At 72.3% G+C, this 115343-nt stretch carries 95 protein-coding genes, 1 pseudogene and 1 riboswitch (1 of these 97 running past the window's edge); of the genes and pseudogenes, 60 read left to right on the top strand and 36 right to left on the bottom strand.

Features of this window, described 5'->3' with window-relative positions; translation table 11 throughout:
- The first annotated feature begins 47 nt into the window (after positions 1-47).
- Genes Ade02nite_RS04755 through Ade02nite_RS04765 form a run of 3 tightly spaced genes read left to right on the top strand, consistent with a single transcriptional unit; the run spans position 48 to position 2087 of the window.
- A complete protein-coding gene (locus Ade02nite_RS04755) occupies positions 48-362 on the top strand; it encodes a type VII secretion target (RefSeq protein ID WP_203760267.1) in 315 nt (104 codons plus the stop codon).
- Positions 359-1654 carry a WXG100 family type VII secretion target gene (locus tag Ade02nite_RS04760; protein ID WP_203760268.1) on the top strand — a complete coding sequence of 432 codons (1296 nt, stop codon included), beginning with the start codon at positions 359-361 and terminating at the stop codon, positions 1652-1654. The genes Ade02nite_RS04755 and Ade02nite_RS04760 overlap by 4 nt, the downstream gene beginning before the upstream one ends.
- 25 nt (positions 1655-1679) lie before the next feature.
- Complete coding sequence (locus Ade02nite_RS04765) at positions 1680-2087, top strand: hypothetical protein (protein WP_203760269.1); 408 nt, start codon at positions 1680-1682, stop codon at positions 2085-2087.
- 58 nt (positions 2088-2145) lie between these two features.
- Here Ade02nite_RS04765 and Ade02nite_RS04770 read toward each other — a convergent pair whose 3' ends face one another.
- Together Ade02nite_RS04770 and Ade02nite_RS04775 are read right to left on the bottom strand one after the other, a co-directional pair.
- On the bottom strand, positions 2146-3999 hold the full coding sequence (locus Ade02nite_RS04770; protein WP_203760270.1) for an alpha-galactosidase D: 1854 nt from the start codon (positions 3997-3999) through the stop codon (positions 2146-2148).
- Between the two features lie 35 nt (positions 4000-4034).
- Positions 4035-5189: an ROK family transcriptional regulator gene (locus Ade02nite_RS04775; RefSeq protein WP_203760271.1), complete on the bottom strand. Its 1155-nt coding sequence runs from the start codon at positions 5187-5189 to the stop codon at positions 4035-4037.
- A gap of 146 nt (positions 5190-5335) precedes the next feature.
- Here Ade02nite_RS04775 and Ade02nite_RS04780 point away from each other — a divergent pair, with 146 nt between their 5' ends.
- From Ade02nite_RS04780 to Ade02nite_RS04795, 4 genes are read left to right on the top strand one after another with little or no spacing between them, the layout of a single operon-like run.
- Positions 5336-7402, top strand: a complete 2067-nt coding sequence (locus Ade02nite_RS04780; protein WP_203760272.1) for an alpha-galactosidase — start codon at positions 5336-5338, stop codon at positions 7400-7402.
- A 23-nt stretch (positions 7403-7425) separates the two neighbouring features.
- Positions 7426-8697 (top strand): ABC transporter substrate-binding protein, encoded by a 1272-nt coding sequence (locus Ade02nite_RS04785; protein WP_203760273.1) that lies wholly within the window; start codon positions 7426-7428, stop codon positions 8695-8697.
- Between the two features lie 4 nt (positions 8698-8701).
- The gene (locus Ade02nite_RS04790; protein WP_203760274.1) at positions 8702-9658 is read left to right on the top strand and encodes a carbohydrate ABC transporter permease; all 957 of its coding nucleotides are present in this window, start codon (positions 8702-8704) and stop codon (positions 9656-9658) included.
- On the top strand, positions 9658-10509 hold the full coding sequence (locus tag Ade02nite_RS04795; RefSeq protein WP_203760275.1) for a carbohydrate ABC transporter permease: 852 nt from the start codon (positions 9658-9660) through the stop codon (positions 10507-10509). Before Ade02nite_RS04790 ends, Ade02nite_RS04795 begins: the two co-directional genes overlap by 1 nt.
- Before the next feature lie 7 nt (positions 10510-10516).
- Here Ade02nite_RS04795 and Ade02nite_RS04800 read toward each other — a convergent pair whose 3' ends face one another.
- A complete protein-coding gene (locus Ade02nite_RS04800; RefSeq protein WP_203760276.1) occupies positions 10517-11176 on the bottom strand; it encodes a hypothetical protein in 660 nt (219 codons plus the stop codon).
- A 32-nt stretch (positions 11177-11208) separates the two neighbouring features.
- Here Ade02nite_RS04800 and Ade02nite_RS04805 point away from each other — a divergent pair, with 32 nt between their 5' ends.
- The 7 genes from Ade02nite_RS04805 (at position 11209) to Ade02nite_RS04835 (ending at position 19014) form a co-directional block, all read left to right on the top strand.
- Positions 11209-12159: an RNA polymerase sigma-70 factor gene (locus Ade02nite_RS04805; protein WP_203760277.1), complete on the top strand. Its 951-nt coding sequence runs from the start codon at positions 11209-11211 to the stop codon at positions 12157-12159.
- Positions 12160-12323: 164 nt separating this feature from the next.
- On the top strand, positions 12324-13517 hold the full coding sequence (locus Ade02nite_RS04810; protein ID WP_203760278.1) for an NAD(P)/FAD-dependent oxidoreductase: 1194 nt from the start codon (positions 12324-12326) through the stop codon (positions 13515-13517).
- Positions 13518-13703: 186 nt separating this feature from the next.
- Positions 13704-14438, top strand: coding sequence for an NUDIX hydrolase (locus tag Ade02nite_RS04815; RefSeq protein WP_203760279.1), 735 nt, complete (start codon positions 13704-13706; stop codon positions 14436-14438).
- Positions 14435-15532: a 5'-methylthioadenosine/S-adenosylhomocysteine nucleosidase family protein gene (locus Ade02nite_RS04820; RefSeq protein WP_379035500.1), complete on the top strand. Its 1098-nt coding sequence runs from the start codon at positions 14435-14437 to the stop codon at positions 15530-15532. The genes Ade02nite_RS04815 and Ade02nite_RS04820 overlap by 4 nt, the downstream gene beginning before the upstream one ends.
- Positions 15529-17514 (top strand): hypothetical protein, encoded by a 1986-nt coding sequence (locus Ade02nite_RS04825; RefSeq protein ID WP_203760280.1) that lies wholly within the window; start codon positions 15529-15531, stop codon positions 17512-17514. The genes Ade02nite_RS04820 and Ade02nite_RS04825 overlap by 4 nt, the downstream gene beginning before the upstream one ends.
- A 121-nt stretch (positions 17515-17635) precedes the next feature.
- Entirely contained in the window at positions 17636-18139 is a 504-nt protein-coding gene (locus Ade02nite_RS04830) for a hypothetical protein (RefSeq protein WP_203760281.1), read from the top strand.
- 92 nt (positions 18140-18231) lie between these two features.
- Positions 18232-19014: a polysaccharide lyase family 7 protein gene (locus tag Ade02nite_RS04835; protein ID WP_203760282.1), complete on the top strand. Its 783-nt coding sequence runs from the start codon at positions 18232-18234 to the stop codon at positions 19012-19014.
- A 42-nt stretch (positions 19015-19056) separates the two neighbouring features.
- Here the strand turns inward: Ade02nite_RS04835 and Ade02nite_RS04840 are convergent, their stop codons facing one another.
- The 5 genes from Ade02nite_RS04840 to Ade02nite_RS04860 all read right to left on the bottom strand — a co-directional run bounded on the left by Ade02nite_RS04840 (position 19057) and on the right by Ade02nite_RS04860 (position 22963).
- A complete protein-coding gene (locus tag Ade02nite_RS04840) occupies positions 19057-19299 on the bottom strand; it encodes a hypothetical protein (protein WP_203760283.1) in 243 nt (80 codons plus the stop codon).
- 109 nt (positions 19300-19408) lie between these two features.
- Entirely contained in the window at positions 19409-20143 is a 735-nt protein-coding gene (locus Ade02nite_RS04845) for an STAS domain-containing protein (protein ID WP_203760284.1), read from the bottom strand.
- Positions 20144-20153: 10 nt separating this feature from the next.
- Positions 20154-20789, bottom strand: a complete 636-nt coding sequence (locus Ade02nite_RS04850) for an STAS domain-containing protein (protein ID WP_203760285.1) — start codon at positions 20787-20789, stop codon at positions 20154-20156.
- 233 nt (positions 20790-21022) lie between these two features.
- On the bottom strand, positions 21023-21478 hold the full coding sequence (locus tag Ade02nite_RS04855) for a hypothetical protein (RefSeq protein WP_203760286.1): 456 nt from the start codon (positions 21476-21478) through the stop codon (positions 21023-21025).
- 33 nt (positions 21479-21511) lie between these two features.
- Positions 21512-22963 (bottom strand): amino acid permease, encoded by a 1452-nt coding sequence (locus Ade02nite_RS04860; protein WP_203760287.1) that lies wholly within the window; start codon positions 22961-22963, stop codon positions 21512-21514.
- A gap of 65 nt (positions 22964-23028) precedes the next feature.
- On the opposite strand from Ade02nite_RS04860, the gene Ade02nite_RS04865 reads away from it, so the two are divergent.
- Both Ade02nite_RS04865 and Ade02nite_RS04870 read left to right on the top strand, forming a co-directional pair.
- Complete coding sequence (locus Ade02nite_RS04865) at positions 23029-23631, top strand: SGNH/GDSL hydrolase family protein (RefSeq protein ID WP_203760288.1); 603 nt, start codon at positions 23029-23031, stop codon at positions 23629-23631.
- 10 nt (positions 23632-23641) lie between these two features.
- Positions 23642-24532 carry a DUF6910 family protein gene (locus tag Ade02nite_RS04870; RefSeq protein ID WP_203760289.1) on the top strand — a complete coding sequence of 297 codons (891 nt, stop codon included), beginning with the start codon at positions 23642-23644 and terminating at the stop codon, positions 24530-24532.
- Positions 24533-24536: 4 nt separating this feature from the next.
- Here the strand turns inward: Ade02nite_RS04870 and Ade02nite_RS04875 are convergent, their stop codons facing one another.
- A complete protein-coding gene (locus tag Ade02nite_RS04875; protein ID WP_203760290.1) occupies positions 24537-24971 on the bottom strand; it encodes a VOC family protein in 435 nt (144 codons plus the stop codon).
- A gap of 125 nt (positions 24972-25096) precedes the next feature.
- Here Ade02nite_RS04875 and Ade02nite_RS04880 point away from each other — a divergent pair, with 125 nt between their 5' ends.
- From Ade02nite_RS04880 to Ade02nite_RS04890, 3 genes are all read left to right on the top strand, one after another.
- A complete protein-coding gene (locus Ade02nite_RS04880) occupies positions 25097-26920 on the top strand; it encodes a glycoside hydrolase family 15 protein (RefSeq protein WP_203760291.1) in 1824 nt (607 codons plus the stop codon).
- 115 nt (positions 26921-27035) lie between these two features.
- Positions 27036-27956 (top strand): alpha/beta fold hydrolase, encoded by a 921-nt coding sequence (locus tag Ade02nite_RS04885; RefSeq protein ID WP_203760292.1) that lies wholly within the window; start codon positions 27036-27038, stop codon positions 27954-27956.
- A 234-nt stretch (positions 27957-28190) separates the two neighbouring features.
- The gene (locus Ade02nite_RS04890; protein WP_203760293.1) at positions 28191-28619 is read left to right on the top strand and encodes a hypothetical protein; all 429 of its coding nucleotides are present in this window, start codon (positions 28191-28193) and stop codon (positions 28617-28619) included.
- A 112-nt stretch (positions 28620-28731) separates the two neighbouring features.
- Here Ade02nite_RS04890 and Ade02nite_RS04895 read toward each other — a convergent pair whose 3' ends face one another.
- The gene (locus Ade02nite_RS04895; protein WP_203760294.1) at positions 28732-29082 is read right to left on the bottom strand and encodes a hypothetical protein; all 351 of its coding nucleotides are present in this window, start codon (positions 29080-29082) and stop codon (positions 28732-28734) included.
- Positions 29083-29275: 193 nt separating this feature from the next.
- Between Ade02nite_RS04895 and Ade02nite_RS04900 the strand changes: the two genes are divergently transcribed.
- Both Ade02nite_RS04900 and Ade02nite_RS04905 read left to right on the top strand, forming a co-directional pair.
- Complete coding sequence (locus tag Ade02nite_RS04900) at positions 29276-29461, top strand: hypothetical protein (RefSeq protein WP_203760295.1); 186 nt, start codon at positions 29276-29278, stop codon at positions 29459-29461.
- A 215-nt stretch (positions 29462-29676) separates the two neighbouring features.
- Positions 29677-30150, top strand: a complete 474-nt coding sequence (locus tag Ade02nite_RS04905) for a GNAT family N-acetyltransferase (protein WP_203760296.1) — start codon at positions 29677-29679, stop codon at positions 30148-30150.
- Here Ade02nite_RS04905 and Ade02nite_RS04910 read toward each other — a convergent pair.
- On the bottom strand, positions 30144-31181 hold the full coding sequence (locus Ade02nite_RS04910) for a LacI family DNA-binding transcriptional regulator (RefSeq protein ID WP_203760297.1): 1038 nt from the start codon (positions 31179-31181) through the stop codon (positions 30144-30146). The two genes, Ade02nite_RS04905 and Ade02nite_RS04910, sit on opposite strands and share 7 nt — an antisense overlap.
- 99 nt (positions 31182-31280) lie before the next feature.
- On the opposite strand from Ade02nite_RS04910, the gene Ade02nite_RS04915 reads away from it, so the two are divergent.
- From Ade02nite_RS04915 to Ade02nite_RS04945, 7 genes are read left to right on the top strand one after another with little or no spacing between them, the layout of a single operon-like run.
- Positions 31281-32504 (top strand): amino acid ABC transporter substrate-binding protein, encoded by a 1224-nt coding sequence (locus Ade02nite_RS04915; protein WP_239168525.1) that lies wholly within the window; start codon positions 31281-31283, stop codon positions 32502-32504.
- A 4-nt stretch (positions 32505-32508) separates the two neighbouring features.
- Positions 32509-33384, top strand: a complete 876-nt coding sequence (locus Ade02nite_RS04920) for a branched-chain amino acid ABC transporter permease (protein WP_203760298.1) — start codon at positions 32509-32511, stop codon at positions 33382-33384.
- A complete protein-coding gene (locus Ade02nite_RS04925) occupies positions 33368-34393 on the top strand; it encodes a branched-chain amino acid ABC transporter permease (protein ID WP_203760299.1) in 1026 nt (341 codons plus the stop codon). Before Ade02nite_RS04920 ends, Ade02nite_RS04925 begins: the two co-directional genes overlap by 17 nt.
- The gene (locus Ade02nite_RS04930; protein ID WP_203760300.1) at positions 34390-35106 is read left to right on the top strand and encodes an ABC transporter ATP-binding protein; all 717 of its coding nucleotides are present in this window, start codon (positions 34390-34392) and stop codon (positions 35104-35106) included. Before Ade02nite_RS04925 ends, Ade02nite_RS04930 begins: the two co-directional genes overlap by 4 nt.
- On the top strand, positions 35096-35845 hold the full coding sequence (locus Ade02nite_RS04935) for an ABC transporter ATP-binding protein (RefSeq protein WP_203760301.1): 750 nt from the start codon (positions 35096-35098) through the stop codon (positions 35843-35845). The genes Ade02nite_RS04930 and Ade02nite_RS04935 overlap by 11 nt, the downstream gene beginning before the upstream one ends.
- A 12-nt stretch (positions 35846-35857) precedes the next feature.
- Positions 35858-36799 (top strand): LamG-like jellyroll fold domain-containing protein, encoded by a 942-nt coding sequence (locus Ade02nite_RS04940; protein ID WP_203760302.1) that lies wholly within the window; start codon positions 35858-35860, stop codon positions 36797-36799.
- A gap of 16 nt (positions 36800-36815) precedes the next feature.
- On the top strand, positions 36816-38891 hold the full coding sequence (locus Ade02nite_RS04945) for a PQQ-dependent sugar dehydrogenase (RefSeq protein WP_203760303.1): 2076 nt from the start codon (positions 36816-36818) through the stop codon (positions 38889-38891).
- Positions 38892-38916: 25 nt separating this feature from the next.
- Here Ade02nite_RS04945 and Ade02nite_RS04950 read toward each other — a convergent pair whose 3' ends face one another.
- Positions 38917-39630, bottom strand: a complete 714-nt coding sequence (locus tag Ade02nite_RS04950) for a hypothetical protein (RefSeq protein ID WP_203760304.1) — start codon at positions 39628-39630, stop codon at positions 38917-38919.
- Between the two features lie 106 nt (positions 39631-39736).
- Here Ade02nite_RS04950 and Ade02nite_RS04955 point away from each other — a divergent pair, with 106 nt between their 5' ends.
- Positions 39737-40348, top strand: coding sequence for a DUF1345 domain-containing protein (locus tag Ade02nite_RS04955; RefSeq protein ID WP_203760305.1), 612 nt, complete (start codon positions 39737-39739; stop codon positions 40346-40348).
- Between the two features lie 530 nt (positions 40349-40878).
- Here Ade02nite_RS04955 and Ade02nite_RS04960 read toward each other — a convergent pair.
- Positions 40879-42423, bottom strand: a complete 1545-nt coding sequence (locus tag Ade02nite_RS04960; protein ID WP_203760306.1) for a PepSY-associated TM helix domain-containing protein — start codon at positions 42421-42423, stop codon at positions 40879-40881.
- An 80-nt stretch (positions 42424-42503) separates the two neighbouring features.
- On the opposite strand from Ade02nite_RS04960, the gene Ade02nite_RS04965 reads away from it, so the two are divergent.
- Complete coding sequence (locus Ade02nite_RS04965) at positions 42504-42866, top strand: hypothetical protein (protein ID WP_203760307.1); 363 nt, start codon at positions 42504-42506, stop codon at positions 42864-42866.
- Here the strand turns inward: Ade02nite_RS04965 and Ade02nite_RS04970 are convergent.
- Positions 42835-43380 (bottom strand): hypothetical protein, encoded by a 546-nt coding sequence (locus Ade02nite_RS04970; protein ID WP_203760308.1) that lies wholly within the window; start codon positions 43378-43380, stop codon positions 42835-42837. The genes Ade02nite_RS04965 and Ade02nite_RS04970 overlap by 32 nt on opposite strands.
- A gap of 186 nt (positions 43381-43566) precedes the next feature.
- Between Ade02nite_RS04970 and Ade02nite_RS04975 the strand changes: the two genes are divergently transcribed.
- Genes Ade02nite_RS04975 through Ade02nite_RS04990 form a run of 4 tightly spaced genes read left to right on the top strand, consistent with a single transcriptional unit; the run spans position 43567 to position 47670 of the window.
- Positions 43567-45504: a bifunctional copper resistance protein CopD/cytochrome c oxidase assembly protein gene (locus tag Ade02nite_RS04975; RefSeq protein ID WP_239168526.1), complete on the top strand. Its 1938-nt coding sequence runs from the start codon at positions 43567-43569 to the stop codon at positions 45502-45504.
- On the top strand, positions 45501-46013 hold the full coding sequence (locus tag Ade02nite_RS04980) for a copper chaperone PCu(A)C (protein WP_203760310.1): 513 nt from the start codon (positions 45501-45503) through the stop codon (positions 46011-46013). The genes Ade02nite_RS04975 and Ade02nite_RS04980 overlap by 4 nt, the downstream gene beginning before the upstream one ends.
- Positions 46014-46015: 2 nt before the next feature.
- Positions 46016-47164, top strand: coding sequence for a Dyp-type peroxidase (locus Ade02nite_RS04985; protein ID WP_203760372.1), 1149 nt, complete (start codon positions 46016-46018; stop codon positions 47162-47164).
- Positions 47161-47670: a copper resistance CopC family protein gene (locus Ade02nite_RS04990; protein ID WP_239168527.1), complete on the top strand. Its 510-nt coding sequence runs from the start codon at positions 47161-47163 to the stop codon at positions 47668-47670. Before Ade02nite_RS04985 ends, Ade02nite_RS04990 begins: the two co-directional genes overlap by 4 nt.
- Here the strand turns inward: Ade02nite_RS04990 and Ade02nite_RS04995 are convergent.
- A complete protein-coding gene (locus tag Ade02nite_RS04995) occupies positions 47654-50419 on the bottom strand; it encodes a helix-turn-helix transcriptional regulator (RefSeq protein ID WP_203760312.1) in 2766 nt (921 codons plus the stop codon). The genes Ade02nite_RS04990 and Ade02nite_RS04995 overlap by 17 nt on opposite strands.
- 354 nt (positions 50420-50773) lie before the next feature.
- On the opposite strand from Ade02nite_RS04995, the gene Ade02nite_RS05000 reads away from it, so the two are divergent.
- Complete coding sequence (locus Ade02nite_RS05000; RefSeq protein ID WP_203760313.1) at positions 50774-51016, top strand: hypothetical protein; 243 nt, start codon at positions 50774-50776, stop codon at positions 51014-51016.
- Positions 51017-51153: 137 nt separating this feature from the next.
- Complete coding sequence (locus Ade02nite_RS05005; RefSeq protein ID WP_203760314.1) at positions 51154-51507, top strand: hypothetical protein; 354 nt, start codon at positions 51154-51156, stop codon at positions 51505-51507.
- Positions 51508-51966: 459 nt separating this feature from the next.
- On the opposite strand, the gene Ade02nite_RS05010 is transcribed toward Ade02nite_RS05005, so the two are convergent.
- The 4 genes from Ade02nite_RS05010 to Ade02nite_RS05025 all read right to left on the bottom strand — a co-directional run bounded on the left by Ade02nite_RS05010 (position 51967) and on the right by Ade02nite_RS05025 (position 57265).
- Entirely contained in the window at positions 51967-52962 is a 996-nt protein-coding gene (locus Ade02nite_RS05010; protein ID WP_203760315.1) for a ribonucleotide-diphosphate reductase subunit beta, read from the bottom strand.
- A complete protein-coding gene (locus Ade02nite_RS05015) occupies positions 52962-55271 on the bottom strand; it encodes a ribonucleoside-diphosphate reductase subunit alpha (RefSeq protein WP_239168528.1) in 2310 nt (769 codons plus the stop codon). The genes Ade02nite_RS05010 and Ade02nite_RS05015 overlap by 1 nt, the downstream gene beginning before the upstream one ends.
- Positions 55272-55373: 102 nt before the next feature.
- A riboswitch (cobalamin riboswitch) is annotated at positions 55374-55584 on the bottom strand.
- Positions 55585-55896: 312 nt separating this feature from the next.
- Entirely contained in the window at positions 55897-56262 is a 366-nt protein-coding gene (locus tag Ade02nite_RS05020; RefSeq protein ID WP_203760316.1) for a VOC family protein, read from the bottom strand.
- A 61-nt stretch (positions 56263-56323) separates the two neighbouring features.
- The gene (locus tag Ade02nite_RS05025) at positions 56324-57265 is read right to left on the bottom strand and encodes a sigma-70 family RNA polymerase sigma factor (RefSeq protein ID WP_203760317.1); all 942 of its coding nucleotides are present in this window, start codon (positions 57263-57265) and stop codon (positions 56324-56326) included.
- Positions 57266-57396: 131 nt separating this feature from the next.
- On the opposite strand from Ade02nite_RS05025, the gene Ade02nite_RS05030 reads away from it, so the two are divergent.
- The 5 genes from Ade02nite_RS05030 to Ade02nite_RS05050 are packed head-to-tail and all read left to right on the top strand — an operon-like array spanning position 57397 to position 61858.
- Positions 57397-58452: a FecCD family ABC transporter permease gene (locus Ade02nite_RS05030; protein WP_239168529.1), complete on the top strand. Its 1056-nt coding sequence runs from the start codon at positions 57397-57399 to the stop codon at positions 58450-58452.
- 1 nt (position 58453) lies between these two features.
- On the top strand, positions 58454-59413 hold the full coding sequence (locus Ade02nite_RS05035) for an ABC transporter substrate-binding protein (protein WP_203760319.1): 960 nt from the start codon (positions 58454-58456) through the stop codon (positions 59411-59413).
- Entirely contained in the window at positions 59410-60174 is a 765-nt protein-coding gene (locus tag Ade02nite_RS05040; protein WP_203760320.1) for an ABC transporter ATP-binding protein, read from the top strand. Before Ade02nite_RS05035 ends, Ade02nite_RS05040 begins: the two co-directional genes overlap by 4 nt.
- Before the next feature lie 29 nt (positions 60175-60203).
- Positions 60204-60962: a (2Fe-2S)-binding protein gene (locus tag Ade02nite_RS05045; RefSeq protein ID WP_239168530.1), complete on the top strand. Its 759-nt coding sequence runs from the start codon at positions 60204-60206 to the stop codon at positions 60960-60962.
- Positions 60962-61858 (top strand): helix-turn-helix transcriptional regulator, encoded by an 897-nt coding sequence (locus Ade02nite_RS05050; RefSeq protein ID WP_203760321.1) that lies wholly within the window; start codon positions 60962-60964, stop codon positions 61856-61858. Before Ade02nite_RS05045 ends, Ade02nite_RS05050 begins: the two co-directional genes overlap by 1 nt.
- Here the strand turns inward: Ade02nite_RS05050 and Ade02nite_RS05055 are convergent.
- Positions 61855-62565, bottom strand: a complete 711-nt coding sequence (locus Ade02nite_RS05055; RefSeq protein WP_203760322.1) for a hypothetical protein — start codon at positions 62563-62565, stop codon at positions 61855-61857. The two genes, Ade02nite_RS05050 and Ade02nite_RS05055, sit on opposite strands and share 4 nt — an antisense overlap.
- Before the next feature lie 132 nt (positions 62566-62697).
- Here Ade02nite_RS05055 and Ade02nite_RS05060 point away from each other — a divergent pair, with 132 nt between their 5' ends.
- Genes Ade02nite_RS05060 through Ade02nite_RS05075 form a run of 4 tightly spaced genes read left to right on the top strand, consistent with a single transcriptional unit; the run spans position 62698 to position 81272 of the window.
- Positions 62698-63132, top strand: a complete 435-nt coding sequence (locus Ade02nite_RS05060; protein WP_203760323.1) for a WXG100 family type VII secretion target — start codon at positions 62698-62700, stop codon at positions 63130-63132.
- Positions 63132-63584 carry a hypothetical protein gene (locus Ade02nite_RS05065; RefSeq protein WP_203760324.1) on the top strand — a complete coding sequence of 151 codons (453 nt, stop codon included), beginning with the start codon at positions 63132-63134 and terminating at the stop codon, positions 63582-63584. The genes Ade02nite_RS05060 and Ade02nite_RS05065 overlap by 1 nt, the downstream gene beginning before the upstream one ends.
- 2 nt (positions 63585-63586) lie before the next feature.
- Positions 63587-67492, top strand: coding sequence for a type VII secretion protein EccCa (gene eccCa, locus Ade02nite_RS05070; RefSeq protein WP_203760325.1), 3906 nt, complete (start codon positions 63587-63589; stop codon positions 67490-67492).
- Position 67493: 1 nt separating this feature from the next.
- Positions 67494-81272, top strand: a complete 13779-nt coding sequence (locus Ade02nite_RS05075; protein ID WP_203760326.1) for a toxin glutamine deamidase domain-containing protein — start codon at positions 67494-67496, stop codon at positions 81270-81272.
- Positions 81273-81320: 48 nt separating this feature from the next.
- Here the strand turns inward: Ade02nite_RS05075 and Ade02nite_RS05080 are convergent, their stop codons facing one another.
- The 4 genes from Ade02nite_RS05080 to Ade02nite_RS05095 all read right to left on the bottom strand — a co-directional run bounded on the left by Ade02nite_RS05080 (position 81321) and on the right by Ade02nite_RS05095 (position 84053).
- Positions 81321-82679: an EsaB/YukD family protein gene (locus Ade02nite_RS05080; RefSeq protein ID WP_203760327.1), complete on the bottom strand. Its 1359-nt coding sequence runs from the start codon at positions 82677-82679 to the stop codon at positions 81321-81323.
- Entirely contained in the window at positions 82657-82965 is a 309-nt protein-coding gene (locus Ade02nite_RS05085; RefSeq protein WP_203760328.1) for a WXG100 family type VII secretion target, read from the bottom strand. The genes Ade02nite_RS05080 and Ade02nite_RS05085 overlap by 23 nt, the downstream gene beginning before the upstream one ends.
- Before the next feature lie 13 nt (positions 82966-82978).
- Positions 82979-83332: a WXG100 family type VII secretion target gene (locus Ade02nite_RS05090; RefSeq protein WP_203760329.1), complete on the bottom strand. Its 354-nt coding sequence runs from the start codon at positions 83330-83332 to the stop codon at positions 82979-82981.
- An 82-nt stretch (positions 83333-83414) separates the two neighbouring features.
- On the bottom strand, positions 83415-84053 hold the full coding sequence (locus tag Ade02nite_RS05095) for a response regulator transcription factor (protein WP_203760330.1): 639 nt from the start codon (positions 84051-84053) through the stop codon (positions 83415-83417).
- 89 nt (positions 84054-84142) lie between these two features.
- Here Ade02nite_RS05095 and Ade02nite_RS05100 point away from each other — a divergent pair, with 89 nt between their 5' ends.
- Positions 84143-84466, top strand: a complete 324-nt coding sequence (locus Ade02nite_RS05100) for a YbaB/EbfC family nucleoid-associated protein (RefSeq protein ID WP_203760331.1) — start codon at positions 84143-84145, stop codon at positions 84464-84466.
- Position 84467: 1 nt separating this feature from the next.
- On the opposite strand, the gene Ade02nite_RS05105 is transcribed toward Ade02nite_RS05100, so the two are convergent.
- Positions 84468-85511: a hypothetical protein gene (locus tag Ade02nite_RS05105; protein WP_203760332.1), complete on the bottom strand. Its 1044-nt coding sequence runs from the start codon at positions 85509-85511 to the stop codon at positions 84468-84470.
- 99 nt (positions 85512-85610) lie between these two features.
- Here Ade02nite_RS05105 and Ade02nite_RS05110 point away from each other — a divergent pair, with 99 nt between their 5' ends.
- From Ade02nite_RS05110 to Ade02nite_RS05125, 4 genes are all read left to right on the top strand, one after another.
- Positions 85611-85913, top strand: coding sequence for a GNAT family N-acetyltransferase (locus tag Ade02nite_RS05110; protein ID WP_203760333.1), 303 nt, complete (start codon positions 85611-85613; stop codon positions 85911-85913).
- 65 nt (positions 85914-85978) lie between these two features.
- Positions 85979-86941, top strand: a complete 963-nt coding sequence (locus Ade02nite_RS05115; RefSeq protein ID WP_203760334.1) for a S1 family peptidase — start codon at positions 85979-85981, stop codon at positions 86939-86941.
- Between the two features lie 23 nt (positions 86942-86964).
- Positions 86965-87756, top strand: coding sequence for an SAM-dependent methyltransferase (locus Ade02nite_RS05120; protein WP_203760335.1), 792 nt, complete (start codon positions 86965-86967; stop codon positions 87754-87756).
- Between the two features lie 2 nt (positions 87757-87758).
- Positions 87759-91766: a CHAT domain-containing protein gene (locus Ade02nite_RS05125; RefSeq protein ID WP_203760336.1), complete on the top strand. Its 4008-nt coding sequence runs from the start codon at positions 87759-87761 to the stop codon at positions 91764-91766.
- Positions 91767-91775: 9 nt separating this feature from the next.
- Here Ade02nite_RS05125 and tcuA read toward each other — a convergent pair whose 3' ends face one another.
- Positions 91776-93209, bottom strand: coding sequence for an FAD-dependent tricarballylate dehydrogenase TcuA (tcuA, locus tag Ade02nite_RS05130; RefSeq protein WP_203760337.1), 1434 nt, complete (start codon positions 93207-93209; stop codon positions 91776-91778).
- A 65-nt stretch (positions 93210-93274) separates the two neighbouring features.
- Between tcuA and Ade02nite_RS05135 the strand changes: the two genes are divergently transcribed.
- From Ade02nite_RS05135 to Ade02nite_RS05155, 5 genes are all read left to right on the top strand, one after another.
- Positions 93275-94249: a Bug family tripartite tricarboxylate transporter substrate binding protein gene (locus Ade02nite_RS05135; RefSeq protein WP_203760338.1), complete on the top strand. Its 975-nt coding sequence runs from the start codon at positions 93275-93277 to the stop codon at positions 94247-94249.
- The gene (locus Ade02nite_RS05140; RefSeq protein WP_203760339.1) at positions 94246-94713 is read left to right on the top strand and encodes a tripartite tricarboxylate transporter TctB family protein; all 468 of its coding nucleotides are present in this window, start codon (positions 94246-94248) and stop codon (positions 94711-94713) included. The genes Ade02nite_RS05135 and Ade02nite_RS05140 overlap by 4 nt, the downstream gene beginning before the upstream one ends.
- Position 94714: 1 nt before the next feature.
- The gene (locus Ade02nite_RS05145) at positions 94715-96238 is read left to right on the top strand and encodes a tripartite tricarboxylate transporter permease (protein WP_203760340.1); all 1524 of its coding nucleotides are present in this window, start codon (positions 94715-94717) and stop codon (positions 96236-96238) included.
- Between the two features lie 3 nt (positions 96239-96241).
- Positions 96242-97063 (top strand): alpha/beta fold hydrolase, encoded by an 822-nt coding sequence (locus tag Ade02nite_RS05150; RefSeq protein WP_203760341.1) that lies wholly within the window; start codon positions 96242-96244, stop codon positions 97061-97063.
- A gap of 152 nt (positions 97064-97215) precedes the next feature.
- Positions 97216-98619, top strand: a complete 1404-nt coding sequence (locus Ade02nite_RS05155; RefSeq protein WP_203760342.1) for a M20/M25/M40 family metallo-hydrolase — start codon at positions 97216-97218, stop codon at positions 98617-98619.
- Here Ade02nite_RS05155 and Ade02nite_RS05160 read toward each other — a convergent pair.
- From Ade02nite_RS05160 to Ade02nite_RS05185, 6 genes are all read right to left on the bottom strand, one after another.
- The gene (locus tag Ade02nite_RS05160) at positions 98571-100943 is read right to left on the bottom strand and encodes a YehQ family protein (protein ID WP_203760343.1); all 2373 of its coding nucleotides are present in this window, start codon (positions 100941-100943) and stop codon (positions 98571-98573) included. The two genes, Ade02nite_RS05155 and Ade02nite_RS05160, sit on opposite strands and share 49 nt — an antisense overlap.
- Positions 100940-102049 carry a VWA domain-containing protein gene (locus tag Ade02nite_RS05165; protein WP_203760344.1) on the bottom strand — a complete coding sequence of 370 codons (1110 nt, stop codon included), beginning with the start codon at positions 102047-102049 and terminating at the stop codon, positions 100940-100942. The genes Ade02nite_RS05160 and Ade02nite_RS05165 overlap by 4 nt, the downstream gene beginning before the upstream one ends.
- Complete coding sequence (locus tag Ade02nite_RS05170; RefSeq protein ID WP_239168531.1) at positions 102046-104454, bottom strand: DUF5682 family protein; 2409 nt, start codon at positions 104452-104454, stop codon at positions 102046-102048. The genes Ade02nite_RS05165 and Ade02nite_RS05170 overlap by 4 nt, the downstream gene beginning before the upstream one ends.
- Before the next feature lie 3 nt (positions 104455-104457).
- Positions 104458-105573: an ATP-binding protein gene (locus Ade02nite_RS05175; RefSeq protein WP_239168532.1), complete on the bottom strand. Its 1116-nt coding sequence runs from the start codon at positions 105571-105573 to the stop codon at positions 104458-104460.
- Entirely contained in the window at positions 105570-108869 is a 3300-nt protein-coding gene (locus tag Ade02nite_RS05180) for a DUF4132 domain-containing protein (RefSeq protein ID WP_203760345.1), read from the bottom strand. Before Ade02nite_RS05180 ends, Ade02nite_RS05175 begins: the two co-directional genes overlap by 4 nt.
- Before the next feature lie 72 nt (positions 108870-108941).
- Positions 108942-109355: an SHOCT domain-containing protein gene (locus Ade02nite_RS05185; protein ID WP_203760346.1), complete on the bottom strand. Its 414-nt coding sequence runs from the start codon at positions 109353-109355 to the stop codon at positions 108942-108944.
- Positions 109356-109532: 177 nt separating this feature from the next.
- Here Ade02nite_RS05185 and Ade02nite_RS05190 point away from each other — a divergent pair, with 177 nt between their 5' ends.
- From Ade02nite_RS05190 to Ade02nite_RS05200, 3 genes are all read left to right on the top strand, one after another.
- A complete protein-coding gene (locus tag Ade02nite_RS05190; protein ID WP_203760347.1) occupies positions 109533-109880 on the top strand; it encodes a hypothetical protein in 348 nt (115 codons plus the stop codon).
- A gap of 101 nt (positions 109881-109981) precedes the next feature.
- Entirely contained in the window at positions 109982-110917 is a 936-nt protein-coding gene (locus Ade02nite_RS05195; protein ID WP_203760348.1) for a glycosyltransferase family 2 protein, read from the top strand.
- Positions 110918-110970: 53 nt separating this feature from the next.
- Positions 110971-112167 (top strand): esterase-like activity of phytase family protein, encoded by a 1197-nt coding sequence (locus Ade02nite_RS05200; RefSeq protein ID WP_203760349.1) that lies wholly within the window; start codon positions 110971-110973, stop codon positions 112165-112167.
- 29 nt (positions 112168-112196) lie between these two features.
- Here the strand turns inward: Ade02nite_RS05200 and Ade02nite_RS05205 are convergent, their stop codons facing one another.
- The 4 genes and pseudogenes from Ade02nite_RS05205 to Ade02nite_RS05220 all read right to left on the bottom strand — a co-directional run.
- Complete coding sequence (locus Ade02nite_RS05205) at positions 112197-112613, bottom strand: VOC family protein (protein WP_203760350.1); 417 nt, start codon at positions 112611-112613, stop codon at positions 112197-112199.
- A 5-nt stretch (positions 112614-112618) separates the two neighbouring features.
- Entirely contained in the window at positions 112619-113062 is a 444-nt protein-coding gene (locus Ade02nite_RS05210; RefSeq protein ID WP_203760351.1) for a helix-turn-helix transcriptional regulator, read from the bottom strand.
- A gap of 44 nt (positions 113063-113106) precedes the next feature.
- Complete coding sequence (locus tag Ade02nite_RS05215; RefSeq protein WP_203760352.1) at positions 113107-113424, bottom strand: helix-turn-helix domain-containing protein; 318 nt, start codon at positions 113422-113424, stop codon at positions 113107-113109.
- Positions 113421-113665: pseudogene (locus tag Ade02nite_RS05220) on the bottom strand (type II toxin-antitoxin system RelE/ParE family toxin); the annotation flags it as partial. The gene Ade02nite_RS05215 and the pseudogene Ade02nite_RS05220, both read right to left, overlap by 4 nt.
- 72 nt (positions 113666-113737) lie before the next feature.
- Here Ade02nite_RS05220 and Ade02nite_RS05225 point away from each other — a divergent pair.
- Together Ade02nite_RS05225 and Ade02nite_RS05230 are read left to right on the top strand one after the other, a co-directional pair.
- A complete protein-coding gene (locus Ade02nite_RS05225; RefSeq protein ID WP_203760381.1) occupies positions 113738-114283 on the top strand; it encodes a hypothetical protein in 546 nt (181 codons plus the stop codon).
- Positions 114280-115343 carry the 5' portion of an acyl-CoA synthetase gene (locus tag Ade02nite_RS05230; protein WP_203760353.1) on the top strand. Its footprint extends 289 nt past the window's final position, so 1064 of the gene's 1353 nt are visible here — the first part of the coding sequence; it begins with the start codon at positions 114280-114282; the stop codon falls past the right edge of the window. The genes Ade02nite_RS05225 and Ade02nite_RS05230 overlap by 4 nt, the downstream gene beginning before the upstream one ends.

Here is a 115343-nt window from a genome sequence, read left to right on the forward strand (position 1 = left end):
CACGACGGTGGGCGCGATGCCGGCCACGACGACGGGCGCCGGCACCGGTGAGCGGCGAATTCTCCGTCCGCCCGGCCGACCTGGTCGCGCACGGCGGGCACGTCGAAGGGGTAGCGGCACAGGTCGGCGAGGCCGCCGCGGCGGGCCGGGCGGTGCGGGCGGGAGCGGGTGCCTACGGTCAGCTCTGCGCCATGGTTCCGGCGATGCTCGACGTCCTGCAGGGCGACCTGGTCGACGGGGTGGCCGACAGTGCCGAGGCGCTGCGAGACACCGCGGCCAAGCTGCGCGCCACGGCCGAGCACTACGACGCCACCGACCGGGCCGGCGCCGACGTCATCACGCGCAGCGGACCGGCTCGGTGACGGCGAATCCCCTGGTCGCCGCGCCGTCGGCGGCCGGGCCCGGCGCGTGGGCCGGTGTCGCCATCGCCGAGGACATCGAGCAGATCGTCCTCGGCGTCAGGAGCGGCTCCTGGATCGACGGTGCCCTCGGCGCCGCCAGTGCCGGCCTCGACGCGCTCGCTCTGATCTCCGACCCCGCCGGGGCGCTTCTTCAGTACGGCATCGCGTGGCTGATGGAGCACGTCACGCCGCTCTCCGAGGCGCTCGACTGGCTCGCCGGCGACCCCGCCCAGATCGCCGCGCACGCCCAGACGTGGCGCAACGTCGCCGGCCGTCTCGCCGACGAGGCCGACGAGCTGATCCGGGCAGTGCGCTGGGACGTCAGCGAATGGGCCGGCGCCGCCGCCGACACGTACCGCGCGCACGCGGGCCGGCGCGCGGACACCTTGCGCGCGCTCGGCCACGCCTCCGAGGGCATGGCCCTGATGACCGAGGGCGCCGGCATGCTGATCGGCACCGTGCGCGTCATGGTCCGCGACGGCATCGCGACGCTGGTGTCCCGCCTGGTCGTCTACGCGGCCGAGCTGGTCGCCTCCCTCGGCGTCGCCACGCCGCTGGTGGTCGAGCAGGTGACCACGCTCTGCGCCTCGTGGGCCGCGCGGATCGGCCGCTGGCTCAAGCAGTTGATCTCCAGCCTGCGCCGACTCGGCACGGCCATGGAACAGCTGGGCGCCAAGATCCGCGATCTCCGGGCGACCCGGCGCGGCGAGACCGACATGGGCAAGCGGTCCGACTGGGCGCAGCGGGACCCGGGCGACCACCCGCGTCCCCCGGCCCGGACACCGGACAGCTACCTGCCGTCGGGCGACCCGATCTACCACAAGAGCACCGGCACAGCCATCGGCTACGACAGCCGGACCATGACGAACTTCGACAAGGTCAAGCCCGAGCCGGGATACCACGACGTCGTCGTGCACGGTGAGAAGAACGGACTGGTGCGGCCTGGTGTGATCGGCGAGGACGGAGCCGACCACCCAGGCAACTTCACCCATCCGAATCAGATCGCCGACGCGGTCCGCAGCAATCCGGACTACACCGGCGGACCTGTCCGGCTCGTGGTGTGCCACAGCGGAACCGTCGACCCCGCCACCGGTTCCCTGCCGGTCGGGCAGGAGGTCGCGAACTCCCTGGGCGTGCCGGTCACCGCGCCGACGAACGCGGTCGGCGTGAACCGGTACCGTGCAGAACCACAGGTGCCGTTCATCCGCGACGGTGGCACCTGGGTGACCTTCAACCCGCAGACCACTGACTGAGGTGCCCATGGTGAAGACAGCTGGGATGTTCGTCGAGCTGAGCCAAGGCATGCATCCCGAGTCGGCGCAGAGCATCCGTGACAACATCGCGGCCGAGGAACTGCCCGACGCTCCCCAGGTGGTCGCCTACCTCAACGCCGGACACCCGCTCATCGACATGATGGATATCGAGGACGACCCGCTCGAGCCGGGCCGCCAGGTCCTGAACGGCAGCTCGATCCTCACCGACGGTGAGTGGCTGTGGCGGCTGGATTTCGGCTACTACGTGCGCCGGCACCGTGTCGTCGTGCCTCCGGAGCTGCTGGCTTCCATCCGCGAGCACGATTACGTCGTTCCGGACGCCAGCGTCGAGAGGCTCACCGAACTGGCGGCGACGGCGGAGAAATTCGCCTTCGGGCCCAACGGCGGCGTTCCCTTCCCGAGCCAGGCGTAGGCGGAGCAGACACAGAAAGAGGCCCGCTACGGACGGATGTAGCGGGCCTCAACCTTCCTTAGCGGAGCGGGCTCTTGGCGACCTCGAGCCGGTCGATGTCCGGCGCGTACACCGTGGTGCTGCTGTCCAGCTCGACCGTGTTGGTGCCGGCCTTCAGCTGGAGCGGGAGCGTCGCCGTGGCCGGCAGCCCCCAGCCGCCGCTGGAGGGCGGGGCGATGGTCACCGGGTTGGTGCCGTTCGCCGAGACCGTGATCGAGCGGGGGTCGCCGCTGACGTACCGCACGTTCACCTGGTAGGTGCCCGAGCGCGGCACCACGACCGTGCGGAACTGCACCGCGCCGCCGTTGTAGAGGTTGCCCACCTTCTTGCCGCCGGAGCACGCCTCGCAGTCCGCGATCGACGCGCCGTAGGCCAGTGAAGCGTTCTCCGCCTCGTATCCGACCACACCCGTGCCGGCCGAGCGCGGCGTCACCTTGTAGAGCTTGGTGCCGTGCGACGGGACCGTGGCCGAGATGCCGCCGTCGCGCACGCCCACCGGCTTGCCCGCCCACACGTCGCGGACGTCCGCGCGGCCGGAGAAGCCGAGGCTGGTCCACTGTGCCGAGACCGTCGCGGGGAAGGCGCCCATGTTGAACAGTGCCACCGTGTACGAGCCGTCCTTGTTGCGCACGCCCCACACCTGGGACGTGCCCGCCGGGGTCACCGGGCGGGCCGGGCGGCCCTGCTGGTTGAGGGCGATGACCTCGCGGTTGGTGAGCAGCTTCAGGCCGTACGGGTCGAGCTTGGTCAGGTCGTCGCCCGTGTAGAGCGGCGCCGCCGAGATGGCCCAGAGCGTGTAGTAGGCGCGGCGCTCGTCCTCGGTGAGGCCGTCCAACTCGCCGTTGCCGACGTCGACGGCGTCCAGGTCGTTCCAGCCACCGGGGCCGGCCCAGGGCTGCCAGGCCGGCACGTCGTCCCAGCGGATCTTCACCGAGTTGTTCCAGGTGACCAGGGTGTCGCAGTAGCACTCGACGTCGGTGTCGATGCGCCAGCCGTTCGCGTTCGCCCGCCAGTCGGCCGCGTAGTTGCGGTCGAGCGACCAGGACAGCAGGAAGCGGATCGGCCGGCCGGTCTTGTCGATGGCCGCGCGCCACGCCTGCACGTCGGCGACGTTGTTGTAGTTGTCGCCGCTCTTGAACGAGCCGGGGCCGACGCCGTCGAGCTTGAGGAAGTCGAAGCCCCAGTCGGCGATCAGCTGCGCCTGCGAGTCGATGTACTGCGACGCGCACGGCTTGCTGAAGTCAATCTTGTACGAGCTGTCCCAGCCGTTCGTGGTGCGCAGGTCACCGTAGACGATGTCGCCCGTGGTGCAGCCCGGCGCGTTCCAGATCGGGGTCCTGCCCTCGCCGTACGCCGTCTTGTTGAGCCCGACCGCGAGGTAGATGCCCGCCTTGAGGCCCTTGCCGTGGATGTAGTCGGCGATCCATTTCATGCCGTGCGGGAACCGGTCCGGCGCGGCGATCTCGCGGCCGTACCCGTCGTAGCTGATGGTGTCCCATTCCTGGAGGCCGCGGGACCAGCCGGCGTCGATGTTGACGTACTGGTAGCCGTACGGCTTGAGCTTGGTCGCCAGGGCGTCGATCTGCGGGAGCAGGCGTTCCTCGGTCAGCCAGCTGCCGCCGCCGCTGGGGTTGACGCCGGCCCGGGTGGTGGACTGCAGGCTCCAGCTGGACCAGCCCATGAGCGGCGTGTCGGCGATGCCGGGTGCGGAGACGGCGGCCCGCTGGGCGGGGGAGGCGTCTCGAGTGGCCGAGGCGGTGGCCTTCGGCGCGGGCTTGGGGGAGGGGCCTTGGGCGTACGCCGGTGGGGCCGCGCCGAGGACGAGGACCGCGCCGGCGAACGCGGCCAGGCGGGATCGAACGGTGGATCGCACAGGTGAAACCTTCCTTGAGGACGATCAAGGGGTGTTCATGCGAGAGGGACCAGCCGGGACTGGATGCTGACCGCGGCGGCCCCGCGCGCCCACTCCTCGAAGGGGAGGGGACGGATGGAGAGCGGGCAGTCGACGGCGGCGCCGAACGCCTGCCGTTCGAAGCCCGCGCGGATGTGCGGTTCGAACAGGTCGTACGCGGACAGGCCCTCACCGGAGACGACGATGCGGGCCGGCCCGACCAGGTTGGCCACGGCCGCGATGCCGAGCCCGATCGCCTCACCGGCGCGGGCGAAGACGGCGCCGACCGTGGGGTCGCCGTCGCGGGCCAGGTCGACGGCGGCCTCGATGGTGGGCGTGCCGGCCGCCGCCACGATGTACGACGTTCCGGCGATCGCCTCGACGCAGCCGCGGCTGCCGCAGTGGCACTGCGGGCCGGAGGCGTCGACGCTGAGGTGGCCGATCTCGCCGGCGACGCCGTGTGAGCCGGACACCGGGCGCCCGTTGACCACGAGGCCGCAGCCGATGCCGACGCCGACGGTGACCAGCGCGAACGAGTCCGCCCCGGCGCCTTCGCCGAACCAGTGCTCGGCCGTGGTGAGTGCCTTGACGTCGTTCTCGACGGTCACGGCGAGCCCGGTGGCGGCCGCCGCGAGCTTGCCGAGCCGCACGTTGTGCCAGCGCAGGAACGGTGAGTATCGCACCAGCCCGGACTCGCGGTCGACGTCGCCGGAGACGGCCAGGCCGAGCCGCCGGGTGCGTTCCCGGTAGTTCTGCGGCCCGTCGAGCAGCTCGGCGACCAGCGCCGCGATCTCGGCGAGCACGTCGTCGACCGAGGAGCTCGCCAGCGGGCGGTGCGCGACGGCGTGGACCTGCGCGGTCAGGTCGCAGACCACCCCGATGAGCTCGTCGCCGGTGAGCTTGACGCCGGCGAAGAACTCCCGGTCGGCGCGCACCATGAGCGGGCTCGCCGGGCGGCCGGCGCCGGGGCCGGTGCGCTCGGTCGCGTCGAGCTCGCTGAGGTATCCGGCGTTGATCAGGGGCCGGGCCGCCTTGGTGACGGCCGCGGACGACAGGCCGAGCTTGCGTGCCAAGGTCACCCGGCTCTGCGGACCCGAGGTGACCAGGGCGGTCAGGATCGCGGCCGCCGCGGGGGAGGCGGCGAGCACGGCGTCGTCATCAACCGGAACCATGCCTCGGAAGTCAACCGCAACCATGCCTCGGAAAGCTAGAACCATTAATTAACTTCGTCAAGTATTGATTTCCGGGCTAGATCGAACTTAGGCTCGGCGGCGCCACGTCACCCCAGTGACATCGACGTGTAACCACGAGGACTCACATGCCCATCTCGTACGAAACCGATCGCCGCCTCTGGCTCCTCCAGGGCGACACCACGGCCTACGCCGTCCGGCTCGACGCCGGCGACGTCCCGCGGCACGTGCACTGGGGTCCGAGCATCACCCTGAGCGAGGCGGTGGCCCTCAGCCACGAGCTGCCCGATCCCGCCGCCAGCAGCTTCGAGCAGGGCCCCGGCGCCGCCGAGCTGGCCGTCGAGGGCGGCGACCACTTCGGGCCGGCCTCCCTCCAGGTCCGCTTCGCCGACGGCACCCGCGGCGTCGAGTGGCGCTTCATCGGGCACGAGGCCCGCGGCGACCACCTGCGCGTCGAGCTGGCCGACCGCTACTACCCGCTGCGCGTCACCCTGCACTACCGCCTCCAGGGCGACGTCCTCGAACGCTGGGCCGACGTCGTCAACCACGGCCCCGACCAGCTCGACGTGCTGCGCGCCGACTCCGCCGCCTGGCACGTGCCGGTCCAGGAAAGCTACCGGCTCAGCCACCTCGTCGGCGCCTGGAACAGCGAGTTCCGGCTGCGCCGGGTCGAGCTGCCGGCCGCCGAGACCGTGCTGACCAGCCGCCGCGGCACCACCAGCCACCACGCCAACCCATGGCTCGCGATCGACGACGGCACGGCCGGCGAGGAGCACGGCGAGGTCTGGAGCACGGTCCTCGCCTGGAGCGGCAGCTGGCGCGTCACCGTGCACCGCGACCCCGGCGGCCGCACCGGCTGGACCGGCGGCTTCGGGCACGAGGGGCTGACCTGGACGCTCGAGGCGGGCGAGACGCTCACCACGCCCACCTTCTCCGGGCTCTACAGCGCCGAGGGCTTCGGCGCCGCGAGTCGCGCCTGGCACGCGTACGTCACCCGCCAGGTCCTGCCCCACCCCGGCGAGGACCGTCCGGTGCTCTACAACTCGTGGGAGGCCACCGGGTTCGACGTCGACGAGGCCGGCCAGATGGCGCTGGCGGCCAGGGCCGCGAGCCTGGGCGCCGAGCTCTTCGTGATGGACGACGGCTGGTTCGGCGCTCGGCTCAGCGACCGCGCCGGGCTCGGCGACTGGCAGCCCAACTCGCGCCGCTTCCCGAACGGCCTGCGCCCGCTCGCCGACGAGGTGCGCCGGCTCGGCATGCGGTTCGGCATCTGGGTCGAGCCCGAGATGGTCAACCCGGACAGCGACCTCTACCGCGCCCACCCCGACTGGGTGCTGCACCAGCCCAACCGGCGCCGCACCGAGATGCGCAACCAGCTGGTGCTCAACTTCGCGCGCCCCGACGTCGAGCAGTGGGCCCACGCGTGGCTCGACCGGCTGGTCGGCGACCTCGGCCTCGACTTCCTCAAGTGGGACTTCAACCGGGCCTTCACCGAGGCCGGGCCCGACCGGGTGTTCCTCGAGCACACCCGGGCCGTCTACCGGGTCATGGACCGGCTCCGCGCCGACCACCCCGGCCTGCGCATCGAGGCGTGCGCGGGCGGCGGCGGGCGCGCCGACCTCGGCATCCTGCGCCGCACCGACCAGATCTGGCCGTCCGACAACACCGACCCGGTCGACCGCATCGGCATCCAGCACGGCTTCGGCCAGTACTTCCCGGCCCGGGTGATGAGCTCCTGGGTCACCGACAACCCGAACGTCACCACCGGGCGGACCACCCCGCTGCGCTTCCGCTTCCACGTGGCCATGGCCGGGGTCCTCGGCCTCGGCGGCGACCTGACCACGTGGAGCGCGGACGAGCTCAAGGAGGCCGCCGAGCACGTCGCCGCGTACAAGCGCATCCGGCCCGTCGTCCAGCACGGCACGGCGTACCGGCTGGAAGGCTCCGGAACCCTCACCGGCGTGCAGTACGTGCGCGACGGCGAGCACGTGATCATCGCCTGGTGCCCGACCAGGCCGTACGGCTACACCCCCGGGCCGCTCCCGCTGCCCGCCGTCAGCGCCGGCGCCGACTACCTCGACCTCGACACCGGCATCACCCACACCGGGGCCGTCCTGCTCCATCGGGGACTGCCCCTCGACCTGCCGCCCGGCGACCACGCGAGTGCCATCGTCCGGCTCCGGCGACTGCCATAGACACCATCCACCGTGGAGTAGTCATGAACCAGTCGCGTCGTACCCTCCTGAAGAGCGCCGTCGCCCTCGGGGCGGTGCCCGTCCTCCCCGCCCTCGCCGCGTGCAGCGGCGGCGACCCGGCCGGCGCGCCGGAGAACAGCAAGGCCACCTCGCTCGGCTCCGGCCTGGCCGACGCCGTGCCGAAGTCGGGCATCCAGGCCATGGTCGACGGCTTCCAGCGCAGCAGCGGCGACACCGTGCGGCTCAACGTGATGCCGCGCCAGCAGCTGATCGACAACGTCAGCACCTATCTGCAGTCCAACCCCGAGGACGTCATCACCTGGTTCGCCGGCTACCGCATGCGCTACTACGCGGGCAAGGGGCTGCTGGCGCCGATCGACGACGTGTGGGAGAAGGTCGGCAAGAACTTCGGCACCGGGCTGGCGGACGCTTCCTCGTACGAGGGCAAGAAGTACCTGGTCCCCAACTACAACTACCCGTGGGTCGTCTTCTACCGCAAAAGCGTGTGGCAGCAGCACGGGTACGAGGTGCCGGCCACCTGGGACGCGCTGCTCGCCCTGTGCGCGCGGATGAAGAAGGACGGCCTCACGCCGATCGCCTTCGGTGACAAGGACGGCTGGCCGGCCATGGGCACGTTCGACTACCTGAACATGCGCACCAACGGCTACCAGTTCCACGTCGACCTCTGCGCGCACAAGGAGTCGTGGGACTCGCCCAAGGTGCAGGCCGTCTTCGACAACTGGAAGCAGCTGCTGCCCTATCAGGACACCGGCGCGCTCGGCGCGACCTGGCAGCAGGCGGCCCGCTCGCTGGCGTCGAAGAAGTCCGGCATGTACCTGATCGGCACGTTCCTGCTGCAGGAGCTCACCGACAAGGCGGTCGTCGACGACCTCGACTTCTTCGCGTTCCCGGAGATCGCGGTCGAGGGCACGGACGCCGTCGAGGCGCCCATCGACGGCTTCGTGATGGCCAAGCGGGCCGAGAAGAACCAGGCCGCCAAGGACTTCCTGGCCTACCTCGGCACGGGCAAGGCGCAGGACGCGTACGCCGCGAAGGACCCCTCCAACCTGCAGACCGCCGCCGACGCCGACCGCTCGACGTTCTCGCCGATCCAGAAGAAGGCCGCCGAGCTGATCGCGAACGCCAAGAGCGTCAGCCAGTTCTTCGACCGCGACGCGCTCCCGGCCATGGCGAACAACGTCATGATCCCCGCCCTGCAGAGCTTCCTGAAGGACGGCAAGATCGACATCAAGGGCCTCGAGACCCAGGCCAAGACGCTGTACGCCTCCGCGTGACGCCATGACCCAGACGACCGCTCCCGCGCCGGTCGCCGCCCCGGCTGCCTCGCCCGCCCCGCGCGCGCGATCCGGCCGGGTGCGGCGGCTCACCGGCACCGACCGCCTCGTGCTCGGCGTGATGATCGGCGTACCGACGCTGATCCAGGCCGTGCTCATCTGGATCCCCACGCTGCTCTCCATCGGGCTGTCCTTCACCCGCTGGAACGGCCTCGCGCTCTCCGACATCCACTCGGCCGGGCTCGCCAACTACCGGTTCGCCGTCGACGAGTACCCGCCGTTCTGGCCGGCCGTCTGGCACAACGTCATCTGGCTGGTCTTCCTGGCCGGGATCGCCACCCCGCTCGGCGTCGTGCTCGCGGTGCTGCTCGACCAGAAGATCCGCTTCACCCGCCTCTACCAGAGCATCTTCTTCACCCCGGTGATGCTCTCGCTGGTGCTCGTCGGCATCGTCTGGCAGCTCGTCTACGCCCGCGACGAGGGCCTGCTCAACAACCTTCTGGGTACGGCGGGCACGCCCTCGGCCGTCGACTGGTTCGGCGATCCGCACGTCAACCTCTGGGCCGCGCTGGTCGCCACCGCCTGGCGCCACGCCGGCTACATCATGGTGCTCTACCTGGCCGGGCTCAAGGGCCTCGACCCGAGCCTGCGCGAGGCCGCGGCCATCGACGGCGCCAACGACCGCCAGACCCTGTTCAAGGTGGTCTTCCCGGCGATGCGGCAGATCAACGTGGTGGTCGTGGTGATCACGCTGATCGAGGCGCTGCGGGCGTTCGACATCGCGTACGTCATCAACCGCGGCACGAACGGCCTGGAGCTGCTCTCGATCCTGGTCATCCAGAACCTCGTCGGCGAGGGCCAGGTGATCGGCGTCGGCTCGGCGCTCGCGGTGCTCCTGCTCGTGGTCTCGCTGGTGCCGATCGTCGCCTACCTCATCCGTACGTTCCGGAGGGCCGACTGATGCGCCGCTCGCGCTACGGCACCCACCTGTTCCTCGTCGTCATGTCGGTGATGTGGCTCGCGCCGCTGCTGTGGACGCTCTACACGTCGCTGCGGCCGAAGCAGACCACCGACAAGTACGGCTACTGGAGCCTGCACGGGCCGCTGACGCTGGACAACTTCACCACCGCGTGGAGCCAGGGCCGGCTGCCCACCTACTTCCTCAACTCCATCTACACCACGGTGCCGGCGGTGCTGCTGACCCTGGCGCTCGCCTCGATGATGGCGTTCGCGGTGAGCCGCTACACCTGGAAGTTCAACCTCACCCTGCTGATCCTGTTCACCGCGGGCAACATGCTGCCGCCCCAGGTGCTCGCGGCGCCGCTGTTCCAGATGTTCAAACACGTGCCGCTGCCGTACTCGCTGAGCACCTCCGGCTCGCTGCTGGACACCTACTACGCGGTGATCGCCGTCGAGGTGGCGTTCCAGCTGGGCTTCTGCACCTTCGTGCTCTCCAACTACATGAAGACGCTGCCGGCCGAGCTCACCGAGGCGGCCCTGGTCGACGGCGCCGGCGTGTGGCGCCAGTTCCGCCGCATCATCATGCCGCTCACCCGCCCGGCCCTCGCGGCGCTCGGCACGCTGCAGGTGATCTGGCTCTACAACGACTTCTTCTGGCCGCTGCTGTTCATCCAGAGCGGCGACCGGCTGCCCATCACCACCGGCGTGAACAGCCTCCAGGGCCAGTTCCTCCAGGACTACAACCTGATCGCCGCGGGCGCCACCATCACGGTCATCCCCACCCTGATCGTCTACCTGGCCCTGCAACGCCACTTCGTGGCCGGCCTGACCCTGGGAGCGTCCAAGGGCTGACCTGCCCTCAGCCGCCGTCCGGCACGGTGCCGGCCCGCCGCCGCAGCGAAGCCGCGGTGGCGTGGTCGACGGCGGTGCGCAGGACCGGCGAACCGTCCACGAGCAACGGACGCCGGTCCGGGCGAACCCCGACATAGGCGAGCGGGCGCTCGACCCGGGCCCCGTCCTCCAGCGTCACGGTGCCGGTGCGCAGGGGCTCCAGCGCGTAGACGCCCACGTGCCGCCCCTCGACCGCGTCGAGCACAGCCAGCTGGGCGGGAACGGCCATCGTGACGACGGCCGTCTCCCGATGACCGGGCAGCGGGGCCAGCGTCGAGGGCGTCCGCCCGGCGCGTGTCGTCCCGGCGCACCAGACCGAGCCGAGGTCCTCCAGCACGCAGGCGAGGCTCACCACGGGCAGCGGTGTGCCGTTCGCCAGCACCTTGGCGGGGCAGGCGTTCGCGCCGTAGCTCACCAGCGGCACCCGGCCGGCCAGTGGAGCCGCGCCGTGCCGCGTCAGCCACGCGTCGACGCACTCCGCGCCGTCGACGGCCCAGCCGCTCGGCGTACCGCCGTGGGGCGTCACCGGCCGGCACCACCCCGCCGGATCCACCACCCAGGAGCCGGCCGGGCGCTCGCCCGGATAGGGATCGATGAGATAGTCCGTGGCCCGGCGCACTTCCCGCATACCGCAAGTAGACACCGGGATAGCATCGGGCCATGTCTGTGGCTACCGAGGACGTCGCGCGATTCGAGGCCTCGCGGCCGCGGCTGGAGGCCATCGCCTACCGCCTGCTCGGGTCGGCCGAGGAGGCGCAGGACGCGGTGCAGGAGACGTTCCTGCGCTGGCAGGCCGCGGACCTCGACCGCATCGAGGTGCCCGAGGCGTGGCTGACCAAGGTGCTCACCAACCTGTGCCTCAACCAGCTCACCTCCGCGCGGGCCCGCCGCGAGACCTACGTGGGGCAGTGGCTGCCCGAGCCGCTGCTCGCCGGTGACCCGATGCTCGGGCCGGCCGAGACCGCCGAGCAGCGCGAGTCCGTCTCGTTCGCGGTGCTGGTCCTGCTGGAACGCCTCACCCCGAACGAGCGGGCCGTCTACGTGCTGCGCGAGGCGTTCGGCTGCCCGCACAGCGAGATCGCCGACATCCTCGGCATCAGCGAGGCCGCCAGCCAGCAGATCTTCCACCGCGCCCGCCGGCACGTGGCCGAGGGCCGCGCGCGCACCCAGGTCGACGATGCCGCCGCCAAGCGGATCGTCGAGGAGTTCCTGGCCGCGGCCACCAGCGGCCGCACCGACGCGCTCGTGCGCCTGCTCACCGGCGACGCGACGAGCATCGGCGACGGCGGCGGCAAGGTGCCGGCCCGCACCCGGCCGTTCGTGGGCGCCGTGGCGGTCGCGAAGTTCCTCCGGGGCCTGTTCCGGCCCGGCGGCGAGGCCAAGCGCGCCCTGGCCGGCGGCGCGCCCGAGATCCACGTGGCGATCGCGAACGGCGACCCGGCCGTGGTGGCCGTGGTCGGCGGCCGGGTCATCGGCGTCATGTGCCTGGAGGTCACCCCGGACGGCATCGCCGCGGTCCGCGCCCAGGTCAACCCCGACAAGCTCGAGCGCGCGACCGCGCAGTGGGCGGCCGCCGACCACGGGGCTCCGCTGTTCGTCGCCTTCGAGTGACCCTCTCCCGGCCGGCTTCCGCCGCCGTTGTCGCGGAGTGACCCTCTCCCGGCCGGCTTCCGCCGCCGTTGTCGCGGAGTGACCTGGATCACGTCGACTCCCTGTCAGGAACTCGCGGGCTGCCCGGTTCAAGAGGCGTACCCAGGCAGAACAGGAGCCACGCCATGCAGCACCGCATCATCGTTCTCGGCGCCGGTTACGCGGGCACCATCGCCGCCGGCCGCCTCGCCCGCCGGCTGCGCCGCGAGGACGCCTCTGTCACCCTGGTGAACGCCGAGCCCGACTTCGTCGAGCGCGTCCGCATGCACCAGGTCGCCGCCGGCCAGGACCTGCGCCCGCGCCCGCTCGACAAGATGTACGCCGGCACCGGCGTGACCCTGCGGATCGCGAAGGTCACCGCCGTCGACCCCGACCGCAAGACCGTCTCGCTCACCGACGGCGAGCTCGAGTACGACACCCTCGTCTACGCCCTCGGCAGCGGCTGGAACTCCCACGACGTGCCCGGCGCGGCCGAGCACGCCTACGAGATCGCTAGCCGCCCCGGTGCCCGGAAGCTGCACACCCGCCTCGCCGCCCTCGGCCCCGGCGCCACGGTCCTCGTCGTCGGCGGCGGCCTCACCGGCATCGAGGCGGTCACCGAGATCGCCGAGTCCCGCCCCGACCTGGACGTCGCCCTGGCCACCAGCGGCGAGCTCGGCGACTGGCTCTCCGCGAAGGGCCGCGCCCACCTGCGCAAGGTCGCCGGCCGCCTCGGCATCACCGTGCACGAGAACGCGCCGGTCACCCGCGTCGCCCCGGACCACGCCGAACTGGCCGACGGCCGCACCATCCCCGCCACCGTGACCGTGTGGACGGGCGGTTTCGCCGTCCACCCGATCGCCGCCGCCACCACGCTGACCCTGGCCCCGACCGGCCAGATCATCGTCGACGACACCATGCGCTCGGTCTCCCACCCCGACGTCTACGCCATCGGCGACGCCGCCCAGGCCATGGGCCCCGGCAACAAGCCCCTGCGCATGAGCTGCGCCACCGGCGGCCCCATGGGCTGGCAGGCCGCCGACGCCATCGTCGCCCGCCTGACCGGCGGCAAGCTCCCCCACGTCCCGCTCCGCTACTTCAACCAGTGCATCTCCCTGGGCCGCCGCGAGGGCCTGATCCAGTACGTGACCGCCGACGACCGTGCCGTCTCGGCGGCCCTGACGGGCCGCTTCGCCGCCGTCTACAAGGAACTGATCTGCAAGGGAGCCGCGTGGTTCTCGTCGAATCCCACGTTCGGCCTCCCGTCGAGCCGCCGCAGCATCACGCAGCCCATCACCGAGATGCACACCCCGGCCCAGCAGCCGGCCCGACAGGACTGAGTGGCCCTCTCCCTCAGCATGCCGGTGCGAGATCGCCGGATGGACGTGGTCGATCCCGGCAGAAGCGTGCAGGGCCGGCATCGAGGAGTGGCGCGCCCCATCGAGGGGCGCGCCACTCCTTCATGGTGGCGAGATTGGCACATCGATTGACTTACTGTCAGTCTGACAAGAACGTACGCTCCATGCATGGATGTAGATGAATGGCAACCGCCCGAGGTGCTTCTCGCGGTGGACCTGGTCATCCTCACGCTGCGGTATGACCGACTGCACGTCCTGCTGATCGAACGAGGTATCGCTCCCTACCGCGGCGCGATGGCGTTGCCCGGCGGCTTCCTCAGCCATCTGCAGGAAGACCTGCTCACCGCGGCGCGGCGAGAGCTCTCCGAGGAAGCCGGTCTCGCCGTCGACAGCCTCCATCTGGAGCAATTGGGCGTTTACGGCGCTCCCGGTCGCGATCCCCGGGGCCGAGTCGTGTCGGTTGCCTATCTCGCCGTGCTGCCTCGCCTGCCCGACCCGGTCGCGGGCACGGATGCCGCCGGTGCCTCCTGGCAGGCGACAGACGGGGTGCTGTCCGGCGCTCTGCCGCTGGCCTTCGACCACCGGCAGATGGTCACCGACGGTGTCGAACGCGCCCGCGCCAAGCTGGAGCATTCCAATCTCGGCACGGCCTTCTGCGGGCCCACCTTCACGCTCTCGGAGTTGCAGCAGGTCTACGAGGCTGTGTGGGGCGTCCGGCTCGACCCGCGCAACTTCTACCGCAAGGTACAGAGCGCCGATGGCTTCGTCGTTCCGGCCGGGCCATCTCGCCGGAACGAGACGGGCCGGCCCGCTCGGCTCTTCCGGACCGGTCCGCGAGAGGTGCTCTACCCGCCGATGGTCAGGTCCGCCGAGGCGGCCGTCCGGAAAGGAGCAATCCGTTGATCGTCATCCTCACCGCCCTCGACCTGGAGTACGAGGCCGTGCGTGACAAGCTCCACGGCCTGCGGCCGCACACTCACCAGCACGGCACTCGTTTCGAAGTCGGCGAGCTTCCCGGCGGAGGCCGAGCCGCGCTGGCGCTCGTCGGCAAGGGCAATCATCCGGCCGCCGTCCTCGCCGAACGTGCCATTGCCGAGTTCTCGCCGGCCGCCGTGCTCTTCGCGGGCGTCGCCGGAGCCCTCTACTCGCACCTCGAGTTGGGCGATGTCGTGGTCGCTACCCATGTGTACGCCTACCACGGTGGCACGAGCGATGACGACGGCCAGCACAGCCGTCCTCGTGCCTGGGAGATCTCGCATCATGCCGATCAGGTCGCCCGGCATCTCGCCAGACGCGTGCCGGAGAAGGTCCGTTTCGGTCCTATCGCCGCCGGCGAGGTCGTGCTCGACTCCGTCACTTCCTACCACGCGCGATGGGTGCACGAGCACTACAACGACGCCGTGGCGATCGAAATGGAAGGCGCGGGCGTCGCCCAGGCCGGGCATCTGAACAGCGCTCTGCCGGTGGTCGTGGTGCGAGGCATCAGCGATCGAGCTGACGGGACCAAGACCACCACCGACCGGCAGCGGTGGCAGGAGAAGGCGGTTGCCAACGCCGCGAACTTCGCTGTCGCGCTGGCGGCCGAGCTCAACCGTTCCCTCCCGAAGAATCCGAGGAGCCCCGTCGTGGACCCGACCACCCCTGCTGTCGTCACGAACAATTCCGCTTCCGGCAACGCTTCGGTCGGTATCCAGGCCGGGCAGGTGTACGGCGCAGTCAACAGCTCGCAGTCGCGTCCCGCAGCGGGGATCGCCGAGCAGCTTTCCGGCTTCCGCGAGGAATTGCGACATGCCCGCCGCGCCGGATTGGTGAGCGAGGACGACTATTCGGCAGCCGAGGCTGAGCTCACCGTCGCCGGCAAATCCCTGGCGAAGACCCCGCCGGACCAGCGGAAGCTGTTGACCGCCCTCAAGCGCCTGGTGGGACTGGTCAGCGATGTGGCCGAACTCGCATCCCGCCTGGCAACGATCATCGGCGCGGTCAAGGGCATGCCATGAACGCGCCGAACGTGACGGCTACAAATACGGCAGCGGACTCCGCCAGCGTCGGTTTGCAAGCCGGCATCGCCGTCGTGCACGAGCTCAACCATTATCACCTCGCGGCGGACGCCACGCCCAAGGAGAAGTACGAGGTAGGACTTCTCTATCTCGAGAACCGCATGCCCCAGCGAGCACGCGAACTGATCAACGAAGCAGTCGTCCTCGGCCACGACTCGAGCGAGGTCCGCTTCCATCAGTTGCTGGCCTTGCTGAGCGGTCGCACGCTGCAACAGCTGTCTGCCGAGGACTTCCAGACGCTCGAGGCCGCGAGAGACTGCCTGGCCGGCGCCGACGACGAATGGGCGGACGGCGTCCGGGTGATCGAGAGACTGCTCGGCGACATCGAGAGCCGAACCGTTGATCCCGCCGACCTGGCCAGACTCGGAGAGGAACAGAGCCGGAAGATAGCGAAGCATCTGGAGATGTTCCTTACCGGTCCGCTACAGGATCAGGCTTGGTGGCGTCTGATCCCAGAAGCCTTCGACGGCCGTACGGCGCGTGACCGACTCCGCCGCACGTGGAAGTTCTTCGAGCCCGATCCGGTAAGGCCGCGGCGCACTTTTCCGGAGCCTCCCCGAGTGACCATCGGGCTGCGAATCAGGGCGTATGCCGCCGGCGGCGCCTTCGTCACTGTTGTCGGATACATCGGCGTTCTCGCGGCCAGGAGTGCCCAGACGCCGGTGATCGTTGCCTATCTGCTCGCCGTTCTCGGCGGTTTCCTGTGGGCTGTGAACGGCGCCGAGTGGCGGCACAGGAACGAGCGTCGCAATGCGAAGGAGCGCGAACTCCGTTTTCCCGGGCAACGGCGGCGTCCGCCGGTTGGCGGATTTGCCAGCCAGGTCGACCGGTTGTTCAGCAAGTACTTCGGCAGATACGTGCCGAAGAGTGTCGACCGGGCGGTCTGGCTTGCCGAAACTGCCGGCATACGCCGCAGCATTCGGGACGAAGTGGTCGACGCCTATCGGGACACGAAAGTGGACGCCGACGCCGTCGCATGGCTGATCCGCTACCGGGTCGGCGTCGTCAAACGTCAGTGGCAGCAGAACACGCTGTGGGACCATCGGTGGCGCTTCCGGACGCGCGCGTCGACGAAGGTCGCCGTTGTCGTCGGCGTGACTGTCGTGGTGCTGGCGGGATTGCGAGCGCTGGCGGGTGCGATCCCCGTCAGTCCGCTCTATGCCTCGCTCGCTGTCCCGGTTCTGCTGGCGACCGGAGCCTCCGCGGCTGTCGACTGGCTGACGATCACGACGGAACGCCGCCGGTACGAACATGAGGCCAAAGAGAAGGATCTCTTGTACTTGGACAGTCTCGCGGCGTATCGCCGATGGCAGGAGAGGCTGGCCGATACTCCCTCGGATTCCGAGATGGCCGCGTGGCTGGAATGCGACCGGGTTCTGTTGATGAATGAGGCGATCCAGCACTACAAGCTGTTGCCGAGCAACATGATCACGCACGCCTTCATCGAGGCTCCAGCACCGGGATGTGACCGTGCGCGCGTGGTCAACGGCCCTTGGCGGTACTCCCGCTATCAGATCTTGATCTTCCTCCTCACCTCAGAGGGGGTGCGCCAGATGGCCGTCGAGCTCGACTTCCACAATGCGACATTCCACAACCGGCAGCGCACCAACTACCGATTCGACGCGGTCGCGTCCGTGCACGTGACCGAGGGCGATCAGCGGGAAAGGACGTTCGAACTGGCGCTCGTGAGCGGCGAGCCGCTCGAGATACCGGTCGCCGGAGTCGGCGAGGAGAAGCTCGGGACCGGCGAGACCCCGGGGACGGCCGTCCAGCTCACCGTGGACGCCGCGGGCCTGCAGAACACCTTGCACGTCCTCGAAGGGATCGCCGCGGAGGGCAAGGACTGGATCGTCCACGAGGACGAGCGAAGCGGTGAACGGATCAACCGTTTGAAGCGTGCCGTGCACGGCCTGATGGATTGAGAGCGTCCCGCAAACGCTCGGCAGTGCGTGCGGTTCACGGGATGACGTGCTGGTCACTTTGAGGATCCCTCCGGCGCCGGGCGGGAGAAGTATGGAGCCCAGTCGTGGAAGGGAAGAGACGATGACACCTCTAGGTGCGGTGCTCAGGGGCCTCGTGGCCGGCGCCGTCGGGACGCTTGCCATGGACTCGCTCTGGTATTTGCGGTATCGGCGTGGTGGGGGCAAGGACAGCTTCGCCACCTGGGAGTTCTCGGCGGGTGTCAAGACGTGGGAGGAGGCGCCCGCGCCCGCGCAGGTGGGGCGGCGGCTGGTCGAGGGGGTCTTTCAGCGCAAGCTCGACGACCGCTATGCCGCTGTCGTCAACAACATCACCCATTGGGGGTACGGGATGAGCGCCGGCGCGGTCTACGGCGTGCTGGCCGGCTCGCTGCGTAAGCCCCGGAGCGCGTACGGGCCGCCGTTCGGGGCCGCGGTGTGGGGCACCAGCTATGCCGTGTTGCCGGCCGCGGGGCTCTACAAGCAGATCTGGGAGTACGACCGGAAGACGCTCGCCAAGGATCTGAGCGCTCACCTGGTCTTCGGCGCGACGACGGGTGCCGTGTTCCGGGCTCTTAAGGTTATTTAAGGGTTCGAGCAGCGCGAATGCTTGCGGGGACATAGACGTACGCCTTTATTGTTAACCGTCTTGCCAATCCCCCGTAGGCAGAGGTTCTCGACATGAACAAGCGCACGCTGCTCGCCGGCCTGGTCGCCGCCGCCGTGGCCGGGACGCTGGGCGTCGTCGGCATCACGAACGCGAACGCGGCGACCCTCGACCCGTCGCTGCCGCCCGGTGGCAACTTCGACCTGTCGGTGTGGCAGCTCCAGTTGCCGACCGGGTCGCCGGGCAAGCCGGACACGATCTCGCCGGCGCGGCTCAAGGGTGCGAACGGGTACAGCAACCCGGCGTACTTCTGGACCGACAAGAACGACGGGTCGATGACGTTCTGGGCGCCCGAGAAGGGGGTCACCACGCCCAACTCCAAGTACGCGCGCTCGGAGCTGCGCGAGATGAACGCGAACGGCACGGCCGCGGACTGGCCGCTCGCCGGCAACCACACGCTCAGCGCCCAGCTGCGCGTCCCGCAGGTGACCAAGAACGTGGCGGTCGGCCAGGTGCATCTCGGCTCGGGCGGCACCTCGACCAAGCCGCTGCTGGAGCTCTACTACCGGCCCAACGGCGACATCTACCTCGGTACGGAGAACTCGCCGGCCGGCGGCCAGACGCTGCACAAGGTCGGCAACGTGGCGCTCGGCGTGAAGTGGACGTACGTCATCAACGTCTCCGGCAACAAGATCAACCTGACGGTGAACGGGTCGCGGACCAGCTACCCGATCCCGTCGTCGTTCAACCCGTACAAGCAGTACTTCAAGGCCGGCTCGTACAACCAGTCGTCCTCGGAGAGCACCAGCAACGGTGCGAAGGTCAAGTTCTACAGCCTGGTCGTCACGCACGGCTGACGAGGCCGGTGCTCGCGTCTCGCGGCGCGAGCACCGCGCGCTCTACGCCCCGGAGCGGCGCTTGTCGGCCTCCAGATCGGCTTCGCCGACGGCCTCCCCGTCCGAGTCGCGTGCGGGATCGGCCAGATCGGCGTCCGCACCGGAACGGGCCGCGTCCGCCTCGGCGTCCGACGCGCCGACCAGGGGCCCGGTCGCGTCCGGTCCGGCGGTGCCGGCGTCTTCCCTGGTCTGCTCCGCGGCCACCTCGGCGGCGACGGGAAGCCCGGGAACCTGAGGATTCGTCATGACGGCTCCTTTCGTCCCCACCCGGATACCCCGCAAAGGTCAGACGTGAACGGCTCTCGCCTGATTGCCCCGCTCCCCGAACCCGGGCGGGCGGTGGGGGAGGGCGCGGTCAGGTGGCCGGCGGGCGCAGGGGCAGGGTGGCCCAGACGACCTTGCCGTCGTCGGCGGGCAGCGTGCCCCAGCGCTGGGCCACCGCGTCGACCAGGAGCAGGCCGCGTGGTGCGGCGGGGTCGGGGGAGCTCGTCGGGGGCAGCACGGGTGGCTGGGTGCTGCCGTCGCGGACCGCGACCATCAGGTAGCGGCGGCCCCGGGTCAGCCGCAGGTCGGCCATCGTGTTGGCGTGGGTCGCCGCGTTGGTGACCAGCTCGCCGGCGATGAGGCTCGCCGGGCCGGCCAGGTGCTCGAGACCCCAGCGGTCGCAGGCGTCCCTCGCCAGGGCGCGGGCCCGCCGGGCGGCCCCGGTCAGCGGGAGCAGCACCTCGCTCATCGACGGCATGTGCCGGCGCGGCTCGACCGTCAGCGCCTCGTCGACGGTGGCGATCAGCGCCACCCGGCCGTAGCCGGCCTCCAGCAGCCTGGTGGTCCGCGGGTCGGTGGCGACGATCAGCAGCGGGGTGCCCGGCCAGAGAGAAGCCTGGCGGGAGGCCGCCTGGAACACCGCCACGGCGTGCGGGTCGGCGACGACCGCGCGCTCCAGGTCCACCACGACGGCGTCGGGCCGTTCCATCAGGCATTTGAGCAGCGTGGCCCGCACGCGCGGCGCGGTGGCCAGCGTGAGCTCGCCGTGGACGCGGACCAGCAGTCGCGTCCCGGCCGGCTCGACCTCGCAGTGAACGCCGGGCATATCCCGATTGTTACGCGCCCGGAGCCGGCAGCCCACCCCGCACACGCGACGATTGGGCCCAGCCGGAGGCGGTCAGCCCCGCCGAACCCGCCGCCGAGCCGCCCGTCGACCTCGCGGCCGGCGAACTCGAGGCCGCGCCGTCCGTCGGCCTCGCGGCTGAGCCGTCCGCCGAACTCGCGGCTGAGCCGTCCGTCGGCCTCGCGGCCGAGCCGTCCGCCGAACTCGCGGCCGAGCCGTCCGCCGAACTCGCGGCCGAGCCGCCCGTCAGGCCCGCGGCCGTCAAGCCCGACGCCGGCAGGTGCCGCGCCGTAGCGGCGGAGGGGGAGCGCCGCATCATGAGCGGACCCGACACGCCGGCGGCCATGAGCGCCTCCTCGACCAGGCCGCCCGGGTTGACCACGCCGAACGGCAGGCCGCGGTCCCCGGCGGCCGCGCGCGCCTCCAGCAGGCTGCGGATGCCGGCGGCGGAGAGCAGCGAGACCCGTTCGAGGTCGACGACCAGGCCCGCCACGCCGTTCTGGTCGGCGGCGTTGACCATCATGGTGCTCAGCGCGGGGCTCACGTCGGCGTCGATCTCGCCGGTGAGGACGATCCGCACGAGGCCGTCCCCGTCGTCGTGCTTGCACATGGTGAACAACCCGCTCATGCTGACCTTCCGTCCGGCTCCCCCGCGGCTATCGATTCTGCGGCATCCGGACGGGATCCGCCGGTGATGTTCCCTCTTGGGTGCAGCGATCCACCCGGGGTACGAGTTGTCGTCGGCTGGTCCGCGGTCGTTCAGGGGAGTGGTTCACCCATACACGGCTCCCAGCGACTCAGCGTCACCGTCGGGGGAGACCCGCGCCGCCGGACGAGGCGGGCGTCAGGGGGCAAGGCGCGTCAGGAGCAGTGCCGCGTGACCGGCGACAGCCACTCCTTCAGGGCCGGTCCCAACGTGTTGCTCACGTCCCTGTCCGTGCGGATCCCGGCGAAGAACTTCGCGTCGGCCGCCTTGGCGCGCAGCTGATCGGCCGCCTTCTTGCCGTCCGCCTTCAAGCCCGCGTCCCCGCTCGCGCGGGTGGCCTCGTCGACGGCGGCGGCGAAGGCCTCCAGCGACTCCCGCGCCTGCTTCTGGGTGCCGGCGTCGCGGCGCCCGACCATCGTGGTGAGGGACTGGGCGAAGGGCGCCATCTTCTCGCCGTACACCTTGCCCAGCGCGTCGCAGGTGGCCTTGAGCTCGGCCGGCACGCTCGGCGCCGGCGCCGCGGGAGGTGGAGTGCCCGCCGGAGTCCCGGCCACCGTGCCGCAGCCGGACACGACCGCGACGGCGGCGGCGACGAGCAGAACGCGGCGCATGGCTGACCTCCCGATTGGGAGCGCTCCCACTCCCTAGGAGGGCGACGATACGTCACGAAGCGAAGCCTGTCGATGCCCGTACGCCAGATAGACGACCATCCCGAGCGCCAGCCAGGCGAGGAAGCGCAGCCACGTCTCCACCGACAGGTTGGTCATGAGATAGAGGCAGGCGAGCGCCGACAGCACCGGCACGACCGGCGAGAACGGCACGCGGAACGGGCGGCGCAGCCGGGGCCGGGTGCGGCGCAGCACGGGCACCGCGATCGACACGGTCACGAAGGCGAACAGCGTTCCGATGCTCACCAGGTTCGCCAGCGACGACAGCGGCACGAACCCGGCCAGCAACGCCACACCGGCGGTCACCGCGATCGTGGTGCGGTACGGCGTACCCCATCGGGGGTGGATCCTGCCGACGGACGGCGGGAGCAGGCGGTCGCGCGACATCGCGAAACCGATCCGGCCGATCGCCACGATGTCCACCAGGATCACGCTGGTCAGCCCGGCCACGGCCGCGATCGACACGAGGTGCGACGCCCAGCCCGCGCCGACGCTCTCGAAGGCCGAGGCGATCGGCGCGCCCGGGTCGATCTGCCGGTAGTCGACCATGCCGACCACCACGAACGACACCGCCACATAGAGCACCGCCGACACGCCCAGCGTCCCGAACAGCCCCAGGGGCAGGTCCCGGCTGGGCTTGCGGGTCTCCTCGCCCAGGTTCGCCACGGCCTCGAAGCCGGTGTACGCGAAGAAGACCACCGCGGCCGCCGTGAGCACCCCGGTGATGCCGAACGCGGACGGCTCGATGCCGAACAGCAGCTGCGACAGCGGCTGGGTCAGCCCCGGCTCGCTCGCGTCCGTGGGCTGCGACGGCGGCACGAAGGGCGTCAGGTTGGCGGCGTCGAGGAAGAACAGCCCCGCCACGACGACGAAGACGCAGATGCCGACCTTCACCACGACGAGCACGTTGGTGACCCGCGACGACTGCTGGATGCCCACGGTGGCGACCGCGCCCAGCGCCAGCGTGATCAGGATGGCGCCCACGTTGACCACGCTGTCCTCGCCGAACAGGCTGCTCGGCAGGTCGAACAGCGACGCGAGATAGCCGGACCAGCCCCGGGCCACCACGGCCGCGCCGAGCGCGAACTCGAGCACCAGATCCCACCCGATGATCCAGGCGAAGATCTCGCCCATGGTCGCGTACGCGTACGTGTAGGCGCTGCCCGCCGTCGGCACCGAGGACGCGAGCTCGGCGTAACAGAGCGCCGCCAGCAGGCTCGCCACCCCGGCCAGCAGGAACGACACGGTGACCGCCGGCCCCGCGTGGTCGCGCGCCTCGACGCCGGTCAGCGTGAAGATGCCCGTACCGATCACGATCCCGATGCCGAACCCCATGAGGCTCAGCGGGCCGAGGCGCCGCCGCAACCCGCCGCCGGCCTCGCCGCGCGCGAGCACGTCCTCGACAGATTTCGTCCGCAATATCGACATGATGGCCGCACGTCTACCCAGCGGCCTGCGGATTAATCCGTGCCGCTCCGGGCGTTGGAGCAGGGGTGACTCTCCGCTTCGCGATCCTCGGCGACTCCATCGCGTACGGCCAGGGCGCCTCCGCACCCGCCGACACGGCCGCCGCCCGGCTCTCGGCCGACCTGGCCGCGCACGGCGTGCCGAACGAGCCCCGGATCTTCGCCGTCCCCGGCGCCCAGAGCCGCGACCTGCCCGCCCAGGCGGCCCGGGCCGCCGCCTGGCACCCCGGCCTCGCCCTGATCATCATCGGCGCCAACGACCTCACCCGCTTCGTGCCGCCCCAGCAGGCGGTGCCCCGGCTGACCGCGGCCCTGCGGACGCTGCGCGCGGCCGGCGCCGAGGTGGTCGTCGCCCCCGCGCCCGATCTCAGCGTCGTCCCGTGGGTCCCGGCCGAGATGCGTGCCCTGGTCCGCGCCGGCAGCCGGCTGCTGCACGACGCGCAGACCCAGGCGGCCCTGGCCGAGGGCGCCCACGTGGCGGACATCGGCATGTCGTCGGCCGCCGGGTTCGCCGGCGACCACTCGCTGTTCAGCGCCGACCGCTTCCACCCGTCGAGCGCCGGCTACGCGGTCATCGCCGACGCGCTCGCCCCGGCCGTCCGTAAGGCGGCGAAGGTCCTCGCCGGGTGACAATGCGGGCATGCGCCTGTCCGTCCGCGGCACCTCCTCGCTCGTCTTCGACGACGGGTCGCCGGTGCGCGCCGCCTCCGCGATCGCCCCGTTCGGCGACGGCCATCTGATCGCCCAGGACGACGCCACGCACGCGGCCTGGTGCCGGCCGGGGTCGACCGTCCCGGTCCGCGTGCTCGACCCGGTCGACGGCCTGGAGGTCTTCAGCTCCGTGGCGGGCACCAAGCACCTCAAGCCCGACTTCGAGGCGGCCTGCCCGGTGGGGGAGGGCGTGCTGCTGCTCGGGTCGGGCTCGACCCCGGCGCGGATGCGGGCCTCCCTGGTCACGGCCGAGGGCTTCACGCCGGTGGACCTCACCGTGGTGTATCACCGGGTGGCCGCCGCGCTCGGCGTGCCGGTGGAGTCGCTCAACCTGGAGGGGGCCTGCGCGGTCGGCGACCGGTTGCGCTGGTTCCAGCGCGGCAACGCGGTGGCCGGGGCCCCGACGGCCTGCGTCGACGTGGACTTCGCGGCGCTGCTGGCCGCGGTGGCGGGCGGGCCCGCCGATCAGATCACGATCACGGGGGTACGCCGTTACGACCTCGGCGCCGTTGCCGGTGTCGGCCTCGCGGTCACGGACGCGGTGGCGCTCGGCGGGGGCCGCGTGCTGGTCAGCGCGGCCGCCGAGGACACACCGAACGCGTACGACGACGGTCCGGTGGTGGGCGCGGCGCTGGTGCTGCTCGACGACGACGGGGTGCTCGCGACCGCCGCGCTCCCGGCCCCGGACGGCGCCGTACCCAAGGTCGAGGGTCTTGCCGTCAGCGCGGCGACCGCCGGCGGCCTGAGGCTGCTGGCGGTCGTCGACGCGGACGATCCGGTCATCCCCTCGCGGGAGATCGACCTGGAGTTGAGCTGGTGAGCGCTCAGTCGCGGCCCGGGAAGCGCTGGGTGATCTCCTGGAGCAGCCACTCGTTGCCGTCCGGGTCGGCGAACGAGGCGTAGCTGCCGTACGACTTGCGGTCCGGCTCCAGGCCCGGCACGCGGCCGCTGGTGTCGAGGCCGCGCAGGCCGTGCCAGACCTCGCCGACCTCGGCGCCCAGCGAGATGAGCTCCTTACGGGCGGCCTCGATGTCGTCGACGATCAGCATGTTGTCGCGGGCCGAGCCGGGCTCCTGCGCGGTCAGGCCGACGCCGAACTGGATCGACGCGGGCGAGCCGGGCGGCGTGAACTGCACGACGCGCAGGTGGTCGTTGATCGGGAAGTCGGCGTCCAGGCGCCAGCCGAGGCCCTGGTAGAAGGCCTTCGCCCGGTCGACGTCGCTGACCGGGATCACGGTGACCTCGAAGCGGAAATTCATGGCGGACCTCCATCGGATTGGTGTCACCAGACTCGCCCCGCACGGGCACCGGGCGAGCCAGGGACAGTCCCTGGTCCCCGGGATCCCGTGCCTGGGCGGGACCCTGGCGGGCCAACAATCGAGGCATGAGCAGTGTCCCGATCGCCGCGCACGCCCTCCTCTCCGACTGCCACTCGGCCGCCCTCGTCACCGACGCCGGGTCGGTCGACTGGCTCTGTTTCCCGCGCTTCGACAGCCCCTCGGTCTTCGGCCGCCTCCTCGACGAAACCGCAGGTCACTGGTCGTTGACGCCGACCGGCCCGTACGAGGCGAGCCGGCGTTACCTGGACGGCACGCTGGTGCTGGAGACTCAGTTCCGCACCACGAGCGGTGTGGTCCGGCTCACCGAGGCGCTGGCCATGGGCGAGGGCAACCGGGGCCACGAGCTCGGCCGGGGATCGCCGCACCTGCTGATCCGGTCGGTCACCGGCGTCTCCGGCCAGGTCGCCCTGCGCGTCGAATACCGTCCCCGCCCCGAGTACGGGCTCCTGCACCCCCTGCTCGGGCACGCCGACGGCGGCGTCACGGCCCGCGGCGGCGCGGAATGGCTGGTGCTCAGCACCCCCGTACCCCTGGACCTGCACGAGTCGACGGCGACCGCGACCGTCACGGTGAGCGCGGGGGAGACCCTGGCCTTCGCCCTGCACCGGTCGACGCTGGAGGAGACGCCGGCGCACGTGTGGCCGCAGCGGGCCCTGACCGCGAGGCTCGCCGACACGATCGAGGCGTGGCGGTCGTGGTCGGCCCTCCATCAGGCGTACGACGGCCCGTGGCGCGACCTCGTGCGGCACAGCGGCCGGGTGCTCCAGGCCCTCACGTACCGCCCGAGCGGCGCGATCGTCGCCGCACCGACCACATCGCTGCCCGAGAGCCCCGGCGGCGCCCGCAACTGGGACTACCGCTATTCATGGGTGCGCGACGCGAGCTTCACGATGGAGGCCCTGTGGGTCGCCGCCTGCCCCGACGAGGCCGGCGACTTCTTCGCCTTCATGACCACGGCCGCCGCCGGCGCCCCCACACCGCTCCAGATCATGTTCGGCGTCGGCGGCGAGCACGACCTCACCGAACGCACCCTGCCCCACCTGCGAGGATGGCGCGACAGCAGCCCCGTGCGCGTCGGCAACGAGGCCTGGCGCCAGCAACAGACCGACGTGTACGGAGAGCTGCTCGCCGCCGCACACCGCCTCTCCGCCCAGCTCGACACGGTGGACGACGACGTGCGCGCCTTCCTGATCACCCTCGCCGACACCGCCGCCACCCGCTGGCACGAGCCCGACCAGGGCATCTGGGAGGTACGGGGCGAGCCCCGCCACTTCCTCTACTCGAAGGTGATGTGCTGGGTCGCCCTCGACCGCGCCCTCGCGTTGCTGGCCCCCACCGTGTCCTCCGACCACTCCGGCAAATGGCGAGCTGCTCGCGACGAGATCCGGGCGACCGTGCTGCGTGAGGGGTTCTCCGAGCGGGTGGGCGCGTTCACGCAATCGTTCGGCTCCGTGGATTTGGACGCCTCGGTGCTGATGATGCCGATCGTGGGCTTCCTGCCGGCCACCGATCCGCGCATGCGCGCCACCATCGACGCCGTGGCCAGGGACCTGGTCGACCCGCGCGGGCTGGTCTACCGCTACCGCGGCGCCGACGGGCTCGACGGCGACGAGGGCACGTTCCTGCTCTGCACGTTCTGGCTGGCCCACGCCCTCGCCCTGGCCGGCGAGTGTGAACGGGCACGCGAAGTGTTCGGACGGGCAGCCGGCCACCGCAACGACGTGGACCTGCTGGCCGAGGAGGCCGACCCGGGCACGGGCGAGATGCTGGGCAACTTCCCGCAGGCGTTCAGCCACATCGGCCTGGTCAACGCCGCCTGGGCCATCAGCGAGGCGGAACGCCGGGCCTGGGAGCGCGACCACGCGTGACGCCCCTGGTCAGCGTCCCCAGGGTTCTCCCCCAGGGTTTTGCACGGGTTCGCTGAACACCCGGGTTTTGCCATCGTTAGGGACAACAACGGAACGGCGTCTGGGGGGATCCACCGTGGTTGTCCAACTTCGCGCGGACCGCAGCAGGAACCCGCTGCGGATCGGCACTCATGAAATCGATGTGAACGGCACCGGGCAGCGCTACCACGTGCGGGGCAGCGGCCCGGAGGTGTGCGTGGCGATCCCGGGCGGCCCGGGACTGTCCTGGGAGTACCTGCGGATGCCGGCGGTCGAGCGCCGCGTCCGGGTTGTCTACGTGGAGCCGCTCGGCACCGGCGCGTCCGGCCGCCTGCCGTCCCATCCGGACGGTTACACCAGGCCCGTGTACGCGGAGGCACTCGACCGCGTGCTCGACCACCTCGGCCGTGACCGCGTACACCTGCTCGGTCATTGTCACGGCGGCCTGGTCGCGCAGTACTACGCGCTGCGCCGCCCGGACCGCCTGGCCGGCCTGATCCTGCACATGAGCTCGCCGGTCACCGGCCCCGAGCAGTCCGTCGAGACCAGCCAGCAGCTCGACCGCTTCGTGCGGCGCAACCAGTGGAACCCGGCCCTGCCCGCGGTGCTCGACGCCCTGCACGCCATTCAGGACGCCCACGACGACCGCACCCTGACCGCCGCGACCCGCGACGCGCTGCCCGCCCAGTTCGCCCACTACTGGGCACGCCGCGACGAGCTCGCCGGCCTCCGCTCCAAGATCCGCCGCTCCTACCTCGCCGCCCCGGAGCCCATCGACGACCGCGCCGACCTGCCCGGCCTGCGTGTCCCGACCCTGGTCACCGCGGGCATGTACGACATCATCGGCGGCACCCGCTGGGCGCGCGAACTGCACTCGCTCATCCCGTACGCCCGCTTGCTGCTCCTCGCCCGCAGCGGGCACCTGGGCCACATCGAGGAGCCGGAGCGCTTCGCCGAAGGCGTCCTGGACTTCATCGCCGCGACCCCGGCCCGGCAGAGCGGAAAGCTGGCCGCGTAAACGCCTCGGTATCCTGCACCGATGAACGGTGACCCGGTGCGTGAGTTCGAGGACGGCGTCGCGTACTGGAAGACCCGGAAGCGGTGACCGCAGGACCTGCACAACGCCTTCTACGCGAGCCAGCGGGCGATCACGGACGGGACGTTCGGCCCGGCCTGGTGGACGGCGACGCGGCGGCGGCTGCACGACTGGCGCGCCACGCGCGGCGCCAGTTATGCGGAGCTCGACGAGCGCATGCTGAAGTATCACGGCGAGCTGGTCGACGTCTGGGAAACGGTGGTGCGGCCCCGGCTCGAGGACGACATCACGTCCGTCGAGTGGGAGCAGGTGCGCAGGCTGCCGGACCTGGCCGCGCTGATCAAGCCCACGCGGAGCGAGTCGGGAGTGTTCCCGTCGAAGCTGTCGCACTTCATCGCGCCGCGGTTGTTCCCGGTGCTCGACAAGACCGCGCTGCCGGGTGGGCAGCACGACTATGGGAGTTACTTCGCTCTCGTGCAGGACACGTGGCGTGCCACGGACCCGGGCGTCCAGGAGGCGCTGCGCCAACGCCTGACGGCGATCGTGCGGGAACACAGCGGCGGCTCGATGATCGACGACTATCCGGTCGTCAACAAGATCGTCGAGCTGCGGTTGATCGGGCGCCATCACCCGTCGGCGGGCTGATCGCCGGACGCGTGCGGGCGCCTGCCGTGAGTGCGGCGGCGGGCGCGGTTGGAGAGAACGAACGTTCTGTCTGGGGAACTCGCCTGGTTGAGGCGGCCGCGCGAGCGGCTCGTCAGGACACGTACCAGTCGAAGATCTCCCAGCCGGGCGGCGTGGCCATCACGGCCAGCATGAGGACGCTGGCGGCGGTCGCGGCGGCCAGCAGGCGCCAGGACGGGGTGGCGGTGCGGTAGGCGGGGCGGGTCAGCCGCGGCAGGGCCAGCAGCACGCAGGGGACCGCCACGAGGAAGCCGGCGGCCGTCGCGACCACAGCGGGGAAGGCCCATGCCGGCGGGGACTGCTCGGGAAAGAACGTCGCTTCCGTGGTCACGTAGGCGATGACCCCGTACAGGTAGGCGGTCACCACAATGGCCTGAAGCGAGATCAGGATCCAGGGGCCGCGGCGCCGCGCGTTCTCGTGCATCCCGGCACGATAGCGGAACAAGATCAGGCTCGTCGCGGCGCGCTGAAACTGTTTCGCTTTTCTGATTCGTGCTACGGTCGGGAAAAGCTTCCGATTTTTCCTCACTTTTCGTCCGCCTGTGGCGGCTGACTGGTGCAGCGGTCGCCGCAGGCGGAAACCATCGTGCCCGGACTCATGCGAAATCGAGGAAGAAATGATCGTTCCGAGGCAGGCCGTCGTCGACGAGCTGCGGCGGCGCGGGCAGGACGTGCGGGCGGATTTCGTGGAGCGGCAACTGCCCGAGCAGGTCGACTCCACACGCCACGGTGGGTTGCTGGCCACGTTGCACATCAACTTGGACGAGCTCACCGAGTCACCCGAACGCCGCCCAGAAGATTGATCTTTGAAGGCGGAAATTGCTCAATCGATACGCCGGCGGATTCGATTTCCAGCGCCCGGCCGGGCGTTTTGCGCCACGCCGCCATCAAGACGCGGGTCGCGTGGTCGTTCAGCAAGAGGGAACCCGGGTAACGACGCGCAGGCGGGGCGGTGGCGCGGGGACGGCGGCAGCGGGGCAGCGCCGATACGATAGGCGGCCTGCGGACGGGGGATGCTGTGACCGAGGTGGCGCTGCGCGAGGTCGAGGACGCCGATCTCGACGCGATGTTCGAGATCATGCGGGATCCCGAGTCGGTGTGGATGGCGGCCTTCACGGCGGCGGATCCGGACGACCGGGATGCGTTCGAGCGGCACATGGCCAAGATCAGGGCTTCGGACGACGTGATCTATCGGGTTGTCACTGTGGACGGGCGGCTTGCCGGCAACGCGGGGAGCTTTGTCGTCGAGGGTGATACCGAGGTCACGTACTGGATCGATCGGGCCTTCTGGGGGCAGGGGGTCGCCGGGCGGGCGCTGGCGCTGCTGCTGGAGCTGCAACCGGTGCGGCCGGTGTTCGCGCGGGCCGCCAGTGACAACGTGGGGTCGCTCAAAGTGTTGCGGCGGGCGGGGTTCGAGGTTGTCGGCACCGCCGTGGGATATGCGAACGCGCGCAGGGCCGAGATCGAGGAGACGGTCCTCCAGCTTCAGTGAGGGGTGGGCGCCGGGCCGGTCGAGTCGCGGACGATCAGCTGGTGGCCGGTGCGGCGGCGGCGTGGGCGGGCGGCCCGGGGCTTCAGGGCCAGGTCGAGGGCCATGCGGCCCATCTCGTACATGGGCAGGCGCACCGTCGTGAGGCTGGGGGCCAGGTCGGCCGCCACCGAGACGTCGTCGAAGCCGACCACCGACATGCGGGCCGGGACCGCGATGTCGTGTTCGCGCAGTGAGGACAGGACGCCCATCGCCATCGCGTCGTTGAGGGCGATGATCGCCGTGGTGGACGGGTGGTCGCGGAGGACGGCCTCCGTCGCCACGCGGCCGCCCTCGCGGATGAAGTCGGTGTGCAGCACGGGCATCGCCTCGGGGTCGAGGCCGTGGGCGCGCAGCGCGGCCACCACGCCGGTCATGCGGTCGGTGACCGTCGTCAGCGCCGCCGTGCCCGCGACGACGGCTATGTGGCGGTGGCCCAGGCCGATCAGGTGCTCGCCCAGGGCGCGGCCGCCCGCCTCGTTGTCGGGGAGCACGGCGTCGGCGCTCAGGCTGTGGCGGCCGATCACCGCCAGGCGGCCGCCGTTGCGTTCGTAACCGCTGAGGACCGCTCGCGCCTCCGACTCGACGGCCGGGTCGCTGTAGCCGGAGCCGGCCACGATGATGATGCCGACGCGCTGGGCGATGAGGCTGCGGATCTGGCGCAGCTCCTGCTCGGGGTCGCGGCCGGAGTGGCAGATCTGCACCAGCAGGCTCTGCTCGCCGGCGAGCTGGATGACGCCGCCGGCGATCTCGGAGAAGTACGGGTCGTCGACCTGATGCACGACGAGGCCGACCGTGGAGCTGGCGCCACCGGCGAGGGTGCGGGCGTACGGATTGGCCACATAGCCCATCTCGAGCGACACCTGGCGCACCCGGTTGGCGACCTCCTCGCTGACGCCGTCGCGGCCCGACAGGGCGCGTGAGGCGGTCGCGAGGGAGACGCCGGCCCGTTGGGCGACATCGATGAGGCGCAGCCCAGGGCCCGGTTTCGGCATCGTTAACTCCCAGCTCTTGCCAGTGATCTACTGCACAGCTTAGTCTACGCAAGCGCTTTCGGAAGCGCTTTCGTACTCGGTGCAGAGGAGCGTCCGAGGATGCCGATAAACCATTTCCGCTCAACGGCCGCAGCCCTCGGGTCGGCCACGATTCTGGCGCTGACCGGCTGTTCGGGCGACGGCTCAGGCGGCGGCGAGAACACCAGCGATCCCATCGTCGTCGGCATCTCCCTGCCGCTGACCGGCGACTTCTCCGAGCCGGGCAAGGGCGTCCAGGAGGGCTACGAGGCCTGGGCCAAGGTGGTCAACGACAAGGGTGGCCTGCTCGGCCGCCAGGTCGAGCTCAAGATCCTCGACGACCAGTCCAACGCGGACCGGGTCGTCGCCGACTACGAGCAGCTCATCGGCAAGGACCAGGTCGACCTGGTCGTCGGCCCGTTCTCCACCCGGCTCGTGGTGCCCTCGGCCCGCGTCGCCGAGGAGTACGACATGCTCTTCGTCGAGCCGGCCGGCGCCGCCAAGGAGGTCTTCGAGCAGGGCTTCAAGAACCTGTTCTACGCGGCCCCGGCGGTCGCGAACGACCACTACAACCATCTCGCCGAGCACATTCTCGCGCTGCCGCCCGACCAGCGTCCCAAGACGGCCGCGTACGCCGCGATGGACGACCCCTTCGCGCAGGGCACCGCGTACGGCCTGAAGGAGAAGCTCGAAGCCGGCGGCGTGAAGACCGTGGTGAACGAGGTCTACCCGCCGAACACCACCGACTTCAGCGGCATCGCGGCCAAGGTGGCCGCCGCCAAGGCCGACGTGCTCGTGGGCGGCTCGCAGTACCAGGACGGCGTCAACCTGATCGTCGCGCTCCAGCAGCTCGGCTACCAGCCCAAGCTGGCCGCGTTCTCGACCGCGCCGACGAACCCCGAGTTCGCCAAGGCGATCGGCAACAAGACCGAGGGCATCCTCTCGCCGACCGGCTACAGCCAGGACGCGCCGTACGAGAGCAACAAGGAGTTCGTCGAGAAGTTCAAGGCCCAGTTCGGCAAGGAGCCCGAGGAGGACCAGGCCAACGGCTACACCACCGGCCAGGTCGTCGCCGCCGCCGTGACCGCGGTGGGCTGCGCCGAGCAGGGCGAATGCCAGAAGAAGCTGGTCGACTGGCTGCACTCCAACAAGGTGGACACCGTGGTCGGGCCGCTGAGCTGGGACGCGACCGGCAAGCCGCAGGGCGCCCACATGATCCAGCAGTGGGTCGGCAACGACATCAAGATCGTCCTGCCGTCCGACGTCAAGGAAGCCGAGTTCGTCTACCCGAAGCCGGCCTGGTGACGCGATGCTGGTCCTTCAGAGCATCGTGCTCGGCCTGCTGCTGGGCGGCCTGTACGCCCTGCTCGCCGCCGGGCTGACGCTCTACTTCGGCATCATGCGGGTCGTGATGATCGCCCACTCGGCGTTCCTCATCCTGGCCGCCTACCTGGCCTGGTGGATGCACGACCGGTTCGGGCTCGACCCGCTGCTGTCGATGGTGGTCACGGTTCCGCTCTTCTTCGCCGCCGGGGTCGCGTTGCAGCGCCTGCTGCTCACGCGGCTCCGGCCGGCCACCCTCACCATGATGTCGGTGCTGCTCACCTTCGCGATCGCGCTCGGCGTCGAGGGGCTGCTCGGCTACGCCTTCACCGGCACGCAGCGGCGCATCCAGCTCGGCTACGGCTCGGCGAGCCTCGAGCTGTTCGGGGCGCGGATCGCGGTGGTCAAGCTGATCGCGTTCGTCCTGGCCGCGGTCGCGCTCACCAGCCTGTACGTGTTGATGAAGCGCACCCGGTTCGGGTGGGCGCTGCGGGCGACCATCCAGCACCGGGACGCGGCCCGGCTGCTCGGCATCGACACCGAGCGGGTCGCCGGCTACGGCTTCGGCATCGGCCTGGCCACCGCGGCGATCGGCGGTACGGCGCTGTCGCTCGACACCACCATCTACCCGTCGCTGCACTGGCACTGGATCGGCCCGCTGATGGCGATCATCGTGGTCGGCGGCCTGGGCAGCGTGCCCGGCGCGGCCGCCGCGGCGATGGTCCTCGGGATGGCGCAGAGCCTGCTCCAGATCCCGATGGGCACGACGTGGGCGCAGACCGTCTTCTACGTGGCGCTGTTCGCGACGCTCGCGTTCCGGCCGCAGGGATTCTTCGGAGGCCGCCTTGCCCAACGCTTCTAGAAAGATCGTGGCCGTCGGGGCGATCGTGGTGCTCGCGGCGGGGATCCTCGTCTTCCCGAGCCTGGCGCCCAACCCGTACATCCTCTCCTCCGGTGTGCTCGTGCTGAACTACGCCGTGCTGGCGACGTCGTGGAACTTCGTCGGCGGCTTCACCGGCTACATCTCGCTCGGCCATGGCGCGTTGGCAGGCCTCGGCGGGTACGCGACGGGCCTGCTCGCCACGAAGGCGGGTATGCCGTCGTTCGCGGCCCTGGCGCTGGCCGGGCTGCTCGTGGCGGCGCTCGCCGTACCGCTGGGCATGGCCGCCCTGCGGGTGCGGGGCGCGTCGTTCGTCATCGTGTCGATCGCGCTGGTGCTGATCCTGCTGCTGGTCTTCCAGAGCTGGGCGTCGTTCACCGGCGGCTCGCGCGGGCTGGTGGTGCCGCGCCCGTTCGACCTGACCCGGCCCGAGCACCACCGGGTCTTCTACTTCCTCTTCGCGGGACTGCTCGGCGTGGCGCTGCTGGTCTGGTGGCTGCTCGACCGGTCGCGCTTCGGCCTGGGGCTCAAGTCGATCCGCGAGGACGAGGACAAGGCCGAGGCGCTGGGCACGCCGACCTTCACGTACAAGCTGATCGTCTTTGTGGTCTCGGCGGGCTTCACGGCGCTGGCCGGCGGGCTCTACGCGCTCTGGTTCGGCGACCTCGACCCGGTGTTCCAGTTCTCCATCCTCACCGGGTCGTACGTGGTGCTGATGGCGCTGCTCGGCGGCGTGCGCAACCTGTTCGGCCCGGTGGTCGGCGCGCTCATCGTCGGCTCGGCTCTGGAGTACTTCAAGGTCGAGTACGGCGACACGCCGCTGCACCTGGTCGCGACCGGCCTGCTGCTGGCGCTGGTCGTGATCTTCATGCCGGACGGGATCCTGCCGGCGATCGGCGACCTGTTCCGGCGCTTCGACCGCACCCGGCGCTCGTCGATCCGCGAGGTGACCGCGGCGGAGCTGCGCGACCAGCGGAAGGCGGCGGTATGAGCCTCGAAACGCACGAGCTGCGCAAGGCGTTCGGCGGCGTGACGGCCCTCGACGGCGCGACCGTCTCGTTCCACGAGGGCAAGGTGAACGCCCTGATCGGGCCGAACGGCTCCGGCAAGACGACGTACTTCAACTGCGTCACCGGCATGATCAGGCCGGACTCCGGCCGGGTCACGTACCGGGGGCGCGACCTCACCGGCAAGGCGCCGCACCGCATCGCGCGGGCCGGGCTGGGGCGAACGTTCCAGCTGTGCCGCACGTTCCCGCGGATGACCGCGCTCGAGAACGTGCTCGCCGCCGTACCGCAAGGGGGTCTGCGCTCGGCGAAGGCCAAGGGCGACATCGAACGGGCGATGAGCTGGTTGACGAGGCTCGGCATCGAGCACCTCGCGGAGAGCGAGGCGCGCGACATGTCGTGGGGTCAGCAGAAGCTGCTGGAGCTGGCCGGGGTGCTGATGGCCGAGCCCGAGACGGTGCTGCTCGACGAGCCGGCGGGCGGGGTCAACCCGGCGCTGCTCGACCGCATCGGCGCGCTGATCCGCGAGCTCAACGCCGAGGGGCGCACCTTCGTCATCGTCGAGCACAACATGGACCTGGTCATGAGCATCAGCGACCACATCGTGGTGTTCGACCGGGGACGGCCCATCGCGGAGGGACCGCCGTCGGTCATCCGCTCCGACGAGCGCGTGCTGGGGGCGTACCTTGGCGTCTGAAGTCGAATTCGAGCTGGTCGATGTCGTCGCCGGGTACGGGCGCGCCGCGCCGGTCCTGCGCGGTTTCGGCGTCGCCGTGCCGGCCGGGTCGATCGTCTGCCTGGTCGGGCCGAACGGCGCCGGCAAGTCCACGGTGCTCAAGGTGGCGGGCGGCCTGCTGAAGCCCCGGTCCGGCCGCGTCCTCGTGGCGGGCCGGGAAGTCACCGGCGCGGGACCGCAGCAGATGCTCGCTCACGGGGTGTCGCTCGTGCTCCAGGGGCACAGCGTGTTCCGCGAGATGACCGTCGAGGAGAACGTGTTGCTCGGCGCCTACACCCTGCGTGACTCCCGGCGCATCGCGTCCCGCGTGGCATTCGTCAAAGAGGTCTTCCCGGTGGTGGCCGACCGCTGGGGATCGCTCGCCGGCCTGCTCTCCGGCGGGCAGCAGAAACAGGTGGAGTTCGCCCGGTCGCTGATGGTGGATCCGAAGGTCGTCCTGCTGGACGAGCCCTCGATGGGACTGGACCCCAAGGCGACCAGCACGGTGTTCGAACAGGTCGTGCGGATGCGCGACGCCGGGACGGCTGTGCTGCTCGTGGAGCAGAACGCCCGGCGGGCGCTGGAGACCGCGGACCTCGGGTGCGTGCTCGACCTCGGGCGCGTGCACATCTCCGGGCCGGCCCGGCAGCTCCTGGCCGATCCGCAGCTCGGGGAGCTCTACCTCGGCGGCCGTCCCGCCGAGCCTGTGCCGGATATCTGAAAGGTCGTCCTGGTGAGACGAACTGGAGGAATCGCCGTCGCGCTGGGCCTCGCCCTCGTGGCAGCGGGAACACCTGTCAGCGCGGACGCTCCCGGTCCGCAGAGTGTCCATCCGTCCCTCCGCTCCGACGTGGTCGCGCTCTACGACTTCGACCACCCCGTGCCCGGTGACACGGCCCTCGAGAAGGACCTCGGCCGCTCGGGCACCGAGATCGAACTGATAAACGGCGGCGCCGCCCAGCGGGTGCCCGACGCCGCCTATCCCGGCGCTCGCCGGGCGCTCCAGACGAAGCAGGTCGACCCGGCGGTGACCGGGAACGACGACTGGAAGGCCGGCATCTACGCCCAGCCCGGCGTGCGCACGCTCCGAGCCTTCAACGCGGTCGGCGGCACGACCGTGATGGGCTGGTTCAAGCGCTCCATGGACGGCCCGGCGCTCAACAGCGTCACGGCCGACCCGAACGACTACTTCAACGCGATCGGCCTGGCCGGCGTGCTCACCGGCGACTCCGACGGGCACGGCGTGCGCGCGCTGCTGGAGCTGATCGACGTGAACGGCACGCTCCGGCTGGTCGCGCTCGGGCGGCGCCTCGACGGCGGCAACTCGCAGACCTTCGCCGCCGGCGAGGACTGGAAGACGCTGCTGCCCAAGGACACGTGGGTGCACCTCGCGGCGACGTTCGACTTCAACGCCGGCACGATGGCGCTCTACCGCAACGGCGTACCGGTCGAGGGCTTCTACACCCGTACGGACGACCCGTGGCTGGTCTCCGGCCCGGGCCCGCACGTGACGACCGCCAGCGACCCGCGCGGCATCAAGATCGGCGGCAGCTTCCCGCAGAACACCGTCGAGCGCAACCCCTGCGACTGCCGGATGGACGCGCTCACGTTCCTCGACCGGTCGCTCTCCGCGCGCGAGGTCGCCGCCCAGTACCGCTACTACTTCCGCCACTGAAACGGGGATGATCTCTATGAGACGGTTCCTTCTATCCGCCGCGGTCGTATTGTCCACATTGGTCGCCGCGCCCACCGTGGCGCTCGCGGCCCCCGCCGGCGAGCCGATCGCCGACCCGATCCCGTACGAGCCGGTGACGTCGTCGCTGGGGCTCGAGCTCACCGAGTACGCGTCGTTCCCGCAGTCGTTCACCCAGCCGCCCCTGACCGACCAGCGGCTCAACCGGATCGCCCGGATCAACACGATCCTGGAGCTGCCGGACGGCTCGGGACGCCGTGCGGTGCCGGACCTGAACGGCAACCTGTACCTCGTGAAGGACGGCGTGCCGCACGTCTACCTCGACGTGCGCGCCGAGTTCCAGCCGCAGTTCTTCTCCGGGCGCGGGCTCGGGCAGGGCTTCGGCTACGTGACGTTCCACCCGGACTTCAAGACGAACGGCCTCTTCTACACCATCCACACCGAGCAGGCGTCGCAGACCACGGCGGTGCCCGACTACCAGCAGACGGGCACGCTCTTCCACGGCGTCATCAACGAGTGGAAGGCGGCCGACCCGGCCGCTGACACGTTCGCCGGCACCCGCCGCGAGATCCTGCGCGTCGGCTTCGGCGGCCAGATCCACGGCATCCAGGAGATCAACTTCAACCCCACGGCCCGGCGCGGGTCGGCCGAGTACGGCAAGCTCTACCTCGCGGTCGGTGACGGCGGTCTGGGCGTACGCAACACCGACCCGCAAAACCTCGCCCTGCCGCACGGCAAGCTGCTGCGCATCGACCCGCAGGGCACGAACTCGCCGAACGGCAAGTACGGCATCCCCGCGGACAACCCGTTCGCCGGGCAGACGGGGGCGCTCGGCGAGATCTACGCGCTCGGCTTCCGCGACCCGCACCGGTTCAGCTGGGACAGGGCCACCGGCAAGATGTATCTCGGGCACATCGGCGAGAAGTCGACGGAGGCCATCTACGAGGTGCGCGCCGGCGACAACATGGGCTGGAGCGAGCGCGAGGGCCGGCTGGTCTTCGACCGCGACGCGACGAACGTCTGCGACCGGCTCTACCCGCTGCCGGCGGACGACGCGAAGTACGGCTACACGTACCCCGTGGCGTCGTACGACCACAACCCGGCGCCCGGCTGGAACTGCACGGCCGACGTGGGCGTGGCGGTCGCGGGCGGCTTCGTCTACCGCGGCAACGACATCCCGAAGCTGCGCGGCAAGTACATCTTCGGCGACCTCGTCGCGGGCACGGTCTTCTACACCGAGGCGAGCGAGATGCGGCGCGGCAAGGATCCGGCGACCATCCACCGGCTGCACCTGTTCACCCCGCAGGGCCAGTCCGTACGGATGCAGGAGCTCTCCGGCCCGGGCGCGCCCGGCGATCCGAACCGGGTCGACCTGCGCTTCGGCACCGACGCGCGGGGCGAGCTCTACATCCTCGCCAAGGCCAACGGCAAGATCTGGAAGGTGACGGACGCGAAGTACTTCGCTTCCTCGCCGGTGGGCCACACCCGGGTCGTGAACACCTCGGCCGCGTCGAACTGGGCGCCGGTGACGCCGTCGAAGTGGCGCTTCGAGAACGGCCAGGTCATCCTGGCCTCAGCGGGCGAGGCGCGTCCCGGCCCGCGACGCCCGTTCGAGTACGCGGTGCTGACCAAGGGCCCGGCGTTCTCCAGCGTCGAGATCACGGCCCAGGTACGCCTGGACGAGCCCGTCGAAGTCACCAACCGTGACGTGATCATCGTGTTCGGCTACAAGTCCGACACGGAGTTCTACTACGCGCACCTCTCGACCGACAACACGATCTACCCGCACAACGGCATCTTCAAGGTGAACAACGCCGACCGCGAGCGGATCGACTACCAGTGGAACGGCCGCTCCCGAGGCGCCAACCCGGCCATCGTGGACGCGGAGTGGCACAACGTACGCGTCAAGCACATCCCGGCCACCGGCGAGATCGCCGTCTACGTCGACGGCGACCGCAACCCGCTGATGACCGCCCGCGACACCACCTTCACCTCGGGCCGCGTCGGCTTCGGCTCCTTCGACAACATCGGCCGTACCCGCCACTTCACGGTCGTGGGAACGCCGGCAGCCTGAGCCCCACCGGCTGGACGCCGGCATCTCAGAAGATGCCGGCGTCCACTGTGGATACGTACTTCTCGATCACCTCGTCAGCGGGCGGCGGCTCGACGGTCACCGGCAGGCCGAAGTCCGAGAACTCGATGACGTAGAGGTCGTCGGAGGACTCGCCGAAGCCGCTGCTCACGCGGGTGAGGCGACCCGCCTGGTCGACTTCGGCGGCGAAGTGACCGTCCTTACCCCGCGGTGCGCGGACCGCGACGCCACGGAAGGATCGATCGCCGATTCGGGTGATCTTCGAGCCCTGCTCCACCGTCCCCCGCGGAAGCTGCCACGGGAAACCGGGTTGGAAGGTGTTCGTGGTCTCGATGTTGAAGGCCGTCAGCTTGATCCATTTGTTCAGATCCTGCTCCTGAAGGAGCGTGAGCTCCATCTTGGGCATCCGCGTCGCCTTCATCCATACGTCGTCACCGATGCGCCGGACCGCATAGCTGTCCGCCGTGACGTCGTAGTTTCCCGTGGCGGCATCGACCACCCCGGCAAGCCTCGTGCCAGGCGGACGGCCGCCCGCGATCGTGAACGTGATGCGAGCGGACTGTTCTCCCAGCTTCTCCGCCGCGAAGGCGAGCGCCGCCTTCGGATCGGCCGGCAGTGAGACGCTGACCGCCACCTGGGGCTGCTCCCCGCCGTCCCGAGGATCGGCGCACCCCGCGAGGCCGAGAACCAAAACCAGCAAACCACCCATTGCGCGCCGCATGTCCCCGTACCGTCCCTGCCTTGATCTTGAGCCTGTGAAGTGAACCATGGCCGACGGCATCCGTCGCACTGGTGCATCTATCGGTTTGATTACTTCAAGGGACGTCATGACCGGCAAGGCCACGCTCGTCCTGTCTCGCATCATCGAGGCAGCCCTCATCCTCCTCGGCGTTCTCGTCGTCTCCCTCGATGATCCGTGGGAGTTCGTGTCCCTCGGGTTCTGGGACGTCATCGCGATCGCCTATCTCGCGATCCGCATCAGGCGCCTGCGGCGCAGCCACCGCGACGACAGCACCGAATGGCTCGCCCGCGGCATCGGCGGCCGGTGGGGCCTGACGTTCACCATCTTCACCAGCATGGTCGGCATCGTCGCCGGTCTGGGCATCGTCATCAGCGACGGCGACCAGCAGCTGCTCGCCAAGGTCGCCGGCGTGCCCGCTGTGCTCTTCGCCTGGGGCATCCTGCACTTCGGCTACGCCGAGCGCTACGCGAAGACCTTCTATGCGGCCGACGAGCCGCCGCTCGCCTTCCCCAACACCGACCGGCCGGGCTTCGTCGAGTTCGCCTACTTCTCGTTCACCCTGGGCACCACATTCTCGGTCTCGGACGTCGAGACTCAGACCGCGAAGATCCGCTTGCAGATCCTGTCCCACTCGATCCTGGCGTTCGTCTACAACACCGCCACGATCGGCATCGCCGTCAGCGTCATCACCGGCTGAGATTCCCATCGCCACGGCCACGCCTGCCCCCGCGCGTCCGTGGCGGTGCGGCCGCTTCGCGCGGCGGTGTGGCTGCGGCGGCGTGCACTTCGCGGCGCAGGCGCGGGCGCGGGGCCCGGGTACGGCGTGTGGCTGTGTCGGTGCGGGCGCCTGGCGTGGCGGCGTGACTTTGGTGGCGCGAGTGTCTGGCTTGGTGGCGGCCGGCTGCGATGGCTGAACGCCTGGCGTAGCGGCATGGCCGGACGCCGTCTCGCTGTTTGGCCCGTCGGCACTAGCACGTGAGGACGGGCTCACAGCGCATGGCACTGATCCGGTCGGTCACCTGAAACGATGAGTCTCTACCGTCCGGCCGTCATGTGTATCAAGTCAACATGTGCCGGGCCTGCATCAACATGTACTCGGGTTGAGTCAATATTCGGGCGTGGCGGCGCATGGGGCGGGAGACGCCCCCGGGCCGAATCGCCGGCTCGGAGTTGACCCTTCGGGCCGGCACCGATGGCGTTTCGGTGGCGGCCGCCGCGCATAAGCGCTCAGCTTCCCGCTGGGGCGGGGGAGACCGGCGCCGGTGGCTTCCGGCGGCGGCTTTGGATCGTACCCGTGGCGACGTCGAAGAGCAGGAATGCTGCCAGGGGGATGCCGAAGAGCGGGACCGCCCAGCCGAGAGCGATGACGGCGGGGACGCCGGCGACGATGGCCCACGGCGGGAGTTGCTGCCAGGCGCCGCGGGTGCCCAGGGGAGCGCCGACCGGAGCTCGGCGGTCGGCGCGGGTTGGGCGGCGCTGCCACCACATGCGGTAGCCCCAGACGATGACGCAGAGCAGGCCGATCGCGAGGGCGGCCAGCAGGATCTGGTTGGGGAGGCCGAACAGCAGTCCCATGTGGGCGTTGACGCCCCAGGAGGTGAGCTTGGCGAGCAGCGGCCAGTCGGCGAAGTTCACCCGGTCGGTGACCGTGCCGGCGGTGGCGTCCACGGCGACGCTGTCCTGGCGGACCGGCCACAGGCTGTCGTTCTGGGCGACCTTCCAGGCACTCGTGCCGTCGGCGGGGGCCGTGACTTCGAGGGGGCCGTCGAGGCCGTTGTCGCGGGCCACCTTCAGCACGCCGTCGATGGCCGTGTGATCGGCGGTGCCGGCCACCGCCGCTGTGCCGCCGTGGTGGCCGGTGGGGGTGGCGGCGGCGCCGGTGAGAGAAGTGCTCACCGAGGGGCGGCTGCCGTCCAGGGCGTCGAGGGCTTCGCTGAAGTTGCCGCCGGCGTAGCGGGACCAGGTCAGGCCGGTGACCGACAGGATGAGCAGGCCGGCGGAGAGCCAGACGCCGGTGGCCGCGTGCCAGCCGCGGGTGCGGTGTACGCCTTTCGCGGCGGCCAGGTCGGGAACCAGGAGCCCGCGGACGGTGCGCCCAAATCGGCGGCCGGACGCGGCGGGCCGGTTGCCGGATGCGGCGGGGCGGGTGCTGGGCGGGCGGTTGTCGGACGTGGCGGGCCGGGTGCCGGGCGGGCGGGTGCCGCGCCGTCGGCGCCACCACAGGAGCAGGCCGCCGACGGTGATGACGCCGAGCCAGCTGGCGGCGAACTCGGAGTAGTGCCGGCCGGCGGCGCCGAGGTGCAGGTTGCGGTGCAGGTCGTCGAGCCACGTGCGGACGGGCGTGTAGGAGAACCAGGTTGTCAGGTGGCCGGTGACCTCGCCGCTGTACGGGTTGACGTACACGGTGCGCCGATGGTCCTCGTCGAGCGTGGGCAGCGCGAAATCCACCTGCGTCGTCGCGGAGCCCTCGCCCGGCCGCACCGTGACCAGTGTGCCGCCGGGCGCCGAGGCCCGGGCCGCCGCGATCTGCTCGGCTACGGGCCTCGTGGGGCCGGCGGGATTCGGGACGATGAGCTCGTCGGCGTAGAGAATGCGGTCGATCTGTGGGGAGAAGACGTACGCGAGGCCGGTCAGCGCGGCGACGAGCAGGAACGGGGCCACGAGCACGCCGGCGTAGAAGTGCAGTCGCAGCAGCAGGGGGACGAAGCCGGACGGGGATTGCGCGCGGGAACGGGACGACGGGGGAGCCGAGGGTGGCGCGGCAGTCGACATGCGGGTTGGTCGTTCGCCAATGCGGGGTAGTTCCCGGCGATTCGCGGAACCGATCGCCGGTGTGCGGCGACCATGAGGGCGTGCTTCCTGATCTTTCCGAGTATTGCCTGGACCGTACCGTCGCCGACGCGTCGTTCGAGGGGGTTGCCGTGCCCGGCCTGTCGGCCGAGTTCTATCGGCGCGCCGACGGCGATCGCGTCGCCACGGTCGGGCGTTATTCCTACGCCGGTCGCGAGCTTCTCATGGCTTGGGGGTACGCGGACGAGCAGCACTGCCGGCACTCGGCCGTGCACGACCCCGCGAGCGGCCGCTGGCACCGCGCTACCGACGGCTGCCCCACCGTACGAGTGGAACGATCCGGTGGCGAGGTGATCGGCCTCGCCGTGCGGACACCGGGCGGGGACTGGCTCTCTACCGCAGGCGCAGCGCGACCTGGAACGTAGCGGCGTCCGTCTCGACGTGGAGCGTGGCGCTGCCACCGGCCAGCGGCGCGGTGGCGATGGCCAGCCGGTCGCCCAGCGGCTGCACGGCCACGGGCACGGTGTTGCCGGCGCTGTCGGTGGCGGTGACCGACCACCGGCGTACGGCCTCGGTGCCCTCGTCGACGCAGAGGTGGAGGAGCGTCGTGGCGCCGCTCGGGGTCTCGGGCCGCACCCGTAGCGTCGCGTCGCCGTCGGAGGCGACCAGCGACTTGCGGGCGGGGCAGGGGCTCGCGTCGGCGGCGTGCGGCATCGGCGTGCCCGCGAAGAGCACGACGGCGGCGGCGATCCATGCGATCGCGGCGAGCGCCATGCCGACGATGAGGCCGCGCAGCGAGTGGACCCGCTCGGCGACGCGCCGGCGGGCGCCCACGGTCAGGCCGCCGTCGTGGTGGCGCAGCACGAGCGGCGACCGCGTGCCCGCCCCGCGGCGGAGACACGCGCGGCCGGTGCGAGTCGTCGAACCCTCGTCTGCCATGCCTCACCGCTCTCGTCAGGAACCCGTAACTCTAAAGGGAGTCGTCCAGTGCCCCCGCGAAGTTCCCGGGAACCATCGGGCCCGAACTGACGACCACCTCACGTGCGGTTGGGTGTGCGGGTCGTTCCGGTGGTTGCCGGAGCGGCCGTATTTGTGCTGGTAATGGCCCTGTTGTTCGGTGGGGCGGTGGACGATGCGGTGCTTCCGGGCATTCCCAGCCCGGGCGCGGCGACCGAGTGGGCGCTGCCGCTGGTGACGTTCGCGGCCACCGCGTTCGGCGTCCTGGTGGCGGGAATCACTGTCACGGCGGCCTTTCTGCTGCCCGGCGACGGCCCGAGCGTCTCCGCGTACGGATGGATGCTGTTGCGCCGCACCGCGTGGCCGGCGCTGGGCTGGGCGGTGTCCGCGCTCGCGCTCGTGGTGCTGACCGTCTCGGACGTGCTCGCCGTCCCGGTCGGCCGGCTCACCTCGCCTTCGGTGGTGAGCTTCGCGTTCTCCGTCAACCAGGGCCAGGCGCTGCTGCTGCAGGCCGCGCTGGCGCTCGTCGTGGCCGTGCTGTGCCGGGCCGGGGTGTCGCGCCGGCTGGCCTTCGCCGTGGCGGTGCTCGCCTCGGCGGCGGTGCTGCCGCCGGCGTTCACCGGGCACGCGGCCTCGGCCGGCAACCACCAGATCGCGGTGACCAGCCTCGCGGTGCACGTCCTCGCCGCCTCGCTGTGGGTGGGCGGGCTGGCCGGCATGCTCGCGGTCCGGCGGGTGCGGCGGTTCGCCGAGACGGCCGCGCGCTACAGCCGGCTCGCGCTCGGCTGCTTCGTGGCGACGGCGCTCAGCGGGGTGGCGAACGCGGCGGTGCGGCTCGGCGAGCTGCCGGCGTTGTGGACGACGCGGTACGGCGTACTCGTCCTGATGAAGGTCCTGGCCCTTGTCGCCGTCGGCCTGATCGGCGCGTGGCACCGCTCGCGCACGCTGCCGTTGCTCGCCGGTGGGCAACCCCGGGCGTTCCTGCGCCTCGCCGTGGGCGAACTCGTCGTGCTCGGCGCGGCGGCCGGCCTGGCCGTGGCGTTGTCACGTTCGCCGACGCCGGTCGTGGTGGACGAGCCCGATCCGCTGGTCGAATTGCTCGGCTTTCCCATGCCGGCGCCGCCGACCGCGTTGCGCATGCTCGGTGACCCGCTGCCGGACCTGTTCTTCCTGACCCTCGTGGCCGCCGGGATCGGCTTCTATCTGGCCGGGGTGTGGCGGCTGCGCCGCGAGGGGCACGCCTGGCCGGTGAGCCGGACGGCGTCCTGGGTCGGCGGCATGCTCGTGCTCGGCGCCATCACGGGCCTCGGCGTCGCGCGCTACGCGTACGTCCTGTTCAGCGCGCACATGGTGCAGCACATGGTGTTGTCGATGGTGGTGCCGATCCTGCTCGTCGGCGGCGCCCCGGTCACGCTGGCGTTGCGCGCCCTGCGCCGGCCGCGCGACCCGCAGGTGCGCGGCGCGCGGGAGTGGCTGATGCTCGCGCTGCACAGCCGTTTCGCGCGGCTGCTGAGCCATCCGGTGGTCGCGCTCGCCGTCTACGTGGCGAGCCTGTACGGGCTGTACTTCGGCGGGCTGCTAGGCACCCTGATGCGCTACCACCTCGGCCACCTCGCGATGCTGACCCACTTCGTGCTCGCCGGCTGTCTGCTCTTCTGGGTGCTCATCGGCGTCGACCCGGGCCGGCGGCGCGTGCATCCGGCGCTGCTCACGCTGGTGCACTTCCTCGCGATGGTGGCGCACGCCTTCTTCGGCTTCGTGCTGTTGCAGGCCACGACCGTCATCGGGCAGGACTGGTACACCGCCGTGCATCCGCCCTGGGCCTCGTCGCTCATGGCGGACCAGCGGCTGGGCGCCGGGCTGGCGTGGGCCTTCGGCGAGCTGCCGGCCGCGGCCATCATGCTTCTGCTGGTACGGCAGTGGATCCGCTCCGACGAGCGCGAGCAGGCCCGCCTGGACCGCGCCGCGGACCGCGCCGAGGCGACCGGTGAGGAGGACGACCTGGCCCGGTACAACGCTTTTCTGGCCGCTGCCGCCGCGCGGGGAACTTCCGGGTCGTCTTCGGCGACTAACGAGGACGAAGCCCCTCAAACAGGAAGAAAATGATGCGGACCCTCTCCCGTCGCTCCTTCGCCGTCGTCGCCGCTGCCGCCCTCGTCACCGCCGGCCTGGCCGGCTGCAACGCCGCCGAGGACCCCGACGCCGTCGCGGCGCCCGCCGCCCGGCTCACCGTCAAGGACCCGTGGGTCAAGGCCGCCGGCTCCGGCATGACCGCCGCGTTCGGCACCCTGGTCAACGACACCGGCAAGGACGTGACCGTGCTGAAGGCGGCCACCTCGGTCTCGCCGATGGAGCTGCACGAGATGGCCATGGACAACGGCAAGATGGTGATGCGGCCCAAGACCGACGGCTTCCTTGTCAAGGCCGGCGGCACCCACGAGCTCTCCCCGGGCGGCGACCACCTGATGCTGATGAAGCCGACCGCACCCATCAAGCCGGGCGACGAGCTGACGTTCACCCTGACTCTGGACGACGGCAGCACCGTCGACTTCAGCGCGGTGGCCAAGCCGTTCGCCGGGGCGCAGGAGAGCTACGCGCCGATGGCGGGCATGTGAGCGTGCGCCGCCGGCACCTGCTCGCGGGCGGGGCGCTCGCCGGCGCGGGCGCGGCCGCGGGCGCGCTGGCCTTCCGGGGCGACGAGCCCGCGGCACTCGCGGCCGTGGACACCGGCACCGCGATCGTCCCGTTCCACGGCGTGCGGCAGGCGGGCGTCGCCACCGACCCGCCGGCGCACGCGTCCTTTGTGGCCTTCACGCTGCCCGCCGGGACCGACCGGCGGCAGCTGGGACGGCTCATGCGCCTGCTCTCCGACGACGCCGCGCGGCTGACCCAGGGCGCACCGGCCCTCGGCGACACCGACGCGGCGCTCGCCCTGCTGCCCGCGAGGCTCACCATCACGTTCGGCTTCGGGCCCGGGCTGTACGAGGCCGCGGGCGTCCCCTCGCCCGTGAAGGCGTTGCCGTCGTTCGCGATCGACCGGCTCGAGGCCCGCTGGTCCGGCGGCGACCTGCTGATCCAGATCTGCGCCGACGACGCGCTCACCGTCGCGCACGCCCAGCGGATGCTCGTCAAGGACGCGCGCCCGTTCGGCGCCGTGCGGTGGGTGCAGACGGGATTCCGGCGCTCTCCCGGCGTACAGCCAACGGGTTTCACCCAGCGCAACGTGCTCGGCCAGCTGGACGGGACGGCGAACCCGACCGGCGACGCCCTGGACGCGGCCGTGTGGGCGCCGGACGGCAGCACCACGCTCGTCGTGCGCCGCATCCGCGCCGAGATCGAGAAGTGGGACCTGCTCAGCGTCGCCGACAAGGAGAACGCGGTGGGCCGGCGGATGGACACCGGCGCGCCGTTCAGCGGCGCGAAGGAGCATGACGAGCCGGACTTCGCCGCCCTGGACGCGAACGGGCTGCCGGTGATGCCCGACTACGCGCACGTCACCCGCGCCCACGTCACCGATCCGGCGCTGAAGATCCTGCGCCGCCCGTACAACTACGACGGCGCCCCGAACGCGGTGGGCCACCCGGACAGCGGGCTCGTCTTCGCGTCGTACCAGCGCTCCATCGAGCGGCAGTACGTGCCCATCCAGCAACGACTCGCGGAGAGAGACCTGTTGAACGAATGGATCACCCCGATCGGCTCGGCCGTCTTCGCCGTCCCGCCCGGCTGTGCGCCGGACGGCTGGATCGGCGCGGAGGTGCTCGGATGACGCGCCGCCTGCTGCTGACCCTCGCGGTGGTCGCCGCCGTCCTCCTGCCGGGCGCCCCCGCCTGGGCCCACAATCAGCTGTCGTCCGCGTCGCCCGCCGCCGGCAGCACGGTGGCGGCCTCGCCGTCCACCGTCACGCTGCGCTTCCTCGAGACGCTGAAGCCCGACTTCACCACGATCGTCGTCTCGGACTCGGCCCGCGCCAAGGTGCCCTCCTCGGCGCCCGCCTTGCGGGGAAACACCGGCGTGGTCACCTTGACGAGCCCGCTGGCGAACGGCGTCTACACCGTCGCCTACCGCACCGTGTCGGTCGACGGCCACTCCGTGCAGGGCTCGTACACGTTCATCGTGGACGACCCCGCGAAGCCGGCCGCCCTCGTCGCCGCCGCTCCCGCCTCCGCCGGTGGTGACGGTGGCGTGCCGTTCGGGGTCCTGATCGGCGTCGGCGCCGCCGGTGTCCTGCTGGCCGCGGCGGCAGTGGCCTTCGGGCTCAGGCGCCGTCGCTGAGCATGTGGTTGGCGAGCTCGGTCCGGGAGCGTACGGACAGCTTGCGATAGATGCGGGTCAGGTTGGCCTCGACGGTCTTCACCGACATGAAGAGCTCGGCGGCGGTCTCCTGATTGGAGTGTCCCGCCGCCACCAGCTCGGCCACGCGGCGCTCGGTCGCGGTGAGGCCGCTCGGGGTGTGCCGCAGGCCGGTCCGGTCGGCCTCGAGCCGGGCGCGCTCCGCCCACCGCGGGGCGCCCAGCTCGTCGAAGGCGGCCGCCGCGGCGGTCAGCGCCTCGCCCGCCAGGCCCTTGTAGCCGGCACGGCGGTAGACCTGGCCCAGCGCCAGCCGGGACCGGGCCGCCTCGAACGGGCACTCGGCGCCCGGCCGGTCGGCGATCGCGCGCAGGGTGGCCAGGGCCTCGTCCACGTCGCCGCGGGCGGCCGTGCGCAACGCCTCGCAGCGGTCCGCGGCGATCGCCGCCTCGGGACGGCCGGCGGCGGCCTGGCGGCGCAGCACGGCGATGGCCGCGCCGACGTCGTCCATCGCGCCGGCCTGCAACGCCGCGTCGGCGTAGTCGACGCCCCACAGCAGCGCCTCCAGGTCGGCGATGCCGGTGGCCGCGCACAGGTCCGCCAGCTCGCGCAGCGGCTCCAGCGCCGCCTGCCACTGCCGCGCGGAGGTCTCGACGAAGCCGAGCAACGCCAGGAAACCCCCGCGCCAGTACGGCGACTCGCGGATGCGCGGCTCGGCGGCGGCCCGCCGCGCCCAGTCACGGGCGACGTCCAGGTTGCCGGAGTAGGCGTCGGCCAGCACCCGGGCCATGGCCTCCTGCGATGTGTACGAGGCGGACCAGTCGCGGCTGGCGGCCGTCCAGGCGCCCGTGCGAGCCGCCTCGCCCAGGGCCGCCCGCGCGTCGTCCACCTTGGACCTACGAATCAAGATCATGACGAGGCCGACGTACAGCAGCGACAGCTCGCCGTAGCGGCCGCTGTCGACCGCCCAGGCGATGCCGTCGCGGACGTGCCGCTCGGCGTCCTCGTCGTCCCAGCTCGCGAAGAAGCCCCGGATGAACGCCAGCCACGACACCGACAGCGGCGGCCGCGCGCGCCCGGCCAGGGCCTCGATCTCGCCCAGGGTCCGCTCCGGCGACCCCCAGCCCCAGAGCCGTTCGATCGACACGCGCTCGCTCAGCGAGGCCAGCTCGACCTCCGGCAGGCCCAGCGCCGCGGCCTCGGCGGCGCCCGTGCGGGCCATCTCCAGGGCGCGCTCGCCGTCGCCCTGCAGCCGGCACAGCGCCGCCAGCACGCTCAGCAGCCCGGCGCGGGCCGCGCTCGCGGCCGGCGCCAGCGACAGCGCCCGTTCCGCCAGCGACCGCGCGGTGGCCACGTCGGCGGCGAGGCGGACCCGGCGTACCAGCACCTGTGCCTGCTCCTCCGCGCCGGTGGCCAGCGCGGACCCCTTGTCGAGCGCGGCGCGTGCCGCCGGCTCGTCGCCGGCCTCGCCGTAGACGTCCACCGCGCGTAGCCACCGGTCCAGGCCGCCGTCCGGCGTGGCGAGCGCGGCACTCTCCAGAAGCTCGCCGGCGAGCCGCTGAGCGCCCCGGCTCCGGGAGACGCCCGCGGCGCGTTCCAGCTCGGCAGCGACGGCCTCGTCGGGCGCGGCGACCGCGCGTGACCGGTGCCGGGCGCGCTCCACCGGGTCGTCGAGCGTGTCGGCGAGCGCGCGATGCGCCCGGCGCCGTTGCGCGGCAGTGGCCGCGTCGTAGACGGCCGACGCCATCAGCGGATGGGAGAAGGCGATCACCGACCCGGCGCCGACGCTCGCCACGTCCTCGTCGGCGGCGGCCTCGAGAGCGTCGCGCACGCGCTCGTCCCCGGCTGTCGCCCGCAGCTGGGCCACGGTGAGCCGGCCGGCCGCGGAGACCAGCAGCAGAACCTCGCGAACCGGCGCGTCCAGCCGCTCGACCCGTTCCCGGAGCAGGTCGGCCAGGCTCGGCGGCACGGGCACGACGCCGCCGTGCGACGGCGCCGGAGCAGCCTCCATCGCCCGGGCGATCTCCAGCGCCAGCAGCGGGTTGCCCCCGCAGGCCCGGGCCACGCCGGCGCTCATCGGGGGAGTCCACCGCGGGCCCAGCCGGTCGCGCAGCAGCCGGCCGACCGCCCCGTCCGCCAGCGGCGGCAGCACGAGATCGCGCCGCGGCTCGGCCAGCGACCGGATCAGGTCGGCGCCGCCGTCCGGGTCGGGCCGCGTGGCCACCAGGACACTGAGCCGCCCCGGCTCGACGGCGGCGCCGCGCAGCGCGAACCCCAGACTGCCCAGGCTCGCCCGGTCGAGCCACTGAAGGTCGTCGATTAAGAGCGCCACCGGCTCCGCCGCGCACAACCGCGCCAGCAGACCCCGCACGGCCAGTGGCACGGCCAGCGCGTCGGTCCCGTCCGCGGCGGCCGGCTCGGCACGGTGCAGGGCGACCGCGAGCGCCCGCCGCTGCGGACCCGGCAGGTCACCGTCCGCACCCTCCGGGCACTGGGCGACCAGCTCGGCGAGCCCCGCGAACGGCAACCCCCGCTCGAACGGCGTCGGCGTCACGGACAGCACCCGGCGGCCCCGCTCGCGAGCCGGCCGGACGGCGGCCCGCACCACGCTGCTCTTGCCCGACCCGGGATCGCCGGTGACGACCGCGCTGCCACCCCGCTCCATCAGCTCGGACAGCACCCGCAGCGCCTCGTCGCGGCCGAACAGGCCCGGCTCGGCCGCCACATCCCTCACCCGCCCATCCTTCCACCTCGCTGGAGAGGGTTTTCCCCGATGCCTCGCCGGGGTCCCCCGGCGGACGCTGCCGTCATGCCAGAGACGAGGAACGTGGTGCTGGTCCACGGAGGGGGCGCCGGCGTTCCAGGCGTGGCGGACCCGGCCCGGTTGACACCTGGTCGCCACCGCAGACCTCGTCCGATCCGCAGATCTCGTCCGATCCGCAGATCTCGTCCGAACCGCAGCGAAGGAGGCAGCGCGATGAGCTGGCCGCCCACCTGGTGAAGCTCCCGTGGCCGAACGGCTGATGCCTGCGCAGCCCGCCGGCGTGACCATCTAGACCCACATGACTCAGAAATGAGGAGGTGGGCCGTGCAGCGCCGAGTTCCGTTGGGCGACCGGAAGGTCGCCGGCGCCACCCTGACCGTCAGCACCATGGGCGGCTACAGCATCCACCTCGACGGCACCGACATCGGCTACGTCCACGCCGGCGCGGCCGACGGCGACCAGTGGCACACCTACCGCCGCCACACCGGCCGGCCGGACGAATACCTGGGCCGCTTCGCCATGGAGGAGGCGGTGCGGCGCCTCACCGGAGCCCCCGGCCCGCGGTGACAGCCGCGCCGGGGAGGCGGAACACTGGGCACGCCGCCACGCGAGCCCGCCGCGGCCGGGGCTTCGAGCAGGTCGAACAGCCGGGTCAGCGCGCCAGCCATCCAGATGCCTTCTGGCCGGGCTGTCAAGATGTGGTGGTGGCTGATGCGGCGACCGTGCTGAGGCGGGAATTCGAGGCGGTGGACGGCAGCTTCCTGCTCCAGCTGCGAACCGATCTCGTTTGGGATCGGGTGGCGTTCACGCGCCTGGAGCGGGCGATGCGCGCGGCCTGCGAACGACACGAGGGCCAGGACGGCTTGCCGCGCTGGATGGCCGAGGGGTTCTACGAGGTCTCTCACTTCGTGGCGGAGTGGACGGCACACCCGCACTTTCCTCGGCCGGAGCCCGCCGAGTACTACGAAAATTGCCTGGAGCGGTTGCGGGATCTGGCGGACTGGTTCTTCCGCGGGTTTCACGCCTACCAGGAGCCGCACGTATGGCCCGATCTCTAGACATCTCTCGGGCCGGGGGTCTGGCACAGATCCACTGGAGGCTTGTGGGTGATCGCCGCGGCAGGTGGGTATCGGGTCTGCTGATCGCATGCGATACGGCGATGGCGGCGGCGTTGACCAGGCAGAACGGGAACGCGAGAGCGGGTGGCCGGCCACCGCTCCCGGCTGATCGACAGCGCCCCGCTCGCAGCTGGCAGCGCGTCTACCAGCGACCAACCTACGGCCCGAGCTCAACCCGGTCGAGAAAGTCTGATCGACCCATGAAAGGCAGCCTGGCCAACTTCGCCGCTGCCGTGAAGAACCGCCTCAAACGCATGCAATACCGCACAGGTCTGATCGACGGCTACCTCACCGGAACAGGTCGTCTCCACCAGCACCAACCAGACCATGATCATAAAGGGTGTTCAGTCCGCTGCTGGGCGGCGGCCGGCTGGATCGGCCGCCGCCCGGGGAGCTCGCCTAGAAGTCGTCGTCGAAGGTGACGGCTCCGGTCACGCCTACCTGGTAGGCCGAGACTCGCCGTTCGAAGAAGTTCGACAGCTCCTGGACGTCCTGGAGCTCCATGAACGCGAACGGGTTCCGCGAGCCGTAGAGGGGCTCGATGCCCAGCACGGCGAGGCGGCGGTCGGCGACGTGCTGGAGGTATTCGCGCATGTCGGTGAGGGACATGCCGCTGACGCCCTGTTCGAGCAGGTCCTCGGCGAACTGGACCTCGCACTCGACGGCCTCGGCCAGCATGTCCCGCACCTGCTGTGCCATGTCGGCGTCGAACAGGCCGGGTTCCTCGGCGCGGACCTGGTCGACCACGTCGAAGGCGAAGGCCATGTGCATGGACTCGTCGCGGAAGACCCAGTTGGTGCCGCTCGCCAGGCCGTGCAGCAGACCGCGGGAGCGCAGGTAGTAGACGTACGCGAAGGCGCCGTAGAAGAACAGGCCCTCGATGCACGCGGCGAAGCAGATCAGGTTGAGCAGGAACGCGCGCCGGTCGTCGCGCGTCCGCAGCGTGCGCAGCTCGAAGATCGAGTCGATCCATTTGAAGCAGAACTCGGCCTTGCGGGCGATCGACGGGATGTTCTCCACTGCCGAGAAGGCGGCCGCGCGCTCGTCGAGGTCGGGGACGTACGTGTCGAGCAGGTTGAGGTAGAACTGGACGTGCACGGCCTCCTCGAAGAGCTGCCGCGACAGGTAGAGCCGGCCCTCGGGCGAGTTGACGTGCTGGTAGAGGTTGAGCACCAGGTTGTTCGCCACGATGGTGTCGCCGGTGGCGAAGAAGGCGACCAGCCGCGACACCAGATGCTGCTCGGCGGGTGACAGCTTGCCCAGGTCGGCGAGGTCGGAGTGCAGGTCGACCTCCTCGACGGTCCAGGTGTTCTTGATGGCGTCCTTGAAGCGGTCGAAGAAGTGCGGGTACTTCATCGGCCGCAGGGTCAGGTCCATTCCGGGATCGAGCAGCATTACTGGCAGGCCTCGCAGGACTCGGGGTTCTCCAGGGAGCAGGCCTCGGCGGCGGCGGTGAGCACCGGCACGGTCGCCTGCTGGATGCGCGTCGCGGGGCGCGAGCGCAGGTAGTACGTGGTCTTCAGCCCGGATTTCCAGGCGTGCAGGTACATCGACGAGAGCTTGCCGATCGTCGGCGCGCTCAGGAACAGGTTGAGGGACTGCGACTGGTCGATGTACGGGGCGCGGGCGGCGGCCAGGTCGATGAGGGCACGCTGCGGGAGCTCCCAGGCCGTACGGAAGAGCTCGCGCACGTCCGCCGGCAGCTCGGCGATGCCCTGCACGGAACCCTCGGCCCGCTTGATCTGCTCGCGGATCGGGGCGGTCCACAGGCCGCGGGACTTCAGCTCGCGTACCAGATAGGTGTTGATCTGAAGGAACTCGCCGGACATCGTCTCGCGTTTGAAGAGGTTGGACACCTGCGGTTCGATGCACTCGTAGCAGCCGGCGACGGAGGCGATGGTGGCCGTCGGCGCGACCGCCACGAGCAGCGAGTTGCGCAGGCCGTGCTCGGCGACGCGCGCCCTCAGCTCGGCCCACCGTTCGGTCTGTGCGGGCGTCACACCCCACAGGTCCGGGTGCAGTTTGCCTTCCGCGGCGCGCGTTTCGGCGTACGACGGATGGGGTCCGGACTGCTCCGCGAGGGCGACCGAGGTCTCCAGCGCGGTCAACAGGATCTCCTCTTGTACGCGGGTGGACAGCTCCCGCGCCTCGGCGGAGTCGAACGGCAGCCGCAGCGTGAAGAACGCGTCCTGGAGGCCCATCAGCCCGAGCCCGACCGGGCGCCAGCGCGGGTTGGACGCGGCGGCCTGCGGCGACGGGTAGTAGTTGATGTCGATGACCCGGTCGAGGAAGACGACGGCCGTGCGCACGGTCTCGCGCAGCTTCGGCCAGTCCACTCCGGACGATGCCGTGACGTGGGCGGCGAGGTTGACCGATCCGAGGTTGCACACCGCCGTCTCGTCGTCGCTGTTGACCTCGAGGATCTCGGTGCACAGGTTCGACAGGTGGATGGTGTTGCCGGGGCGGCCGGTCTGGTTCGACAGGGCGTTCGAGCGGTCCTTGAACGTCATCCAGCCGTTGCCCGTCTGCGCCAGGGTGCGCATCATCCGCCCGTACAGGTCCCGGGCCTTGACGCTTTTGACGGCCTTCTTCTCGGCGGCGCGGTAGGCCTCGTCGAACGCCTCGCCGTAGAGGTCGGGCAGGTCCGGCGCGTCGGTCGGGTCGATCAGCGACCAGTCGCCGTCGGACTCGACGCGGCGCATGAACTCGTCCGGGATCCAGTTGGCCAGGTTGAGGTTGTGGGTGCGGCGGGACTCCTCGCCGGTGTTGTCGCGCAGTTCGAGGAACTCCTCGACGTCCGGGTGCCACGGCTCCAGGTAGACGCAGGCCGCGCCCTTGCGCCGGCCGCCCTGGTTGACCGCGGCGACGCCGGCGTCGAGCGTCTTGAGGAACGGGACGATGCCGTTGGACTTGCCGTTGGTGCCCCGGATCAGCGCGCCCCGGCCGCGGATCCGCGTCCACGAGATGCCGATGCCGCCGGAGAACTTCGACAGCTTCGCGACCTGGTGGTAGCGCTCGTAGATGGAGTCGAGCTCGTCGCGCGGCGAGTCGACCAGGAAGCACGACGACATCTGGGTGTGCCGGGTGCCGGAGTTGAACAGCGTCGGCGAGCTCGGCAGGTAGGCCAGCGACGACATGAGCCGGTAGAAGCCGATCGCCTCGGCCGGGTTCGCCGACAGTCCACAAGCGACGCGCAACAGCCAGTACTGCGGCGTCTCGACGACCTCGCGGGAGAGGGGATGCCGCAACAGGTAGCGGTCGGCGACCGTGCGCAGGCCGAAGTATTCGAAGTTGCGGTCCGCGTCCTCGTCGACGGCGTCGTCGAGCTTGCGGGCGTTGCGGGCGACGAACGCGGCCGTCGCGTCGCCGATCAGACCCTGCTGGTGCGCGTACCGGATGGACTGGCTGAAACTGGCGACGCCCTGATGGCGCACCTCTTTCTCGACGAACGCGGCGAGCAGCCGGGCGGCGAGCCGGGAGTACTGCGGCTCCTCGCCGATCAGCTCCGCCGCCGTCTGGATCGACAGCTTGTCGAGCTCGGCCGTGGTGGCGCCGTCGTACAGCCCGCTGATCGTCTTGGTCGCCACCCGCAGTGGATCGACCTCGCTCAGATCGCCGGCGCGGCGCTCGACCGCCCGGACAATCTTGTTGACGTCGACCGTCTCCAGGTCGCCGTTGCGTTTGCGTACCCGCATGACCGTCATGTCCCCTCCTCGTGACTCTTCCGGCCGGCCGAAAACGCGCAGGGGACAGCGGCACACGTCGGTGCCGGCCGTCCCACGCGGCCTTCGACCACCGCACCCCGGTCGGCGTGCGGCGCGCTGGCAGGTCTTCGGACTCGCGGGCGCCGTGCTCGTGCCTACTGGCCGTCGCTTCCCAGGCGCTCATCGCGCCCAGTGCTGTGTGACGGCGGTCGTTCCCACTCACCGCTGCGGGGCAGTCCCGGACTCGCACCGGGTTCCCTCTTGCCTCGGCCACGCCTGACGACGCGGCCGAACCAGCTGCGGGAGACACCATATATGGGTGGCGGTGGAAGATGGCAACACCAGATGCTGTGTCGGGCGTGTCGTCGCTGTGCTCTATCGTGTACCCCGTGCCGCATGATCAAAGCCCGCCGGGCGCCGTCCTGCACGCGTTCGGTGTGGACGGTCCCGCCCGCCCGTTGCCGGGCGGGCAGGGCTCCTCGTGGGCAGACCCTCGCCGTTGCGGCGGCGGCGGTCGCGCGCGCCCTGCTCTTCCGGATGGCCACGACGAACGAGCGCGTCCTCGCGACCGGCGACCCTGTGGACGTACGGGACGAGGTCGGGCGTTACGGCCGCGCGGCAGCCGCTATCGGTCGATGACGCTCGTCAGGTTGACCATGTTGCCGTCCGGGTCGTGCACGTGGGCGACCCGGTGGCCCCACGGCATGTCGTTCGGCGGGCCCAGCACCCGCCCGCCGGCCGCCTCGACCCGCGGCAGCAGGCCGTCGATGTCGCCGACCTCGATGCTCAGCAGCGTTCGCGACGGCGCCGACAGGTCGGTGCCGGCCTCGCTGACGAGCCCGAACTCGGAGTCGCCGAGCTTGAGGCCGACGAAGAAGACCGGCCCGTCGGCCGGGAAGCGGGTGGTCTCGACGGCGCCGAGCAGCCCCTGGTAGAACGCGAGCTGCCGGTCGATCGCGGGCGTGCTGATGATCGCTTGAACGGTGGGCACGGACATCCTCCTGGCCGATGGATTGCACAGTCGGAGGGGATACGGTCCGGCGCGCCGAAACTCATCGGCCGACGATCGGGATCAGCCGGTCCGCGTCGAGGAACGTGCAGATCCCGGTGATCGAGCCACCGCACACGTCGAGGACCACCAGCCCGAACGGCACGTGCACGCCATCGGGGCCGGGACGTGTCTGCCAGAACGCCGGTGACCCGTTCGCCCGGACCGGCGTCAGCCGCGCGCCCGCACACGACGCCTCCGGATCGAGCAGCGCCCGGTGGATCTCGGCCCGGCCGTGCAGCCACCACGCGAACGGCGGCATCGACATCGTGGCGTCCTCGTGCACCAACGACACCAGCGTGGCGATGTCATGACTCTCGAACGCGGCGCAGTAGCGCTCGAGCAGATCCCGCTGGGCCGGATCGTCCGGCCGCCACGGGTCGCCGGGCGCGGGAGGGTTCGCCCGCAACGTCGCCCGAGCCCGCTGCAGCGCGCTGTTGGCCGACGCGGCAGTGGTCTCCAGCAGCCGGGCAACCTCCTCCGCCGTCCAGCACAGCACGTCACGCAGGATCAGCGCGGCCCGCTGCCGCGGCGGCAGGCGCTGCAAGGCGGCCACGAAAGCCAGCCGGACCGTCTCGCGCCGCACGACCACGTCCTCCGCCGGCAGCACCCGGCTGTCCGCGACGGGAAGAACCCACCGCCGCTCGTCCAGCGGGGCGCCGAGGTCGGCGCCGGCGTGAGCGGCCGGACCCAGATCCATGGCGAGGGCGCGCCGCCGCGCGGACCGCAGCAGGTCGAGACACACGTTGGTGGCGATCCGATACAGCCAGGTACGCACCGACCCCCGCCCGGCGTCGTAACGGTCGAGGGACCGCCAGGCCCGGACCAGCGTTTCCTGCACGGCGTCCTCGGCCTCGAACCCCGAGCCGAGCATCCGATAGCAGTAGCCAGTCAGTTCCGTCCGGAACCGTTCCAGATCGGCGCCGGAGGCCGGTGAATCGAGCATCCCACGACGGTACGCATTCAGCATCGGGGCGGTGAGCGTTGCCGGCTGTTCACCGGGTCGGCCCTTCACCGCTGCTTGATCATGCTGTTAGGTTGTTGCACATGTTTGGCAACAACCACCAGGGTGTGGCAGTGGCTGAGGTGTACGTGGCCCAGCGCCGCCGGACGACGCTCTGGGTGGTGGGTCTGGTCGCCGGGGTGGTGGCCACCGGGGTGATCGCGGTGGGGACCGGCGCGATCGGCATCGGGCCCGGGACGGTGGCGCGCATCCTCGGCCACCAGCTGCTGGGCTTCCCGTCCGAGGTGACGTGGACGCCGCCGCAGGAGGCGATCGTCTGGCAGGTGCGGCTGCCGCGCGTGCTGCTCGGCATGCTCGTGGGCGCCGGGCTCGCGGTCTGCGGCGTGGCCCTGCAGGCGATGGTCCGCAACGTGCTCGCCGACCCCTACCTGCTCGGCATCAACTCCGGCGCGTCCAGCGGGGCCGCGGCGGCCATCCTCTTCGGGGCGGGAGCGGGCTTCGGCCAGTACGCGCTGTCGGCCAGCGCGTTCCTCGGCGCGCTCGCCGCGTCGCTGCTCGTCTTCCTCGTCGCCCGCAGCGGCGGCCGGGTCACCTCGATGCGCCTGCTGCTGTCCGGCGTCGCCGTGGGCTACGCGCTCTACGCCCTCACCAGCTTCCTCATCTTCGCCTCCGGGTCGGCCGAGGGCTCCCGGTCGGTGATGTTCTGGCTGCTCGGCTCGCTCGGCCTGGCCCGCTGGGACGCGCTGCTCGCGGTCGCCGCGCTCGTCATCGGCGGCACCGCCGCGTACCTCACCGTCAGTGGCCGCCGGCTCGACGCGCTCGCCGTCGGCGACGAGACCGCGCACACGCTGGGGGTCTCGCCGGACCGGTTCCGGATGCGACTCCTCGTCGTGGTGTCGCTCTGCGTCGGGGTGCTCGTCTCGGCCGCCGGCAGCATCGGCTTCGTCGGCCTGGTCGTGCCGCACCTGGCCCGCCGCGTCGTCGGCGCCACCCACGCCCGGGTCGTGCCGGTGGCCGCGCTGCTCGGCGCGATCCTGCTGGTCTGGGCCGACGTGGTGGCCCGCGTGCTGCTCGCGCCGCAGGAGATCCCGATCGGCATCATCACCGCGCTGCTCGGCGCCCCGTTCCTGCTGATCCTGATTCGCCGCCTGCACGCAACCGGAGCCTGAGATGAAAAAACTCGCCGCCACGTTCATGATCACAACCCTGGCGCTGACCGGGTGCGGTGCCGCAGCCGACGGCAAGGAGACCGCGAGCGGAGGCGACTATCCGTTCACGATCGAGAACTGCGGCGCCGACGTGACGTTCGACAAGGCACCTGAGCGCACGGTGCTGCTCAAGAGCGCGGCCGTTCCCTACCTGCACGATCTCGGCGTGCTCGACCGGGTCACGGCGCGGGCCGGCACATATCCGAAGGAGTACTACGACGCGGAGACCCTGGCCGAGCTGGACAAGATCCCGCTGCTGACCGACAAGACGGACACCAGCGGCCACTTGCAGATCTCCCAGGAGGTCGTGATCAGCCAGCAGCCCGACCTGGTCTTCGGCGAGGTCGACAACCTGTCGCGCGACACCCTCTCCGCGGTCGGCATCCCGCTGCTGGAGGAGCCGGCCATGTGCCCGGACAGCACCATCGCGCCCACCTTCGACGACATCTACCGTCAGCTCGACACGTACGGCAAGGTCTTCAACCGTCCCCAGCAGGCCGCCACGGCCGCCGCAGCGCTCAAGGACCGTGTCGGCAAGGTGGAGAAGGCGGGGAACGGCCGTACCGCGGCGGTGCTCTATCCGACCGTCGGCGGCGGCGTGACCTACGCCTACGGCTTTACCAGCATGGCGCATCCGCAGCTGGAAGCCGCGGGCTTCAAGAACGCTTTCGGCGACAGCAAGGAGCGCGTCTTCGAGGTGACCCTGGAGGAACTGCTCGGCCGCAACCCCAACGTGCTGATCCTGCTGCACAGCGACGGCGACCCGAAGGCGGTCGAGAAGGCGCTGACCGACCTGCCCGGCGCGGAGAAGCTGAAGGCCGTGCGGGACGGCACCGTGATGACGCAGCTGTTCAACTTCACCGAGCCGCCGTCGCCGCTGTCGGTCGACGGCCTCGAGAAGATCGTGCGGCGGTTCCGGTGATCAGCGCGTCCGCCCTCTCGTGGCGCTACGGCGCCGATCCGGTCATCGACGGCGTCGACGTGGTCGCGCGGCCGGGCCGGGTGCTCGGCCTGATCGGGCCGAACGGCAGCGGCAAGACGACGCTGCTGCGGCTCCTCTACGGCGCGCTGCGCAGCCCCACCGGGCAGGTGACCGTCGACGGCGTCGCGGTGCCGGAGCTGAGCCCGCGCGAGACCGCCCGCCGGATCGCCGTGGTGGTGCAGGAGTCCGGCGGTGAGACGGCGATGACCGTGGCCGAGATGGTGCTGCTGGGCCGCGGGCCGCACCTGTCGACGTTCCAGCGCGCCGGCGCCGCCGACCACGAGATCGCCGCGGAGTGCCTGGAACGCGTCGGCGCCGCGCATCTGGCCGGGCGCGCCTTTGCCGGGCTCTCCGGCGGCGAGCGGCAGCGGGTGCTCATCGCCCGCGCGCTCGCCCAGCAGGCCACTCACCTGCTGCTGGACGAGCCCACCAACCACCTCGACATCCGCTACCAGCACGAGATCCTGCACCTGGTCCGCGAGCTGGGCACGTGCTCGGTCGTCGTGCTGCACGACCTGAACCTGGCCGCCCGCTACTGCGACGACCTGGTGCTGCTCGGTGGCGGCGACGTGGTGGCCGCCGGGCCGGCCGGCGAGGTCCTCGACCCGGCGATCCTCGAACCCGTCTACGGCATCGGCATCCGGCGGCTCGACCTGGACGGGACCCTGCACCTGCTTTTCGACCTGGAGGCACGCGTGTGAGCGCGCGGGACCGTCCGTAGGCTGACCGTGTGCCCGAGGTCGATGCCAGCGCCGCGCTGAGGGCCGCCGCACGGTTCGGGCCCTACTTCACCTGGGAGCCGTACGACGGCGGGCCGGGCTGGCGCCCGTACGGCGAGCTGCTCGATGCCGGCGTCGTCGCCGAGCGTGTCGGTGTCGCCCGGGACCTGCTGGCACGCATGGCCGGGGTGGCGACAGGCGACATCCCGGAGCGGGCCGTCGCCTCGGTGACGTTCCTGGGCCTCGCGTCCCGGCTGCTGTCGCCTCCGCTCGCCGCGGCGGCGGCCGGGGGCGCGATGCCCGTGCCCGACCCGGCGAAGCTGTGGTGGCGCGCGGCCGAGGGCGGCCCCATCCCGTTCGCCTATCGGGGTCTGACGGCCGTCGAGGATGGCGCGGCGCTGACGACGGCGCTGGCCGAGCCGGTGCTGGAGGTCTTCCGCCGCCGGTTCGCCCTCTCCGGGCAGGTGCTGTGGGGCAACGTCGCGTCCGCCCTGGGCGGGGCCGCCGGGATGATCGCCGACGCCTCGCCGTCCCACGCCGCGGCGGCCGCCGCCCTGGTCGCCGGCGCGTTGCGGACCCCTCAGCTGGTGGGCACCGCCACGCTGGAGCGCCCCGATCCGTACCGGGACCGGTGGTTTCTGGTTCGCCGCAATTGTTGCCTCTATTACCGCATTCCGGGCGGCGGCACCTGCGGCGACTGCATCCTGACCCCCCAAGAGAGCCGCCGCGCACACTGGCAGGCGGTGCTGAGCCGATCTAGGGTGCGGTGATGACGGCGGGGGAGACCATCCAGCAGAAGTTCACGCTGGTCTACTTCGGCGACGACACGTTCGCGTACGCGGGACGCCACCTGCACGAGGAGTCCCTGCCGGTGCACACGCACAGCTTCATCGAGGTGGCCTTCGTCCTCGGCGGCAGCGGGGTGCACCACAGCGTGGACGGGCGGCGGCGGCTCGGACCGGGCGACGCCGTGCTGCTGCGGCCGGGCGTGTGGCACGGGTACGAGGACTGCGACGACCTGCTGCTCTACAACTGCTGCTTCTCGGCCGAGCTGCTGCGCCGCGAGCTGAGCTGGACCCGCGACGACCCGGTGCTGGGGCACCTGCTCTGGACCGGGCCGTACGTCGAGCAGCGGCGCGGCGTCCTCGCCACCCACCTCGCGCCGGACGTGCGCGACGAGTTCGCCGCCCACCTGGACACCCTGGCCGAGCTGCGGTCCCGGCCCCAGCACCTCTACCGGGGCGACTTGATCGCTCAGCTGACCCTCGCGCTGGGCCACGTCGCCCGGTCGGTCGGCGGCGACACCCGGCCGCAGGCGGTCCACCCGGCCGTCGTCGAGGCGATGCGGCTCATCGAGAGCCGGCCCGCCCACCCGTGGACGCTGACCGAGCTGGCCGACCTGCTGCATCTCGCGCCCGGCTATGTCGTACGGCTGTTCAAGTCGTTCACGGGCCTGCCCCCGATGGCGTACCTGTCCCGCTATCGCGTCGAGCTCGCCGCCGAGATGCTGCTGCACACCGACCGGACCGTCCGCGCGATCGCCGAGCAGGTGGGCTGGCCGGACGCGAACTACTTCGCCCGGCGGTTCCGCGCCCACTACGGGCTCACCGCGTCGGAATACCGGACCCGGTTCACGCCCCGCTACAAGCTGCTGGGCCGCGTTTAGCCGTTGTCCTGGGGCAGCGACGCCTTGTCGGGGAAGACCGAGTGCTGGTCCGACTGGGCGTACGCGTCGGCCGAGGCGTTGAGCAGCTCGATGAAGCCGCCGCTGACCGTGACGCAGTCGGCGGCGTGCTGCAGGGCCGCGCGCTGCATGCTGCGCAGTGAGCGGACGAAGTCGCGGGTGGCCACGGCCGAGTCCGTGTACTGGGTGTAGGGCTCCCAGCCGTCGGCGGAGCGGCCCGCGTGGTTGGCGGTGACGAGGTAGCCCTCGCCGAGGCCCCAGAAGGGCGCGTCGAGGCTCGCCTCGGAGGTGTCGGCCAGGGCGTTGAAGGCGGCCGCCAGGCTCTTGGCCGCGTCGAGGATGTGCTGCTCGTGCACGAGCAGGTCGTCGGGGCGTACGTGGACCAGCTCCCACTCAGGGCCGAAGTTCTCCAGCTTCCACTGCTCCATGTCGCCGGGGGTGGGGATCTTCGGGATCAGCTGGTTGGGTTGGTCCTTGGCACTGTCTTTGCCGCCGTCTTTGCCGCCGTCGCCCGCTGAGGACGAGGACGAGGGTGACGGCGGGGGCGAGGTGTGCAAGGGCTGCGGGGACTGCCAGTTGACCTGGAGGTGCTTCGACGGGTCGACCTCCTGGCCGCCGCCGTCCCCGCCGTCGCCGTTCCCGGGGTCCTGCAGCGGGTTCGGGTCGTACTTCGAGTGATACATCGGCACGCGGCCACTCTCGCCGCCCGGCGGGGGAGTCGCCCAGTCCCCGGGCGGATGTCCCCGGAACGGGACTGATCGGGCACGCGGCGGCGTGCCTAGCGTTTCCCGGGTTCAGGGTCGCCCGGGAGGTGTGAGGCCGTGGCGCAGCATGTGTCGCCGGAGAAGTTCAAGGTCATGATGGACGTCTTCGGCAACTCCATCACCGTTGTCGAGACGCAGCGGCGCCGGGTCGAGGCGGCGCTGGACGGGATCCGCTCGGCCTTCCGCGAGGCCGAGGAGGACTGGAAGTCGCCGGCGGCGCAGACCTTCGGCGAGCTCACCCGCGAGTTCGACACCGACGCGGCAGCGCTGGAGGACCTGCTCGTCGAGATCCTGGCGCGGATGCGCAAGTCGTTCCAGAACTACCACCAGACGGAGCTCCAGAACACCAGGAACCTCCAGCACAACGACGAGAACAGGACGCTCGCCGCGACCCCGCAGGCCAAGCCCCACGAGACGGCGACGGCCACCCTCCGCACCGGCTTCGTCGGCGACGACAAGGTTGCCGCGCTGCGCGACCGGATGGCGGGCTGATGCCGGGAACGCATCTCACCGGCGACACCTACACCGATCCCGCCGCCGACATCCTCATGCACCTCACCGCCCTCTGGACGGTCGGCAAGACCACCATCCCGGGCCACGTGGACGAGCTCGCCGACGCGCTCGGCGCCATCATCGACGCCCTCGACGCGGTCGAGCTCAACTGGGCCGGCGACAGCCAGAAAGAGGCGGTGGACGTCAACAACCGCTGGAAGACCGCGGTGACGTCGCTGTTCGGCACCAAGAAGAACCCGGGGCAGGGCGTCATCAGCCGCATCGCGGGCGGCCTCCAGGGCGCCGCCCTCAACCTGAGCACCACCGAGTCGTCGGTCGTCGACCTGTGGCAGACGTACATCAGCAAACTCGAGGACATGCTGGCCGGCCGGCCACCGGGTGACGCGCCCGGCGGCGACGGCGAGCAGAGCGTCCCGATCAGCGAGGTCTGAGCGTGACCCGGAAACCCTTCCACCGGCCCGCGCGGCCGGACCGTCCCGGCGCGCCCGAGGGCCGCATCACCGTGCCCGCGCCGCCGCCGCTGACCCGCGCGACCGCGTCCAGCTCGTGGCTCACCATGATGCTGCCGCTGCTGTCCACGGTGGCCATGGCGGGCTACCTCATCTCGTACGGGCGTCCCCTGCTCATCATGCTGGGCGTCGGCTTCGTCGTGCTCTCGCTCGTGGCCACGCTCGGCATGCGCTGGCAGGCGCGGCACAACGCCGAGGCGGACCAGCGCCGCCACCACGAGCGCTACCTTCACGTGCTTCACGACGTACGGCTGAAGGCGCGCGAGACGGCCGCCGTGAGCCGCCACCGGGCGACCGTGCACCAGCCGAGCCCGCGCCGGCTCCTGGCGCTGGTGTCCGCGGGCCGCCGGACGTGGGAACGGCGACCCGCCGACAGCGACTTCCTGCGCGTCCGGATCGGCGAGGGCCGCGGGCCGCTGGCCGGCGGCGTCGAGCTGGGCGGCCGGATGGACCCGATGGCCGACTACGACCGTGACCTGCTCGCCGAGGCCGAGGCCGTCGTCGCCGACCACCGCACCGTCGGCGGGCAGCCGGCCTGGATCGACCTGGCCCGCTGCGGCGTGGTCAGCCTGGTCGGCGACGAGCGGGAGACGCGGGCGCTGGCTCGCTCGCTGGTCGTGCAGGTGGCCGCGCTGCACGCGCCCGAGGACGTCACGATCGCCGTGCACACCGGCGGCGCGGACGGCTGGGAGTGGGCGAAGTGGCTGCCGCACACGCACGAGCCCGGCGCCGCCTCGCCGTCCGGGGTGTCCTCGCTCGTGGCCGCGGACTTCGGGCTGCTCGCCGACTTCCTCGAGCGCGAGCGCGACCGGGCCCGCGAGGAGGTCCGCAACCGCCGCGCGTACGGCCCGGCGCCCGTCATGCGGCGGCTCGTGCTGGTCCTCGACGGCTACCGGCCGGGGCTGCCGTGGACCCGCACCCCCATCCTGGAATCGCTGTGGACCGACGCCGGGCCCGAGCTCGGCATCACCGTGGTCTGCCTGGCCGCGTCGCAGGCGGCGGAGCCGACCCGCGTCGACGCCCGCGCCACCGTCGAGGCCGGCGGCTCGCTGCGGCTCAGCGGTCCCTCCGCCGAGAGGTACGCGGCCCTCGAGGCCGCCCGCCCCGATCTGAGCGCGGCCGAGCTGTGCGAGGCCATCGCCCGGCGGCTCGCCCCGCTGCGGCTCGGCGAGGAGCGCGAGCCGGTGCTGAGCCGCATCACCACGCTGCCGGAGATGCTGGGCGTGCCCGACATCGGGCTGCTCGACCCGCGGCGTGACCGCGTGCGGCCGGACGACCCCGACATGCTGCGGGTGCCGCTCGGCCTCGACGGCAACGGCGATCCGGTGCTGCTCGACCTCAAGGAGTCGGCGCAGCAGGGCATGGGCCCGCACGGCCTCGTCGTCGGCGCCACCGGCTCGGGCAAGAGCGAGCTGCTGCGGACGCTGGTGACCGGCCTCGCGGCCAAGCACGCGCCGGAGCACCTGAGCTTGGTGCTCATCGACTTCAAGGGCGGCGCGACCTTCGCCGGCGTCACCGAGCTGCCGCACGTCTCGGGGCTCATCACCAACCTCGCCGACGACCTCGCGATGGTCGACCGGGTGCGGGCGGCGCTGCAGGGCGAGCAGCAGCGGCGGCAGCGGATGCTGCGGGAGGCCGGGAACGTCGACTCGGTCCGCGAATACCAGATCCGGCAGGCGGCCGGCGGCGTGGACGTCGACGGCAAGCCGCTGGAGCCGCTGCCGTACCTGCTCGTCATGGTCGACGAGTTCGGCGAGCTGCTGTCGGTGCGTCCCGACTTCATCGACCTCTTCGTGCAGATCGGGCGGGTCGGCCGCTCGCTCGGCATGCACCTGCTGCTGGCCACGCAACGGCTGGAGGAGAGCCGGCTGCGCGGACTGCAGTCCCACCTGTCCTACCGGCTCTGCCTGCGCACGTTCTCGGCGGCGGAGAGCCGGGCGGTCATCGGCACGCCGGACGCGTACCACCTGCCGCCCGTGCCGGGGTCGGCCTATCTGAAGGTGGACGAGAGCATCTACACGCGGTTCCGCGTCGCGCACGTCTCCGGGGCGTACGCCGGGAACCACCAGGAGGACAGCGCTGCCCGGACGCCGGTGACGCTGGTGCCGTTCACCCTGAGGTCGGCCGCGGTGCCGGTCGAGGAGAAGCCCGCGCGAGCGATCGACCTCGACGGGCGCACGGAACTCCAGGTCGCGGTCGCGCGGTTGCGGGGGACCGGGGAGGCGGTACACCAGGTCTGGCTGCCGCCGCTCGGCGACACGGTGCCGCTCGGCGGCCTGCTCGGCGAGCTCACGCGGGACGCCCACCGGGGGCTGTCGGCCGCGGCGTGGCCGGCGCCGGGCGGGCTGATGGTGCCGGTGGGCCTGCTCGACCTGCCGGGGGAGCAGCGGCAGGACCCGATGGTGGCCGACCTGTCAGGCAAGGACGGCAACGTCGCCGTGGTGGGCGCGCCGCAGTCGGGCAAGAGCGTGCTGCTGCGCAGCCTGCTGACGTCGATGATGCTGACCGGGACGCCGGACGAGGTACAGCTGTCCATCGTGGACTGCGGCGGCGGAGCCCTGCTGTCACTGGCGAAGGCGCCACACGTCACCGGAGCAGCCTCCCGGCTGGAGCCGGACCGGGCGCGGCGGCTGGTGGCCGAGGCACTGCGGCTGGTGGTCGAACGCGAGCAGCTGTTCCGGGACGAGGGCATCGACTCGGTCGCCACCTTCCGGCGCGCCCCGCTGCCGGACGGCACCCGCCGGGCGGACCTCTTCCTGGTGATCGACAACTGGGCGGCGCTCCGCGCCGACCTGCCGGACCTCGAGGAGACCGTGGTGGAGCTGGCCGCCCGGGGACTGGGCGTCGGCGTGCACCTCGTGCTGTCGGCCAACCGGTGGGTGGAGATCCGGGCCAACCTGCGCGACAGCATCGGCGGGCGGGTCGAGCTGCGGCTCAACGACCCGTACGAGTCCGAGGTGGGCCGGGCTTTCTCGCGCCAGCTGCTCGCCGCGCCCCCGGGACGCGGGGTGCTGGCCCCCGGCGTGTTCTTCCAGACCGCGGTGGCGGAGGACGTCGTCGCCGGCCTGGCGGCCGCGTGGACCGGGGCGGCGGCTCCCGCCGTACGGATGCTGCCCTCGCACGTCTCGCCGGACACCCTGCCGGCCGGGGCGATCGGGCTCGACGAGGTCGACCTCGCCCCCGTCTCCGTCACGGCGCAACACTTCCTCGCGTTCGGGGACAGCGGCTCCGGCAAGACGTCGTTCCTGCGCGCCTGGATGCGGTCGGTCACCGAGGTCGCGTCCGACGACGAGGCGCGGTTCATGGTGGTGGATTACCGGCGCGGCCTGCTCGGCGCGGTCCCCGATGGCTACATCGGCGCCTACGCGGGCGATCCGGCCGCCGCCGCGGCGTACGCGGGCCAGCTCACGGAACGGCTCGCCGAGCGCCGGCCGCCGAGCACGGTCACGGCGGCCGAGCTCCAGGCGCGGTCGTGGTGGACCGGGCCGGAGCTCTACCTCGTCGTGGACGACCTCGACATGGTCGCGAGCGACGCGCTGGCGCCGCTGCTGCCGTTCCTCATGCACGCCCGGGACATCGGCTTCCACGTGATCGCGGCCCATCGCAGCGCGGGAGCGTCGCGGGCGCTGCTGGCGGGCTCGTTGGCCGGGAAGGTGGCGGAGATGGGCGCGGACGGGCTCGTGATGTCGGGCGAGGCGCGGGAAGGGGCGCTGCTGGGAGGCGTACGGCCCGGGCCGTTGCCGCCCGGCCGGGGAGTGCTGGTGCGCCGGGGAAAGCCTCCGGTGCTGATCCAAGTGGCCGCGTCCGCCGTGCCGGCCGTGGGGGTGTGAGATGGCCATCGATCCGACCGGCAAAGAGCCGGACACCACCCCGCACAACAACCCCGACCCGTCGGCGCCGAGCCCGCAGCCCAGCCACGACGGCGGCGGCACGACGATCCCCGACAAGCTGCCGGACGGGAACCCGCCGGACTTCGAGGGCATGTACGCCTACGCGGCCCAGTGGATCCAGCTCGGCGACCAGGTGTACGAGTACCTGCTCGCGCTGATGGACGCCGCCTACGCGGGCAGTTGGGAAGGCGAGGGGCGCAAGCGGGCCGACCAGGCGGCCGAGCTGCTCAAGCGGATCCTGACCGACCCCACTCAGGACCCGAGCGGGCAGACGGTGCTGAGCGCCTGCCGGATGCTGTGGAACGTCGGCGAGACCATCAACTGGTACGCGGCCAAGCTCGAGGAACAGCGCGCGAAAGAGCACGCCGAAGCCGTGAAGAACTTCTTCATGGGGATCTTCATGTTCCTGTTCGCGTTCCTGAGCTTCGTGCCGGCGCTGGCCTTCGTGGGCGCGTGGCTCACGCTGGTCACCCGGCTGCTGGTGTGGGTGGCGCAGCTGCTGCGCGCGGGCATCTGGACGACCCGCGCGGTGACCTTCGGCGGCCTGCTGGCGGACGGCGCCCTGGCCGGGGTGATCTCCGAGGTGACCATCAACAAGATCGCGGGGGACATCACCGGCTACGACATCAAAGAGACGCCGCAGTCGCTCGGGCTGGCGGCCGGGTTGGGGGCGGCGTTCGGGTTCGGGTTCGGCTTCAAGGGACTGAAGAAGCCGGGAGAGTCGTTCGGGCTCGGTGGGCTGAAGCCGCCGCTGCCCAAGCCGTCGGGGACGGGCGGGGCGGCGCCCAAGCTGGACCCGGCGGCCATCGACGGGGCGGGGAAGGGGGTGCCGCGGCCGCTGCCGTCGCCCAAGACGAACCTGAGCGGGTCGACCCTGCACGACCTGGAAGGGCCGGTCACGCCGTCGTCGTCCACGACGGTCACGCCTGCGGGTACGCGGCCGGGGACGCCTACGGAGGCGCCTACGCCGTCGTCGTCGGCCTCGGTGACGCCGGCGAGCACTCGGCCCGGCACGCCCTCCGAGGCGCCCACGGTGGATGGTGGCCATCCGGTGACGACCGCGACCACACATCCGGTCAGCGCGGACAACGTGCGGCCGGCCGCCGTTGACGGGACCCATCCCGTCACGCCCGGCGCGACTCGGCCGGTCACCCCGGGCGATGCGCGTCCGGCCACTTCGGGTGACGCGCACGTCGTCGACCCGGTTGGGTCGCATGCGGTCACGCCGGGTGAGTCGCATGCGGTCACGCCTGGTGAGTCGCACGCTGTCACGCCGGGTGAGTCGCATGTGGTCTCGCCGGGTGGTTCGCGGCCGGCGGGTTCGGACAGCTCGGGGCAGGGCGGTGGGGGGCCGGTGCCGGGTGAGGCGGTGTCCCGCCCGGCCGGGCCGGATAGCGCTGGTGCCCGGCCGGTCGCCGGTGAGGGCTCGCAGGTGCCTGTCCACTCGGCGGGCACGGAGCCGGTGCCCGTGCCGCTCGGTCCCGGCGGCGCTGGTGCGGGCGCGATGCGGCCGGTCGCGGATGCCGGCGTGATGCGGCCTGTCGCGGCGGATGCGGGGGCCGTTCGGCCTGCTGCGGCGGATGGCGGTGCCATGCGGCCCGTCTCGGCGGATGCGGGGACGGTCCGCCCTGATGCCGCCGCTACTCGCCCGGCGGTGGGCGCGGATGCGGGCGGGGTCCGTCCGCCGGTGGGGGCGGATGCCGCGGTGGCTCGTCCGCCGGCGTCCGCCGATGCTGTGGTGGCTCGCCCGGGTTCCGGGACGGATGGAGCGGCGGTCCGTCCCGCGGCTGATGGAACGGTTCCTCGTCCGGCAGGGGATGGGGCGGCTCGTCCGGCAGGGGATGGGGCGGCCCGCCCGGCGGCGGATGGCGTGAGGGCTCGGCCCGTTGCGGATGGCGTGGGGGCTCCGCCGGGTGCTGGGACGGCGAGGCCGGTCGGGGATCACGCGGGCGCGCCGGTGCGGGAGCCGGGTGGGGCACGGCCCGACGGGGGTGGCGGTGCCGAGGGGCCCAAGAAGCCGGAGTGGTCGGCCATTCGCAAGCAGCGGCTCGACGACATCGCCAAGGCGCAGGAGGCGCAGGCCAAGGGGCCGCTGCCGGACGCGGGCCGCAAACTCGGCGGCAAGGACCCGTCCGACGCCACTCCGCTTGAGCCGTGGCAGGTCGTTCGCAAGCAGCGGCTCGACGACATCGCCAACAGTCAGGCGGCTTCGTCCGCTGAGCCGGCACCGGCGCCGGGGCCGGCCGAGCGGCCGGAGACGGCGCCGGACGTGGCGTGGAAGGGCATCCGCAAGGAACGGCTCGACGAGATCGGGACGCGCCATGCCGTGGAGGGGCCGTTCCCGGGCAAGGGCGACCGGCTCGGGGTGACGCCGGGAGTGAGCGACAGCCACCCCGCCCCCAACGTGCGGGAGACCGATCCGGGGCGGCAGGTCTTCCGCACCGACCCCAAGACCGGCGCTCGGGAGCTTGTCACGCTCGAACGGCCCGTCGACATCGGGCCGGGCAGCAAGCTCGGCGGGCCGATGAACGCACCGCACGGCAAGCCGAACGCCGGCGAGCCGGTGGACGCGTACCAGTATCACGAGATCGACCCCGCGACCGGCGCGAGCACACCGACGGAGCTCCGGCCCGGCGAGAAGATCGTCAAGGTGCAACGGGCGGACGGGGTCTCGGGCGGGTCGCACGGCTGGAAGCACGGCGAGAAGGTGCCGGTCGGCAAGCCGGACAAGAACGTGCTCACGTACGACTGGGATGCCAAGCGTTTCGACGTGCAGAGCGTGCCGCAGCGGCCCGACTGGGCGCCGGCGAAGGCCGAACCCGAGCCGAACGGCACCTGGCAGGTGCTGCGCAAGGACGCGAGCGGCAACGTCGACCTGTTGAGCTACGACCGCCCGCCGGTGCGGGTCGCGGACGGCAAGACCGACGGCTACACGTACCACGAGGTCGAAGGCGGCACGGGCTGGCAGGACGGCCAGTTCCTCGGCCGGCCCAAGGTGGAACGAGTCACCAGCGCGGGCGGCCAACGGCTCGACGGCGCGCCGGCGGCGAACGACAAGGGCCTGCTGGTGCGCGACCCCGACACCGGCAACTGGACCCCGGTGCGCGGCGACCAAGCCACCGGCGCCGCGAAGCCGGGCGAGCAGAGCGCGGGCACGTCGTACTTCGAATCGGGTCCCGACGGCGTCAAACCGGCCAAGACCGACATCGAGCCGCTGACGGTCGTCAAGGTCAGCGGCGAGGGCGCCGAGACCACCACGTTCAACCTCTCCCGTCAGGGCGACGCCCCGCGCATGGTCGCCGGCCCGGACGGTGCGCTGCGGCCTGAGATCCCGGAGCGCATCGGCCCCGGCGAGCTGTCCTTCGACCCGAGGTCCGGCCACCTCAACTACCGCGAGACCACGCCCGACACGTCGTCCTCGTCCAGCGGCGGCCAGTACAAGCCCGGCGGCGACTCCGCCGGCGGCGGCTTCTCCACGCGTCCCGCGGGAAGCGGCTCGCAGACGCAGACCGTGACCCGGACGCTCACCTTCACCGAAGCGCCGCCGGCCCGCCCGGGCGAAGGCGCGGGCCCGGCCGCGGACGAGGGCGCGCCTCGCCCGACCGAGCCCGCCCGGACGGAGCCCGCCCGGACGGAGCCCGCCCAGACCCAGTTTGCTCAGTCTGGAACTGTCCCCGAGCCTGCTCGGATGGAGCCTGCTCAGTCTGGGACTGGCCATCTCGAGCCTGCTCGGACGATGCCTGCTCAGTCCGGGACCTTCCGTCCTGAGCATGGCCAGGCCGAGCCCGTCCAGGCCGGGACCACCCAGCGTGCGGCGGAGGAGCCGGGCACCGCGGGGGAGGGCGGCATCGTCACGCGCGATGCGCGAACGCCCAGCGGTTCGGTTGTGGAGCCCGCCCCGGTGCCGTCCACTGTTGCCGAGCCTGGAACCGGCTCTCAGGCCCCAGGAGCGATCGAGCCGGATGCCGCTTCGGTGGCGGTGGTGGAGCCGTCCCCGACGGTGGCGGAGCCGTCGCTGACGGTGGCAGAGCCGTCCCCGACGGTCGCGGCTCCGGCGCCGTCGCACCGGTTCCAAGTGTTGCGGCGCAACGACGGCAATGTGGTCGAACTGGTCACCTTCGAGGGGCGGCCGGGTCGAATCGATGGCGGTGCGGCGCATTTCGAGCTTGAGGGCTCGCATTGGCACGACGGCGGTTATGACGGAGCGCCCGTCAGCGTCGAGCCGGTGACCCGGATCGAGCCGGGCTTCCGGCAGGACGCAGACGCGCCGCCGGATCCGGCGATGACCGGACTGCTGGTGCGCGACAACGCGACCGGCCACTGGTCGGTGGTCCCGCATGCCGCGGTGGAGCCGCCGCGGCCGGGAGAGCCCGAAGGTTACTCCGTGATAAGCCCCGTGCCGCAGGAGTCCATCCTCCAGCCCGCCCGCCCCGGCGCCGACCCCCTGTGGACGGCGAGGATCGAAGGCGACGGCACGCTCCGGCTGGAGGAGTACCACCCGGGCGGCCCGGCGCGCGTGTGGCGCAACGAGAGCGGTGAGCTGGTCATGGCCACCAAGCCCGATGCTCCCGGAACGAAATTGAGCTTCGAGCCATGGACAGGTCAGCTGATCGTAGGCCGCGTCTCGACCGGTGCGCCCGCTCGGGCTGAGAGCGCCGAGGCCGGTGGTCCCGCGGTGGAGGCTCCGCCGGCCGAGGAGGCGGCCGGCTCGGCCACCGATGGTGCGCGGCCGGGTGATGGCGTGTCGCGGGCCGAGGGTGTGTCGCAGGTCCATGGTGTGTTGCCTGTCGATGGTGTGTCGCACACAGTATTGAGCCCTTCGGGGGACACCACCGAGCCTGTGGAAAACGGGACGCCGGTCGAAGGAGCTGGTGACGGGCCGGTGGTGCCGGCCCCGGTTTCGGTGGCTCCGGGGCCGCGCGGGGTGCGGCCGGGGCTGATGGGCGGTGCGCCCAGGGCGATGGGCACGGTGGGGGGCGGGACTCCCTGGGTGTCGTGGGAGATCCGGGCGGCTCTGGACAGTGCGACGCCGACCGCTGATGGTGCCGGGCAGGCTCGGGCCGTGCTGCGGCGGCTCGGTGGCGAGGAGGTTCCGGCGGAGCTGGGCGACCGGTTCGCGGTGGCGCGGCAGCTGGGTGGCGGGCAGTTCCGGGAGATGCCGTCCAGCGTGCTGGGGCGGCTGGAGCCGGGCTCGGTCACGGCCGTGGGGATCGGCACCCGGGACGACATGCGGATCGTCCTGGTGGAACGGCACCTTGACGGGCGGTACGTGCGGATCGGGTTGACCGGCGCGCTCACCGAGTTTCGGATGGAGGGTCGCGGGCTCACGGCGCCGCCGCGCGAGGTGATCCCGCCGACCGTGTGGATCGTGCGAGGCGGCGGCACCCCGCTCGGCCAGCTGCGGGTCGAACCGGCGGCCTCTGTGACGTCCGGCGGTGGCCCACGGTGGCTCACCGGGGCTCTGAACGAACCGGTGGTCCGAGACTTCCTGGGGTCCGCCGGCGTCCTGCCGGGCACGCAGGGTCGTTCGCTCGATCCGCGGGTGGTGGACCTTCTGCGTTACGCGGTCTCGGCCGAGACGGACGGGATTCGGCGCACCCCGGAGGATCGTTTCATCGGGCTGTACGGAACCCTGCGCCGCCTGGCCGAGGATGAGAGCGCGCCGCACTGGCAGGCGGACGGGATGAACGCCGTCGCGGACTCGCTCGAGGCGTCCAACGGGCGCCGCCCCGTGGCCGACCAGCTTGATCTTCGGGCCGACCGGAACCAAGGTCCGCTCTACACCGCCCCCGCGGTGGCCGCGCTGGCGGCCGGGCTGGCCTCGGCCGTGCTCGCCGGGCGCGCCGTGCCCTCCACCCTGGAGCGGGTGCTCGCCGACTACATTCGGCTCGGCGTGCCGTTCCACCGGGAGCAGACTCAACGGGACGCCGAGCAGCGGCTCGTGCACGCACTCCACGAAGCCCGGTCGCAAGCCGGCGAACTGCCTCAGGACCTGCGAGCCCCGCTGACAGCAGCGCTGAACGACGTGCGCCCGCCGGCCCGAGCCCTGCCCACGCCGGGCCCCGCGAGCAGCGCGCCGAGCCGGGCGGTGGCTGCCCCGATCACCGCGGAAGCCCTGCCCGGCCGTGCTGAGGTGGCTCCCGGTCCGGTCAACGTGGCGCCGGACGCGGTGGAGCTGGCGCCGGACCCGGTGGAGCTGGCGCCGGACGCGGTGGAGCTGGCGCCGGATCCGGTGGAGCTGTCGCCGGATCGGCTGGAGGTCGCTCCGAATCGGGTGGATGTTGCACCGTTGCGGGCGGTTGCCAGGCCCGACCGGGTGGAGCGGCCGCGCCGGGCCGATGTGGCGCCCTGGGAAGTGGAGGAGCCGCCGGTGTCGCGGGCCGACGTGGCGCCGTGGGAGGCCGTGCAGCCCTCCGGTTCGGGAGCCGGTGTCGCGCCTCGGGAGGAGGCCGCCGCCGATCCGGGTCGTACGGGGAGGCGGTCGCGGTTCCGGCTTTCCGCGGTGACCGGGTTCGTGCAGCGGCCGTTCCGGGGGCTGACGTCGAGCGGTGCGGGGAGGGTCCCGCCGGTCGGGCGGCCGGCGCCCCCGCGGGCCGCCGGCCGGCCGGGTGTGGCGGATGACGTGGCATGGCGAGAGCGACCGGGTGCGGCGGCCGGCTGGAGTGCGCTGGGCGGGCCGGTCGACGACGTGAACACCGTGCCGCTGCGGCTGGACGAACCGGTGTGGCCGGGGGCGTCGGCGCCCGGCCACGGGCACGGTGGGCACGTGGGGGAGCACATCCGGCCGGTGGCGTCGACGCGGAACGACATTGGCCGGCGGATGCGGCAGGCCGTCCGGGGAAGGACGGGCTTCTTCGCGTCGATCGGGCCGCGGCACGAGTTGTCGCAGGCACTGGCGTGGTGGGAGCGGACCGATTCGGCGGCCGGGGCCGCGATGGATTCGCTGTTCGCATGGGCGTTCAGCGTGGAGCAGCAGCAACCCGATGCCCTCGTGATGTCCTGGAACGACGCCATCGTCGTCCTCACCGGTGCGCACCAGGCGGACATCGGTGGCGACGAGCAGGCGGTGGAGGCGGCCCGCGGGCTACTACAGCGGATCCGGCGGCGCGTGCACCGGCTGTCGATGCTGCACCCGGCAGCGGCGATCCAGCTCGGATACGTAGAGGAGATCGGGAGCCACCTCGAGGCCGGCGGGCCGCCGGCGTTCGACGACGTGACGCCGGAGGAACGGGCGGCGCGCGCCGAGGGCGAACGGCTGCGTGAGACGGCCCGCCGTAACGGGGTCACCCGGCAGCCGGCGGCGACGCACTACGCGATCCTGCCGGTCGGCTTCGCGGAACGCCCGTTCACCGTGCGGGTGCACGACACGGTCGAGTTGCGGACGGTCCGTCCCGGCTTCACGTTGATGACTTTCGAATCACCGTACGACGTGACGTGGTCGGGCCGTGAGGAGGTCCGGCTGATCACCCCGGAGATCCCGCTGACCCGGGTGGGCGACTCCTACACGTTCCGGGGCGCGGAGTCGAACCAGACCCAGCCGATCCGCAGCGAGCCGGCCGCATTCGAGCCGTCCCAGGGCGATCCGGCCGAAACAGCGCCGGCCCACGGCGGGCCAACCGGAAGCGAGCGGGTCCAGCGCGAGCGGGTCCAGCCCGAGCCGGTCCAGCCCGAGCCGGCCCAGCCCGAGCGGCCGGCGACGCAGACCGAGGGTGCCGGTCCGAGCGGCCGGCCCGGGGTCGTCCTGCTCGACCCGTCGGCGGTCGGCGACTTCGTCGGGTGGCTGGTGACCCACATCCGGCGCCAGGAACGACTTGGCGAGGACAACGGGCGGCCGCCGCTGGAAACCGTGCTCGAGGCCGCGCGGTGGTGGCGTGCGCTGCCGCCCGGCAACGCGCTGAACGAGCTCTTCCAGGAGGTGCGCGAGCTCGGTGCGCGGCTCGGCATGCCGGGCGAGGATCCGCTGCTCAGCTGGGACGCGGTCGCGATCGTCCTGGTCGGGGTGCACGCCGCCGCCGGACCGCCGTCGGGACGGGCTCGGGAACGCATCGATCTGGCCATGACCGAGATCGGCCGGCTGCGGTACGAGCTCGAGCCGGCCTTCGACCCCGACGGGCACGCGGCGGAGCAGGTTCGGCGCGCGCAGGAAGCCGTTGCCCGGGTGGAGCAGGGGCTGCGTCCTCGCGATTCGGTCCCGCACACCACCGGCACGGCGCCGGTGTCGCCGCAGATGCGTGCGGCGCTGGCGGGGCTTCCCGCCTATCCGCGGTACGCCCATCCCGCCGACCGCCACGATCGCGTCGAGCGGGTGCTGGCCGCGCTCGGCGCGGCCGAGGGCGAGGGGATCGACGGGCGGTTGGGCGGCTCGTTCACCGGTGCCCGCATCGACGCGCTCAACCTGCTCAGGCCGGGGTCGGTGACACCCGTCCGGGTCGACGTGCCGGGTGAGCCGTCCTCGATCGTGCTGGTCGAGCGCCGTCTCGACGGTGTCTTCGTCCGCGTCGGCACCGAGGACTCGCCGGGCGGCCAGTTCGTCGAGTTCACGCTGGACAGCGCGCCGTTCCCGGAGCGGGTGTTCCTGGTGAACGCGCGCAACCGGCTGGCACAGGTGCCGCTGCGCCCGCTCGCCGGGACGGCGCCGGCCGAGAGCACCCCCGTCGAAAGCGCGCCCGTGAAGGCCGCGCCCGCCCAAAACGTGCCCGCGATGACGCCCAGAACCGAGCCGTCCAGAACCGAGCGGAACAGGAACGCGTCGGCAGCCCGGCCCACGACCGCGACGCAGCTGCCCCCAGCCGACTTCGCCCCAAGGCCCCGGCGCGCGCTGCCCCCCGACCCCGCCACCGTGGCACCCGCGAAAGCAGCACCGGCAGCACCCGCGAAACCGGCGGCACCCGCGAAACCGGCGGCACCCGCGACACCGGCGGCACCCGCGAAACCGGCGGCACCCGCGACACCGGCGGCACCCGCGACACCGGCGGCACCCGCGACACCGGCAGCACCCGCGACACCGGCAGCACCCGCGACACCGGCGCCACCCGCGAGACCGGCGCCACCGGCGAGACCGGCAGCACCGGCCCGCCCCCTGGGCAGCCGCCCGGCCCCGCGCGGCTCCCGCCCCATGCCCGCGCGCCCCGACGGCCAGTCCGACATCGGCCTGGCGCCACGCCGCACCCCCGCCGACGTCGCCGCCCGCTACCCCTGGCTGGCGACGGTCAACCCGCGCGGCACCGCCGACCCGACGCTGGTCAACTGCTTGCTCACCGCCCTCGCCGTCGACATCTCGCTGGCCACCGGCGAGGGGCATGTCGCCGGTGGCCACGACGGCGCGAACGAGCACGAGATCCTCAACTACGCCGGCGCCGGCCATCTCTTCCGGGTGCCCGGCTTCGGCTCGATCGTCGAGTCGCTGACCCAGGCCGGCCGTGGCGCCCGCGGCATCGTCACCGTCGCCTCCGAGTCCGGGGTCACGCATGCCTTCGTCGCCGTGCACGACGCCGACGGCGTGGTCTTCCTCGACGGGCAGACCGGCCGTGAGGCCACCGTCCCGCCCGGCCAGGGGCGGCTGCGGTTCGTGCCCACCGGCGACGTGCCGGTCACCGTCGTGGACGGCGAGCCCGTCCCGGCCGGTGACGTGCTGGTCGGACGGCTCGGTCTCGAGTCGGAGGAGTACGACTTCGTTCTCGACCTCGACCGGGTCGTGTACCCCCGGAACAACGAGGCCGTCATCACGTACAGGACGCTCGAGATGAAGATCGACGGCGGGCGGCTGTGGCGTGACCAGGAGGGCAACTACTACAAGGAGCACGCGCAGATCCCGGCTCATCTCGCGGGCGGTGCCTACGAGGCCCGGCCGCCGATCCTGGAGCTGGTCGGCCCCCCGCTCGCCGTCCTGCCGGGTGAACCGCACACGATGACCGAGGCGGAGCTGTTCCGGCTCCTCGACGACGTGTGGCAGCGGCTGAGCACCGTCCCGGCGGAGGGGGCACGCCTCGACGAGGTCTTCCCCCCGGAGCTGGGATTCCAGTTCCCATGGCGGTCCGAGACGATCCGCGGCACCATCATCAAGCCGATCGTGGGCCGGGGCGGTCCCCGCGGCCGCTACCTGCAATACACCATGGGTCTGCCCGTCTCGGCGCTGTGGAGCCTGCATCAGTGGCTGGCCGACCCGGACCGCACCCCTGTGCAGCAGCAGCGTGAGACCCTCATCGAGGGGCTGGACTTCGGCGCCGCGCTGGCCGCCCGGTTCGCCGGCGCCCCCGAAGGGCTCGGCTACCTGGTGGCCGCCGCGGATCCGGTCGCCCGGACTCTCGCCGGGTACGCGGCCGTGCTTTACGCCCATGTCGCCGGTGCGCTGCTGAACCAGGCGCTGCCCGGCGCCCAGGTGCCCAAGAACCGGGTGGCGGCGCTGATCCGGGCCCCGCTGTCGTCCTGGCGCGCGGACCTGCCGCCGGCCGTCGCCGTCTTCCTGGAAAGTCAGGAGGCCTGGATCTCGGACACGCTGGTCTCGTCCGTGCTCCGGGGCACCCCCGACTACTTCGCGAAGTGGGCGAGGGAGCACGTCCAGCAGGAGGTTCCGGAAACCCTGCTGGAGGTGGAGGCCGGGTTCGACACGGCCGCGAACTACCTCCGGAGCGGGCTGGTGCCGGGGGCCGCGCTGCGGTTCGACCCGTTCTACAACCGGTCGCACCTGGTGGAGTCGGAGCCCTACGGCGACCAGCGGTTGCGCCTGGTCGAGTTGCGGTACTTCCGCGGCACGCAGCAACTGTCGATGCCCGACGCGCAGTCTCGGCCGTTCGTGCGGACCATGTGGAACGAGGTCGCGGAGGCCGTCCGGGCGAACGTGCTCCGGGGCGAGGAGTTCCGCGTCGGTGGGCAGCACGTGAGCGCTCTGCCGGGCGTGGAGGACGTCATGTCCACGCTGATCGGCTTGCTGGAACAACGGCGGATCGGCCGGCAGCGGTTCCAGGACCTCGTCGCCGCGCTCGGCCGGCTGACCGCCGGTGGTGTCCGCCCAGGGCTGCGTTCGCTGCGGGACGACGTGGCCGGCGATCTCCGCCGGCTCGGGGCGAGGGCGGCGGCCGACGCCGTGCGGCGCTGGCCGATGCTGCCGGACGTCCTGCGCCTCGAGTTCGCTCAGCAGTCGAAGGAGTTGCCGGAGCCGGCCCGCGCGGCGATCGCCCGCTACGCGCGCGAGATCGGTCCGGCCGGCCGGCTCGTGGTGCACGTCGAGACCGGCGGCAGCGGCAGCCGTTTCGGCGGCGCGGGCCGGGCCCGGCAGACCGGCACCACCCGCGGCGAGGCGGTGCGGGCCGAGCTTCAGCGGCTGGTGCCCGGCGTGCGCGTCGTGCTCCACAACCGCGGCGACGCCCTGCGCTCCGAGGCGCCCGGCGTCACGCTGTCCGCGGACGACGGCGCGCGCCGGGCCGCGTACCTCTGGCTGAGCCCACCCGCCCTGCCCACCGGCCTGTCGGGACCGGTGGCGGAGGGCGGCGACGGCCTGGCCCACTGGCGCCCCCAGGGTGAGCGGGACGAGGTCTTCGGGCAGCGGTACGGCTGGCTGCGCCGGGTCAACGACGAGGGCGCCGGCACCGGCGACGGCTGGCTCGTCAACTGTGTGCTCACCGCGATCGCCACGCACCTGACGCTGGCCGAGCCGGATCAGGTCTTCGTCGCGCCACCGGTCGACGAGAGCCTGCCTCCGGCCGACGTGGTGACGTATGCCAACGACGGCCGTACGGGCGAGCCCCGCGTCCTCGCCGAGGTCGACAGCTACGGCCAGATCGCCGAGGCGGTCGGCGCCGCCGGTCCGGGCGCGCACGGCTTCGTCGTCGTGGCCGAGCCCGGCGGCGAGCGGGGGCACGTCTTCAACGTCGTGCGCGACGACGACGGTGTGGTGTTCCTCGACGGTCAGACCGGCGACGCCGCGCGGCTGCCGGGCGGCCCGTACCGCAAGTGGTTCATCGCGGTCGGTCCGGTCGACGTGCCGCCGATCGGGCGGCCGGTCGCCGAGGCGGACCTGCCCGCCGTGGTGGGCGCGCACGCCGAAGAGGTCGAGCTGCACAGCGTGGCGCTGGGCGAGATCGGCGAGCGCCTGCCGGAGAAGACGCTCCTGGTGGAGTCGTCCGACGGCCTGGTGCGGGTGGTGGCCGACAACAAGACGCTCTACTACGACCACAACGGCGTGTACTACGGCAGTCTCGAGGCCCGGATCCAGGCCGGCGGCTGGCCCGACCCGCGGGTGGGGTGGGTGAAGGTCTCGATCCCCGAGGTGGTGACCCGGCCGGTGACGTTGCTCGCCGGCGAGCAGGGCGCCGGCCCGAACCTCGTGCGGGCCTGGCGGGACGACGTCCTGGAGCGGCTGCGCCTGGCCGCGCAGGTGCGCGACGTGTACCACGAGTCGCCGACGACCCTGGCCGAGCTGTTCCCCCACCCCGCCTACCGCGTGGCGCAGCACTACCGGAACCTGCGCGTGACCCACCTGCCCGGCGTGCGCGCCGAGGCGCCGTTCTTCGCGCAGTTCACCGAGGACGTGCCCCTCGCCGGGCTGCCGGCCTTCCTGGACCACGTCATCGCGAACAACCGCACCGAGGGCGACAAGTTCCGCTACCTCGCGCAGGCCGTCGACTTCGGCTGGGAGGTGGCGGCGATGCACCTCGAGCGCGTCACCAACGCCGCGGTCGGCGACGATGACGCACGCCTGCTCGCGGCCGACCCGGACGTCGCCGCCCTCGTGGGCGCCATGGCCCTGGTCTTCATCCAGGCCGCCGGCGCCCTGCACCACACGCTGACCGGTCACCGCTTCATGAAGTGGTTCATGGTGGTGGCGGTCCGGCATCCGCTGTGGGCGCTCGGGCAGGCGCTGCACCCGTCCGTCCGGGAGACGCTCTCCCTGCACGCTCCCCGGGTCCGTGAGGCGTTCGGCGACCACTTCGCAGCGGCGGCGGCCGAGGAGGTCGTGGGCGGACGGTCGTCGGCCGGCCTGCTGGCGACCGAGTTGCGCGACGAGGACACCAGGGCACTCATCGGCACGGTGCGGACCCTGCTCGACGAGGTGCTGGCCCCGTCCGCGCAGGGGCCACGGATCACGGCGGGAGCGTTCGGCATCGGCGAGGCCGCCTCCGGCCGGTGGCTCAACGCGCGGGCCGACGGAGGCAACCCGCTGCCACCGACGGTCGCGCTCGAGCTGCGCTCGTACGGGCGGCCCTTCGTCAGCCATTCGTCGCGGTTCAACGGCCACGTCACCGCGGACGAGATGGACCGCAACAGCTCCCGGGTCCGGCAGGCCGCGCTCGACGCCGACGACCTGGCCTACGTCGCGCAGTACCTCGAGGGCCGGGCGAGCGGACAGCTGCGGCGGGCCCTGTTCGGGGATCCGGCCGCACGGGCCACGGCCGCCGGGGCGCTGCGGGACGCCGCGATCGAGCTCGCCCGGCTCGCCCCGGTCCTGCGGGACGCGCTCGGCCGGCTGCTCGATCCGGTCGCCCGGCGGATCGGCGCGGAGCTCGCGCCGTCGCCGGCCGAGATGGCGCTGGTCCGAGCCGAGGCGTCGGCGCTGGCCGGCCACGCGGACCAGGTGGAAGGCGAGGTCGCCGGCGCCGGCTCGCGCCTGTCGCCCCGCCAGAAGGTGCTGTGGATCGAGCGGTGGGCGAGCCTGGGGCAGCAGAACCCGCAGGCCGGTTTCGCCCTGTTGCAGGAGATGCTCGTCAACTGCGGTTACCAGTGACGAGAAAGGCCGCGCCCTCCAGAGGGCGCGGCCTTCAGAGATCGGCCCTCAGAAGTCGCGGCCCAGGCCCCACAGCAGGCCATAGACGCCGTAGACGCCGAGCAGGAGCGGCGGCAGCGCGAGCTGGCAGAGCGTCAGCAGCGGCCGCAGCCGCGACGGGGCCGGGCCCTCGGCGGAGCGCCACAGCAGCGACGGCACGGCGACGCCGATGGCGGCCACCCCGGCCAGCGCCGCGAGCGGCAGCCGCAGCGGCGCCGTGGCCGTCCAGTGGCCGAGCGCCGCGACCAGCCCGGCCGCGCCGGTGAGCGCGGCCACCACCGGGCCGATCGCCTCGGTGGTGAACGCGAAGGTGCCGGCCCGCACCAGCAGCGCGACGACGGCCACCCCCGCCAGCGCCAGCGGGAACGGCGCCGGGTCACGGGTGACCACGACCAGGCCCACCGCCACGATGGCCGAGGCGATCGCCATCAGCAGCACCAGGGTGTGCTGGGCGCGCGTCACGCGGCCGGCGAGCTCGGCGGGGTCGGCCGACGGCTCCAGCGACGGCGACGACATGCGCAGCCAGGTCGCCGCGGTCAGCATGCCGGCGGTGCGCGGCGCGATGCCGAGGAACAGCACGCCCGCCGTGACCGCCGTCGCGGCGGCCGCCGTGGCCGAGGCGCCGAGCGCGAGCACGGCGGTCGTCATCACCCCGGCGATCGCCACCACCAGGGTCACCGCCGCCAGTAACACGCCGGGCACCGCGGACAGGGCGATCAGCAGCCCCACCACGGCGCCGATCTCCGCGTACAGCAGGGTGGGGCCGAGCGTGATCAGCGCGACCACCGTCATGGCCGGCACGACGGCGCAGCCGAGGGCCGCGCGCAGCGGGCCCGGCAACACCCGGGGATGGCCGCCCAGCAGCCGGGCCGTCACCGCGAAGCCGATGCCGGCGACGGCGAGCGCGGCACCCGCCGCCGACCGGCCGTGGTCGGTGAAGCCGAGGAGGGAGAGCGTGACGAGCAGCCAGGCCGCGCCGAGCAGCACCGCCGCCCGGGCCCGCGCGCGCGAGTCCCAGCGCGGGCCCCGCCCGGCGCTGCCGACCTCCTCGACGACCTCCCAGACCCCGCGCACCACCGGCTCGTCGCCCTCGCCGGCGAGCGCGTCGCGCAGGTAGAGCACCGTGCCGTCGGGGATGCCGGCCGCGGCCAGCGACTTCTCCACGGGCAGCGGGGCGCCGCCGGCCGGCGCCACCGTCCACACCGGAGGCAGCTCGTCGTCCCCCGAGGCGCCGAGGAGCTCGGCCAGCCGGTCGCCGTACTCGGCGATCGGCGCGTCCGAGGGCACCGCGAGGTCGGCGCGGCGGTCCGCGCCGACCACGGTCACCAGCGTGCGGGCCGGCAGCTCAGTGCTTCCAGGTCTGGACATTCGCCCACTCGCAGTCGGTGTAGTTCTGCCAGGTGATGCGCATGGCCTGGGCGATCTGGCCGAGCACCCCCTCGGGGCCGAGCAGGCCCTCCGCGGCGATGTTCCACTCGTTCTGCAGGCCCTCGTAGTATTCGCGGGTCTCGCCCTGCCAGCTGTCCAGGATGGGCTGGAGCTCGTTGCGCAGGCGGATCAGCTCGTCCTCGATCTGCTGCGCCATCGCGTTCAGGCGGGTGCCGGCGTCCTCCAGCTCCACGGGCACGCGCAGTTCACGGGCGTCGATGGACATGACGGCTCCTCCTTTAGAAGCGGGACGGGGGAAGGTCGAACCCGGGCCGGCCCGGCATGGGGTGCCCGGAGACCGGCTGCAGGTTGCGGATGTTCTCCTGCTCGGTGTCGATGTAGTTGACGTAGTTGCCGTCGAGGCCCTGGCCGATGTCACGCAGCGCGTCGTTCATCATCCGGGCGTAGACGTCCCAGTCGTTCATCAGCTGCTGGAAGGTGTCCTGGGCGACGCCGTGCCAGGTCTGCTCCAGCTCCAGCACGTAGTTGCGCAGCACGGCGAGCTGCTGCCACACCTGGTCGGCGGTGGCGTAGCTGTCCGTCGACGCCTTCTTGATCAGTTCCGGGGTGAGCCGGAAGCCCGGCATCGTCATGTGTGTCTCCCATTTCCGGACGGGACTTCGAGCCAACAGGGGACCGGGGCGTCGGGACGAGTTCCCGAACCGGCGTCCCCGCTCAGTGCGCGGTCACGTACCCCAGCTCGATGGCCCGCCGGGTCAGCTCGGCCTTGTTGCCCGCGTTGAGCTTGGTGCGGATCCGCTTGACGTACGTGCTGACGGTCGCCTCGGTGAGGCCCATGCGGCGGCTGATCTGCTCGTGCGTGAGACCCTCCGCCACCCAGCGCAGCGTCTCGATCTCGCGGTTGGCCAGATGCGGTTCGCGGGCGGCGCGCTCCGACGAGGTCTGGGCGAGCAGCGGCCCGACCAGCTGGTCACAGACGTGCACACCCCCGTGCCGTACGGTCTGGAGCGCCACCAGCAGCTCGCCCGCCGGCGTGTCCCGGGTGAGCAGCGCCCGCACCCCGCCCTGCAGCGCCGCGAGCAGGCCGGGCGGGTCCTCGGCGCGGACCAGGGCGATCACCCGGCTCTCCGGGGGCAGCAGGGTCCAGAATCGCGGGCCCATCCGGGAGCCGCGCTGCTCGTGCAGGTCGGCGACGAGCAGGTCGGCCGGGTCGGCCCGCAGCCGGCCGGAGGTGATGCTGTCCACCTCGTGCTTGACGACGACGCCGGGGGCGCCGGCCAGGACCCGGGACAGGCCGCCGCGGATGATGGCGTTGCCGGAGACGACGGCCAGCGTACGTATGGAGCTCTTCACGTAGGGGACAACGGGCGCGGCGCGGGAGGGTTCGGACGTCCCCGAACCGGGAGCTGTGATCCGTCCGGCACCGCGGATACAACGGACTGATGACCGGTCCCGCGATGCCCGACTTCACCCGCCTCACCGAGCAGCTCGCCGGCCTCACGCAGGGGATGCGCGAGGCGCACGCCGAGTACGAGACGACGGAGGTGCACGGCGGCTCCCCGGACGGCACGGTGCGCGCCACGATGCGCTCGGGGCGGCTCGCCGGGCTGACCATCGAGCCGCGGGCCCTGGAGCAGGGCGCGGCCCGGCTGGCCGAGCAGGTCCTCGCCGCCGTGCGCGACTGCGAGGACCGTACGGCCGCGCTGCTCACCGCCCGCACCGACGCGATGAACGGCGCCGTCCAGCGGATGATGGACGGTCTCTGAGCTATTCGGCCACGCAGCTGACCCGCACCGCGCCGCCCGCGAGGTGCGGGTAGGTGACGGGGTAGCCGGACGGGTTGCCGCGGTTCGTCAGCTTCACGCCGATCATGCCGTTGTGCACCGGGTACGTGCCCAGGCCCACCCAGCTCGAGTGGTGGTCGCGCTGGTTGACGTAGTGGTCGCCGGACGGGTTCACGTACGTCGTGTTGTAGATCGTGTTGCCGTGCACGACCGCGAAGTGCGCGGCGGTGGCGGCCACGTCGCGGGCGCTGGCGCTGGTCGGCACGTAGAGCGAGAGCGTGCACGACTGCGCGGCGCTGCCCACGCTGAAGCCCCAGACGATCGCCTGGTCGCTGTCGTCGCTGGACGCGCTGCCGGACATCGGCATGTCGGTGAACTGGCCGTTGCAGCCGTTGCCGGTGTAGCTGCCGTTCGCCAGGGTCCACCAGCCGGCGTTGCCCGAGGTGTACCAGCCGTGCTCGGTGTAGACGCTGCCGGCGCTCGAACAGCCGCGGCCGGCGACGCCGCTGTAGGTGACCTTCTTGACGGCGCCCTGGGTGGCGGCGCGGGCGGCGGCGGCAGCGGTGGCGCCGGTGGTGGCGGTGGTGGCCGGGGCCGGGGCCGGCTTGGCGGCGGCGGTCGTGCCGGCCGTGGAGGCCGGGTGCGCCGCGGCGGCCGCCGGGGCCGCGGCCACCTGATTGGCCACAGGTGCGTCGGCTCCCGGAGCGCCGGGCGCGCCCTGGGGGCCCGGTGCTCCCTGCGCGCCGGACTGCGCCTGGGGCGCCCGTACGGGCGTACGGGAAGAACTGGGGTTGACCTTGGAAGGCGCCGATGCGGTGGCGGCGACCGGCTTCTCCGCGGGCGTCTTGGGGCGCAGCAGAATGCCGGCGCCCACGACGATGCCGGCGAGCACCACGATGATCAGGGCGGACGCGGCCACCTGCCCCACCGGCGACCGCTGGGGGCCGCTGCGGACGGTGCGCACGAACGCACCGACGAAGCCGCCGTGCGCGCTGCGCCGCTGACCGGAATCGTGCTGCTCGGACATCACTGCCGTTTCCTTCCCGAGGGTGCCGATCCACCTGTCTACGGACTCGGGCGGCGTCCCGCCACGTACCTGTTCAGGGACGCCGTGCTTTCATGAGGCATGACGTTCGAGATCAGCGACGTGCCCGAGAAGGAGCGATTCGAGGCGCGCGACGAGCAGGGCGAGGTCGCCGGGCTCGTCACCTACCAGCTCAGCGGCAGCATCATCGCCTACACGCACACCGAGGTCGCCCCGAAGTACGAGGGCCACGGCCTCGGCTCGCAGCTCGCCCGCGCGGTGATGGACGACGCCAAGGCCAAGGGGCGCACCGTCGTGCCGATCTGCCCGTTCATCAGCGGCTGGCTGGAGAGCCACCACGACTACGACGCGATCCTCGCCAAGCAGGGCCGCCGGCTCAAGTGACCCGCGCTCACGTGATCGGGTGATGCCGGTCCGTGATTGGCGAAGCGTTCGTAGGCTCGACGCCGATGAAGACGCTATCGAGGGTCGTCGTGGCGCTCACGGCGGCGGTGATCGGCGCCGCGGCCGCCGCCGCGCCGGCACACGCGATCGCCGACGGTGAGGACGTCGCGAACGGGCAGTACCAGTTCGCGGTGAAGCTGACCGACCTGGGCATCCCCACCGCGAACGGCGGCCGCAGGGACAGCTCCTGCTCCGGCGGCCTGATCTCGCCGCACTGGGTGCTCACCGCCGGCCACTGCTTCAAGGACGCGGGCGGCAGGCGGGTCTCCCGCCCCGTCGCCCAGCGCACGATCGCCACCGTCGGCCGCGCCGACCTGAAGAGCAAGGCGGGCATCAACGCCAACGTCATCCAGGTGCGCCAGCACGGCAGCGCCGACGTGGCCCTGGCCCGCCTCGACCGTGCGGTCACCGGCATCACCCCGCTCAAGCTCAACCGCGTCAAGCCGGGCAGCGGCCAGCGGCTGCGCCTCGTCGGCTTCGGCCTGACCGACGGCGACGCCGAGCAGACCACGCCGCGCCTGCAGACCGGCCAGTTCCGGGTCACCACCATCGACAAGGTGGAGCTGGGCGTCGCCGGGGTCGCGCCGGCCGCCAGCACGAGCGCGTGCCCGCACGACTCCGGCGGCCCCTACTTCACCGGCGGCCCCACCGGGCAGGCCACGGTCGTGGCGGTGGTCAGCCGCGGGCCGACCTGCCCGCACACCGGCGCCGACACGGCCACCCGGGTCGACGCGGTCGCGCCGTGGATCCTCTCGGTCATCAAGGCCGACCTCCAGCCCAGCGCGAAGCCCACGACACCGCCGCCGCCCAAGCCGCCCGCGAGCACAGCCCCGCAGGCCGGCGCCCCGGCGTCGTCCGGGGGCGGCCTGCCGCCGTACCTCTGGATCGCCGCGCTCCCGGCCGTGATGCTGGCCGGCGCCGCGGCCCTGTGGCTGCGCAAGCCCCGCCGCGGAGTACACCGCAGGTAGGCAAGCCCCGATATCCTGTCGCGGTGACGGAACCCTTGGACACGGGACGCCCCCACCCCGCCCGGGTGTACGACTACCTGCTCGGCGGCAAGGACAACTTCGCCGCCGACCGCGCCGCCGCGGCCAAGGGCCTCGAGGCCAACCCGAACGCGGCCACCGCGCCCCGCGAGAACAGGGCGTTCCTGCGGCGCACCGTGCGCTTCCTCGCCGCCGAGGCCGGCATCGACCAGTTCCTCGACATCGGCACCGGCCTGCCCACCAGCCCGAACGTGCACGAGGTGGCCCAGGCGGCCGACCCGTCCGCCCGGATCGTCTACGTCGACAACGACCCGATAGTGCTCACCCACGCGCGCGCCCTGCTGACGAGCGAACCGCCGGGCCGTACGGCCTATGTGGGCGCCCGCCTCCAGGAGGCCGAGCACATCCTCGACGCCACCGAGGTCCGCGACACGCTCGACCTGGACCGCCCGGTGGCTCTGCTGCTCTTCGCGATCCTGCACTTCATCGAGGACCATGAGGACCCGTACGGCATCGTCACCCGGCTCATGGACCGCCTCCCGAGCGGCAGCTACCTGGTGGTCTCGCACATCACCGGCGACTACGACCCCGGCTCGTGGGCCCGCTTCGCCGCCGTCATGCGCGACCAGGGCATCCCCACCCGCATCCGCTCCCGCGACGAGGTGACCCGCTTCTTCGACGGCCTCGACCTCGTCGACCCCGGCGTGGTCCCGATCCTGAGCTGGCGCCCCGAGTCCGAGCCCGAGTTCACCGACGCCCAGGTGGCCCTCTACGGCGGGGTGGGCCGCAAGCCCTGAGCATGGGGAGGGAGGTCGCGGTGGCGGTCCGGGCGTTCCTGTCGTACGCGCACCAGAGCGACGACCACGCCGAGTCGGTGCGCCGCCTCTGGATGCTGCTGCGCTCGATGGGCGTGGACGCGAAGCTCGACGTGACCGCGACGGCCCAGCGGCAACAGTGGACCGAGTGGATGAACGAGCAGGTCCGCGAGGCCGACTTCGTTCTGGTGATCGCCTCACCCACGTATCGGGAGCGCGCCGAGAACCGCGGCGACGTGTCGGCGGGCCGGGGCGTGCGGTGGGAGGCGCGCCAGCTTCAGGAACGGTTCTACGCCGACCAGGAGGCGGGACTGCGCGAGATCCTGCCGGTGATCCTTCCCGGGGACGACGTCTCGGGACTGCCGGACTGGCTGTTGCCGGCGAGCGCGACGCACTATCGCCTCCGGGAGATCACCGAGGCGGGGGTGGAGTCGCTCTACCGCGTCCTGACCGCCCAGCCGCTGGACGTCGAACCGCCGCTCGGCGAGATCAGGCGGCTCTCGTCGCGCACCGCGCCGCCCGTCGCCGTGCCGCCGAGGCCGGCGCTGGCGACCGAGCTGACGATCGACGTCGTGGTGGACGGCCCTCGCCTGACCAGCGAGGTGTTCCTGGCCGGGGCGCCGGTGTGCCGGCGCGAGGCCGATCTTCCGCCCGAACTGACGGGGGTGTGGCAGGCGCTGTCCGGGCCCCCGGCGGTGGCGCGGGACAGGCTCACCGCGGCCGGGCTGGCCTTGGCGGAGGCCGTGTTCGACGAGGCCGGGCGGCGCGTGGTCGCGGACGTGGTGGCGGGCCTGCGGCCGGGCGACGAGGTGCAGGCGGTGTGGCGGGCGGAGGGGGCCGCGGCGGGGCTGCCGGTGGAGCTGATCGAGCTGACCACGTCCTCCGGGCGGCGGCTGGGACCGCTGGCGCTGGTCGGCGGGGTGAGCGTGCGCCGCCAGGCGAGGGCCGCGCAGCCTGCGCGCCGGATGCCGGCCTCCGCGGGCCCGTTGCGGATCCTGGCCGCGGTGGCCGCGCCGGAGGAGACCCGCACGGCGAACACGCCACTGGACGTCGAGGCCGAGATGCAGGCACTGCTCGACGCGATGGCCGACCCGGCGACCGGTGTGGGCGGCCAGGTCCGGATCCTCGAGGTGGCGTCGCTTCCGCAGATCAAGGCGGCGCTGGGCGAATCGGACTTCCACGTGCTGCACCTCTCCGCACACGGCTCACCCGACGTGGTGGAACTGGAGGACGAGGACGGCGATCCGAAGCCGGTCAGCTATCGCGAGCTGATGGACGCGGTCAAGGACACCCGTGCTCCCGTACCCCTGATCGTGCTCTCGTCCTGCGCCGGCGCGGCCGGCGGGGAGGCGATGGCCGCCGAGCTGATCGCGGCCGGTGCCGACCGTGTCGTAGCCATGCAGGCGCCGGTCACCGACGAGTACGCCACGCGGCTTCTCGCCGCGTTCTATCGGGAGCTCATCGCCTGCGCCGCGAGTGATGTGGCGGGCGCCCTGGCCAGGGCCAGACGGGAGGTCGAGCGGGCCCGGCGGTCCGACGGGCGCGTGCTGCCGCCGGAGTACGCGGTGGCCACGCTGCTGTGCGCGGACCGGGACACGCCGCTCATCGACACCGGCCTGTCGCCGGTCGAGCTGACCGCGCAGACCGTACCGTCGGGAACGTCGGTGCGGGAGCTTGCCCTCGGCCAGCTCATCGGCCGGCGTGCCCAGCTGCGGGAGGCCACCGCGGCCCTGCGGCGCACCGCGAAGGCCACCGACGAGCACGGCTTCATCAGCGGCGTCCAGCTGGTCGGCGTCGGCGGGATCGGCAAGACCGCGCTGGCCGGCCGCCTGGTCACCCGGCTGCGCGACGACGGCGTGCGGCCGGTGATCCACGAGGGCCGGTGGAACCCGACGGCCCTGTTCGCCGGCCTCGCCGCCGCCCTGGACGGCCCCGACGCCGACCGGCTGGCCTCCGCCGAGGTGCCCGACACCGCGAAGGTCGACCTCGTCGGCAACATCCTCGAGTCGGCGCCGGTGGTGCTGGTGTTCGACGACTTCGAGCGCAACCTGTCACCCGGCGGTGGCGACTTTCTCGACCCCGCCTTCGACGAGCTCTTCACCACCTGGTGCGCGAGGGCGGACACCGGCCTGATCCTGGTGACCAGCCGCTACTCCCTGCCCGGCGAGGATCGTGCGCTGGTGGAGGTGCCCGTCGGCCCGCTCTCCCGCGCCGAGCTGCGCCGCCTTCTGCTGCGGCTGCCGGCCCTGCGCGGCCTGACCGGCGACGACCTGCGCCTGGTGATCCGCACCATCGGCGGCCATCCTCGCCTGATCGAATACGTGGACGCCCTCCTGCGCGGCAAACGGGCCCGCTTCCGCGAGGTGCAGGCCAAGCTCAAGGCCCTGGCCGAACGCGAGGGCATCGACCTGGGAAGGCCCCGCCCACCCGGCGCGGCGGTCGAGGACGCGCTGCTGCTCGGCGGCGCCGACATCCTCCTGGACGAGCTGGTCGGCCTGCTCACCGACTACGAGCGCGAGCTGCTGCTGCAGATCGCGGTCTCGCGCGCCCCGATGACGCTGGAGGATCTCGCGTACGCCTTGCGGGAGCCGCACATCGAGCGCTTGGCGGCCGGCGTGGAACGGCTGTCCGATCTCACCCTGCTGACGCCGGGCCCGGGCATCGTGGCCCATCCGTGGACGGCGGAATTGCTCGAGCGCCGCCCGGACCCCGACCGTGCCGCCCGCCACGCGCGGGCGCTGCAAATGATCAGGCGCACGGGCCGGGGCCCGTGGAGTTACGAGGACGCCGTCGACGGGGTCCGGCACCTGGTTGCCATCGACCGGTGCGCGCTGATCGCGGACTTCGCTCAACAGGTCGTCGCCGCGTTGCCCGGGGTGCTTGCCGCCGCCGCCTACCTCGCCGAGATCCGCCCTTTGATTCCCCGAACCGAGCGTGCGTGGTCCTCGATCGCCAAACTGGAGTACGAGGCCGTCCGCAGCGCCGGTGACCTGGCCGGCGCCCACGCCCTTCTGGTGGAGATTCGCCGATCCGTCGAAGACCGGCGAACGAGCGATCCGGAGGATCCACGGACGGCCGCCGACATGTCGGTGGTGCTTGTGGACCTCGGCGACCTTGCCGTCGTCACCGGAGACGTGAACGCCGCCCTTCTCCACTACCACGAAGCACTCGACCTCGGCCCGCCCGATGACGGCAGCGACGTCACGTGGTGGCAGAACCGTCCCACCGTCGTTCGCGCACGACTGGGAGACATCGCGATGGCGATCGGCGACATGGATGCCGCTCGTGATCATTTCCAAGCGGGCCTGGAGGTTTCGCAGCGGCTGGCGGCGGCCGATCCGGACAACACCGAATGGCAGCGCTACATCTCGATCAGCCGTAACAAGCTTGGCGACGTCGCGGTCGAGATCGGCGATCTGGCCACGGCTCGCGAGCACTTTCAGGCTTGCTTGGAGATCCGGCAGCGGCTCGCGGCCGCTGATCCCGATAAAGACATGTACCAGCGTGATCTGTCGGCCAGCCGCAACCGGCTGGGGATCGTCGCGATGGCCGACGGCGATTTCGCCGCTGCCCGCGAACACTTCGAGGCGTGTTTCGACCTCTCCCGGCGGCTGGCGGACGCTGACCCTGGCGACAGCGGCCGGCAGCGTGACCTGCTGCTCAGCCGCGGCAAGCTCGGGGAGGTCGCGTACGCGCTCGGTGACCTGGCTGCTGCTCGCTCGCACTTTCAGGCGTCCCTGGAGATGGCGATGCGCTTGGTGGCGGCCGACCCGGCCAACAGCAACTGGCAGCGTGACCTGTCCATTGTTCGCGAGCGAGTCGGCATCCTCGCGCGTGTGGCGGGCGATCTGCCTGCCGCTCGGCGGCACTTCCAGGCGGCTGAGCAGATCCGGCAGCGGCTCGCGGGCGCCGATCCGAACAACAGGCTATGGCAGCACGACCTCGCCGCGATCAGGGCGCAGCTCGCCGGCCTGGACACTGCGGATCAATGACGGCTCGGCCTATGCCAGGCTGCCGGCGCGGCGGCCGAAGACCGTTCCGGCGGTCAGGCCGCTCCCGCCCGGGTAGTTGCCGCTGAAGAGGCCGCCCAGCATCTCGCCGCAGACGTACAGGCCCGGGATGGGTGAGTTGTCCGGGCGCAGGACCCGGCCGTGGGGGTCGGCGCGCAGGCCGCCGAAGGTGAACGTGATGCCGCAGGTGACGGGAAAGGCGTAGAACGGCGGCGTCCGCAGCGGCAGCGCCCAGTTGCTCTTCGGGGGCGTGGTGCGCGAGGCCCGTCCGTCCTTCACGGACGGGTCGAAGGGGACGCTCTCGTCGATCGCGGCGTTGAAGACCTCGACCGTCGACGGCAGTTTGCCCGCCTTGAGCATGGTGGCCAGCGAGGCGATCGTGGGGGCCGTGACGACGGTGGTGCCGGGCGCGTCGTACTCCTCGGCTCGCAGCATCGGGCGCGAGGAGGCGTCGAAGATCTGGTACGCGATGCCGCCCGGCTGGCGCAGGATCTCGCCGCCGTAGCGGGCGTACGTGTAGTTGCGGAAGTCGGCGCCCTCGTCGAGGAAGCGCTCCCCGGCCGCGTTGACCACGATGCCGAGCGGGTAGCTCTGCCGGGTCAGGCGGTTGGTCAGCTCGCGGTCGCCGCTCGGCGCCGCGCCCGCGTCCCAGGCGACCGAGTGGCACGAGCCCCAGTCGCCGCCGCGGGCCGCTCCGATCTCCAGGGCCGCCCGCAGCATGTCGCCGGTGTTCAGCGGCGTGCCCCGCACGAGGGCGCGCTCCCACCCGTCGCCGAGATGGTCGCGCCGCCACACCGGGTCGGCCTCGAAGCCGCCCGCCGCCAGGATCACCGACTCGGCCTCGACGGCGCCGCCCTCCCAGCGCACCCCCGTCACCCGGCCGCCTTCGGTCAGCAACGAGGTGCAGCGATGCCCGTAGCGCACCTCGATCCCCGCCGCCTCCGCCGCCCGGGTGTGCTGCTCCATCAGGCCCTTGCCGCCGCCCGTGCTGCCGACCGCCAGCCCGCCCCAGAACACGTGCCGCCCCGCGCCGTCCTCGTACGCCTGCCGCTCGTACATCAATCGGAACCGCAGCCCCAGCCCGTGCAGCCACCGCAGGGCGTCGCCGCTCTCGTCGGACAGCACGCGGGCGAGCGTGGGATCGGTGCGCCCCTCGGTGACCTTGCGCAGATCCTCCACGAACAAGTCCTGGCCGTACGGGGTGAGCACCGTCGACGCGTGCCGGGGATCGGGGTCCAGGATCCGGGCGAGGTCGGGGAGCCCGCCGTGCGCGATCCGGAACGCGCCCGCCGTGTAGTAGCTGTTGCCGCCCGCCTCGCCGGGAAGGCCCCGTTCGAGCACGACCACCTCGCGTCCCCGCGCGGCCGCCGCCTGGGCCGCGCTGAATCCGGCATTGCCGCCACCGACCACCACGACGTGCGCCACACCGCCTCCTGGATCAAACTAGGAGCATCGATGTAACGGTACGTCACAGGGGTGTGGTGAGACCGATGCGGCGATGGGGTCCGTGGATCGCGGCGGCCTTGGCGACCGTCCTGCTGGTCGTCAGCGCGGCCTGGGCGGAGGACGACGAGGGCTTCCTCGACGGGCGGCAGCTGCGGCTGATGGCTCCCGCCGCGCCCGGTGGCGGCTGGGATCAGACGGCCCGCGAGATGCAGGCGGCGCTGCGCGACCTGGCCGGGCGCAGCGAGGTCTACAACGTGACCGGCGCGGGCGGCACGATCGGGCTGAGCCAGTTCGTGCGCAACGACGGCGACCCGACCCAGCTCATGGTGATGGGCCTGATCATGCTGGGCGCGATCGAGAGCAACGACGCGCCGATCGGGCTCGACCGCACCCGGCCGCTGGTCCGGCTGACCACCGACTACGAGGTGATCGTGGTGCCCGCCTCGTCGCCGGTGCGGACCATGCCCGAGCTGGTGGCCCGGATGAGGCAGGACCTCGGGGCGGTGTCGTTCGCGGGCGGCTCGGCCGGCGGGGTCGAGCAGATCCTCGCCGGGCTGGTGGCGGACGCGGTCGGCGCGGACCCCGGCCAGGTCAACTACGTGGCGCACTCCGGGGGCGGGGAGGCGCTCGCGACGCTGCTCTCCGGGCGGGCCACGGCCGGGGTCTCGGGGGTCTCCGAGCTCGCCGCGCAGATCGAGGCGGGCACCGTACGGCCGCTCGCCGTGTCCAGCGCCACGCGGCTGCCGGCGCTGCCCGACGTGCCGACCCTGAAGGAGCAGGGCGTCGACGTGGAGCTGGCCAACTGGCGCGGGGTGGTCGCGCCGCCCGGCATCGGTGCGGACGACGAACGGGCGCTGGAGGAGCTGCTGCTCGAGATGACGCGCGGCGCGCAGTGGCGCGAGACGTTGCAGCGGCGCGGCTGGGGCGACGCGACCCTGGCGGGCCCGGAGTTCGAGCAGTTCATCGACCAGGAGCGGCGGACCGTGACGGACGTCCTGAAGAAGATGGGGCTGGCATGACGGACGAGCGGGTTCGGCAGCCGGACGCCGCGTCGGGGCTGCTCGGCATCGTGATGATCGTCTTCGGGGTCGTGATGCTGGTGGACGCGGCCGGGCTCCGGGGTTCCGATGATCCGGTCGGGCCGGCCGCCGCACCCACGGTGGTCGGTGTCCTGCTCGGGCTCCTGGGGGCCTCGCTCGTGCTTTCGGCGCGCGCGGCGTTGCGTACACATGCCTGGAAAGACCTGCGACGCCTGTGGCGCCTGACGGCCATGGTCATCGCCCTGGTCGCGTTCGCCTTCCTCTTACCGCTGCTGGGGTACGTGGTGAGCTCGGCGGCCCTGTTCACGGTGGCGGCGCTGCTGCTGGGCGCGCCGCGTCCGTGGCGGGTCGTGGCGTACGGGTGGACGCTCGCGGCGCTCGTGTTCCTGGTCTTCGACCGGCTGATCGGGCTGTCGCTGCCGACCGGGCCGTGGGGGTTCTGACGTGGGCGACCTGATCACCGGCTTCGCCGACGCGCTCACCCCCGGCAACCTGCTGTGGGCGCTGGTCGGCGTCACGATCGGCACCGCGGTCGGCGTGCTGCCCGGCATCGGCCCCGCGCTGACGGTGGCGCTGCTGCTGCCCGTCACGTTCCGCCTCGACCCGGCGGCCGCGCTGATCATGTTCGCCGGCATCTACTACGGCGGCATGTACGGCGGCTCCACCACCTCGATCCTGCTGAACACGCCCGGCGAGAGCGCGTCGGTGGCGACCGCCCTGGAGGGCAACAAGATGGCCCGCGCCGGCCGGGCCTCGGCGGCGCTCGCGACGGCGGCCCTCGGCAGCTTCGTGGCCGGCACCGTCGGCACGATCCTGCTCTCGGTGGCCGCCCCGGTCGTCGCGGACATCGCCGTCGGCTTCGGCCCGCCGGAATACGTGGCCCTGATGGCCGTCGCCTTCGTCACGGTCAGCGCCCTGCTCGGCCCGTCCCTGCGCAAGGGCGCGGCCAGCCTGGTGATCGGCGCCGGCATCGGCCTGGTCGGCATCGACACCCTGACCGGCCAGCCGCGCCTGGCCTTCGGCGTCCCGTCGCTGCTCGACGGCATCGACGTGGTGATCGTCGTGGTGGCCCTCTTCGCGCTCGGCGAGACCTTCGCCCACCTGGTCGCCGGCACGGGCGCCGCCCGCGTCGAGCCCGTGCGAGGCGCCGCCGTGCTCTCCCGCGCCGACTTCCGCCGCTCGTGGCCCGCGTGGCTGCGCGGCACCGCACTCGGCTTCCCCATCGGCAGCCTCCCCGCCGGCGGCGCCGAGGTGCCCACGTTCCTCAGCTACAGCCTCGAACGGCGCCTCTCCAAGCACCGGTCCGAGTTCGGCCACGGCGCCATCGAGGGCGTCGCCGGCCCCGAGGCAGCGAACAACGCCGCGGCCGCCGGCGTCCTCGTCCCCCTGCTCACCATCGGCCTGCCCACCTCGGCCACCGCCGCCGTCATCCTCACGGCCTTCCAGTCGTACGGTCTGCAGCCCGGACCGCAGCTGTTCACCGAGTCCGGCGACCTGGTCTGGGCCCTGATCGCGAGCCTCTACATCGGCAACGTCCTGCTGCTCGTGCTCAACCTTCCGCTGGTCCGCGCCTGGGCCCGCCTGCTCACCATCCCCGCGTACGGCATCTACGCCGCGGTCCTGGTCTTCGCCTGCCTGGGCACCTTCGCCACCGGCGGCACGGTCGCCGACCTGCTGGTGCTGACCGCCCTGGGCCTGGTCGGCCTCCTCATGCGCCGCGCCGACGTGCCGGTGGCCCCGGCCATCGTCGGCCTGATCCTGGCCCCGCTCGCCGAGCAGCAACTGCGCCGGGCCCTGTCACTCTCGGACGGCGACTGGTCCACGCTCGTCTCCAGCCCGTGGACGATCGCCCTGTGGACGGTGGCCGTCCTCGCCCTGCTGCTGCCGCTGGTGGGCGTCGTGCGCCGCCGCCGGAACGAACCTGGTCAACTGACGTATGCCGGGGACCGGGAGCCGGGCGACCGTTGAGGGGTGACAACCTACATCTCTGATCAGACCGAGACCCGCTTCGTGGACGGCTTCGCCTACCGGCGCTTCGGAAAGACGGGCGGGGTGCCGCTGGTGCTCTGCATGCGGCTGCGCGGCACCATGGACCACTGGGATCCGGACCTGCTCGACCGGCTCGCGGCGCAGCGGGAGGTGATCGTCTTCGACAACCGGGGGACGAACGCCTCGACCGGGACGCCGCCGGACACCATCGAGGGGCTCGCGGACGGGGCCATCGCGTTCATCCGGGCGCTGGGGCTCACCCAGGTCGACGTGCTGGGCTGGTCGATGGGCGGCATCGTCGCGCAGGGCGTGGCGCTGCGGGCGCCGGAACTCGTCCGCCGGCTGATCGTGGCCGGCAGCTCGGCCGGGGGAGTGCCGAACCTGCCGCCGCCGCCCGCGAAGGTCAACGAGACGCTGGCGCATCCGGTCAACCACGACGAGGACTTCCTCTACCTGTTCTTCCCCGAGACCGAGCGGGCCCGGCAGGCGGGGCTCGCCTCGCTGCGCCGCCTCGACCACCGGCTCGGCGAGAGCAAGGCCGCCGTGCAGCCCGAGACCTTCCGCGCCCAGCTCACGGCCATCGGCACGTTCGCCGGCTTCTGGGACCGCCAGCCCGAGCTCACCCTGCCCGTCCTGGTCGCCAACGGCGCCCACGACGTCATGATCGACGCGTACGCCACGTACGCCATGTCGCAGCGCCTCCCGAACGCGAAGATCGTGCTCTACAGCGACGCCGGGCACGCCTTCCTGTTCCAGCACCCGGAGGACTTCGCCCACGAGGTCAACCACTTCCTCACCGTCTGACCGACCCGGTTCTGCCCGGAGCGCAGGTGTCCTACTCTCTCCCCGTAACCACCCGGGACCGCCGCAGCCGCAGCCCTGCCAGCCGCCCGCGCCGGGCCAGGCCCACGGAACCGGCTCGTTTCGCCGGTGATCAAGCGGGTAGTCGGGCGGCCATGCACGACTACCTCACCGCGCACCGCGCGGACCTGACCGGGCAGCTCATCGAGTGGCTGCGGGTGCCGTCGGTCGCCGGCGTGCCCGAGCACGAGATCGACCTGCTGCGGTCGGCCAACTGGCTCGCCGGGGTGCTGCGCGGGACCGGCTTCCCGGCGGTCGAGGTGTGGGAGGCGCCGGGCGCGCCCGCGGTGTACGCCGAATGGTGCGCGGCTCCGGGCGCGCCGACGGTGCTGGTCTACAGCCACCACGACGTGCGGTCGGCCAAGGACGAGGAGTGGAAGGAGACGGCGCCGTTCGAGCCGGTCGAGCGGGACGGCTACGTCTACGGTCGCGGCAGCTCGGACGCCAAGGGGCAGGTGCTGGCGCACGTGTGGGGCCTCCGCGCGCACGTCGAGCGGCACGGCGCCCCGGCCGTGAACGTCAAGCTGCTGATCGAGGGCGAGGAGGAGACCGGTTCCGCGAGCCTCCAGGACCTCGTCGAGGCGAACCGGGAGCGGCTCGCCGCCGACCTGATCGTCTTTTCGGACACGCTGCTCTGGCATCGCGATCATCCCGCGGTCTGCACGAGCATGCGCGGCATGGTGCTGGCCCAGCTGGAGGTCCGCGGACCGCTGCGTGACATGCACAGCGGGGCCGTGTCCGGGCCCGCGCCCAACCCGGTGATCGAGCTGAGCCGCCTGCTGGGGAAGCTGCACGACGACAAGGGCCGGATCACGCTGCCCGGCTTCTACGACGACGTGGCGGAGCCGTCGGAGAGCCGCCGCGCGGAGCTGGCCGCGCTCCCGTACAGCGACGAGGACTGGCTGGAGCGCTCGCAGACGCGCAGCATCGGCGGCGAGGCGGGCTGGACCGTGCCGGAACGGCTGTGGCTGCGCCCGCAGGCCGAGGTGATCGCCATGATCGGCGGCGACCCGATCGGCCCGTCCCGCGGCGCCGTGCCGTCGCAGGCCGAGGCGACCCTGAGCATCCGCATAGTCCCCGACCAGACGCCCGAGGCGGTCGGCGAGCAGCTGAGACGCTGGGTTGCCGACAACCTGAGCGACCGCATCGACCACGAGCTCACCCTTTCGATCAAGACCGGTCAGCGGCCGTACGCGACCCCGCCCGGCCACCCGGCCGTCGAAGCGCTGGCCGCCGCGATGGAGGACGGCTTCGGCGCACCCGCAGGCCGCATGGGCAACGCCGGCGGCGGCCCCGCCGAACTGCTGGCCCGCCTGATCGGCGCGCCGGTGCTGTTCTTCGGCACGGGCTTGCCCGAGGACCGCTGGCACGACAGCGACGAACGCGCCTCGATCGACGTCCTCCTCTCCGGAGCGGCCACCCTGGCATCGTTCTGGCCGCGCCTCGCCGCCTACGGTGACTCGGGCATCAGCTCCGCGCAGAGGCTCACCCGCAGGTAGGCGTCCGCCCACGCCTCCACCGCCTCGTCACCCGGATCCGGGCCGAGCCGCGCGGCCAGCCCGGTCAGCGCCGCACCCGCCCTGCGCAGCCTCGCCGCGTCCAGCCTTTTCGCCGCGTCGCGCAGCCGGCCGCTCATCGGCGACGGCAGGTGCAGCAGCCCGCGGTGGGCCACCTCGGCGAGCAGCCCGAGCGCTTCGGTGACCGCCTGACCGAGCGGGTCGACGACCGGGGCCGGCCGATGCCGGGGGCCGGGCGCGGTGCCGGCCGCCGCGAGGTCCGGCACGACGACACCGCCGTCCGAGGCGAACCCGATCGGGTCGATCACCACACTGCCGCCGCTGCGTCGGACGCTGCCCGCCACGAACCGCACGTCTGCGCCGAGCGCCGCCACCACGGCGTCCAGCCGCCCCGGCGCGCACGCCGCGTGGACCGCGCTGACCGTGGCGGTCGTCCCGTCCGCGTCGGCGATCACCGCGTCGACACGTTGCGCCCCCGGCGCGTAGGTCACCGACCGCACCTCCGCGATCGGCACGACCCGCACCAGCTCCGCCTCGATCCGCGCCCGCACCGGCCGCGGCGGCAGGGCGTCCAGCTCCGCGGCGAGCGCGGCCAGACCGGGCACGAGCAGCGTAGGTGGCAGATGTCGCCACGCGTCCCGGGTCGTCATCGCCTCGGTGCGGCTCAGCCGGCGCGTGCCCAGCCGCACCGCCCGGCTCGCACTGCGCGATGCCGACTCGGTGATCACGGCTCCGGAGGCCAGCGCCCCCACGGTGACCCCGGCGACCCGCCGCCGGCCGAGCTCGGGCCCCACGTCGTCAGTCGTGTATTGCCGCCGCAGCACGAGAACGGTCGAACTGTCCGCGTGCGCTAGGAACACCTCGACCGTCCGCTCGTCCCCGGCCGCCGTCACCCGCGCCCCGAGCCCGTCGAGCCGCGCCCGCCGCAGCGGCGTCTCCGAAGCCTCGTCCGTGCCGAGCACCCGCGACGCCAGCGAGGCCCCGCCCCGGGTCACACTCCGATGCCGCGCGAACAACTCGGCCACATGGTCGGCGAGCGCCTCCGGCCGATAGCGCGCGCTGCGCTCGCGGTAGGCGCCGAGCTGCCCCACCAGATCGTCGAGGGCGAGCAGCGGCCATCGCATCCGCGCCGCCTCCAGCTCGGCCCGCACCCCGGCCACCTCGGCGTCGAGCCCCGCACCCAGATGCACGGCACCCTCCCGCACCACAGTGCCCGCGAACGCCACGGCCCGCCCCAGCCCCGCACCGCCACCGGTAGGTCCGCCACCGACCTGCACCTGCACATCGGCTTCGCCCGGAGCCCGCTCGTCGGCCTCCCGGAACGCCCACACCGCCAGCGCCAGCACGTCGTCCCGGCTGCCCACGACGGCGTCGCTACGAGCAAACCCCAGATCACGCGGTACGAGAAACCGCACGGTCGCCGTCGGAAGCTCCACAGTAGGAACCGGATCGGCCGGCCGCCCCCGATGCACCCGAGCCACATACCCGGCCCGCAGACTCCGCCGAGCCGAAGCCATCATGCGAGCCCCGACCCGAGCCACCAGCTCCTCATCGGTGAACTCCCCAGGCGACCAGCCCGCATATCCGCCGTCGGGTCCCGCGCCGCCCGCGCCCGCCTTGGCGCCGCCTGGTCTCGCGCCGTCCGCGCCCGCCTTGGCGACGCCTGGTCTCGCGCCGTCCGCGCCCGCCTTGGCGACGCCCAGTTTCGCGCCGTCCGCGCCCGCCTTGGCGACGCCCAGTTTCGCTCCGCCCGCGCCCGCCTTGACGCCGCTCGGCCCAGCGCCCGCCTTGACGCCGCCCGGTTTCGCTCCGCTCGGCACGGCGTCCGGTTGCGCGCCGCCTGGCCCGGCGCCCGGTTGCGCGCCGCCTGGCCCGGCGCCCGGTCTTGTGCCACCCGGCCCGGCGCCCGCGTCTGTGGTGGCGGCGGGCGTTTCCGTCCCTGGGCCGGCCTGCCCGCCGCTGTCGTCCGGGACGCCCGTGCCGTTTGAGGCCGCGTCGCCGTCGGTCTCCGGCGTGCCGGCGGTCGCGGGCTCGCCGTCCGCCTCCCAGGTCTGATAGGCCAGCACCAACCCCAGCACGTGACGGCAGACCCCCGCCGCCCCGCACGAGCAGGTGCCCGCGTCGAGACCACCCGGCGGCAGGTCGGTGGCCGTGCCGTCGGGGAAGACGGCGTGCACCGTCCCGTCCGCGTCCTCGGAGAGCTTGGGCGCCTCCCGTTCCAGCTCGCGCGTGGCCCGCTTGACCAGGCCGCGGTTCGTCAGCTCCGCCAGGGTCGCGGGGGTGAGCGCCCGCAGGTCCGCCCTCATCGCCCCACCTGCTCGGCGACGAACTGGGCGAGCTGCCCGGGCGTCATCGCGCCGACCGGTGCGCCGACGTCGGCGAGCTTCTGGGCGGTCGAGCGGTCGTACGCCGGATTGGCCTGCTCGTCGAGCGCCGCCAGCCCGAGCACCTTGGTGCCCTGCTCGACCAGCTCCCGGACCGTGCGCACGAGCGACTGCTCCGAGCCGCCCTCGTAGAAGTCGCTGATCAGCGCCACGATGGCCCGCCGCGGCTGCTCGATGAGGCCGGCGCCGTAGCGGACCGCCCGGGCGATGTCCGTACCCCCGCCCAGCTGGACTTTCATCAGCAGCTCGACCGGATCGTCCACGTCGCTGGTCAGGTCGACCACGTCGGTGTCGAATGCGACCAGATGGGTCCGCACGCCCGGCAGCCCCCACAGGCACGCCGCCGTCACCGCCGAGTGGATGACGGAATCGGTCATCGAGCCGGACTGGTCGACGAGCAGGATCACCTGCCACTGGTCGACCTGCTTGCGCGTGCGCGAGAAGAAGTGCGGCGTCTCGATGTAGAGCCGGCGCTCGTCCGGCCGGTAGTGGCCGAGGTTGGCCCGCAGTGTGCGGGTGACGTCGAAGTCGCGCGCCTGCTTCCAGCGGCTGGGCCGGCGCGCCCGGGTGCCGGTGAAGGCCGAGCGCACCTCGGTGGCCATGCGCGCCACCAGATCGCGGACGACGGCCTCGACGATGCGCCGGGCCAGCCGCAGCACCTCGGGGTTCATCAGGTGCTTCGTCTGGAGCACGGCCCGCAGCAGCGCCGGGTTGGGCTCGATCGTGCGCAGCACCTCGGGGTCGGTGACCACGTCGGTGATCTCGTAGCGTTCGACCGCGTCGCGTTGCAGCCGCTCGACGGTCTCCTTGGGGAAGAGCCGCGTGATGTCGCCGAGCCAGTCGACGGTGGTGAGCGCCGACGCCCCGCCGCCGCCCGTGCGCACGTCCCGCTTGGCGTGCTCCTCGTCGCGCCCGTAGAGCCATTGCAGCGCCGCGTCCCGCTGCCGCGCCTCGGCGCTCAGCTCACCCATGGCGGCGGCCGGCTCGCCGAGCACCAGCCGCCAGCGTTCGAGATCAGAATCGGTCACGGCACGTCTCCGATCAATGCGTGAGCAGTCGCGGCCCCGGAAGGCGGCCCCGCAGCGGCACCGGCGCCCGCCGCCGATCCGGCGGCGTGGGTGGCGAGCGCGGCATCCGTCGTCGGCGCCGCGTCCGGAGGGGTGCCGAGGATCAGGGCCTCGCGGCGCAGGATGGCGTCGACGCGGTCGTCCAGCCGCATGCCCGCGGCCACGATCGCCGGGTCGGGCCCGGCCGTGCGCAGCAGCGCCCGCCCGCTGCCGGAGAGGCCGCGCCGTGTCAGCACCTGGCCCGCGATGGTCTCGCGTTCGCGGGGCGGGAAGAACTCGAACGCCTGCCGCAGCGCCGGCAGCGAGATGAGGAAGTCGTCCGCCGACAGGCCCGACAGCAGCTCGTCGAGCAGCCCGATCACGTCGGGTGAGTGCAGCACCTCCTCGCGCGCCACCGCGAACAGACCCGCCAGCCAGTCGCCCGCCGACCCCGGCACGAACGCGCCGCGCACCCCGCGCAGCGGGTCGACCGTGGACGGCTCGTCGTGCAGCGCCCAGCAGAACCCGAACGCGGCCCCGCGCAGGTCGGGCGGCGCCTCCCGGTCGGTGGAGATCCGCCCGGCCGTCTCGACGGCCGCCTCCCGGTCGAGGCCGAGCGCCCGCCCCGCGTGCCGCAGCCCGTCGCGGCAGGCCGCCATCGCCCCGATCCGCCCCGCGTCGGCGGGGGAGTTTCCTCCTCGTACGCCTTCGGCCAGCCAGAGGATCCGCCGCACCGCCGCCGCGATGACCGTCGCCAGTGTGGCGCTGCGCGCCGTACCGAAGAGGCCGTCGTGCCGCCACATGGTCAGCACCACCGTCAGCATCCGCCCGAGCGGTCCCAGGTCGCCGGCGCCGCCGACCGCGCCCTCGATGTCGGCGAGCGCCCGGTCGGAGATGTCGTGGGTGCCGGAGAGCGCGGCGTCGAACAGCACCACGGCCAGCGCGTCCACGTCCCGCCCCGCCTGGGCCGCGCGCTCGCCGAGCACCGCCGCGCAGGCGTCCGCCAGCGTCGCCCCGTAAGCCCCTGCCTCGATCACCGCGGTGAGCCGGTCGGGCCCGGGCCGCAGCGTCCAGTGCTCGCGCAGCACCGGGTCGAGCCCCGTGGTGGGGCCGCTGTCGCGCTGGAAGCCGGGCACGCCCAGCAGGCGCACCCGATGCAGGACAGTGCTGCGGTCGCGGTCGGCGGGCCGGGTGAGATCGAGCTCCAGCGCCTCGGCCCCGGCGAGCCCGGCGCGCTCCAGCTCGGCGTCGAAGTTGTGCACCAGTGGCGGCGCCGGCGTCCCGGGGTGGAGGCGGCCGACGCGGTTGCCGCTGAGCGCGGCCACCATCTCGACCACGACCGGATGGCTGCCCGCTTCGAGCGTGCCGCGCCGGGCCCACGGCAGGGGCACGTCGATGGCCTCCTTGACCAGCGCGGACGCGAGCCCGTCGAGCACGTCGGTGCGACCGGGGCGGTGGTGTCCCCGCACGGTGGCCAGCCCCTCGGCCGTCGCCCGCGCCGCGATGAGGTCGGCGGTCGAGACGGGCTGGTGCTTCTCGCGCAGCCGCCCGGCGACCGCCTCGACCAGATGCCGGGCCGCGCCGTCCGGCCCCCGTTCCCACAGCTCCTGGTAGTAGGCGGGCGACGGCATGCCGGACTGGTAGCCGTCGAACGCGTCGAGACGCCGGAACGAGTAGGGCACGAGGAAGCTGCCGCCGAGCGCGCCGTCGGGCATCTCGGGGATGCCGGGCCAGTTCCCGCCGTCCGAGCCGGCGAGGGCTCGCACCAGCGCGGGCCGGTGGAAACCGCCGGTCACGACCACCACGTGCCGGTCACCGGCCGCGGCCGCCGCCGCCGAGACCCACGAGGCCATGTACGCCTCGCGCGTGGTGTCCGACTCGCCGGCCGCTGCCTCGCCGCGTACCAGATCGAAGTAGGTGGCGAGGCGCTCGGCGAGACCCTCCTCGGGCGCGATCTCGAACAGGTGGTCCCAGAGCGCGTCGACGTTGTCCACCTCGAACGCCCGGCACAGCCGCTCCATCACGTCGGCGTAGCGCAGCTCCGCGTCCGCGTACCGGTTGCTGCGCCCGGCGAACGCCGGATGCCAGGCCGGCAGGTCGATGAAGCGCAGCTCGGCCCCGGCCGCCCGGCCGTGGGTCAGCGCCGCCCACTCCGGCGAGTATTCGCAGAACGGCGCCCACGACGCGAGCCGCCGTTCGTCGTCGCGGTAGCTGCTGAACACCGCGATCGGCAGATCGTGGCCGAGCAGCAGCTCGCCGATCCGGCCGTTCACGTCGGCCGGCCCCTCGACCAGCACGTACGCCGGGCGAAGGGTGTCGATGGTGGAGGCGACCAGCCGGGCGCAGGCCGGGCTGTGGTGGCGCACCCCGATGAACGTGACCGGCACGGCTCAGCCCGGCAGCAGGTGACGGGCCTGGTGCAGGGCACGCCACTGGTCGCCGTCCCGCCAGGTGATCTGCTGGGCCAGGTAGCGCCGCAGCTTGGCGAGGTCGTCCGCGTTGTCCTTGGCCGCGGTGCCGGCCAGGCAGGCGACGATGTCCTCGGCGTTGCCGGGCTCGCCGCGCAGGAACCAGCCGCGCAGCCCGACCGCGTGCGCCACCGACACCGCCTCGGCCGTCGACATGACCGCCGACAGCCGGTCCATCGAGTCGCCCCGCGCCGTCTCGCCGCTGCGCAGCTCGCGGAACGTGGTGACCAGCACCTCGAGCACGTCGCGCCGCGGCTCCGCGGTCACGCCGGAACGGGCGAGCAGCCGCGCCGCCTCGTCGGCCACCAGGGTGAGCTCGGTGTCGAAGTCGGCGATCGGGAAGACCGTCTCGAAGTTGAAGCGGCGCTTGAGCGCGGAGCTCATGTCGTTGACGCCGCGGTCGCGCGTGTTCGCCGTGGCGATGATGTTGAAGCCGTCGCGGGCGAACACCATCGATTCGGGCCCGGTCAGCTCGGGGATCGCCAGCACCCGGTCGCTCAGCGGGGAGAGCAGGCAGTCCTGCACCTCCAGCGGGCAGCGGGTGATCTCCTCGAACCGGACCGTGCGCCCCTCGGCCATGCCGCGCAGCAGCGGCGCCGGCACCAGCGACCGGGTGGACGGCCCCTCGGCGACCAGCAGCGCGTAGTTCCACGAGTAGCGGATCTGGTCCTCGGTGGTGGCCGCGCCGCCCTGGATGGTCAGGGTGGAGTCGCCGCTGACCGCCGCCGCGATCAGCTCGGACAGCAGCGACTTGGCCGTGCCGGGCTCGCCGACCAGCATCAGCCCGCGACTGGTGGCCAGCGTGATGAGGGCCCGGTCGATGAGCGACGGATCGCCGACGAACTTGCGGCTCACGCCGAGCGCCGGGTCGCCGACCACGAACCGCCGGGCGGCCTGCACGCTGAGCGCCCAGCCCGGCGGCCGGGCCGCGGTGTCGGCCGCGCGCAGCCGGGCCAGCTCGGCGGCGAAGCGGACCTCGGCCGGCGGCCGCTGCACGCTCTCGGCGGGATCGGTCACGGTGATCTCGGTGAGGCTCACGCGGTCACCTCCGTGAGGTCGCGAATGATCTCGGAGGCGACGACCGGGTCGAGCGTGCCGAGCGCGATCTGGCCGTGCGGGTCGTGGTGCCAGCGGTTTCCGGTGCCGTTGTGCAGCATCACCATCGTGATCTTCTGTTCGGGAAACTCGTCGATGTAGCCGACCGCGATGCCGGGATCGATCTCGACCGCGACCTCGACGCCGGCGGCGACCGCCAGCTCGAAGCGGCCCTGCACGCCGCCGTCCTGCGGAGCCTCGCGCCGCCAGCCGCGCCGCTCGAGCCCGAGCAGCTTGGTGGTGGGCACGGTGACGCCCTCGAAGCGGGCGAGCCGGCTGGTGCCGGCCTCGTCGCCGGTCAGCTCGTAGGTCTGGCGGCCGAGCTGGGGGAACGGCTGAAGGATCTCGTAGTCGGCGAAGAGCTCCGACCACGCGGCGAGATCGTCGCCGAGGTGCAGCGGGTGGGCGACGCCGACGATCGCGTCGTCGGGCAGCGTGGTCTCGTCGTCGTCCACGGTGGAGAGGCTGCGGTCCTCGGCCACCCGGATCGCGCCGAGCGGCTTGCCCTCGGCGTCCCACACCTGCCAGACGAGACGCCGCACGATGTGCCACAGCAGCGGATGCTCCACGAAGAGCTGCCCCCACTCGCCGGCGCTCCACCGGCGGCCGGTCACCATGGCCCGTTCGAGCCGCCGGACCTGGTCGGTGGCGACCGTGCGCACGTCCTTCTTGAGGGCGGAGAACTGCTTGTACGCCGCGGGCGCCAGCTCCGCGTCGTCGCGCGCGCCCGGCTTGGGCAGGGCCTTGAGCCGCTTGCCGGCGCCGTCGGCCACGTACGGCCGGAGCTGCTCGTCGAAGCCGACGGTGAACTCCCGGCCGCCGTAGTCGAGGCGCAGGCTGCCGGACGCGTCGAGCCCGAAGTCGGGCACCAGCCGGTCGGCGAGCTGCTCGGCGCTGAGCCCGAGCCCGGCCGCCACCTCGGCCATCTTGTCGTTGGCCGCGGTCTTGAGGCCCTTGAACTTGGCCCGCTGCGCGATGCCGTGCAGCCGCATGAGCGCCACGTCGCTGCCGATCGCGGCCAGGATGCCGACGCCGGTGACCGCCCGCGCGTGCAGGCCCTCGCCCGGCCAGGCCAGGATCAGCGGGGTCAGTCGCCGGACGGTCTCGTCGTCGCCGATCAGCCCGAGCGCCGAGAGGGCCCAGTTCTCCTTGGCCACTCCGCCGCCGGACTGCCACCGCTGGAACAGGCCCCACCCGAACTCGGCGAGGCTCTCCGGCTCGCACGCCTCGCGGACCGCGGCCAGCCCCGGGTAAGGCTCGCCGAGCCGCGAGATCGCCAGGATCGTGACCAGGTTGGTGACCGCCTCGGCCGGCAGGGCACCGGCGCCGTCGCGCAGCCTCACCGGCGGCAGCAGCCCGGGCACCGCCCACGCCGGGACGGGCGGCATCTTGGCGGGCAGCATCTGCAACGGATCGGTGGCGAGCAGCGCGTCGATCGCCGTGGCGGCCGCGGGCCCGTACGACGCGGCGGCGGCTCGTACCTCGTCGCCGTGGCCGTTGGTGTGCAGGGCGAGCAGCGCCTGTTCCGCCTCGCGCCGCGCCGGCCCCGCCTTGTGCAGCGCCGGCGGCACCAGGGCGCGGGCGGCCTCGGCCGGATGCCGCAGCAGCCACTGCAGGGCGAGACCGCGCACGCTCTTGAGCCGGGCCAGCCACCCGGCCATCATCACGGCGAGCTCGGGCGACACGTACGGCTGGAGCACCGGCCCCGTCTCGGCGGGGGAGTGCCTGGCGAGCTCCATGATCGCCGGTAGCAGGCCGGCGCCGAACCGGGCGGTGGCGACCCGCAGCCAGGAGTCGGCGTCGTACACGTATCGCGGCCGCCAGCGGCCCAGGAGCGGCCGGGCCAGCTCTTCGGGGCCCTCGACGAGGACCTGCTGCCAGTCGCTCCACTCCTCGCGGCCCGAGGCGAGCCGGTGGGCGAGATGCTTCCAGCCCTCCCGGGGCTCGCCGAAGTGCCGGACCGGGGTGTCGCGCCACGCCTCGCGCTCGCCCGGCAGCCAGCTCATCGCGGGCTCGTCGTCGCAGGCGAGGCCGTCGATCACGACCGGCTTGGCGGCCTTGGCGCGGTGCAGCCACGGCGGATCGGCCAGCACCGGCGGCACCGCGGACGCCGGGGCCGGCTCGACCGAGGCGACCTGGGCGGCCATCGTCTCGACCCGGGCGGCGGCCTCGGCGCTCAGCAGCGGCGCGACCTGCCCGGCGAGGCCCGGATGGGACAGCAGGTGGGCGCGGAGCAGGTCGTCGTGCTTGCCGGACTCGGCGAGCAGCCGCAACGCGCGCGCCGGGTAGCGCCCGGCGTTCTCGAGCAGGAACGGCGGCACGTGCTTGACGCCGGCACGCTCGATCAGGCCCCGCGTCACGTCGTCGCCCGGCAACACGGCGATCATGCCGAGGAGGCGGCGCTGCGAGTCGGCGTCGCCCACCTCGTCGTCGAACCACTCGAACAGCGTGGGCGCGGCCGCCGCCCCGAGCCCGTCGACGATCGTGGCGAGGACCGCGATCGACCCCCAGACCGTCCAGCCCCGGGCGATCGGGGCGAGCGCCGCCAGCTGCTCACCGGTGCCGGCGGCCGTGGTCAGCAGCGACGCGAGATAGGAATCGTCCGAGGCCACCGCGCCGTCGACGTCCTCGCGCACCCACGCGGCCTCGGTGGGTGCCAGCACGGAGGCGGCGGCCCGCTCGTACGGATGACGGCCCTCCCGGTGCACGGCGAGCCCGGCGACCGCCTCGGCGTAGACGTCATCGGGCGCGCCGGCCAGCGCGTCGCGCACCCGCAGGAGCAGAAGCATCGGCTGGTCGGCCTGCCAGCCGTGCCGGCGGTCGCTGACGCCCATGGCACGCACCCCGGACGTCGACGCCTGCAGCACCATCGCCTGCACGGCCGCCTCCACCGCGAAGAGCAGGCCGTGCTCGGCGATCCACACGTCGGCGAAAGAGGCCAGCCGCGCGGTCTCCCAGTTGTCGACACCCGCCGCGAGGGCGACCGCCGCCGCGCCGGCCGGCGTGGCCCCCGGCAGGCCGTCGCGCCAGGCGATCGCCGCCGCGCTCAGGTCGCCGGGCGTCCGGCTCGCGGTGAGGATCGCCTGCACCGCGTCGGCCCGCTCGGCGACCTCACCGTCGGCGACCGCCCGGGCCTTGGCGGCGGGCACGAACGGCCCGGCCCCCTGGCTGCCCCGGCGGGCGAAACGGTGCCTGTACCAGCCAGGGGGAAAGACGAAGGTGTCCTCGGAAGTGTGCATGAGCCAGCCTTTTGCTCCGGTGCCAGTTCGAGCTTGGTGCCGGAGAGGCTAGCGGTGGCGTACGACAAAAAGTCAGGCGGCGCTGGTGGCCAGGGCTTTCGCCTTCAGTTGCTCGAACTCGGCCGTCGTGATCGCGCCGGAGTCGAGCAGCCCCTTGGCCGAGGCGATCTCGTCGGCCGGGGTCCGCGCGGCGCCGTTGCCGTTCGAGCCCGCCACCGACCGGATGTACGCCTCCTGCTGGTTACGCATCGCGACCTGCGACGCGGCGGTCCGCTCCGCCATGCCGCCACCGCGCGCGATGAGGTAAACCAGCGTGCCCAGCAGCGGCAGGATGATGATGAACAGCGTCCAGAGGGTCTTGCCCCAGCCGCCGAGGTCCTTGCTCCGGAACAGGTCGCCGAAGATCCAGAACAGGCACATGAACCACGCGATGAAGAGGAAGAACTCGAACATCGCGAGCAGGAAGGAGCCGTTGTCGTCGAACATGGTGGTGCCTTCCGGGAGAGGGGATGAATCCGCGTCCAGTGCACGCCTTCCCACCGCGGACGGCTTCCTCCGCCACGGATTAAATCCGGCCGTTCGATCCGATCGCCGGCCCTTCCATCAGGAGAAAGGCTGACCCGGGTGTGGCTGCTCAGCTGGCGTTTGGCAAGCTCTTAGCCCGTGGAAGCACTTCGCCTCATCCTGCTCTTCATCCACCTGGTGGGTTTCGCGCTGCTGCTCGGCGGCGCCGTCGCCCAGTTCCTCTCGGGGAAGTTCCGGATCAATCCGGCCATCCTGTGGGGCTCGATCATCCAGCTCGTGAGCGGTCTGGGGCTCGCCGCGCCGCTGCGTGGGGGCGGGGACGACGAGCCGAGCCCGATCAAGCTGGGTGTGAAGCTGCTGATCGCGATCCTGATCTTCATCATGGTGTTCATCCCGCGTAAGCGGGAGGCGGTCGCCAAGGGTCACTTCATCGGCATCATCGTGCTGACCCTCGCCAACGCCGCCGTCGCGGTCTTCTGGCGCTGAGAGGCTCGTCACTCCCGCAGCGCTGCCGGGAGAGCCTCTCATGCAATTCATAGGCTCGCTCCTTAGCGTTCGGCTTCGGCCGATCGAATGGGAGCGCCGCCATGACCGCTTCGCCCGGGCCCGACGCCACCGTCGTCATCCCGACGCACACTGAACGGCGCTGGGAGTCGCTGCGGCGTACCGTCGCCTCCGCCCTGGCGCAGGATCTCAAGCCGGCCGAGGTCATCGTCGTGGCCGACCACAATCCCGGTCTTTTCGAGCGCGCCACCAGGGCTTTCCCCGGCGTCACCGTGCTCGAGAACACCGCGATTCGGGGCGCCTCCGGAAATCGCAACACCGGTGCCTTCCACGCCCGCTCGGAGCTGATCGCCTTCCTCGACGACGACACCGTCGCCCACCCGGGCTGGCTGGGCCATCTCGCCTCGGCGTTCACCGATCCCGGGGTGGTGGGCGCGGGCGGCAGCATCCGGCCCGCCTGGCAGCGCCGCCGGCCCCGCTGGATGCCGGACGAGCTGCTCTGGACCGTCGGTGTCTCGTACGCGGGCATGCCCACCACCGCCACCGAGATCCGCAACGTGTGGTCGGCCAGCATGATGGTGCGCCGCGGCGCCTTCCTGGCCGTCGGCGGGTTCCGGGCCGGCTTCGGCAAGCTGGGCGACCGCAACCGGCCGGAGGACACCGAGCTCTGCCTGCGGATCAGCGCCGAGACCGGCGGCCGCTGGATGTACGTGCCGGCGTCCGTCATCGAGCACGACGTGCCGGTGGACCGCAGCACGTTCCGTTTCTTCCTGCGCCGCTGCTACGCCGAGGGGCGCGGCAAGGTGCAGATGTCCGCCCTGCTGCCGCGCGATCGCCAGCTCGCCACCGAGCAGGACTACCTGCGCCGCACCCTGCCGCGTGCGGTGGCCCGCGACATCGTCGCCGCGTCGCGAGGGCACGGCGGTTTCCATGCTCTGCGCGCCGCCACCGTCGTCGCCGCGGTCGTGGCCGCCGGTTTCGGCGGGGGAGTGGAGATGTTGGCGGGAATCGGCAATTAGGCTCCACCGACCGGCTATTCGCCATTAACCCGGGCTCCCTACGGTCCGGGATCATGAGAAAGACGGTCGCTAACCTTCTCGCCACTTCCGGCGTCCTGGCCCTGACGCTCACCCTCGCCGGCACCGCGAACGCCGGTGGGCACGGCGTCTCCCGGCCCACGCTCACCGGTTTCGCCTCGCTCCCGGCCGCCACCTTCGTGCCCGGCAGCGAGCCCTCCGGCGCGCAGGCCTCCGGCAACACGAACGGCTTCCCGCTGCCCTTCGCCGACCAGCCCGTCCAGGGCTTCTCCGGCATCGCCGACAACGGCGACGGCACCTTCGACGTGCTGTCCGACAACGGGTACGGCACGCAGGCGACCTCGGCCGACTTCCTGCTCCGCGTCCAGCGGCTCGCGCCCGTCTTCAGGACGAACAAGGTCGACGTGCTCGGCGGCGTGACCATGAGCGACCCGAACGGGTACGTGTCGTGGAAGCTGACCCGCGAGGACCGCGTGCTCACCGGCGCCGACTTCGACCCCGAGTCGATCGTGAAGGGCGACGACGGCTCCTACTGGATCGGCGACGAGTTCGGCCCGTACCTGCTGAACTTCGACCGTGCCGGCCGCCTGCTGCGCGCCCCGATCGCCCTGGACGGCGTCGTCGCTCCCGAGACGGCCGCCCGTACCGGCGTCACCGCCACCGCCCGCAGCAGCAAGGGCTTCGAGGGCATGGCCGCCTCGCCCGACGGCCGCTACCTCTACCCGCTGCTCGAGGGCACGGTCACCGGCGACCCGGCCGGTCAGCTGCGGCTCAACGAGTTCGACCGCCGCGCCGCCAAGTACACCGGCAAGCGCTTCATCTACCAGCTGGAGAGCCCGGACAACGCGATCGGTGACGCCATCGCCGTCGACAAGGACCGGTTCCTGGTCATCGAGCGCGACGGCGGCCAGGGCGCCACGGCGCTCTTCAAGCGGATCTACATCGCCGACAAGCGCGACCGCAACCGCGACGGCCTGATGGACAAGACGCTGCTGGTCGACCTGATGAACGTGGCCAACCCGGGCAGGATCGCCGGCTTCGGCACGACGTTCACCTTCCCGTTCCAGACCATCGAGGACGTCGTCATCCTGGACGACAAGACGATCGCCGTCCTCAACGACAACAACTTCCCGTTCTCGTCGGGCCGCACCGCCGGGGTCGCCGACAACAACGAGTGGATCACCATCGCGCTGCCGAAGCCGCTCAAGGCCGACAAGCGCCTGCTGAAGTAGTCCAGCCGCCGAGGCGCCGGGCGGACCTCTCAGACCGTCCGGCGCTGGTTGATCCGCACCAGGTTTCCCGCCGGGTCGCGAAAGGCGCAATCCCTCAGGCCGTACGGCTGGTCGATGGGTTCCTGGAGCACGTCGCCCCCGGCGGCCCGCACCCGTTCGAAGGCCGCGTCCACGTCGTCCGTGGCGAAGACGACCCCCTTGAGCAGCCCCTTGGCCAGCAGCTCGGCCATGGCCCGCCGGTCCTCACCGGACGCGTTGGGGTCGGCGACCAGCGGCTCGAGCACGATGCTGACGTCCGGCTGCGACGGCGAGCCGAGGCTCACCCAGCGCATGCCCTCGAAGGCGACGTCGCTGCGGACCTCGAGCTCCAGCGCGTCCCGGTAGAACGCCAGCGCCTCGTCATGGTCGTCGACCGCGATGAAGCTGGTGGAGAGCGTGATGTCCATGCGCCTCACGCTAGGCGTCCGGCGACCGTCCGGGCTTCTCCGTTCCTGACCGGCCTGGTGTAGATCTTCGCCATGCACGGCGGCACCGCCGCCCCGGCGTCGTGCGACCGGCTGCGGTACGCGCTGGGACTCTCGCCGACGAGCTCGGTGAACCGGGTGCTGAACGACCCGAGCGAGGTACAGCCGACCGCGAAGCACACCTCGGTGACCGACAGGTCGCCCCGCCGCAGCAGCGCCTTGGCCCGCTCGATCCGCCGCGTCATGAGATAGCTGTACGGCGTCTCGCCGAACGCCGCCCGAAAGCTCCGCGAGAAGTGCCCGGACGACATCAGCGCCACCCGAGCCAGAGCCGCCACGTCGAGCGGCCGCGCGAAGTCCCGGTCCATCACGTCCCGGGCCCGACGCAGCCGCCGCAGATCCTCCAGCTCCACCCACCCACCATCCCACATCGACGTGTCCGCGCTACCTCGTGCGCCGCGTCACGCGGCTGACGTCACGCGATGGCGGTGATGTCGCCGTCGTCGAAGTAGATCGCCTGGTGCAGCCGGCCACCCAGCGCAGCCGCGTAGCGGCTCAGCACGTCCTGGCCTGAGATCTTCCCCCGCTCGATCTGGGAGATGCGCCCTTTGGTGACGCCCATCCGGTCCGCGACCTGCTGCTGAGTCAGCCCACGGGCACGGCGCACCTCGGCGAGACGGTGCCCGACCACAGTAGCCAGCAGCTCCTGCTCGCCTTTCTCGAAGGCTTCCTCCTCGCCGGCCTGTTCGACGAACCCGGCGCGGATATCACTCCACCTCGTGTATTTACTCATCGCTGCTGGCCCTCCTCCTCGGCGCGTTCTTTCAGGTAGTTCTCGTAGCGCTGTTCGGCGAGGGGTATGGCGTCGGTGTACCAGTCATTCCAGCGCCCGGCCTTGTCGCCCGCGACGAGCAGGATCGTGGAGCGCCATGGGCCGAAGGCGAACAAGATGCGCACGGTGCGGGGTCGCAACTCTTTCGATTGGCAATGGATGAACCCGTGATCGTGTCAACCAGGGGGCGGCCGAGGCCAGGCCATGATCGCGGCCACTGTGCCCCTTTCGGGTGAGGGGGCGTGGCTAAGCTGGCGCCGTGGTTCCTGTTTCCGTGGCTTGGATCGATCGGCAGTACGACCGCGAGAACGGTGGCCGCTACGCCGAGCACGTGCTGGCGAGCGCCAAGGAGTTCGGTGACTGCTGGGGTGACATCTCGCCCGTCGGGTTCGTCTGTGTGGCGTGGCGGCTGGCCACCGCGCCGCAGCTCGACCCGGGTTATGTGCGGCTGCACCGGCGCGTGCTGTCCGCCGAGTGCCTGCGCAACGAGTGGGACGGGTCGCTGGTCGTCCGGGCCCGGCTGGTCGCTCCGTGGCCCGAGGCGCTGGCCGGTGACCAGGTCTGGCAGCAGGACCGCGGCTGGCGGGGCTGGCCGGAGATGTTCGGGCAGTTCCTCCAGCCGTCCCAGCGCGAGCTGAGCCGGGTGCCCCACGTGCGGTCCACGCTTCAGGTCGACGCGCCCGTGCCTCTCGGGCCGCTGCCGCCGGTGCCGGACGGGCCGGGGCCGGCCATGGTGGAGCTGGCCGAGCGGGCCGTCACCGTGCTGACCCGCGAGATCGGCGACCTGCTGGGGCCGATGGTGGGGAGGCTGGAGGCATGAGGCTGCTGGCTTCGCTGCACGAGCCCGCCGATCTGGCGGACGCCGTCCGCGACCCGCACCGGAGCCTGTCGCGGCACGAGCTTCTCGGCGAGGCGTCCGCGCTGGCCGCCGAGCTCGACGGCGCGCAGACCGTCGCCGTGCATGCCACGCCCACCGTCGGCACGGTCGTCGCGATCACCGCCGCGCTGCTCCGGGGCGTCAAGGCCGTGCCGGTCCCGCCCGATGCCGGTGAGGTGGAGCGCGCCCACATCCTGCGCGATTCCGGCGCCGAGCTGATGCTGACGGACGAGCCCGGCGACACGTACGGCATCGAAAGCCTGCCCATCACCCGCCCGCGCCGGCCCGGCACCCCGCCCGCCGAGCCCGCCGCCGGCGAGGCGGCCCTCGTCCTCTACACCAGCGGCACCACCGGGCCGCCCAAGGGCGTCGTCCTCTCCCGCGCCGCGCTCGCCGCCGATCTCGACGCGCTCGCCGAGGTCTGGCAGTGGACCGCCGGCGACACCCTCGTGCACGGCCTGCCGCTGTTCCACGTCCACGGCCTCGTTCTGGGCGTTCTCGGGCCCCTGCGCCTCGGCTCGCGCCTCGCGCACACGGGCAGACCCACCCCGCAGCTGTACGCCGCCACGCGCGGCACGATGTACTTCGGCGTCCCCACGGTCTGGTCCCGGGTCTGCGCCGCGCCGGCCGAGGCCCGCGAGCTGCGCGCCGCCCGCCTGCTCGTCTCCGGCAGCGCTCCGTTGCCGGTCACCGTCTTCGACGACCTGCGCGCGCTCACCGGGCAGGCACCCATCGAGCGGTACGGCATGACGGAGACCCTCATCACCGTGAGCACCCGCGCCGACGGCGAGCGCCGCCCCGGCCACGTGGGCCTGCCCGTGCCCGGCGTCGAGACCCGCCTGACCGACGTGCGGGACGGCATGGGCCACCTCCAGGTCCGCGGCCGCACCCTCTTCGACGGCTATCTCAACCAGCCGCCCCGCGCGGACGACTGGTATGCCACCGGCGACGTCGCCACGATCGGCCCGGACGGCTGGCACCGCATCGTCGGCCGGGCCTCCAC

The sequence above is a fragment of the Paractinoplanes deccanensis genome, from assembly GCF_016862115.1.
Lineage (GTDB): Bacteria > Actinomycetota > Actinomycetes > Mycobacteriales > Micromonosporaceae > Actinoplanes > Actinoplanes deccanensis.

What these genes read in the sequence shown, in the direction of transcription:
- Ade02nite_RS04765 (WP_203760269.1), top strand. Translation starts at nt 1,680, where the DNA reads ATGTTCGTCGAGCTGAGCCAAGGCATGCATCCCGAGTCGGCGCAGAGC.
- Ade02nite_RS04775 (WP_203760271.1), bottom strand. Translation starts at nt 5,189, where the DNA reads ATGGTTCCGGTTGATGACGACGCCGTGCTCGCCGCCTCCCCCGCGGCG.
- Ade02nite_RS04780 (WP_203760272.1), top strand. Translation starts at nt 5,336, where the DNA reads ATGCCCATCTCGTACGAAACCGATCGCCGCCTCTGGCTCCTCCAGGGC.
- Ade02nite_RS04785 (WP_203760273.1), top strand. Translation starts at nt 7,426, where the DNA reads ATGAACCAGTCGCGTCGTACCCTCCTGAAGAGCGCCGTCGCCCTCGGG.
- Ade02nite_RS04790 (WP_203760274.1), top strand. Translation starts at nt 8,702, where the DNA reads ATGACCCAGACGACCGCTCCCGCGCCGGTCGCCGCCCCGGCTGCCTCG.
- Ade02nite_RS04795 (WP_203760275.1), top strand. Translation starts at nt 9,658, where the DNA reads ATGCGCCGCTCGCGCTACGGCACCCACCTGTTCCTCGTCGTCATGTCG.
- Ade02nite_RS04800 (WP_203760276.1), bottom strand. Translation starts at nt 11,176, where the DNA reads ATGCGGGAAGTGCGCCGGGCCACGGACTATCTCATCGATCCCTATCCG.
- Ade02nite_RS04805 (WP_203760277.1), top strand. Translation starts at nt 11,209, where the DNA reads ATGTCTGTGGCTACCGAGGACGTCGCGCGATTCGAGGCCTCGCGGCCG.
- Ade02nite_RS04810 (WP_203760278.1), top strand. Translation starts at nt 12,324, where the DNA reads ATGCAGCACCGCATCATCGTTCTCGGCGCCGGTTACGCGGGCACCATC.
- Ade02nite_RS04815 (WP_203760279.1), top strand. Translation starts at nt 13,704, where the DNA reads ATGGATGTAGATGAATGGCAACCGCCCGAGGTGCTTCTCGCGGTGGAC.
- Ade02nite_RS04825 (WP_203760280.1), top strand. Translation starts at nt 15,529, where the DNA reads ATGAACGCGCCGAACGTGACGGCTACAAATACGGCAGCGGACTCCGCC.
- Ade02nite_RS04830 (WP_203760281.1), top strand. Translation starts at nt 17,636, where the DNA reads ATGACACCTCTAGGTGCGGTGCTCAGGGGCCTCGTGGCCGGCGCCGTC.
- Ade02nite_RS04835 (WP_203760282.1), top strand. Translation starts at nt 18,232, where the DNA reads ATGAACAAGCGCACGCTGCTCGCCGGCCTGGTCGCCGCCGCCGTGGCC.
- Ade02nite_RS04840 (WP_203760283.1), bottom strand. Translation starts at nt 19,299, where the DNA reads ATGACGAATCCTCAGGTTCCCGGGCTTCCCGTCGCCGCCGAGGTGGCC.
- Ade02nite_RS04845 (WP_203760284.1), bottom strand. Translation starts at nt 20,143, where the DNA reads ATGCCCGGCGTTCACTGCGAGGTCGAGCCGGCCGGGACGCGACTGCTG.
- Ade02nite_RS04850 (WP_203760285.1), bottom strand. Translation starts at nt 20,789, where the DNA reads ATGAGCGGGTTGTTCACCATGTGCAAGCACGACGACGGGGACGGCCTC.
- Ade02nite_RS04855 (WP_203760286.1), bottom strand. Translation starts at nt 21,478, where the DNA reads ATGCGCCGCGTTCTGCTCGTCGCCGCCGCCGTCGCGGTCGTGTCCGGC.
- Ade02nite_RS04860 (WP_203760287.1), bottom strand. Translation starts at nt 22,963, where the DNA reads ATGTCGATATTGCGGACGAAATCTGTCGAGGACGTGCTCGCGCGCGGC.
- Ade02nite_RS04870 (WP_203760289.1), top strand. Translation starts at nt 23,642, where the DNA reads ATGCGCCTGTCCGTCCGCGGCACCTCCTCGCTCGTCTTCGACGACGGG.
- Ade02nite_RS04875 (WP_203760290.1), bottom strand. Translation starts at nt 24,971, where the DNA reads ATGAATTTCCGCTTCGAGGTCACCGTGATCCCGGTCAGCGACGTCGAC.
- Ade02nite_RS04880 (WP_203760291.1), top strand. Translation starts at nt 25,097, where the DNA reads ATGAGCAGTGTCCCGATCGCCGCGCACGCCCTCCTCTCCGACTGCCAC.
- Ade02nite_RS04890 (WP_203760293.1), top strand. Translation starts at nt 28,191, where the DNA reads ATGCTGAAGTATCACGGCGAGCTGGTCGACGTCTGGGAAACGGTGGTG.
- Ade02nite_RS04895 (WP_203760294.1), bottom strand. Translation starts at nt 29,082, where the DNA reads ATGCACGAGAACGCGCGGCGCCGCGGCCCCTGGATCCTGATCTCGCTT.
- Ade02nite_RS04900 (WP_203760295.1), top strand. Translation starts at nt 29,276, where the DNA reads ATGATCGTTCCGAGGCAGGCCGTCGTCGACGAGCTGCGGCGGCGCGGG.
- Ade02nite_RS04910 (WP_203760297.1), bottom strand. Translation starts at nt 31,181, where the DNA reads ATGCCGAAACCGGGCCCTGGGCTGCGCCTCATCGATGTCGCCCAACGG.
- Ade02nite_RS04915 (WP_239168525.1), top strand. Translation starts at nt 31,281, where the DNA reads ATGCCGATAAACCATTTCCGCTCAACGGCCGCAGCCCTCGGGTCGGCC.
- Ade02nite_RS04920 (WP_203760298.1), top strand. Translation starts at nt 32,509, where the DNA reads ATGCTGGTCCTTCAGAGCATCGTGCTCGGCCTGCTGCTGGGCGGCCTG.
- Ade02nite_RS04930 (WP_203760300.1), top strand. Translation starts at nt 34,390, where the DNA reads ATGAGCCTCGAAACGCACGAGCTGCGCAAGGCGTTCGGCGGCGTGACG.
- Ade02nite_RS04945 (WP_203760303.1), top strand. Translation starts at nt 36,816, where the DNA reads ATGAGACGGTTCCTTCTATCCGCCGCGGTCGTATTGTCCACATTGGTC.
- Ade02nite_RS04950 (WP_203760304.1), bottom strand. Translation starts at nt 39,630, where the DNA reads ATGCGGCGCGCAATGGGTGGTTTGCTGGTTTTGGTTCTCGGCCTCGCG.
- Ade02nite_RS04955 (WP_203760305.1), top strand. Translation starts at nt 39,737, where the DNA reads ATGACCGGCAAGGCCACGCTCGTCCTGTCTCGCATCATCGAGGCAGCC.
- Ade02nite_RS04960 (WP_203760306.1), bottom strand. Translation starts at nt 42,423, where the DNA reads ATGTCGACTGCCGCGCCACCCTCGGCTCCCCCGTCGTCCCGTTCCCGC.
- Ade02nite_RS04970 (WP_203760308.1), bottom strand. Translation starts at nt 43,380, where the DNA reads ATGGCAGACGAGGGTTCGACGACTCGCACCGGCCGCGCGTGTCTCCGC.
- Ade02nite_RS04980 (WP_203760310.1), top strand. Translation starts at nt 45,501, where the DNA reads ATGATGCGGACCCTCTCCCGTCGCTCCTTCGCCGTCGTCGCCGCTGCC.
- Ade02nite_RS04990 (WP_239168527.1), top strand. Translation starts at nt 47,161, where the DNA reads ATGACGCGCCGCCTGCTGCTGACCCTCGCGGTGGTCGCCGCCGTCCTC.
- Ade02nite_RS05010 (WP_203760315.1), bottom strand. Translation starts at nt 52,962, where the DNA reads ATGCTGCTCGATCCCGGAATGGACCTGACCCTGCGGCCGATGAAGTAC.
- Ade02nite_RS05015 (WP_239168528.1), bottom strand. Translation starts at nt 55,271, where the DNA reads ATGACGGTCATGCGGGTACGCAAACGCAACGGCGACCTGGAGACGGTC.
- Ade02nite_RS05025 (WP_203760317.1), bottom strand. Translation starts at nt 57,265, where the DNA reads ATGCTCGATTCACCGGCCTCCGGCGCCGATCTGGAACGGTTCCGGACG.
- Ade02nite_RS05035 (WP_203760319.1), top strand. Translation starts at nt 58,454, where the DNA reads ATGAAAAAACTCGCCGCCACGTTCATGATCACAACCCTGGCGCTGACC.
- Ade02nite_RS05050 (WP_203760321.1), top strand. Translation starts at nt 60,962, where the DNA reads ATGACGGCGGGGGAGACCATCCAGCAGAAGTTCACGCTGGTCTACTTC.
- Ade02nite_RS05065 (WP_203760324.1), top strand. Translation starts at nt 63,132, where the DNA reads ATGCCGGGAACGCATCTCACCGGCGACACCTACACCGATCCCGCCGCC.
- Ade02nite_RS05075 (WP_203760326.1), top strand. Translation starts at nt 67,494, where the DNA reads ATGGCCATCGATCCGACCGGCAAAGAGCCGGACACCACCCCGCACAAC.
- Ade02nite_RS05080 (WP_203760327.1), bottom strand. Translation starts at nt 82,679, where the DNA reads ATGTCCAGACCTGGAAGCACTGAGCTGCCGGCCCGCACGCTGGTGACC.
- Ade02nite_RS05085 (WP_203760328.1), bottom strand. Translation starts at nt 82,965, where the DNA reads ATGTCCATCGACGCCCGTGAACTGCGCGTGCCCGTGGAGCTGGAGGAC.
- Ade02nite_RS05090 (WP_203760329.1), bottom strand. Translation starts at nt 83,332, where the DNA reads ATGACGATGCCGGGCTTCCGGCTCACCCCGGAACTGATCAAGAAGGCG.
- Ade02nite_RS05100 (WP_203760331.1), top strand. Translation starts at nt 84,143, where the DNA reads ATGACCGGTCCCGCGATGCCCGACTTCACCCGCCTCACCGAGCAGCTC.
- Ade02nite_RS05105 (WP_203760332.1), bottom strand. Translation starts at nt 85,511, where the DNA reads ATGTCCGAGCAGCACGATTCCGGTCAGCGGCGCAGCGCGCACGGCGGC.
- Ade02nite_RS05110 (WP_203760333.1), top strand. Translation starts at nt 85,611, where the DNA reads ATGACGTTCGAGATCAGCGACGTGCCCGAGAAGGAGCGATTCGAGGCG.
- Ade02nite_RS05115 (WP_203760334.1), top strand. Translation starts at nt 85,979, where the DNA reads ATGAAGACGCTATCGAGGGTCGTCGTGGCGCTCACGGCGGCGGTGATC.
- Ade02nite_RS05125 (WP_203760336.1), top strand. Translation starts at nt 87,759, where the DNA reads ATGGGGAGGGAGGTCGCGGTGGCGGTCCGGGCGTTCCTGTCGTACGCG.
- Ade02nite_RS05135 (WP_203760338.1), top strand. Translation starts at nt 93,275, where the DNA reads ATGCGGCGATGGGGTCCGTGGATCGCGGCGGCCTTGGCGACCGTCCTG.
- Ade02nite_RS05140 (WP_203760339.1), top strand. Translation starts at nt 94,246, where the DNA reads ATGACGGACGAGCGGGTTCGGCAGCCGGACGCCGCGTCGGGGCTGCTC.
- Ade02nite_RS05155 (WP_203760342.1), top strand. Translation starts at nt 97,216, where the DNA reads ATGCACGACTACCTCACCGCGCACCGCGCGGACCTGACCGGGCAGCTC.
- Ade02nite_RS05160 (WP_203760343.1), bottom strand. Translation starts at nt 100,943, where the DNA reads ATGAGGGCGGACCTGCGGGCGCTCACCCCCGCGACCCTGGCGGAGCTG.
- Ade02nite_RS05180 (WP_203760345.1), bottom strand. Translation starts at nt 108,869, where the DNA reads ATGCACACTTCCGAGGACACCTTCGTCTTTCCCCCTGGCTGGTACAGG.
- Ade02nite_RS05185 (WP_203760346.1), bottom strand. Translation starts at nt 109,355, where the DNA reads ATGTTCGACGACAACGGCTCCTTCCTGCTCGCGATGTTCGAGTTCTTC.
- Ade02nite_RS05195 (WP_203760348.1), top strand. Translation starts at nt 109,982, where the DNA reads ATGACCGCTTCGCCCGGGCCCGACGCCACCGTCGTCATCCCGACGCAC.
- Ade02nite_RS05200 (WP_203760349.1), top strand. Translation starts at nt 110,971, where the DNA reads ATGAGAAAGACGGTCGCTAACCTTCTCGCCACTTCCGGCGTCCTGGCC.
- Ade02nite_RS05205 (WP_203760350.1), bottom strand. Translation starts at nt 112,613, where the DNA reads ATGGACATCACGCTCTCCACCAGCTTCATCGCGGTCGACGACCATGAC.
- Ade02nite_RS05210 (WP_203760351.1), bottom strand. Translation starts at nt 113,062, where the DNA reads ATGTGGGATGGTGGGTGGGTGGAGCTGGAGGATCTGCGGCGGCTGCGT.
- Ade02nite_RS05215 (WP_203760352.1), bottom strand. Translation starts at nt 113,424, where the DNA reads ATGAGTAAATACACGAGGTGGAGTGATATCCGCGCCGGGTTCGTCGAA.